The 115,343-nt window shown below is 50.4% G+C and carries 100 protein-coding genes and 2 tRNA genes (1 of these 102 running past the window's edge); 55 read left to right on the top strand and 47 right to left on the bottom strand.

The genetic code is table 11. From position 1 onward, the window contains the following. Both WBL83_RS14635 and WBL83_RS14640 read right to left on the bottom strand, forming a co-directional pair. Positions 1 to 229, bottom strand: a 229-nt coding sequence (locus WBL83_RS14635; protein WP_424589832.1) for a contractile injection system protein, VgrG/Pvc8 family, incomplete at its 3' end; no start/stop codon positions are given. 274 nt (positions 230 to 503) lie between these two features. After that, a complete protein-coding gene (locus WBL83_RS14640) occupies positions 504 to 1,220 on the bottom strand; it encodes a GntR family transcriptional regulator (RefSeq protein ID WP_424589833.1) in 717 nt (238 codons plus the stop codon). A 184-nt stretch (positions 1,221 to 1,404) separates the two neighbouring features. On the opposite strand from WBL83_RS14640, the gene mngA reads away from it, so the two are divergent. The 16 genes from mngA (at position 1,405) to pnuC (ending at position 18,052) form a co-directional block, all read left to right on the top strand. Then, positions 1,405 to 3,324, top strand: a complete 1,920-nt coding sequence (gene mngA / locus WBL83_RS14645) for a PTS 2-O-a-mannosyl-D-glycerate transporter subunit IIABC (RefSeq protein ID WP_424589998.1) — start codon at positions 1,405 to 1,407, stop codon at positions 3,322 to 3,324. A gap of 25 nt (positions 3,325 to 3,349) precedes the next feature. Continuing rightward, entirely contained in the window at positions 3,350 to 5,992 is a 2,643-nt protein-coding gene (mngB, locus tag WBL83_RS14650; protein WP_424589834.1) for a mannosylglycerate hydrolase, read from the top strand. A gap of 720 nt (positions 5,993 to 6,712) precedes the next feature. Next, a complete protein-coding gene (cydA, locus tag WBL83_RS14655; RefSeq protein ID WP_424589835.1) occupies positions 6,713 to 8,281 on the top strand; it encodes a cytochrome ubiquinol oxidase subunit I in 1,569 nt (522 codons plus the stop codon). Positions 8,282 to 8,296: 15 nt separating this feature from the next. Continuing rightward, entirely contained in the window at positions 8,297 to 9,436 is a 1,140-nt protein-coding gene (gene cydB, locus WBL83_RS14660; protein ID WP_424589836.1) for a cytochrome d ubiquinol oxidase subunit II, read from the top strand. A gap of 14 nt (positions 9,437 to 9,450) precedes the next feature. Further along, on the top strand, positions 9,451 to 9,564 hold the full coding sequence (gene cydX / locus WBL83_RS14665) for a cytochrome bd-I oxidase subunit CydX (protein WP_424589837.1): 114 nt from the start codon (positions 9,451 to 9,453) through the stop codon (positions 9,562 to 9,564). Further along, the gene (gene ybgE, locus WBL83_RS14670; protein WP_120065683.1) at positions 9,564 to 9,857 is read left to right on the top strand and encodes a cyd operon protein YbgE; all 294 of its coding nucleotides are present in this window, start codon (positions 9,564 to 9,566) and stop codon (positions 9,855 to 9,857) included. The genes cydX and ybgE overlap by 1 nt, the downstream gene beginning before the upstream one ends. Positions 9,858 to 10,004: 147 nt before the next feature. After that, positions 10,005 to 10,409, top strand: a complete 405-nt coding sequence (ybgC, locus tag WBL83_RS14675) for a tol-pal system-associated acyl-CoA thioesterase (protein ID WP_424589838.1) — start codon at positions 10,005 to 10,007, stop codon at positions 10,407 to 10,409. Continuing rightward, positions 10,406 to 11,092, top strand: a complete 687-nt coding sequence (gene tolQ, locus WBL83_RS14680) for a Tol-Pal system protein TolQ (protein WP_424589839.1) — start codon at positions 10,406 to 10,408, stop codon at positions 11,090 to 11,092. Before ybgC ends, tolQ begins: the two co-directional genes overlap by 4 nt. A 10-nt stretch (positions 11,093 to 11,102) precedes the next feature. Further along, positions 11,103 to 11,534 carry a colicin uptake protein TolR gene (gene tolR, locus WBL83_RS14685; protein WP_064559844.1) on the top strand — a complete coding sequence of 144 codons (432 nt, stop codon included), beginning with the start codon at positions 11,103 to 11,105 and terminating at the stop codon, positions 11,532 to 11,534. 86 nt (positions 11,535 to 11,620) lie between these two features. Then, positions 11,621 to 12,877, top strand: coding sequence for a cell envelope integrity protein TolA (tolA, locus tag WBL83_RS14690; protein ID WP_424589840.1), 1,257 nt, complete (start codon positions 11,621 to 11,623; stop codon positions 12,875 to 12,877). A gap of 131 nt (positions 12,878 to 13,008) precedes the next feature. Beyond that, positions 13,009 to 14,301 carry a Tol-Pal system beta propeller repeat protein TolB gene (gene tolB, locus WBL83_RS14695; protein ID WP_424589841.1) on the top strand — a complete coding sequence of 431 codons (1,293 nt, stop codon included), beginning with the start codon at positions 13,009 to 13,011 and terminating at the stop codon, positions 14,299 to 14,301. Between the two features lie 26 nt (positions 14,302 to 14,327). Further along, positions 14,328 to 14,849 (top strand): peptidoglycan-associated lipoprotein Pal, encoded by a 522-nt coding sequence (gene pal, locus WBL83_RS14700; RefSeq protein ID WP_064544887.1) that lies wholly within the window; start codon positions 14,328 to 14,330, stop codon positions 14,847 to 14,849. Between the two features lie 9 nt (positions 14,850 to 14,858). Further along, a complete protein-coding gene (gene cpoB / locus WBL83_RS14705) occupies positions 14,859 to 15,656 on the top strand; it encodes a cell division protein CpoB (RefSeq protein WP_424589842.1) in 798 nt (265 codons plus the stop codon). Positions 15,657 to 15,820: 164 nt separating this feature from the next. Further along, positions 15,821 to 15,896, top strand: a tRNA-Lys gene (locus WBL83_RS14710). Between the two features lie 335 nt (positions 15,897 to 16,231). Next, the gene (gene nadA, locus WBL83_RS14715; RefSeq protein ID WP_424589843.1) at positions 16,232 to 17,293 is read left to right on the top strand and encodes a quinolinate synthase NadA; all 1,062 of its coding nucleotides are present in this window, start codon (positions 16,232 to 16,234) and stop codon (positions 17,291 to 17,293) included. A gap of 42 nt (positions 17,294 to 17,335) precedes the next feature. Further along, entirely contained in the window at positions 17,336 to 18,052 is a 717-nt protein-coding gene (gene pnuC / locus WBL83_RS14720; protein WP_424589844.1) for a nicotinamide riboside transporter PnuC, read from the top strand. Here pnuC and zitB read toward each other — a convergent pair whose 3' ends face one another. After that, positions 18,053 to 18,982 carry a CDF family zinc transporter ZitB gene (gene zitB / locus WBL83_RS14725; RefSeq protein ID WP_424589845.1) on the bottom strand — a complete coding sequence of 310 codons (930 nt, stop codon included), beginning with the start codon at positions 18,980 to 18,982 and terminating at the stop codon, positions 18,053 to 18,055. A 122-nt stretch (positions 18,983 to 19,104) separates the two neighbouring features. After that, positions 19,105 to 19,482, bottom strand: coding sequence for a YbgS-like family protein (locus WBL83_RS14730; RefSeq protein ID WP_424589999.1), 378 nt, complete (start codon positions 19,480 to 19,482; stop codon positions 19,105 to 19,107). Positions 19,483 to 19,802: 320 nt separating this feature from the next. Here WBL83_RS14730 and aroG point away from each other — a divergent pair, with 320 nt between their 5' ends. Beyond that, on the top strand, positions 19,803 to 20,855 hold the full coding sequence (aroG, locus tag WBL83_RS14735; RefSeq protein ID WP_424589846.1) for a 3-deoxy-7-phosphoheptulonate synthase AroG: 1,053 nt from the start codon (positions 19,803 to 19,805) through the stop codon (positions 20,853 to 20,855). A 63-nt stretch (positions 20,856 to 20,918) separates the two neighbouring features. Here the strand turns inward: aroG and gpmA are convergent, their stop codons facing one another. The 7 genes from gpmA to modE all read right to left on the bottom strand — a co-directional run bounded on the left by gpmA (position 20,919) and on the right by modE (position 28,731). Further along, positions 20,919 to 21,671: a 2,3-diphosphoglycerate-dependent phosphoglycerate mutase gene (gene gpmA, locus WBL83_RS14740; protein ID WP_424589847.1), complete on the bottom strand. Its 753-nt coding sequence runs from the start codon at positions 21,669 to 21,671 to the stop codon at positions 20,919 to 20,921. 209 nt (positions 21,672 to 21,880) lie between these two features. Beyond that, positions 21,881 to 22,921: a galactose-1-epimerase gene (galM, locus tag WBL83_RS14745; protein ID WP_424589848.1), complete on the bottom strand. Its 1,041-nt coding sequence runs from the start codon at positions 22,919 to 22,921 to the stop codon at positions 21,881 to 21,883. After that, on the bottom strand, positions 22,915 to 24,063 hold the full coding sequence (gene galK, locus WBL83_RS14750; protein WP_424589849.1) for a galactokinase: 1,149 nt from the start codon (positions 24,061 to 24,063) through the stop codon (positions 22,915 to 22,917). Before galK ends, galM begins: the two co-directional genes overlap by 7 nt. A gap of 3 nt (positions 24,064 to 24,066) precedes the next feature. Beyond that, the gene (gene galT / locus WBL83_RS14755) at positions 24,067 to 25,113 is read right to left on the bottom strand and encodes a galactose-1-phosphate uridylyltransferase (RefSeq protein WP_424589850.1); all 1,047 of its coding nucleotides are present in this window, start codon (positions 25,111 to 25,113) and stop codon (positions 24,067 to 24,069) included. 9 nt (positions 25,114 to 25,122) lie between these two features. After that, positions 25,123 to 26,139, bottom strand: coding sequence for a UDP-glucose 4-epimerase GalE (galE, locus tag WBL83_RS14760; protein ID WP_424589851.1), 1,017 nt, complete (start codon positions 26,137 to 26,139; stop codon positions 25,123 to 25,125). A 232-nt stretch (positions 26,140 to 26,371) separates the two neighbouring features. Next, positions 26,372 to 27,853, bottom strand: coding sequence for a molybdate ABC transporter ATP-binding protein ModF (gene modF / locus WBL83_RS14765; RefSeq protein ID WP_424589852.1), 1,482 nt, complete (start codon positions 27,851 to 27,853; stop codon positions 26,372 to 26,374). Positions 27,854 to 27,939: 86 nt separating this feature from the next. Further along, on the bottom strand, positions 27,940 to 28,731 hold the full coding sequence (gene modE, locus WBL83_RS14770; protein ID WP_424589853.1) for a molybdenum-dependent transcriptional regulator: 792 nt from the start codon (positions 28,729 to 28,731) through the stop codon (positions 27,940 to 27,942). A 128-nt stretch (positions 28,732 to 28,859) separates the two neighbouring features. On the opposite strand from modE, the gene WBL83_RS14775 reads away from it, so the two are divergent. Further along, complete coding sequence (locus WBL83_RS14775) at positions 28,860 to 29,009, top strand: AcrZ family multidrug efflux pump-associated protein (protein ID WP_064512573.1); 150 nt, start codon at positions 28,860 to 28,862, stop codon at positions 29,007 to 29,009. A gap of 42 nt (positions 29,010 to 29,051) precedes the next feature. Here the strand turns inward: WBL83_RS14775 and WBL83_RS14780 are convergent, their stop codons facing one another. From WBL83_RS14780 to WBL83_RS14795, 4 genes are all read right to left on the bottom strand, one after another. After that, positions 29,052 to 30,332 (bottom strand): DUF445 domain-containing protein, encoded by a 1,281-nt coding sequence (locus WBL83_RS14780; RefSeq protein WP_424589854.1) that lies wholly within the window; start codon positions 30,330 to 30,332, stop codon positions 29,052 to 29,054. A gap of 145 nt (positions 30,333 to 30,477) precedes the next feature. Further along, positions 30,478 to 30,554 (bottom strand) — tRNA-Pro (locus tag WBL83_RS14785). Between the two features lie 74 nt (positions 30,555 to 30,628). Further along, positions 30,629 to 32,392, bottom strand: a complete 1,764-nt coding sequence (gene yejM / locus WBL83_RS14790) for an LPS biosynthesis-modulating metalloenzyme YejM (RefSeq protein ID WP_424589855.1) — start codon at positions 32,390 to 32,392, stop codon at positions 30,629 to 30,631. 19 nt (positions 32,393 to 32,411) lie between these two features. After that, positions 32,412 to 32,639: a YejL family protein gene (locus WBL83_RS14795; RefSeq protein WP_424589856.1), complete on the bottom strand. Its 228-nt coding sequence runs from the start codon at positions 32,637 to 32,639 to the stop codon at positions 32,412 to 32,414. 258 nt (positions 32,640 to 32,897) lie between these two features. Between WBL83_RS14795 and yejK the strand changes: the two genes are divergently transcribed. Then, positions 32,898 to 33,905 carry a nucleoid-associated protein YejK gene (gene yejK, locus WBL83_RS14800; RefSeq protein ID WP_183269965.1) on the top strand — a complete coding sequence of 336 codons (1,008 nt, stop codon included), beginning with the start codon at positions 32,898 to 32,900 and terminating at the stop codon, positions 33,903 to 33,905. Between the two features lie 49 nt (positions 33,906 to 33,954). On the opposite strand, the gene rplY is transcribed toward yejK, so the two are convergent. Together rplY and WBL83_RS14810 are read right to left on the bottom strand one after the other, a co-directional pair. Continuing rightward, on the bottom strand, positions 33,955 to 34,239 hold the full coding sequence (gene rplY / locus WBL83_RS14805) for a 50S ribosomal protein L25 (RefSeq protein WP_183269964.1): 285 nt from the start codon (positions 34,237 to 34,239) through the stop codon (positions 33,955 to 33,957). Positions 34,240 to 34,365: 126 nt separating this feature from the next. Beyond that, positions 34,366 to 36,126, bottom strand: a complete 1,761-nt coding sequence (locus WBL83_RS14810; RefSeq protein WP_424589857.1) for a DEAD/DEAH box helicase — start codon at positions 36,124 to 36,126, stop codon at positions 34,366 to 34,368. Positions 36,127 to 36,312: 186 nt separating this feature from the next. On the opposite strand from WBL83_RS14810, the gene rsuA reads away from it, so the two are divergent. From rsuA to WBL83_RS14825, 3 genes are all read left to right on the top strand, one after another. Next, positions 36,313 to 37,020 (top strand): 16S rRNA pseudouridine(516) synthase RsuA, encoded by a 708-nt coding sequence (gene rsuA / locus WBL83_RS14815; protein ID WP_424589858.1) that lies wholly within the window; start codon positions 36,313 to 36,315, stop codon positions 37,018 to 37,020. Positions 37,021 to 37,035: 15 nt separating this feature from the next. Then, positions 37,036 to 38,238, top strand: coding sequence for a Bcr/CflA family multidrug efflux MFS transporter (locus WBL83_RS14820; RefSeq protein WP_424589859.1), 1,203 nt, complete (start codon positions 37,036 to 37,038; stop codon positions 38,236 to 38,238). A gap of 342 nt (positions 38,239 to 38,580) precedes the next feature. Then, complete coding sequence (locus tag WBL83_RS14825) at positions 38,581 to 38,925, top strand: YejG family protein (protein ID WP_424589860.1); 345 nt, start codon at positions 38,581 to 38,583, stop codon at positions 38,923 to 38,925. Positions 38,926 to 38,941: 16 nt separating this feature from the next. Here WBL83_RS14825 and yejF read toward each other — a convergent pair whose 3' ends face one another. The 9 genes from yejF to WBL83_RS14870 all read right to left on the bottom strand — a co-directional run bounded on the left by yejF (position 38,942) and on the right by WBL83_RS14870 (position 50,790). Continuing rightward, positions 38,942 to 40,531, bottom strand: a complete 1,590-nt coding sequence (gene yejF / locus WBL83_RS14830) for a microcin C ABC transporter ATP-binding protein YejF (RefSeq protein ID WP_424589861.1) — start codon at positions 40,529 to 40,531, stop codon at positions 38,942 to 38,944. A gap of 1 nt (position 40,532) precedes the next feature. Further along, positions 40,533 to 41,558: a microcin C ABC transporter permease gene (locus WBL83_RS14835; protein WP_424589862.1), complete on the bottom strand. Its 1,026-nt coding sequence runs from the start codon at positions 41,556 to 41,558 to the stop codon at positions 40,533 to 40,535. Then, positions 41,555 to 42,652, bottom strand: coding sequence for a microcin C ABC transporter permease YejB (locus WBL83_RS14840; RefSeq protein WP_424589863.1), 1,098 nt, complete (start codon positions 42,650 to 42,652; stop codon positions 41,555 to 41,557). The genes WBL83_RS14835 and WBL83_RS14840 overlap by 4 nt, the downstream gene beginning before the upstream one ends. 8 nt (positions 42,653 to 42,660) lie before the next feature. After that, positions 42,661 to 44,469: an extracellular solute-binding protein gene (locus WBL83_RS14845; protein WP_424589864.1), complete on the bottom strand. Its 1,809-nt coding sequence runs from the start codon at positions 44,467 to 44,469 to the stop codon at positions 42,661 to 42,663. Positions 44,470 to 44,648: 179 nt separating this feature from the next. Continuing rightward, positions 44,649 to 46,235 (bottom strand): cyclic di-GMP phosphodiesterase, encoded by a 1,587-nt coding sequence (locus tag WBL83_RS14850; protein ID WP_424589865.1) that lies wholly within the window; start codon positions 46,233 to 46,235, stop codon positions 44,649 to 44,651. Positions 46,236 to 46,477: 242 nt separating this feature from the next. Continuing rightward, positions 46,478 to 47,044 carry a bifunctional murein DD-endopeptidase/murein LD-carboxypeptidase gene (gene mepS, locus WBL83_RS14855; RefSeq protein WP_424589866.1) on the bottom strand — a complete coding sequence of 189 codons (567 nt, stop codon included), beginning with the start codon at positions 47,042 to 47,044 and terminating at the stop codon, positions 46,478 to 46,480. A 421-nt stretch (positions 47,045 to 47,465) separates the two neighbouring features. Further along, complete coding sequence (locus WBL83_RS14860; protein WP_424589867.1) at positions 47,466 to 48,173, bottom strand: phosphatase PAP2 family protein; 708 nt, start codon at positions 48,171 to 48,173, stop codon at positions 47,466 to 47,468. Between the two features lie 42 nt (positions 48,174 to 48,215). Beyond that, the gene (locus tag WBL83_RS14865) at positions 48,216 to 49,196 is read right to left on the bottom strand and encodes a CobW family GTP-binding protein (RefSeq protein WP_424589868.1); all 981 of its coding nucleotides are present in this window, start codon (positions 49,194 to 49,196) and stop codon (positions 48,216 to 48,218) included. 130 nt (positions 49,197 to 49,326) lie between these two features. Further along, the gene (locus tag WBL83_RS14870) at positions 49,327 to 50,790 is read right to left on the bottom strand and encodes a mannitol dehydrogenase family protein (RefSeq protein WP_424589869.1); all 1,464 of its coding nucleotides are present in this window, start codon (positions 50,788 to 50,790) and stop codon (positions 49,327 to 49,329) included. Positions 50,791 to 50,998: 208 nt separating this feature from the next. On the opposite strand from WBL83_RS14870, the gene uxuA reads away from it, so the two are divergent. Further along, positions 50,999 to 52,192, top strand: coding sequence for a mannonate dehydratase (gene uxuA / locus WBL83_RS14875; RefSeq protein WP_424589870.1), 1,194 nt, complete (start codon positions 50,999 to 51,001; stop codon positions 52,190 to 52,192). Between the two features lie 137 nt (positions 52,193 to 52,329). Here uxuA and yeiP read toward each other — a convergent pair whose 3' ends face one another. Next, positions 52,330 to 52,902, bottom strand: coding sequence for an elongation factor P-like protein YeiP (gene yeiP, locus WBL83_RS14880; protein ID WP_424589871.1), 573 nt, complete (start codon positions 52,900 to 52,902; stop codon positions 52,330 to 52,332). 166 nt (positions 52,903 to 53,068) lie between these two features. On the opposite strand from yeiP, the gene WBL83_RS14885 reads away from it, so the two are divergent. Then, positions 53,069 to 53,323 carry a YkgJ family cysteine cluster protein gene (locus WBL83_RS14885; protein WP_424589872.1) on the top strand — a complete coding sequence of 85 codons (255 nt, stop codon included), beginning with the start codon at positions 53,069 to 53,071 and terminating at the stop codon, positions 53,321 to 53,323. Here WBL83_RS14885 and setB read toward each other — a convergent pair. Further along, positions 53,320 to 54,501 (bottom strand): sugar efflux transporter SetB, encoded by a 1,182-nt coding sequence (gene setB, locus WBL83_RS14890; RefSeq protein ID WP_424589873.1) that lies wholly within the window; start codon positions 54,499 to 54,501, stop codon positions 53,320 to 53,322. The genes WBL83_RS14885 and setB overlap by 4 nt on opposite strands. A 404-nt stretch (positions 54,502 to 54,905) precedes the next feature. Here setB and fruB point away from each other — a divergent pair, with 404 nt between their 5' ends. The 3 genes from fruB to fruA are packed head-to-tail and all read left to right on the top strand — an operon-like array spanning position 54,906 to position 58,682. Further along, the gene (gene fruB / locus WBL83_RS14895; protein ID WP_424589874.1) at positions 54,906 to 56,039 is read left to right on the top strand and encodes a fused PTS fructose transporter subunit IIA/HPr protein; all 1,134 of its coding nucleotides are present in this window, start codon (positions 54,906 to 54,908) and stop codon (positions 56,037 to 56,039) included. Next, the gene (gene fruK, locus WBL83_RS14900; RefSeq protein WP_424589875.1) at positions 56,036 to 56,974 is read left to right on the top strand and encodes a 1-phosphofructokinase; all 939 of its coding nucleotides are present in this window, start codon (positions 56,036 to 56,038) and stop codon (positions 56,972 to 56,974) included. The genes fruB and fruK overlap by 4 nt, the downstream gene beginning before the upstream one ends. 16 nt (positions 56,975 to 56,990) lie before the next feature. Beyond that, entirely contained in the window at positions 56,991 to 58,682 is a 1,692-nt protein-coding gene (gene fruA, locus WBL83_RS14905) for a PTS fructose transporter subunit IIBC (RefSeq protein WP_424589876.1), read from the top strand. A gap of 84 nt (positions 58,683 to 58,766) precedes the next feature. Here fruA and nfo read toward each other — a convergent pair whose 3' ends face one another. Next, positions 58,767 to 59,624 carry a deoxyribonuclease IV gene (gene nfo / locus WBL83_RS14910; RefSeq protein WP_424590000.1) on the bottom strand — a complete coding sequence of 286 codons (858 nt, stop codon included), beginning with the start codon at positions 59,622 to 59,624 and terminating at the stop codon, positions 58,767 to 58,769. A gap of 66 nt (positions 59,625 to 59,690) precedes the next feature. Further along, positions 59,691 to 60,740: a YeiH family protein gene (locus WBL83_RS14915; RefSeq protein WP_424589877.1), complete on the bottom strand. Its 1,050-nt coding sequence runs from the start codon at positions 60,738 to 60,740 to the stop codon at positions 59,691 to 59,693. Positions 60,741 to 60,844: 104 nt separating this feature from the next. Here WBL83_RS14915 and yieE point away from each other — a divergent pair, with 104 nt between their 5' ends. From yieE to WBL83_RS14930, 3 genes are all read left to right on the top strand, one after another. After that, positions 60,845 to 61,711 (top strand): DNA-binding transcriptional regulator YeiE, encoded by an 867-nt coding sequence (yieE, locus tag WBL83_RS14920; RefSeq protein ID WP_424589878.1) that lies wholly within the window; start codon positions 60,845 to 60,847, stop codon positions 61,709 to 61,711. A gap of 336 nt (positions 61,712 to 62,047) precedes the next feature. Then, the gene (locus WBL83_RS14925; protein ID WP_424589879.1) at positions 62,048 to 63,157 is read left to right on the top strand and encodes an SDR family oxidoreductase; all 1,110 of its coding nucleotides are present in this window, start codon (positions 62,048 to 62,050) and stop codon (positions 63,155 to 63,157) included. Between the two features lie 204 nt (positions 63,158 to 63,361). Continuing rightward, entirely contained in the window at positions 63,362 to 64,831 is a 1,470-nt protein-coding gene (locus WBL83_RS14930; protein WP_424589880.1) for an amino acid permease, read from the top strand. A gap of 72 nt (positions 64,832 to 64,903) precedes the next feature. Here the strand turns inward: WBL83_RS14930 and WBL83_RS14935 are convergent, their stop codons facing one another. Beyond that, on the bottom strand, positions 64,904 to 65,713 hold the full coding sequence (locus WBL83_RS14935; protein ID WP_424589881.1) for an IclR family transcriptional regulator: 810 nt from the start codon (positions 65,711 to 65,713) through the stop codon (positions 64,904 to 64,906). A gap of 228 nt (positions 65,714 to 65,941) precedes the next feature. Here WBL83_RS14935 and yiaK point away from each other — a divergent pair, with 228 nt between their 5' ends. The 9 genes from yiaK to cirA all read left to right on the top strand — a co-directional run bounded on the left by yiaK (position 65,942) and on the right by cirA (position 76,121). Next, the gene (yiaK, locus tag WBL83_RS14940; protein WP_424589882.1) at positions 65,942 to 66,940 is read left to right on the top strand and encodes a 3-dehydro-L-gulonate 2-dehydrogenase; all 999 of its coding nucleotides are present in this window, start codon (positions 65,942 to 65,944) and stop codon (positions 66,938 to 66,940) included. Positions 66,941 to 66,951: 11 nt separating this feature from the next. Beyond that, a complete protein-coding gene (locus WBL83_RS14945) occupies positions 66,952 to 67,416 on the top strand; it encodes a YhcH/YjgK/YiaL family protein (protein WP_424589883.1) in 465 nt (154 codons plus the stop codon). Between the two features lie 19 nt (positions 67,417 to 67,435). Further along, the gene (locus tag WBL83_RS14950) at positions 67,436 to 68,359 is read left to right on the top strand and encodes a DUF4862 family protein (protein ID WP_424589884.1); all 924 of its coding nucleotides are present in this window, start codon (positions 67,436 to 67,438) and stop codon (positions 68,357 to 68,359) included. Positions 68,360 to 68,456: 97 nt separating this feature from the next. Further along, complete coding sequence (locus WBL83_RS14955; RefSeq protein ID WP_424589885.1) at positions 68,457 to 69,779, top strand: MFS transporter; 1,323 nt, start codon at positions 68,457 to 68,459, stop codon at positions 69,777 to 69,779. A gap of 359 nt (positions 69,780 to 70,138) precedes the next feature. Continuing rightward, positions 70,139 to 71,656, top strand: coding sequence for an FGGY-family carbohydrate kinase (locus WBL83_RS14960; RefSeq protein WP_424589886.1), 1,518 nt, complete (start codon positions 70,139 to 70,141; stop codon positions 71,654 to 71,656). Continuing rightward, positions 71,653 to 72,312: a 3-keto-L-gulonate-6-phosphate decarboxylase UlaD gene (ulaD, locus tag WBL83_RS14965; RefSeq protein ID WP_424589887.1), complete on the top strand. Its 660-nt coding sequence runs from the start codon at positions 71,653 to 71,655 to the stop codon at positions 72,310 to 72,312. The genes WBL83_RS14960 and ulaD overlap by 4 nt, the downstream gene beginning before the upstream one ends. Then, positions 72,309 to 73,169: an L-ribulose-5-phosphate 3-epimerase gene (locus tag WBL83_RS14970; RefSeq protein WP_424589888.1), complete on the top strand. Its 861-nt coding sequence runs from the start codon at positions 72,309 to 72,311 to the stop codon at positions 73,167 to 73,169. The genes ulaD and WBL83_RS14970 overlap by 4 nt, the downstream gene beginning before the upstream one ends. Next, positions 73,163 to 73,858: an L-ribulose-5-phosphate 4-epimerase gene (gene araD, locus WBL83_RS14975; protein WP_424589889.1), complete on the top strand. Its 696-nt coding sequence runs from the start codon at positions 73,163 to 73,165 to the stop codon at positions 73,856 to 73,858. Before WBL83_RS14970 ends, araD begins: the two co-directional genes overlap by 7 nt. Positions 73,859 to 74,150: 292 nt before the next feature. Next, positions 74,151 to 76,121, top strand: a complete 1,971-nt coding sequence (gene cirA, locus WBL83_RS14980) for a catecholate siderophore receptor CirA (protein WP_424589890.1) — start codon at positions 74,151 to 74,153, stop codon at positions 76,119 to 76,121. Positions 76,122 to 76,342: 221 nt separating this feature from the next. Here cirA and fghA read toward each other — a convergent pair whose 3' ends face one another. After that, positions 76,343 to 77,176: an S-formylglutathione hydrolase gene (gene fghA, locus WBL83_RS14985; RefSeq protein ID WP_424589891.1), complete on the bottom strand. Its 834-nt coding sequence runs from the start codon at positions 77,174 to 77,176 to the stop codon at positions 76,343 to 76,345. Positions 77,177 to 77,325: 149 nt separating this feature from the next. Here fghA and WBL83_RS14990 point away from each other — a divergent pair, with 149 nt between their 5' ends. The 7 genes from WBL83_RS14990 to mglC all read left to right on the top strand — a co-directional run bounded on the left by WBL83_RS14990 (position 77,326) and on the right by mglC (position 85,700). Beyond that, positions 77,326 to 78,447 carry a YbfB/YjiJ family MFS transporter gene (locus tag WBL83_RS14990; protein WP_424589892.1) on the top strand — a complete coding sequence of 374 codons (1,122 nt, stop codon included), beginning with the start codon at positions 77,326 to 77,328 and terminating at the stop codon, positions 78,445 to 78,447. Positions 78,448 to 78,575: 128 nt separating this feature from the next. Next, positions 78,576 to 79,241, top strand: coding sequence for a GTP cyclohydrolase I FolE (gene folE / locus WBL83_RS14995; RefSeq protein ID WP_424589893.1), 666 nt, complete (start codon positions 78,576 to 78,578; stop codon positions 79,239 to 79,241). Between the two features lie 19 nt (positions 79,242 to 79,260). Next, positions 79,261 to 80,418: a DUF418 domain-containing protein YeiB gene (gene yeiB / locus WBL83_RS15000; RefSeq protein WP_424589894.1), complete on the top strand. Its 1,158-nt coding sequence runs from the start codon at positions 79,261 to 79,263 to the stop codon at positions 80,416 to 80,418. 155 nt (positions 80,419 to 80,573) lie between these two features. Further along, positions 80,574 to 81,596: an HTH-type transcriptional regulator GalS gene (gene galS, locus WBL83_RS15005; protein WP_424589895.1), complete on the top strand. Its 1,023-nt coding sequence runs from the start codon at positions 80,574 to 80,576 to the stop codon at positions 81,594 to 81,596. A gap of 417 nt (positions 81,597 to 82,013) precedes the next feature. Beyond that, positions 82,014 to 83,012 carry a galactose/glucose ABC transporter substrate-binding protein MglB gene (gene mglB, locus WBL83_RS15010; protein ID WP_424589896.1) on the top strand — a complete coding sequence of 333 codons (999 nt, stop codon included), beginning with the start codon at positions 82,014 to 82,016 and terminating at the stop codon, positions 83,010 to 83,012. 137 nt (positions 83,013 to 83,149) lie between these two features. Further along, positions 83,150 to 84,670: a galactose/methyl galactoside ABC transporter ATP-binding protein MglA gene (gene mglA, locus WBL83_RS15015; RefSeq protein WP_424589897.1), complete on the top strand. Its 1,521-nt coding sequence runs from the start codon at positions 83,150 to 83,152 to the stop codon at positions 84,668 to 84,670. 19 nt (positions 84,671 to 84,689) lie between these two features. After that, on the top strand, positions 84,690 to 85,700 hold the full coding sequence (mglC, locus tag WBL83_RS15020; RefSeq protein ID WP_424589898.1) for a galactose/methyl galactoside ABC transporter permease MglC: 1,011 nt from the start codon (positions 84,690 to 84,692) through the stop codon (positions 85,698 to 85,700). A 58-nt stretch (positions 85,701 to 85,758) separates the two neighbouring features. Here the strand turns inward: mglC and sanA are convergent, their stop codons facing one another. The 5 genes from sanA to ldtB all read right to left on the bottom strand — a co-directional run bounded on the left by sanA (position 85,759) and on the right by ldtB (position 89,835). Continuing rightward, positions 85,759 to 86,478 (bottom strand): outer membrane permeability protein SanA, encoded by a 720-nt coding sequence (gene sanA, locus WBL83_RS15025; protein WP_424589899.1) that lies wholly within the window; start codon positions 86,476 to 86,478, stop codon positions 85,759 to 85,761. A gap of 131 nt (positions 86,479 to 86,609) precedes the next feature. Next, complete coding sequence (gene cdd, locus WBL83_RS15030) at positions 86,610 to 87,494, bottom strand: cytidine deaminase (protein ID WP_424589900.1); 885 nt, start codon at positions 87,492 to 87,494, stop codon at positions 86,610 to 86,612. 130 nt (positions 87,495 to 87,624) lie between these two features. Then, positions 87,625 to 88,320 (bottom strand): CidB/LrgB family autolysis modulator, encoded by a 696-nt coding sequence (locus WBL83_RS15035; RefSeq protein WP_424589901.1) that lies wholly within the window; start codon positions 88,318 to 88,320, stop codon positions 87,625 to 87,627. Continuing rightward, on the bottom strand, positions 88,317 to 88,718 hold the full coding sequence (locus WBL83_RS15040) for a CidA/LrgA family protein (protein ID WP_424589902.1): 402 nt from the start codon (positions 88,716 to 88,718) through the stop codon (positions 88,317 to 88,319). The genes WBL83_RS15035 and WBL83_RS15040 overlap by 4 nt, the downstream gene beginning before the upstream one ends. 196 nt (positions 88,719 to 88,914) lie before the next feature. Further along, entirely contained in the window at positions 88,915 to 89,835 is a 921-nt protein-coding gene (gene ldtB, locus WBL83_RS15045) for a L,D-transpeptidase (RefSeq protein ID WP_424589903.1), read from the bottom strand. A 233-nt stretch (positions 89,836 to 90,068) separates the two neighbouring features. Between ldtB and WBL83_RS15050 the strand changes: the two genes are divergently transcribed. After that, positions 90,069 to 91,664, top strand: coding sequence for an ABC-F family ATPase (locus tag WBL83_RS15050; protein WP_424589904.1), 1,596 nt, complete (start codon positions 90,069 to 90,071; stop codon positions 91,662 to 91,664). A 136-nt stretch (positions 91,665 to 91,800) separates the two neighbouring features. On the opposite strand, the gene WBL83_RS15055 is transcribed toward WBL83_RS15050, so the two are convergent. Next, positions 91,801 to 94,164: a TIM-barrel domain-containing protein gene (locus WBL83_RS15055; RefSeq protein WP_424589905.1), complete on the bottom strand. Its 2,364-nt coding sequence runs from the start codon at positions 94,162 to 94,164 to the stop codon at positions 91,801 to 91,803. 15 nt (positions 94,165 to 94,179) lie between these two features. Beyond that, a complete protein-coding gene (locus tag WBL83_RS15060) occupies positions 94,180 to 95,481 on the bottom strand; it encodes an MFS transporter (protein ID WP_424589906.1) in 1,302 nt (433 codons plus the stop codon). 295 nt (positions 95,482 to 95,776) lie between these two features. On the opposite strand from WBL83_RS15060, the gene WBL83_RS15065 reads away from it, so the two are divergent. Then, positions 95,777 to 96,850: a LacI family DNA-binding transcriptional regulator gene (locus WBL83_RS15065; protein ID WP_424589907.1), complete on the top strand. Its 1,074-nt coding sequence runs from the start codon at positions 95,777 to 95,779 to the stop codon at positions 96,848 to 96,850. Positions 96,851 to 96,937: 87 nt separating this feature from the next. Here WBL83_RS15065 and WBL83_RS15070 read toward each other — a convergent pair whose 3' ends face one another. From WBL83_RS15070 to moeA, 7 genes are all read right to left on the bottom strand, one after another. Next, complete coding sequence (locus tag WBL83_RS15070; protein WP_424589908.1) at positions 96,938 to 98,071, bottom strand: CfaE/CblD family pilus tip adhesin; 1,134 nt, start codon at positions 98,069 to 98,071, stop codon at positions 96,938 to 96,940. A gap of 1,046 nt (positions 98,072 to 99,117) precedes the next feature. After that, complete coding sequence (locus WBL83_RS15075; RefSeq protein WP_424589909.1) at positions 99,118 to 100,263, bottom strand: CfaE/CblD family pilus tip adhesin; 1,146 nt, start codon at positions 100,261 to 100,263, stop codon at positions 99,118 to 99,120. Then, positions 100,260 to 102,944, bottom strand: a complete 2,685-nt coding sequence (locus WBL83_RS15080) for a TcfC E-set like domain-containing protein (protein WP_424589910.1) — start codon at positions 102,942 to 102,944, stop codon at positions 100,260 to 100,262. The genes WBL83_RS15075 and WBL83_RS15080 overlap by 4 nt, the downstream gene beginning before the upstream one ends. A 307-nt stretch (positions 102,945 to 103,251) precedes the next feature. After that, positions 103,252 to 103,785: a fimbrial protein gene (locus WBL83_RS15085; RefSeq protein WP_424589911.1), complete on the bottom strand. Its 534-nt coding sequence runs from the start codon at positions 103,783 to 103,785 to the stop codon at positions 103,252 to 103,254. Between the two features lie 75 nt (positions 103,786 to 103,860). Continuing rightward, complete coding sequence (locus tag WBL83_RS15090; protein ID WP_424589912.1) at positions 103,861 to 104,571, bottom strand: fimbria/pilus periplasmic chaperone; 711 nt, start codon at positions 104,569 to 104,571, stop codon at positions 103,861 to 103,863. A 286-nt stretch (positions 104,572 to 104,857) separates the two neighbouring features. Next, positions 104,858 to 105,610 (bottom strand): molybdopterin-synthase adenylyltransferase MoeB, encoded by a 753-nt coding sequence (gene moeB / locus WBL83_RS15095; protein WP_424589913.1) that lies wholly within the window; start codon positions 105,608 to 105,610, stop codon positions 104,858 to 104,860. A gap of 2 nt (positions 105,611 to 105,612) precedes the next feature. Continuing rightward, a complete protein-coding gene (gene moeA / locus WBL83_RS15100) occupies positions 105,613 to 106,845 on the bottom strand; it encodes a molybdopterin molybdotransferase MoeA (RefSeq protein WP_424589914.1) in 1,233 nt (410 codons plus the stop codon). Between moeA and WBL83_RS15105 the strand changes: the two genes are divergently transcribed. From WBL83_RS15105 to gsiD, 6 genes are all read left to right on the top strand, one after another. Then, on the top strand, positions 106,844 to 107,059 hold the full coding sequence (locus WBL83_RS15105; RefSeq protein ID WP_424589915.1) for a hypothetical protein: 216 nt from the start codon (positions 106,844 to 106,846) through the stop codon (positions 107,057 to 107,059). The two genes, moeA and WBL83_RS15105, sit on opposite strands and share 2 nt — an antisense overlap. 103 nt (positions 107,060 to 107,162) lie before the next feature. Beyond that, a complete protein-coding gene (locus WBL83_RS15110) occupies positions 107,163 to 108,116 on the top strand; it encodes an isoaspartyl peptidase/L-asparaginase (RefSeq protein WP_424589916.1) in 954 nt (317 codons plus the stop codon). Continuing rightward, positions 108,116 to 109,969: a glutathione ABC transporter ATP-binding protein GsiA gene (gene gsiA, locus WBL83_RS15115; protein ID WP_424589917.1), complete on the top strand. Its 1,854-nt coding sequence runs from the start codon at positions 108,116 to 108,118 to the stop codon at positions 109,967 to 109,969. The genes WBL83_RS15110 and gsiA overlap by 1 nt, the downstream gene beginning before the upstream one ends. Positions 109,970 to 110,003: 34 nt before the next feature. Then, positions 110,004 to 111,545, top strand: a complete 1,542-nt coding sequence (gene gsiB / locus WBL83_RS15120; RefSeq protein ID WP_424589918.1) for a glutathione ABC transporter substrate-binding protein GsiB — start codon at positions 110,004 to 110,006, stop codon at positions 111,543 to 111,545. A gap of 300 nt (positions 111,546 to 111,845) precedes the next feature. Further along, positions 111,846 to 112,766: a glutathione ABC transporter permease GsiC gene (gene gsiC, locus WBL83_RS15125; RefSeq protein WP_424589919.1), complete on the top strand. Its 921-nt coding sequence runs from the start codon at positions 111,846 to 111,848 to the stop codon at positions 112,764 to 112,766. A gap of 2 nt (positions 112,767 to 112,768) precedes the next feature. After that, positions 112,769 to 113,680, top strand: a complete 912-nt coding sequence (gene gsiD / locus WBL83_RS15130) for a glutathione ABC transporter permease GsiD (protein ID WP_424589920.1) — start codon at positions 112,769 to 112,771, stop codon at positions 113,678 to 113,680. A gap of 138 nt (positions 113,681 to 113,818) precedes the next feature. Here gsiD and rimO read toward each other — a convergent pair whose 3' ends face one another. Then, the gene (gene rimO, locus WBL83_RS15135) at positions 113,819 to 115,132 is read right to left on the bottom strand and encodes a 30S ribosomal protein S12 methylthiotransferase RimO (protein ID WP_172893636.1); all 1,314 of its coding nucleotides are present in this window, start codon (positions 115,130 to 115,132) and stop codon (positions 113,819 to 113,821) included. 209 nt (positions 115,133 to 115,341) lie between these two features. Between rimO and WBL83_RS15140 the strand changes: the two genes are divergently transcribed. Next, positions 115,342 to 115,343, top strand: partial view of a hypothetical protein gene (locus tag WBL83_RS15140; RefSeq protein WP_424589921.1) — a 2-nt sliver only. 304 nt of this gene lie beyond the right edge of the window; only 2 of the gene's 306 nt are visible here; only part of the start codon is in view: it crosses the right edge, with 2 bases visible at positions 115,342 to 115,343; its stop codon lies off the right edge, out of view.

Raw genomic sequence — 115,343 nt, forward strand, 5'->3', positions numbered from 1 at the left:
TGACGATACCGCGCACCCGGCGTTTAATTTCTTCGCCCTGCCAGATAACCAGAGTGGCTGTTTCATCAAGGATGTTTTTGAAGTCAATTGCCGGGTCCTTGCAGGCGACGGTGATATCCAGGCTGAAAAGGGAAGAGAGAGATTGTTTGAGTTTAAAGCCCACCACCGCAAAGGTGTCCGCCGGAGTATGCCCGGCGCTGAAGGTAAAGCGGGTGCCGTCTGAAGCCATGATGGAAGTCCTTTCCTGTCCGTGGAATTATTGATCAGAGCCTGTAATTAAAATTTAATCATTGGCCTGATAAATATAATAAAATCAATGAAATAGAGGGTGTTGAAAATAAGGGTAGATAGAGGATGTAACCGTGATAAAGATCACGATTATGTAAATTAGAAAATGGACATTTCGATGTGTTAGCAGAGTAGAAATTTCTCTTGATAGCACCATTTGGGGGATTACGTTAATGATGCTATCGGGGGAATAAGTGAAGGGGTTGTTAACAGATTTAGTGCTTGCGCCGCGCCACCAGGGTAAATTTGTAATCGTCACTTTTAAAGATGTTGCGGCTGTACTCAAACACCCGTCCATCCTTCAGATAGCCGCACGAAATCTTCTCAAGAATCGGTTTGCTGGCATCAATTCCTAACGCTTCAACGACCTCATCTGAAGGCATTACCGGAATGATTTCTTGCTCGCTGCGGTCGATGACCATTTTCTTCACGTTCTCAATAAAGTGATATTTCGAGTTTTCCATCACTTCCCAGGTCAGGTCAGGGAACAGCGAAAGCGGCATCCAGGTCTCTTCCAGAGTGACGGGTTTTTGTTTGATAAAACGCACGCGTTTTACATGCCAGACTTTGTCATCCGTGGTGAGTTGCAGACGTTGTGCTAAAAAATCATCGGCTTTGGTGACTTCAAAAACTTGTACTTCGCTGTGGGTTTCGACGTTTCGGTCAGCCAGTTTTTCATAGAAGCTGGTCAGTTGATAAATATCGTAATTGACCTTTTCTTCCTTAACGTACGATCCGCTGCCCTGAATGCTCTCAATGATTTGCTGCTCGGTAAGCTGTTTTAGCGCCTGGCGTACGGTGACGCGGCTCACCGCAAATTGAGCCTGTAGTGCTGATTCCGTCGGCAGCGCATCACCTGGTTTCAGCTCACCATTTTCAACCTGTAGGCGGATCGTATCGGCAATCTGACGGTACATCGGTTTCTTAGCCACCACGTAGTCCCCTGAGAACGTTAAAAATCATGGCGAATCATAGCGCCATTCATCACTGCTGTTAACTGATAAGTATTAATACAAATTACATACAAATATTTAATGAAGTGAAATTGATCACATAAAGGTATTGTTTTGCTGTGTAAGCTTGCGGCAACTGGAACCGACTCCTTACGAGGGAATGATGAACCTGACGGCGTTGACTCACCCTGATTTGCTCACACTGCAAACGACGTTTGCCAGTCGTGATGAAGCGATACACACGATGGCGAAACAACTGGCTGCGGTTGGAAAACTACATAACCTGGAACAATTTCTGGCCGAAGTATTTTCACGTGAAGCGCAGGGGCCAACTGCACTCGGCGAAGGGTTGGCAGTGCCGCATGGTAAAACGAACGCGGTAAGAGAAGCGGCATTTGCCGCTGCAACGCTGAAAACACCTGTCGATTGGGAAGGTATAGACGGGCCTGAAGCGGTGCGGATGATCTTCCTGCTGGCGATTCCAGAAGGCGAAGCCGGTTCAACACATATGCAGCTTTTGACTTCGCTGACTACCGCGCTGGTTGATGATGAAGTACGCGAAAAAGTCATGCTCGCATCCACAGTCGAAGAGTTTCTGGCGTTGCTAAATAGCGAGCCACAAAGTGTAGCGGTTGAGGAAGATGCTTCCCGTCCGACGATCGTTTGTGTTACGGCATGCCCGGCTGGGATTGCGCACACTTATATGGCGGCAGAATATCTGGAAAAAGCCGGGCGAAAACTGGGCATTAATGTTTATGTCGAGAAACAGGGCGCAAATGGTGTGGAAGGGCGTTTGACCGCCCGGCAGATTAATCAGGCTCACGCGTGTGTATTTGCTGCTGAAGTGGCAGTAAAAGAAGCCGAACGCTTCAAAGGTATTCCATCCATCACCACACCGGTTGCAGAGCCTATCAAACATGCCGAACGTATTTTGCAGCAAGCACTGGCGTTGAGAGCGTCATCTGATGAACGTGTGCAGCAACCAGATGAAGTGCAAACCGCACCAGGTTTTAAAACCGAATTAAAGCAGGCGTTACTGAGCGGGATTTCGTTTGCAGTTCCACTGATTGTGGCGGGCGGTACGGTGTTAGCCGTCGCTGTTTTATTAGCGCAAATTTTTGGTTTGCAGCATTTGTTCGATCTCGAAAACTCCTGGCTTTGGATGTACCGCAAACTTGGCGGTGGCATGCTCGGCACGCTGATGGTGCCCGTTCTGGCGGCCTACACCGCTTATTCACTCGCCGATAAACCCGCGCTCGGCCCGGGTTTTGCGGCAGGGCTTGCGGCAAACATGATTGGCTCTGGTTTTCTCGGTGGGGTGGTGGGCGGTTTAATCGCAGGTTACCTGATGCGCTGGGTGAAAAAGCACATTCGCCTCAGCCCTAACTTCAATGGGTTCCTTACTTTCTACCTTTATCCCGTGATTGGCACGCTTGTCGCGGGCAGCCTGATGCTGTTTGTGATTGGCGAACCCGTCGCCTGGATCAACACCTCCTTAACTCACTGGCTTAATGGTTTATCCGGCAGTAATGCCCTGTTGCTGGGGGCGATTCTGGGTTTCATGTGTTCATTTGATCTCGGTGGCCCGGTGAATAAAGCCTCTTACGCGTTTTGCCTCGGCGCAATGGCAAACGGGGTATATGGGCCTTACGCCATTTTCGCCTCAGTCAAAATGGTTTCGGCCTTTACGGTCACCGCTTCGACTCTGATTGCCCCACGTCTGTTTAAGGATTTTGAGATTGAAACCGGTAAATCGACCTGGCTGCTCGGGCTTGCGGGGATCACCGAAGGCGCGATCCCGATGGCGATTGAAGATCCTGTCCGCGTCATTGGTTCATTCCTCGTCGGCTCGGTCGTAACTGGTGCGATGGTGGGGGCGATGAATATCGGTTTATCGACCCCCGGCGCGGGCATCTTTTCATTGTTCTTGCTTCATCCTGGCGACCATTCCGGCATGGCTGCGGCGGCTGTCTGGTTTGGCGCAGCGTTGGTCGGCACCGCCATTTCTACATTGGTACTCATTTTGTGGCGCAGGCAGGCGGTTAAGCAGGGCAAATATTCCACTGAAAGCGTTTTATCGTAATCACTCAGAAGTAAGGCAAACAAGAATGAAAGCTGTATCTCGTGTTCATATCACTCCCCATATGCATTGGGATCGTGAATGGTATTTCACCACCGAAGAATCACGCATCCTGTTGATTAACAATATGGAAGAGATTCTGGATCGCCTTGAGTGTGACCCTGAATATAAGTATTACGTGCTTGATGGGCAAACGGCCGTGCTGGAAGATTATTTTGCGATTAAGCCAGAGAATAAACCGCGTGTGAAAGCGTTGGTCGAGGCGGGTAAGCTTATCATCGGCCCGTGGTATACGCAGACTGACACCACGATTGTTTCGGGTGAGTCCATCGTTCGCAACCTGATGTACGGCATGCGTGACTGCATGGCGTTTGGCGAACCGATGAAGATTGGTTATCTTCCGGATTCTTTCGGGATGTCCGCACAATTGCCGCATATCTTTAACGGTTTTGGCATTAAACACGCGATGTTCTGGCGCGGCTGTTCAGAGCGTCACGGTACGGACAGAACTGAATTCTTATGGCAAAGCAATGATGGCAGTGAAGTCGTCTCCCAGGTTCTGCCGCTGGGTTATGCTATCGGTAAATATTTGCCAGAAGACGAAGCTTTATTGCGTAAACGTCTCGACAGCTATTTTGACGTGCTGGAAAAGGTTTCCGCGACACAGGAAATCTTACTGCCAAACGGGCATGACCAAATGCCTCTGCAACAGAATATCTTCGCGGTGATGGACAAACTGCGAGAGATTTACCCGCAGCGCGAGTTCGTGATGAGCCGTTTTGAGGAAGTCTTCGAGAAAATTGAAGCATTGCGCGAGAAACTTGCCACGCTAAAAGGCGAGTTTATCGACGGCAAGTATATGCGTGTGCACCGCACCATCAGTTCTACGCGCATGGATATCAAAATTGCTCACGCTCAGATTGAGAACAAAATCGTCAATATTCTCGAGCCGCTGGCGTCCATCGCGTGGTCGCTGGGTTTTGAATATCACCACGGCCTGCTGGAAAAAATGTGGAAAGAGATCCTGAAAAACCATGCGCATGACAGCATCGGCTGCTGCTGTAGCGACAAAGTGCATCAGGAAATCATGAACCGCTTTGTGCTGGCGGACGACATGGCTGAAAACCTGATTCGTTTTTACATGCGTAAAATTGTCGACAATATGCCTGCTACAACAGCCGATAAACTGACGTTTTTCAACATGATGCCATATCCGCGCGAAGAGGTGATCAACACCACTATACGCATTCGCGCCAGCCAGTTTTCCCTCAAAGATGAGCAGGGCAATGAAGTTGAATATTTCATCCGCGCAGCGCGTGAAATCGATCCCGGCCTGGTCGACAGGCAAATCGTGCATTACGGCAATTACGATCCGTTTATGGAATATGACATTCAGCTCAACCAGGTGCTGCCAGCAATGGGCTATTGCACGTTGTATGTTGAAGGGCAAAAACCGGGTTTAAAACATACTGTGCCTGAAGTTAGCGACGCCTTACTGGAAAACAATTTCTACCGCATCGACCTGAACCAGAATGGCACGCTGCATATCACTGATAAACAAAGTGGCCTGAGCTATGACCAGGTTCTGCAACTGGAGGACGGCTCAGACGATGGCGATGAATATGATTATTCTCCCGCCAAAGCCGAATGGTTGATTTACTCGACTTCGAGCGCGCACGTTTGCGAAGTGAACCACGAAGCCTGGCAAAGTACTGCGACGCTGAAACTGCGTATGGCATTGCCTGAAAATCTTCAACAGCGTGCCGGGCGGCAGGGGAGTGGTTATCTGGACGCGGAATTTCACATCACGCTTGCACATAATAGCCGTCGCATAGATATGGAAATTCACCTCGATAACCAGGCTGACGATCACCGTGTAAGGGTGCTGATACCGACGCCTTTCCCATCTGCAACAGTGCTGGCAGATAACCAGTTCGGCACTATTACACGCCCGGTCGATGACACGGCGATGGAAAACTGGGAAGAAGAGGGCTGGAAAGAAGCGCCGATTCCGGTGTGGAATTTGCTTAACTATGCCGCGCTGCATGATGGTAAAAAAGGTGTGGCGCTGTTTACCGACGGGCTTCGTGAGTTTGAAATTATTGGCGAGAACAAAGACACTTTTGCGCTGACCTTATTCCGTTCTGTGGGGGTACTGGGTAAAGAAGAGTTGGTTTTACGCCCCGGTCGCCCGTCTGGCATCAAATTGCTGACGCCTGATTCGCAAGTACGGGGAAAACTATGCTGTCGTTTTAGTCTGATGGCATTTAGTGGTTCGCCTACGACCGCAGGAATTGCCCAACACGCTCGTGCCTGGCTGACACCCGTGCAGTGCTACAACAAAATTCCATTCGATGCGATGAAACTTAACCGGGTAGATTTCGACACGCCGGGCACATTTAGCTTGCTTACGATGCCTTCAGTGGGATGTATGCTCAGTGCGCTTAAAAAGGCCGAAGACCGCGATGAGTTGATTATTCGTATCTTTAACCCTGACGAGCAACAGGTAAGCGAAGGGATGGTGGCATGTACGTTGCCCGTTGTTGGCTGGAAGGAGACAGGAATGGATGAAAAACCATTGTCACAACAAGGAGAAAGCCCAGGGCAGTTTTCCAAAATTAAACCCTGTCAGTCGCGGACATTTAGCCTGGCGATAGTTCGCCCAAGATAGTGTTATTGCTTAATTCCTATCCCGGAGGCCACGTTTTTACGTGGTCTTTCTGTTTTTCTTGACGAACTTGTCAGACGTCTAACTTTATCAAAAGCAATGATTTGTTAATCTGCATAACATTAAAAGTAAAATAAATGTTGCTGACAAGCAAAAAAGGAAATGAACCCGGGAAAATACCCCGAGGTGATTAACGCAACGTGAAATTAGTTGTTGAGGAATTAATTTCTGATAGTGCTTCAAATAAATAGCTTTTGTGTATAGCTATCATTCTTGCATTTAACGAAAACGTCTTTTTGAAAACATATCATTAACAACAAGTTCACCATTCATTGTGGTCAGAAACCAAATTAACAATCCGAGAATTAATTGCGCTAGATCAATATCTAAAACTAGCAAGTAGGGTGCGAAAGCGCGTAAATTGTTGCAGATCAAGATGGCGGTTAGTGGACATTTTCGCTATAAATTGATCACTGTCGAGAAACGTAAATAACTCTAAGCAATTACCTGTTTATTGTAGGGAAATTGCAGGGTAATATATTTGCGGATTATTTTTGATTTTTATTAACGTGTTTGTAACCTTTCATCTTTCTTTGTTACATGTAAATAAAGTACACGAAGGATGAAGTCTGGAAGCTAATGTTTTTGTATTAGGGCATGCGTTGTGGGGAACCTGCGGGTGAACCATGGTCGAAGTCTTCATGCGAAGAGCAAGGAGTCAAGATGTTGGATATTGTCGAACTGTCGCGCTTACAGTTTGCCTTGACCGCGATGTACCACTTCCTGTTTGTGCCACTAACGCTCGGTATGGCGTTCTTGCTGGCCATCATGGAAACGGTTTACGTCTTATCAGGTAAACAAATTTATAAAGATATGACCAAGTTCTGGGGCAAGTTGTTTGGTATCAACTTCGCTTTGGGTGTGGCCACCGGTTTAACCATGGAGTTCCAGTTCGGCACAAACTGGTCTTATTACTCACATTACGTGGGTGACATTTTTGGTGCCCCGCTGGCCATCGAAGGCCTGATGGCGTTCTTCCTTGAATCCACCTTTGTTGGTCTGTTCTTCTTTGGTTGGGATCGCCTGGGTAAAGTTCAGCACATGGCGGTGACCTGGCTAGTCGCGCTTGGCTCTAACCTCTCAGCACTGTGGATTCTGGTTGCGAATGGCTGGATGCAAAACCCAATTGCTTCCGACTTCAACTTCGAAACCATGCGCATGGAGATGGTGAGCTTCTCCGAACTGGTATTGAACCCAGTTGCTCAGGTTAAATTCGTTCACACCGTAGCATCTGGCTATGTGTGCGGCGCGATGTTCATCCTTGGCGTTAGCTCCTATTACTTGCTTAAAGGCCGTGACGTCGCATTTGCGAAGCGTTCTTTTGCCATCGCTGCAAGCTTCGGTATGGCGGCAATCCTGTCTGTCATCGTGCTGGGTGATGAATCCGGCTACGAAATGGGTGACGTGCAGAAAACCAAGCTGGCTGCTATTGAAGCCGAATGGGAAACACAACCGGCTCCTGCATCCTTCACGCTGTTTGGTATTCCTGACCAGGACAAGCAAGAAAACCACTTCGCGATTCAAATTCCTTACGCGTTGGGCATCATTGCGACCCGTTCAGTGGACACCCCAGTTATCGGTCTGAAAGACCTGATGGTGCAACACGAAGAACGTATTCGTAACGGCATGAAGGCTTACAGCCTGCTGGAACAGTTACGTGCAGGGTCTAACGACCAGGCAGTTCGTGATGACTTTAATGCCATTAAGAAAGACCTGGGTTACGGCCTGCTGCTGAAACGCTATACCCCGAACGTCTCCGACGCGACGGAAGAGCAGATTCAGAAAGCAACCAAAGACTCTATTCCACGCGTTGCGCCGCTGTACTTTGCATTCCGTATCATGGTTGGTTGTGGCTTCCTAATGCTGTTCATTATCGCTGCTTCCTTCTGGACGGTAACGCGTAACGCAATCGGCTCGAAAAAATGGCTGCTGCGTGCAGCACTCTATGGCATCCCATTGCCGTGGATTGCGATTGAATCCGGCTGGTTTGTTGCCGAATACGGTCGTCAACCATGGGCAGTCGGTGAAGTATTGCCAACTGCGGTCGCTAACTCCTCGCTGACCGTAGGCGATCTGATCTTCTCCATGGTATTGATTTGCGGCCTTTACACGCTGTTTATGGTGGCGGAACTGTTCCTGATGTTCAAATTTGCTCGCCTTGGGCCGAGCAGTCTGAAAACAGGTCGCTATCACTTTGAGCAGTCCAATGTGGCTTCTCAGCCGGCACGCTAAGACAGGAGTCGTCAAATGATCGATTATGAAGTATTACGTTTTATATGGTGGCTGCTGGTTGGCATTCTGCTGATTGGTTTTGCAGTCACTGATGGCTTTGATATGGGTGTCGGTATGCTGTCCCGTATCATTGGCCGTACAGACGTTGAACGCCGCATTATGGTTAACTCCATCGCCCCGCACTGGGATGGTAACCAGGTATGGCTTATCACGGCTGGTGGCGCTTTGTTCGCCGCCTGGCCGATGGTTTACGCTGCTGCGTTCTCCGGCTTCTATGTAGCGATGATTCTGGTACTGGCTTCATTGTTCTTCCGTCCGGTAGGTTTTGACTACCGCTCGAAGATTGAAGACATGCGCTGGCGCAACATGTGGGACTGGGGCATCTTCATCGGTAGCTTCGTGCCACCATTAGTTATTGGTGTGGCATTCGGCAACCTGTTGCAGGGTGTTCCGTTCAATGTGGATGAATATCTTCGTCTGTACTACACCGGTAACTTCTTCCAGTTGCTGAACCCGTTTGGCCTGTTGGCAGGTGTCGTGAGCGTTTCGATGATCATTGCTCAGGGTGCCACTTACCTGCAAATGCGTACCGTGGGTGAACTGCATCTGCGTGCCAAAGTTGCGGCGCAAATCTCAGCGCTGGTAATGATGGTGTGCTTCGCACTGGCTGGTGTTTGGGTGATGTACGGCATTGATGGTTACGTTGTGACGTCAGAGCTGAACCACCACGCTGCATCGAATCCGTTGACTAAAGAAGTTGCACGTCAGGCAGGTGCCTGGTTTGTGAACTTCAACAATATGCCGATTCTGTGGCTCATCCCTGCCTTAGGTGTGGTTCTACCGCTGCTGACTGTGTTGATGTCTCGCATGGAAAAAGGTGCGATGGCATTTGTGTTCTCCTCACTGACACTGGCTTGTGTGATTTTGACTGCTGGTGTGGCGATGTTCCCGTTCGTGATGCCTTCAAGCACCATGTTGAACGCTAGTCTGACCATGTGGGATGCGACATCCAGCCAGCTGACGCTGAACGTGATGACCTATGTTGCTGCGGTATTCGTACCAATCATTCTCATCTACACCACCTGGTGTTACTGGAAAATGTTCGGTCGAATCACTAAAGAACATATCGAAAGCAACACCCACTCTCTGTACTAAGTAAGGAGCTGATTATGTGGTACTTTGCATGGATTCTGGGGACGCTTCTTGCCTGTGCTTTCGGTATTATTACCGCCCTGGCGCTTGAGCACGTAGAAGCGACAAAAGCCGGTAAAGAAGAAATTTGATGGAAGGAATTATCGCAAAGCTGTATGCGGTAATGGATAAGAGCCCTTTAAGGGCTCTTTCCTTGATCATGGCATTAATCCTCGCCGGGTGTATGTTTTGGGATCCGTCCCGCTTCGCAGCGAAAACCAGTGAGCTTGCTATCTGGCATGGTTTTTTGCTGATGTGGGCAGTCTGTACCGGCGTGATACATGGCGTGGGTTTCCGCCCTCGTAAAGTGCTGTGGCAGGGCGTTTTTAGTCCGCTACCTGCGCAACTGGTTCTCTTGGCAGGACTGGCTATTTTTTTCTTCTGATGCTTCTTTAACCTTAAAGATTTTTACACAGAATTTATGGGCTTTAACAAGCCCATAAATATTTACCTAACGTTTAGTGCTACCCATTCCCAACCCCCATCCTCTTGCGTATAGTAGCAACGTTTAATTGCATTACCGGGATGTAAAGTGAGTACAACGCTGTTTCGATGGCCGGTTCGTGTCTACTACGAAGATACTGACGCCGGTGGTGTGGTTTACCACGCCAGTTATGTTGCTTTTTATGAAAGAGCACGCACTGAGATGCTGCGCCATCACAATTTTAATCAACAAGATTTGTTGGCGGATCGCGTCGCTTTTGTCGTTCGCAGGATGACAGTAGATTACCTTGCGCCTGCCCGACTTGACGATTTACTCGAAATCCAAAGTGAAATTACATCGATGCGTGGTACCTCAATGGTATTTACACAGCGAATCGTCAATGCCGATAATCAGGTACTCAACGAAGCTGAGGTACTGATCGTCTGCGTTGATCCACACCTAATGAAGCCTCGTGCGCTTCCCAAGTCTATTGTCGCGGAGTTCAAGCAGTGACTGACATGAATATCCTTGATTTGTTCCTGAAGGCTAGCCTTCTGGTCAAATTCATCATGTTGATTTTGATTGGTTTTTCCATTGCATCATGGGCAATCATTATTCAGCGTACGCGAATCCTCAATTCTGCTACTCGTGAAGCAGAAGCATTTGAAGATAAGTTCTGGTCGGGCATTGAATTGTCCCGTCTCTACCAAGAAAGCCAGGGCCGCCGTGACAATCTTGTTGGCTCTGAACAAATTTTCTATTCAGGCTTTAAAGAGTTTGCCCGACTACATCGTGCTAACACTCATGCACCTGAAGCGGTCGTTGAAGGGGCATCTCGCGCCATGCGTATTTCCATGAGCCGTGAGCTGGAAACGCTGGAAACGCATATTCCATTCCTCGGAACGGTCGGTTCCATCAGCCCGTACATCGGTCTGTTTGGTACGGTTTGGGGGATCATGCATGCCTTTATCGCACTGGGTGCGGTAAAACAAGCAACTCTACAAATGGTTGCGCCAGGTATCGCAGAAGCACTGATTGCAACCGCAATTGGTCTGTTCGCTGCAATCCCTGCGGTTATGGCGTATAACCGCCTGAACCAACGTGTGAACAAACTGGAATTGAATTACGACAACTTCATGGAAGAGTTCACGGCTATCCTGCACCGTCAGGCTTTTACCAGCAGCGATAAGCAGTAAGGGGTAAGTCATGGCCAGACGTGGACGTGGGCGTGGTCGTCGGGAATTAAAGTCCGAAATTAACATCGTTCCTCTGCTAGACGTACTGTTGGTGCTGTTGCTCATTTTCATGGCAACGGCTCCGATTATTACGCAAAGCGTTGAGGTTGATTTACCGGATGCTACAGATTCGCAAACGGTGAGCAGTAACGATGAACCGCCGGTCATTATTGAAGTGTCCGGAGTAGGGCAGTACAGCGTGGTGGTTGAGAAAGATCGTATGGATCAGTTGCCGTCCGAACAGGTTGTTGCGGAAGCACAACGTCGTTTGCAGGCAAATCCAAAAACGGTCTTTTTGATCGGTGGTGCTAAAGATGTTCCTTACGAGGAAATTATCAAAGCACTTAACATGCTGCATAGCGCAGGTGTGAAATCCGTCGGTTTGATGACGCAGCCAATCTGATTTATTCCTAAATAATTCATGTTGCAGGGGCGTTGGCTGCAACATGAAGTATGACGGGTATATCTTGCTATATTTGGGAACCGATAGTGTCAAAGGCAACCATAGAAAACGATAAGCTCAAGCGCGCGATAATCGTCTCAGTGATCCTGCATATCATCTTGATTGCAGTCCTGATTTGGAGTTCGTTTGACGAGCACATCGACGCCAGTGCTGGCGGCGGTGGGGGTTCGGCTATTGACGCGGTCATGGTCGACCCAGGTGCTGTTGTTCAGCAATACAATCGCGAGCAACAGCAACAGGCGAGTAGCAAACGTGCGGCAGAGCAGCGCGAGAAACAAGCGCAACAGCAGGCTGAAGAGCTCCAGGAAAAACAGGCTGCTGAACAACAGCGTCTGAAGCAACTGGAGAAAGAACGCCTCGAAGCGCAGGAACAAGCGAAGCAACAAGCAGAGCAACAGAAACAGGCGCAAGACGCAGCGAAAGAAGCGCAGGAGCAACAGAAGCAGGCTGAAGCAGCCGCGGCGAAAGCCAAAGCTCAAGCTGATGCTCAGGCAAAATCTCAGGCTGATGCCCAGGCGAAGGCTGCGGAAGAAGCCGCGAAGAAAGCTGCTGCGGATGCACAGAAGAAAGCCACTGAAGAAGCGGCTAAAAAAGCTGCTGCTGTCGCGGCTGCTGCCGCTAAAAAGGCGCAGCAAGAAGCTGAGAAGAAAACGGCTGATGAAGCCGCGAAGAAAGCTCAGCAAGATGCAGAGAAAAAAGCGGCTGCTGAAGCTGCTAAAAAAGCTGCTGCTAAAGAAGCCGCAGAGGCTGCTGCGGCAGAGAAAGCTGCTTCTGATAAGGCCGCGGCTGATAAAGCTGCTGCTGCAAAAGCTGCCGCTGATAAGAAAGCGGCTGCAGATGCTAAGAAAAAAGCTGCAGCTGATAAAGCTGCTGCCGATAAAGCAGCGGCTGCAGGTGTTGACGATCTGTTCGGCGACCTGAGCTCTGGTAAGAATGCACCGAAAGCTGGGGCAGGAGCGAAAGGTAATAGCGCAGCTGCCGCCGGAAAAGGGAATACTAAAAATAATGGCGCTTCTGGTGCTGAAATCAATGGTTACGCAGGACAGATAAAAGCAGCAATTGAGAGCAAGTTTTATCAGGACCCTGCCTTTACCGGCAAGACCTGCTCATTGCGCATAAAACTGGCTCCTGATGGCCTGTTACTTGATATCAAATCAGAAGGTGGCGACCCGGCTCTTTGTCAGGCTGCCGTCGCGGCAGCGCGTCTTGCGAAGATTCCGAAGCCGCCAAGCCAGGACGTTTATGAAGTTTTCAAAAACGCCCCTATCGACTTTAAGCCTTAGTAAAATTTTCCTCGCGAAAGTGAGGAAAACTAACCAGGCTGTGTCACAGGGTTTTGGTAGTTTTGTGTATTTGAGTTTGTTAACATTCTGCTAAATTATCGTGGGCTATGGGTCCAGATAAGGGAGATATGATGAAGCAGGCATTTCGAGTAGCTTTAGGCTTTTTAATGCTGTGGGCAGCAGTACTGCACGCAGAAGTTCGTATTGAAATTACCCAAGGGGTGGATTCAGCACGTCCGATTGGTGTGGCGCCGTTCAAATGGGCAGGCCCAGGTGCAGCACCAGAAGATATTGGCGGCATCGTTGCTGCTGACTTACGTAACAGTGGCAAATTCAATCCATTGGATCGTTCACGTTTACCGCAGCAACCTGGCTCCGCTCAGGAAGTGCAACCGGCCGCGTGGACTGCTCTGGGTATTGATGCCGTTGTCGTTGGTCAGGTTACACCAAATGGTGATGGCAGCTATACCGTAGCTTACCAGTTGGTGGATACCTCTGGCGCACCAGGTACTGTGCTGGCACAGAACTCCTACAAAGTGAACAAGCAATGGCTTCGTTATGCAGGTCACACTGCAAGCGATGAAGTGTTTGAGAAGCTTTCTGGTATCAAAGGCGCGTTCCGTACTCGTATTGCTTACGTAGTGCAAACTAACGGCGGCCAGTTCCCTTATGAACTACGTGTCTCTGATTACGATGGCTACAACCAGTTCGTGGTTCACCGTTCTCCACAGCCGTTGATGTCACCAGCCTGGTCTCCAGATGGTAGCAAAGTGGCTTATGTTACGTTTGAAAGTGGCCGCTCAGCGCTGGTTATCCAGACTCTGGCAAATGGCGCAGTGCGTCAGGTAGCCTCTTTCCCACGTCACAACGGTGCACCAGCCTTCTCTCCAGACGGCAGCAAACTGGCGTTCGCTTTGTCGAAAACCGGTAGCCTGAATCTGTATGTGATGGATATTGGCTCAGGCCAGATTCGTCAGGTAACTGATGGACGTAGCAACAACACTGAACCAACCTGGTTCCCGGATAGCCAGAACCTGGCTTACACCTCCGATCAGGCGGGTCGTCCTCAGATTTACAAAGTGAATGTAAATGGCGGTGCTCCACAACGTATTTCCTGGGAAGGTTCGCAGAACCAGGATTCCGATGTGAGTTCCGACGGCAAGTTTATGGTGATGGTGAGCTCCAATGGTGGGCAACAACATATCGCCAAACAAGATCTGGTAGCGGGTGGCGTACAAACTTTATCGTCAACGTTCCTGGATGAAACGCCAAGTCTGGCACCTAACGGCACGATGGTAATCTACAGCTCTTCTCAGGGGATGGGATCTGTGCTGAATCTGGTCTCAACAGATGGGCGTTTCAAAGCGCGTCTTCCGGCAACCGATGGTCAGGTTAAATTCCCTGCCTGGTCGCCGTATCTGTGATAATAAAATATTAAAGGATCAAAGAAATGCAACTGAACAAAGTGCTGAAAGGGCTGATGCTGGCACTGCCTGTTATGGCAATCGCTGCGTGTAGTTCTAACAAGAGCGCCAACAACGAGAGCGGCGAAGGTATGCTGGGCGCCGGCACTGGTATGGACGCTAACGGTAGCAATGGCAACATGTCATCTGAAGAACAGGCTCGCCTGCAGATGCAACAGCTGCAACAGAACAACATCGTCTACTTCGGTCTGGACAAATATGATGTTTCTTCTGAATTTGCTGCAATGCTGGATGCGCACGCTAACTTCCTGCGTAGCAACCCATCTTACAAAGTGACTGTTGAAGGTCATGCGGATGAACGTGGTACCCCAGAATACAACATCTCCCTGGGCGAGCGTCGTGCTAGCGCTGTTAAGATGTACCTGCAAGGTAAAGGCGTTTCTGCAGACCAGATCTCCATCGTTTCTTACGGTAAAGAAAAACCAGCAGTACTGGGTCATGACGAAGCGGCTTACGCTAAAAACCGTCGTGCCGTACTGGTTTACTAAGAGAACAGCATGAACAGTAACCTCAGACATCACTTGTTGAGTCTGTCGTTACTGGTTGGCATAGCGGCCCCCTGGGCCGCTACTGCTCAGGCGCCAATCAGTAGTGTCGGCTCAGGCTCGGTCGAAGACCGTGTCACACAACTCGAGCGTATTTCTAACGCTCACAGTCAACTTTTAACCCAACTCCAGCAACAACTCTCTGATAATCAAAATGATATTGATTCCCTGCGTGGTCAAATTCAGGAAAGCCAATACCAATTGAATCAGGTTGTGGAGCGTCAGAAGCAAATTTTATTGCAGATTGACAGTCTCGGCAGCGGTGCTGCGGCAGGGCAAGCAGCGGGTGCTGCTGATCAAGGTGCAGCAAACACTGCTGCACCTGATGCTGGTGCGGCAGCTAACGCACCGGCAGCTGCTGCTCCTGTGCAGGGTGGCGATGCTAACAGCGATTACAATGCGGCTATTGCGATGGTGCAGGATAAGTCCCGTCAGGACGAGGCTATTGCAGCATTTCAGAGCTTCATTAAAACGTACCCGGATTCAACTTATCAGCCAAATGCCAATTACTGGCTCGGTCAGTTGAATTACAACAAAGGGAAAAAGGATGATGCGGCGTTTTATTTTGCCTCTGTGGTGAAAAATTACCCAAAATCTCCTAAGGCACCGGATGCCATGTTTAAAGTCGGTGTGATCATGCAAGACAAAGGCGATACCGCCAAAGCGAAAGCTGTCTATCAACAAGTGATCAAACAGTTCCCAAATACCGATGGTGCAAAGCAGGCGCAAAAACGTCTGAATGCGATGTAGTGCGTACGGTCTGACCAGATATTGCTGCTTTTCTGGTCAAGCCGAACGAAACGCAAGCCATTAGGTGATCTTGATCGAAATTCTTGTTGCGTCAAAATCTTAAATCAGTAATATATGCCGCCGTTGCCAAGGGATATCAAACAAACCCGAAGTGACTCGAAATTGGGTCGTTAGCTCAGTTGGTAGAGCAGTTGACTTTTAATCAATTGGTCGCAGGTTCGAATCCTGCACGACCCACCAATTTCGAAGCAGTACGAAGTAAGTGAACGTGTAGGGTTTGAACCTGCAGCAGGTCGACAAAATCGTCGGGAACGATTTTGAACGCCGCTCTCGGCGGCCCGGAGGGAGAGTCTCAGGAAGAGACGAGTAATCATCCTGCACGACCCACCAATGTAGAAAGGCGCCCTAAAGGCGCCTTTTTGCTATCTGCAATTCCGCGTTGAAATTAAATTCCCCACGACAATCCTGCCATAATTCGCTATCTTGTTTAGCATACAAAACAACCTTAGCCGTTTCTGGTCGTTGTTCATCAGAAAAGTGCTAATTTGGTTAAGTCAGTCAAACGAGAAAGCACTATGAGCGTAATGTTCGATCCAGAAACAGCGATTTATCCTTTCCCACCTAAGCCACAGTCTTTGAGCGCGGACGAAAAGCAATTTTACCGCGAGAAAATCAAGCGTCTGCTAAAAGAGCGGAATGCTGTCATGGTGGCTCACTACTATACCGACCCTGAAATCCAGGCTCTGGCTGAAGAGACGGGCGGCTGTATCTCTGATTCTCTGGAGATGGCACGTTTTGGAGCAAATCATCCTGCAACCACACTACTGGTAGCAGGAGTTCGCTTTATGGGCGAAACGGCGAAAATCCTCAGCCCGGAAAAAACCATTCTGATGCCAACGCTTAACGCCGAATGTTCTTTGGATCTCGGTTGCCCGATTGAGGAATTTAATGCGTTCTGCGATCAACACCCAGATCGCACTGTGGTCGTCTATGCTAATACTTCCGCTGCGGTAAAAGCGCGTGCTGATTGGGTGGTGACATCCAGCATTGCAGTTGAATTAATTGAACATCTCGACAGTCTTGGTCAGAAAATCATTTGGGCACCGGATAAACACCTTGGAAGTTATGTGCAAAAGCAAACCGGTGCAGATGTCTTGTGCTGGCAGGGTGCGTGTATTGTGCATGATGAGTTTAAAACTCAGGCGTTAACGCGCATGAAAGCGCTTTATCCTGATGCTGCAGTTCTGGTGCATCCTGAATCGCCGCAAGCGGTCGTGGATTTGGCTGATGCTGTCGGTTCGACCAGCCAGCTTATTGCAGCCGCTCAAACGTTGCCAAATAAGCAGCTGATCGTGGCTACTGACCGCGGTATTTTCTACAAAATGCAGCAGGCATGTCCGGATAAAGAGTTATTTGAAGCACCTACCGCAGGCGAAGGTGCCACCTGCCGTACTTGTGCCCATTGTCCGTGGATGGCGATGAACGGCCTTAAAGCCATCGCTGAGGGACTTGAACAGGGTGGAGCTGAGCATGAGATTAAGGTTGATGCTGCGTTGCGTGAAGGCGCGCTGGTGCCTTTAAATCGAATGCTAGATTTTGCCGCCGAGTTGCGACGCAATATTAAGGGTAATGCGTAACTATTTTTCCCCGCTACTTAGGGACTACGTTCAGGAGCGAATATGGATTTTTTTAGCACGCAGAACATTCTGGTCCACATACCCATCGGGACAGGCGGGTATGATTTATCGTGGATTGAAGCGATTGGTACCGTGGCGGGTTTACTGTGTATCTGGTTGGCAAGTTTAGAAAAAATCAGCAATTACGCGTTCGGTTTAATCAACGTCACGTTATTTGCGGTTATTTTCTTCCAAATCCAGCTTTACGCGAGCCTGTTGCTCCAGCTATTTTTCTTTGTCGCCAACATTTACGGTTGGTACGCATGGTCAAGGCAGACAAGCGGGAATCAGGCAGCGCTACAAATTCGCTGGTTACCGTTGCCCAAAGCGATTGCATGGCTTGCCATTTGTGTAGGGGCGATTGGCTTGATGACCGTGTTTATCGATCCGGTGTTTGCCTTCCTGACCCGAACGGCCGTTTCCGTGATGCAGGCCCTGGGGTTAAATGTGATGATGCCTGAGCTTCAACCCGATGCATTCCCGTTCTGGGACTCCTGCATGATGGTGTTGTCGATTGTGGCGATGATCCTGATGACTCGCAAATACGTCGAAAACTGGCTGTTGTGGGTTATCGTGAACGTGATAAGCGTAGTTATCTTTGCATTGCAGGGTGTCTACGCGATGTCACTTGAATATTTGATCCTGACGTTTATTGCGCTCAACGGCAGCCGCATGTGGATCAACAGTGCACGTGAACGCGGCTCACGTGCACTTTCTTAATCAGTGATGATGAGCATGGCCAGGATGGTCATGCTCATTTAAATCGCAGTCCTGACCGTGGCAAATCTGATACTCCATTTGTACCGTCGCATGTTCAATCTGATATTCATCCCTCAGAAAGTGGTGGATGCGTGCGAGCAGGGCGTCGTGATCGTGTGGAGGTATCACCTGCACATGCAGCGTCATTAGTGGTTTCTCACCGACCAGCCAGATATGCACGTGGTGCACGTTACGTACTTCGGGAATCGTTCTGATAAGCTTGCGCTGCAGAACGGGGATATCGATGGCATTAGGCGCGCCTTCCAGCAGCTCATTAACGCTCTCTTTAAGTAAATTCCACGCACTGCGTAGCACCAGGCATGAAACCAGAATGGAGAGAATCGGGTCAATGGGTGTCCAGCCTGTCCACAGAATAATGAGCGCCGCGGCGATGGCACCTACTGAACCTAACAAATCCCCTAATACATGCAGCGCCGCAGCCCGCACGTTGATATTTTTTTCTTCATTTCCGCGATGCAAAATCCAAAATGAAAACAGGTTCGCCAGTAACCCGGCAAAAGCAATGACAAGCATTGTCCAGCCAGCGATGGGTTGCGGGTGATAAAAACGCACTATCGCTTCCCAGACGATCAAAATCGTAATCACCACCAGTGCAATGGCATTCACAAATGCGGCAAGCGTGGTCAGACGTAGCCAGCCGAAAGTATGCCGGGCATTTGGAGGACGACGTGCAAACCTCACTGCCATTAACGCGACCAGTAACGCAGCTGCATCCGTTAACATATGCCCCGCATCTGCAAGCAAGGCAAGTGACCCTGAAATCACGCCGCCGATGACTTCCGCCACCATAAATAACGCTGTGACCGCAAATGCCCAGAACAGCCGTTTGGAGTTGGAATTACCCGAGGGATGCTGATGTGAATGCGCCATAGTTTCTCATTATTTGATAAACAACGATGCGCTAATTATAAGCACGAAAATGGATTAAGTTATTGAATAAAACTCATAAAAAAGGAGAGCCTAAGCTCCCCTAAGTTTTCACCGCGCTGATTTTACTGTGTAGTACCGTCTACTTTGGTATTCACGTCATCGCCGCTACCGGTTTCAACTTTTTTGTTGGTGTCAGGACATTTACCGTCTTTACACATCGAATTTTTATGGATCTCATCTTTGCTCATCCCGTCGCTGGTCATACCGCTACTGCTGGTTGAGCCATTTGGATGAAGCATCGTGCCGCTATTGTTGATATTGCTATTATCAACGCCTTTTGGCGCGAGGTTCTGATTTGCATCAGGCGCTACCTGACCTGCCGATGCAGCGGCATTCGCCTGGCCATTATTGTCACCGCTAGTATCTGCGGCAATTGCCAGACCACTGGCGAGTGAGAGGGTTGCTGTCAGGAAAAGAGTGGTTAATTTATTCATTATGATGCTCCTGTTATGGTCGTTATTGCTGGATAACTTCTTCCAACAGTGCAATGGCTTTATTCTGGTTAAGTGATCTCAACAGGCGATAGTTACCGACAAAGAGATGCTAATCAGAATACAATTTTGCTAAATTGCAACTTTGTAGTGTTTACAATTAAAAATTGTAGCGGCAAACCGAGCTTTTACCATTTATTGACCGCTTTTAGGCCATTTCCAGGAATATTCCGTCTGAAGTGTAAAAGCCCGTTTACACTTCAGGCTTGAAGCGATAGATTGAAGGGATTGCAACTAAGCTAAATCTAAAGGCCAGCCCCGGAAATATCATGAATTATCAGAACGACGACTTACGCATCAAAGAAATCAACGAACTTTTGCCTCCAGTAGCGCTGCTCGAAAAATTCCCTGCCACTGAAAAAGCAGCTGCAACGGTATCTGGCGCTCGCAAAGCGATTCATAAAATTCTGAAAGGAAATGATGATCGTCTGCTGGTGGTCATCGGCCCATGCTCTATTCACGATGTCAAAGCGGCGAAAGAATATGGCGCACGTTTACTGACATTGCGTGAAGAACTCCAGGGCGAGCTGGAGATCGTCATGCGGGTTTACTTCGAAAAACCACGCACGACGGTAGGCTGGAAAGGTCTGATTAACGATCCTCAGATGGATAACAGTTTCCAAATCAACGATGGTCTGCGTATTGCTCGTAAATTGTTGTTGGATATCAACGACTCCGGCCTTCCTGCAGCGGGTGAGTTCTTAGACATGATCACGCCACAGTATCTGGCGGACTTGATGAGCTGGGGTGCCATTGGTGCACGTACTACAGAATCTCAGGTTCACCGCGAACTGGCATCCGGTTTGTCATGTCCGGTTGGGTTCAAAAATGGTACTGATGGCACCATGAAAGTGGCGATTGACGCAATCAACGCTGCTGGCGCGCCGCACAGCTTCTTGTCTGTGACCAAATGGGGTCACTCTGCAATCGTCACCACCAGTGGTAATGGCGATTGCCATATCATTCTGCGTGGCGGTAAAGAGCCTAACTACAGCGCAGCCCATGTGGATCAGGTTAAAACTGACCTGCAAAAAGCGGGTCTGCCTGCACAGGTCATGATCGATTTTAGCCATGCCAACAGTAGCAAGCAGTTTAAGAAGCAGCTGGAAGTCAGCGCCGATGTTTGCCAGCAAATCGCAAGTGGCGATAAAGCCATTACCGGTGTGATGATCGAAAGTCACCTTGTTGAAGGTAACCAGAATCTGGAAAGCGGCGAACCGTTGGTTTACGGCAAGAGTGTTACCGATGCCTGTATCGGCTGGGAAGATACTGAAGTGGTGTTGCGCCAGCTGGCGCAAGCAGTTAAAGCCCGTCGCGGGTAAATTCCTGCGTTGCACCAATAAAAAAGGCGTGGTTTTCACCACGCCTTTTTCACATCTAACAAATTACTTCGCTTTACCCTGGTTTGCTACCGCTGCGGCTTTTGCTGCGATTTCATCAGCATTGCCCAGATAGTAGCGCTTCAGCGGTTTGAAGTTCTCGTCGAACTCATATACCAACGGCACGCCAGTTGGGATATTCAGCTCAAGAATTTCGTCTTCGCTCAGGTTATCAAGGAATTTAACCAGTGCACGCAAGGAGTTACCGTGAGCCGCAACAATTACGCGCTCGCCGCTTTTCATGCGTGGCAGAATGGATTCGTTCCAGTAAGGGATAACGCGATCGATAGTCAGTGCCAGGCTTTCAGTTACCGGCAGCTCTTTATCGGTCAGGCTTGCATAACGTGGGTCATGACCCGGGAAACGTTCGTCATCACGCGCCAGTTCTGGAGGCGTGATCGCAAAGCCACGACGCCATTGTTTAACTTGCTCATCACCGTATTTTTCTGCGGTTTCAGCTTTGTTCAGACCTTGCAATGCACCGTAGTGGCGCTCATTGAGCTTCCATGATTTTTCAACCGGCAGCCAGGCCTGATCCAGTTCATCGAGGATGTTCCACAGTGTATGGATGGCACGTTTCAGCACAGAAGTGTAAGCAAAGTCGAAGGAGTAGCCTTCGTCTTTCAGCAATTTACCTGCAGCTTTCGCCTCAGATTCACCTTTCTCAGACAGATCAACGTCATACCAACCCGTGAAGCGGTTTTCGTTGTTCCACTGGCTTTCACCGTGACGAACCAGAACCAGCTTAGTAACAGCCATAGTTTACTCCTTAATAAGCCTGCGATTAATGATAACGATTATCATTATATTGCCGCGAAGGGGCGAGCGGCAATGGTAATCGTTTAACATAGCGAAAAAGAGTGCGAAGTGTAAGGTGGATGTGAATGGTTGTTATATTTTTGTCGCTAAATGGCGGGAAATCCAGCGATTCGAATAAGAATTGCCCTCCCTGGGGGAGGGCGAGAGACTTATAGCGGAATGAACTCATACTCCGTAATGCTCAGATACTCATCATCAGGCTGCAACCAGCAATCAGGTTGTGGCCATTCCGGGTGATTTGGGCTGTCAGGCAGGAACTCGCTTTCCAGCGCCAGACCTTGATAAGCACTGTAGGTGCCTTGCTCGCGCGCAGGCGTCCCATCCAGATAATTACCGCTGTAAAACTGTAAGGCAGGAGCCGTCGTGAAGACCGTCATTTGCAGTTTATTATCGCTTGCCCACAGATGTGCTGCCGGTTGGCTGGCATCGCCCTGAGCCTGCAACAAGAACGCATGGTCGTAGCCTTTGACCAACGCCTGGTCGTTATCACTCAGGAAATCATCAGCGATGGTTTTCGCGCTGCGGAAATCAAAGCTGGTGCCTTCCACATCCTTCAGCCCGGCCTGCGGAATACCCTCGCTGTCGACCGGCAAATAGCTATCGGCCATTAGTTGCAGGCGATGTTGACGAATATCGTTCTGCTTGCCGTCGAGGTTAAAGTAGGCGTGATTGGTCAGATTCACCGGGCACGCTTTACTGGTTTTGGCGCGAAACTCAACGGTAATGCAATTATCTTCGGTGAGCGCATAGCGTGCTGTTGCGCGTAACTCCCCTGGATAACCCTGATCGCCATCCTGGGAATCCAGGGTGTAGAGCACTTCATGGTCGTTCTGACGCACAATACGCCAGCGACGTTTGTCGAAGCCGTCAGGCCCGCCATGTAACTGATGGGCATCCTGATTCGCCGCCACATTTACGGTGACGCCATCGCGGCTAAACTCGCTGTTGGCAATCCTGTTGGCATAGCGCCCAACGGTTGCACCCAGATAAGCCGACTGAATGAGGTAATCTTCCGGAGTTTCGCAGCCGAGCAATGTTTCGCGGACACTTCCGTCTTTCATCGGTACACGACACGACAGCAGGGTAGCGCCCCAGTCCATGACCGAGACAACTAACCCCGCGCTGTTGCGCAGGGTGGAGATGCGGAATGGCTGTCCGTCAGGTGCGAGCTGTGGCGTTTCTTTTAACATTGGCCAGCGCCCTCCGAAGCTTTACAGACATAGAAAGTTTCTTTGATGCCAGTTTTGGCTTCGTACTGTTTGGCGACCGCTTGTTGCACTGCAGGAACCAAATCTTCAGGCATCAACGCCACGATACAACCGCCGAAACCGCCGCCAGTCATACGCACACCGCCTTTATCCCCGATAGTTGCTTTCACGATGTCCACTAAGGTGTCAATCTGCGGTACGGTGATTTCGAAATCGTCACGCATTGAGGCGTGAGATTCGGCCATCAATTCGCCCATACGTTGTAAATCACCTTTTGCCAGCGCATCAGCGGCTTCAACGGTGCGGATATTTTCTGTCAGAACGTGGCGCACTCGCTTAGCGACAATTGGATCCAATTCATGTGCCACAGCGTTGAATTTGGAGAGCTCCACGTCACGCAGCGCTTTCTGAGTAAAGAAGCGCGCGCCGGTTTCGCATTGCTGGCGGCGGGTGTTGTATTCGCTGCCTACCAGCGTGCGTTTGAAGTTACTGTTGATGATGACCACGGCCACGCCTTTTGGCATGGAAACCGCTTTGGTACCCAGCGTGCGGCAATCGATCAGTAATGCATGATCTTTTTTGCCCAGTGCAGAAATCAGCTGATCCATGATGCCGCAGTTACAGCCCACGAACTGGTTTTCTGCTTCCTGGCCATTCAATGCGATTTGTGACCCATCAAGTGACAAGTGATACAACTTCTGGAATACCGTCCCGACAGCCACTTCTAGTGATGCCGATGAGCTAAGACCTGCACCTTGTGGCACGTTACCGCTGATAACTAAATCGGCGCCGCCAAAGTTTTTATCACGATTTTGTAGATGCTTAACCACGCCGCGCACATAGTTTGACCACTGCTGCGTGTCATGGCTCATAATCGGTTTATCGAGAGAAAACTCATCAATTTGATTGTCATAATCTGCGGCAATCACGCGCACCATGCGGTCATCACGCTTAGCGCAACTGATCACTGTCTGGTAGTCGATAGCGCAAGGCAGCACAAAACCATCGTTGTAATCAGTGTGTTCGCCAATCAGGTTAACGCGGCCCGGAGCCTGAATCGCATGGGTCGCCGGATAACCAAATTTTTCGGCGAAGATGTGTTGGGTAGTATCTTTCAGACTCATTTTTTATTCTCCGGATTGGCGAAAGTGGATATCGGAAACGGCACGCAAGCGTTCTGCGGCTTGCTCTGCGGTTAAATCACGTTGGGTTTCAGCCAGCATTTCGTAGCCGACCATAAATTTACGCACTGTTGCGCTACGTAGCAGCGGCGGATAGAAGTGAGCATGCAACTGCCAGTGACCATTTTCCTCTCCGTTAAACGGAGCGCCGTGCCAGCCCATAGAGTAGGGGAAGGAGCACTGGAAGAGGTTATCGTAACGGCTGGTCAGTTTTTTAAGCGCGAGCGCTAAATCACTGCTCTGCTCCGCAGTCAGGTCGGTGATACGCAGGACATGGGCTTTCGGCAGCAGTAGCGTTTCGAACGGCCATGCAGCCCAGTAAGGCACCACGGCAATCCAGTGTTCCGTTTCAACCACCGTCCGGCTGCCGTCTTTGAGTTCGCGTTGAACATAGTCGACCAACATTGGCGAACCTATTTCCGCGAAGTACTCACGCTGCAACACATCTTCACGCGCGACTTCATTTGGCAGGAAGCTGTTGGCCCAAACCTGGCCATGCGGATGCGGATTGGAGCAACCCATGGCCGCACCTTTGTTCTCAAAAACTTGCACCCACGGCCAGGTTTTCCCTAAATCCGCAGTCTGTTCTTGCCAGGTTTTCACCACTTCTTCCAGTGCAGGGACTGAAAGCTGCGGCAAAGTTTTGCTGTGATCCGGTGAGAAACAGATAACCCGGCTGGTGCCGCGTGCGCTTTCACAACGCAAAAGCGGGTCGCTGCTGTCAGGCGCATCGGGGGTGTCGGTCATTAACGCAGCAAAATCGTTAGTAAAAACAAATGTGCCGGTGTATTGCGGATTTTTATCACCAGTGACGCGCGTATTTCCAGGACACAAGAAACAATCCGGATCATGGGCCGGTAATGTTTCATTTGATGGTGTCTCCTGCGCCCCTTGCCATGGGCGCTTAGCGCGATGCGGGGACACCAGAATCCATTGTCCGGTCAGTGGGTTAAAACGGCGATGTGGATGATCCACCGGGTTAAACTGCTCCATCACATTTCCTTAGTCTGGATAACCTTGAGGATGGCGGGACTGCCAGCGCCAGGTATCATCTGCCATTTCTTGCAGAGTCCGGCTGACACGCCAGTTAAGTTCATTGTCGGCTTTGTTGGCATCAGCCCAATACGCAGGGAGATCGCCATCACGACGCGGGGCGAAGTGATAATTGACCGGTTTTCCGCAAGCGGTGCTGAAAGCGTTGATGACGTCCAGCACGCTACTGCCAATACCTGCACCGAGGTTGTAAATATGCACGCCAGGTTTACCTTGTAGCGTTTGCATCGCGGCCACGTGACCATCGGCGAGATCCATCACGTGAATGTAGTCGCGCACGCCGGTTCCATCTTCGGTTGGATAATCATTACCAAAGACGGCCAGCGAATCACGACGTCCAACGGCAACTTGCGCGATATACGGCATCAGGTTGTTTGGAATGCCTTGTGGATCTTCACCCATATCCCCTGATGGATGTGCACCAACGGGGTTGAAGTAACGCAGCAGCGCCACGCTCCACTTTGGCTGCGCTTTTTGCAGGTCAGCCAGAATCTGTTCAACCATCAGCTTACTGCGGCCATAAGGGCTTGCAGGTGTGCCAGTTGGGAAGCTTTCAACGTAAGGGATTTGAGGTTGGTCGCCATACACGGTGGCGGAAGAGCTGAAGATGAAGTTGGTGACATTGGCAGCGCGCATGGCAGAAATCAGGCGCAATGTGCCGGTAACGTTGTTGTCGTAGTATTCCAGCGGTTTGTTAACCGATTCGCCGACGGCTTTTAAGCCAGCAAAATGAATAACGGCATCGACCTGATGATCGTGGAAGATTTCAGCCAGCAACGCTTCATCACGAATATCGCCATCGATGAACAGAGGGTGTTTGCCGCCCAGGCGTTCAATGACTGGCAGAACGCTACGCTTGCTGTTGCACAAATTATCCAGAATGACGACGTCATGACCATTTTGTAGCAGTTGCACGCAGGTATGACTGCCAATGTAACCGCTACCACCTGTTACCAATACTCTCATTTGTCGCTCCATTACGCGTATGGTATGTAATAAACATAGCATAACAGAGATGTCGAAAGTGTGACATGTGCTAAATTAGTGGAATCGTTTACACGCATCTTTGCAACACAGTCACTATCGAAAAAAATGATTATAAAACAAAGGGGCACTGACATGATGTTGCAGGTTGTCTGAAAGTCGCTGCGCTAATCCGTCTGATGTAAAAAATCAGCGCAAGCGACATCCATGATTCTTATTGAGGGGATGATAAATCTTCAGTTTGATAGCGATAAATCTCGCCATCAGCAACGAAGGTCAGGCGCTTCGTGATGCATTCTGGGGCATCTTCAGCGTGGTGAGAAACGAACAGCAACTGGGTTTCCCCTTCGCCAATCAAAATATCAATGAAACGACGCACGAGCTGGCGATTGAGTGGATCAAGGCCTTGCAGTGGTTCATCAAGAATTAAAAGTGTTGGATGTTTCACTAATGCACGAGCAATCAGGGCAAGGCGTTGCTGACCCCAGGAAAGGCTGTGGAATGGGGCGTCGGCGATGGCATTGTCCATACCGAGCATATGCAGCCACTGGCGAGCCAGTTTTTGCTGGCGGTCAGAAACAGCCTGATAAATACCAATCGAATCAAAATAGCCAGAAAGAACCACGTTTCGCACCGAGGTACTGACTCGGTAATCCAGATGCAAATTACTGCTGACGTAACCGATATGCTTTTTGATGTCCCAAATGGTTTCGCCACTGCCACGACGACGGCCAAATAATGTCAGATCGTTGCTATAGCCTTGGGGATGATCGCCCGTCACCAGACTGAGTAATGTCGATTTACCGGCACCGTTTGGACCCACGATTTGCCAGTGTTCGCCAGGATTTACCGTCCAGGACAGTTTATGCAAGATTGGCCTGTCGTTATATTCCACAACACCGTCACGTAGAACAATGAGCGGTTGATCCCTGGGTAAGGTGTGGCGAGCGCTCGGATCGTCGGCTTCCGGCAGCGCAACGCCCGCCAGTTTTTCACTGTGAGCCAGTTGCGCGATCAGCGCTTGTTCGAGTAGCTTTTTCTTTTCACCCACTTCAATCAGCGCACAATCGGCCAGCACGCCAGCATATTGGACAAAATCAGGAATTTCATCAAAGCGGTTAAGCACCAGCACCACGGTGTAGCCTTGCGTGCTCAACTCACCTAATAACCCAGCGAGTTGCTCACGAGATTTCACATCCAGCCCGTCAAATGGCTCATCAAAAATAAGCAGATCAGGCTGTGCCATTAGCGCCTGGCAGAGTAGAGTTTTGCGGGTTTCACCGGTCGAAAGGTATTTAAAACGGCGGGTGAGTAAAGAGGTGATGCCAAAAAGCTCCGCCAGCTGGTGGCAGCGGGCGTCATCTTTGATTTCATCCTGAATAATTTCAGCCGTGGTGCGGCCTGTATCGTTCTCGTCAGGACTCAATAAATCGGTGTTGTTGCGCTGCCATTCATCACTGACTAACTTTTGCAGCTGTTCAAATGAAAGGTGCGCAATGCGGGTAAAGCTGCACTGACGTTTGCCTTTTTGCAGGGGCAGGGATCCGGCGAGCGCGCGGGCCAGTGCCGATTTCCCGCTACCGTTCGCACCGACAAACGCCCAGCTTTCACCGGCGTTAATGGTTAAATCGTTGAGGGCGAGAGTTCGGGTATCGTTGAGGTGGAAGATCCCTTGCGAAATATGTAACGCAGACATTTATTATCCCAATCTTTAGAGTCGGTTGCAGTGATTTACTCCAGATTTACGGATTGCCTGCGTTATTGTCAATTCGCTGGGCGCTTTTAGCACAGAGTGGCGATAATCACGCGATCAGCATTAAAAAATGCTATGGCTTCAGCACCTTCTACCAGTTTCTGGGTTTCTGCCACGTGATTAGGCACCGTTGCGCACAGCGTTTGTCCATCTGGCAACTGAACCAACACTTCGCTTTGCTCAGGATCTTGCTGAATTTTACTGATAATGCCGGTGAGTTGATTATCGGCACTGCTGGCCTGCTTCGCATCGGTGGTGATCTCCACCCACGGTGCCTTAATCAGCACCAGTACTTCTTTGCCGGAAATCAACCCAAGACGCTCGGCACTTTGGCGGGTCACCGCTGCACGCAAGCGTGTGGTGCCATCAGCCAGCAGAATATCAACATGCTGCTGCACTTGTTCGCTATCGCGGTGCAGAACCGTGCCGAAAAGCTGGTTACGGGCGCTGGTTTGCAGTGAGAAACGAGAAATGGCGGCAAGCAGGCTGTCGAGGGGCAGGGCGTCATCTCGCAGGACATCGAAAGCTTTTTGCTGGATTTGCGCGAGTAATTCATACAGCTGAATCAGGCGTTCGCCATAACGCGTAATCACCGCACCGCCGCCGCCTTTACCGCCCGTCGCCCGCTCAACCAGCGTCACGTCGCTTAACTGATTCATCTCATTGATGGCATCCCAGGCACTTTTGTAGCTTATGCCTGCAAGTTTTGCGCCCTGGCTAATTGAGCCGGTATGTTGTATTTGTTTAAGTAGCGCGATACGACGTGGATCGGCGAACAGCCGCTGCTGGAGTTTCAGCGTCAGTAAAATTTCAGCTTGCATAACCTCTCCGCAATAATAAAAAAGTCATTTTCCTCTATTGCGGCAGGATGGGCAAATGGCACAAAAGGAGAGTGCGTTTTTCTGTCAGGTGGTTAGAATACTCGTTCTCACTTTTGTTGGAGGCATCCATGTTAGAGTTATTAAAAAGCTTGGTGTTTGCCGTGGTCATGGTGCCAATCGTTATGGCGGTGATCCTCGGACTTATCTATGGATTGGGTGAAGTCTTTAACGTCTTCTCAAAAGTCGGTCATAACGACCAACCGAAACAAAACCATTGATTTCCTAACGCCCGCTTAAGCGGGCGTTGTCTTAATCCCCGCCTATAAATTCAGTAACGGCAGTGCCGCAGGTATCTGTGATAACAGGTACAAAACCAGCCCGATAGAACCCCCAACCAGCGTGCCGTTAATGCGGATAAACTGTAAATCCTTGCCGATATTCAGTTCGATTTGCTGAGACATATCCTGTGCATCCCAACTTTTTACCGTATCGCTAATGTGACGAGTCAGGAATGTGGCGAACTCCGGTGCCATTTTTTGTACAGCTTGTTCCAGATGCTCATTCAGTGAGGCTCGTAGCGCGCTGTCAGCAACCAGTGTTTCCCCCAACCACTGCCCAGCTTCAGCAATCCGCTGTTTCAAACGCGAGTCATCTGAGTTGACGTCAACTTTCAGCCATTGGCGTAAATCTCCCCACAGCTCACCCAGATAGCGATTGAATGCTTCATCTTCTTTCAGATAACTTTTAATGCTGTCCGCTTTTTCAGCCATTTGTGGCGAGTGCTTCAGATTTTCGATGAGCTTTAAGGTTGCGCGATCGAATGCCTGGCGGATCTGGTGCCCCTGATCGTGGCTAACGTCATCTAAAAATGAATTTACTGCACTGGAAACCAGCTCAGCGCTGTGTTCTCCAAGCCACTCTGTTGGCAACATTCTGGCTTTGCGCGGATGCTCTGTTTCCAGCCAGTGGACAATCTGGCGGGCAATAAATACTCGTGTGCTTTCACGTTTAATCAGCGCGAGCATTTGAGCGATAACTGAATCGAGCAGTTCCTGATGGCGGTTATTTTTAGTCAGACTTTCCAATAGCAGGGCGCTTGAATGGGTCAAATCGACTTTATCAATCGCCTTGTGTACGGCCTGGCGGATCAAGCGCTGGATACGAGCATCGTCGGTCATCTCCAAAAAGGCGCTCATCACCTGAAGTAAATGCTGACCCACCCGCTGAGCATTTTCGGGTTTGCTGAACCACTGGCCAATCATATGTGCGGGTTCGTGACGACGAATCAGCGCAATCAGGGATTGAGTATCGAGAAACTTCTCTTGCACAAAGATGCCGAGGTTTTCGCCAATCCGGTCTTTATTACGCGGAATAATCGCCGTATGGCGAGATATAAAGGGAATGGGTACACGACGAAATAGCGCGACAACGGCAAACCAGTCAGCAAGCGCGCCCACCATCGCAGCTTCTGCAATGGCTTTTAAGCCGCTAACCCAGAAGTTGGGTGGTAAAAAGAGGGTGATCACAAACGTTACAGCAGCAATCAGCAGTAAGGACAGCGCAAGGCGCTTAGTTCGTTTCAGTTCAGCTATTTTCTCCATCAACTAAGCATAGAACGGTGAAGGCTGAATCGGTAGCACTAATTTACGTGCGATTAAAGCGTTACTGACGTGAACTTATTCCAGGTAATCCAAATTACAGGCAATAAAAAAGCAGCCATAACAGGCTGCTTTTCTAAAAGATTTCTGGTCGGCACGGAGAGATTCGAACTCTCGACCCTCGCCACCCCATGACGATGCGCTACCAGGCTGCGCTACGTGCCGACTGAAAAATAATACTACCTTTTCTGTCATGGTTTGCAAGATTACGCATGGCTAACTGTTTCATAAATAAACAATCAATTAGCGATGAAGCGTTTCTCGTCGGTCAGCACTTGCAGCAGTAATCCCAGCTGCGGCTTGGTTTCTTTGATGGTTTCGCCTTTTAAATCGTACATCCGATAATTGCCGTTGTTATCAAGTACCAGCGTCATGGTCGGCAACGTAATCGCGAGGCTATTATTGTCCGCGCCTACTACCCAGTTATTGCGGCGGGTGGCAGCAAACAGGTCTTCACCCTGTGAATACTCATTTGCCGGGTTTTTGACGTGCAGCAGACGTTGCATCAACGTGGTCATCACATCCTGATGATCGGTGAGTTTTGCGATGCTTTGCGCAGGAGTACCCGGCCAGTGGATAACCAGTGGAACCTGAATACGCGAACGCGACCAGGCGAAAGAGTCTTGCTCTTTACCCAGTGGTACACCGTGACCTGCGGTGATAATCACCACCGTATTCTGGAGCTTACCGGAAGCTTCCAGCGCATCCAGTACGCGTTTAATTTGCTCATCAACACTGCCTGCTGCGCGGGCATAGCGACGCGCAAAGGCTTGCTGATTACTGTCTGCCGTGATGCTGGTGCCATTAAAGGCGACCCAGGAGAACCAGCGGTTATCCTCAGAGGCGTACTGCGTCAACCAGTTAATCCATTGCGAGGCGGTCTGTGCGTCAGACTGACTTTGCGCAGAAGGCAGAGAGAAGTCAGATAACAAAGCCTGGCGATACATTGAAGAGTCGAAGCCATCGGAGGCGAAAAGCCCCAATTGATAGCCTTGCTGGTTCAATGCCGTAATCAATGCCGCAGGGATGCGCGAGGATAAAACACCGTCCATATAGGCCGGTGAGATACCATAGAACAGGCCAAAGATGCCGTTATCGGTACCATTACCCGCGCTCATATGCTGCGTGAAGTTAATGTTGTTGCTCGCGAACTGGCTGAGGTTTGGCAAATCTTTCTGCACATGTTCGGCATTCAGACCATCAACGGTTATTAGCAATACATTACTGCCCGTTCCCATATCGCGGAATTGCAGGTCACTGAGCGGATACTGCACCGAAACGGCTTCAGGATTACCCTGTTCCACGAGGCGACGCTGGTACTCTTTTGCATCCAGCAAGCCATGTTTTTCGAGGAAGCGGCGAGCCGTCATCGGATACGAAAGCGGGAGGTTGGCGCGCTGCATAGTAATCGGGCGGTAGAAGTTCGCATCCGCCCAGATATACATAATGTGGCTACTAAAGAAGGCGACAAAAAACAGTACCACGACCGGTTTGGCATAATGCCTGCGCCGCCCGAGGCTGCGCAGTTTCTGCCAACTCCAGGTCGCAAACAGCATTTCAATCAGCAAAATCACCGGCACGCTGATAAACATTAGCTGCCAGTCTCGCGCCATCTCACTCTGGTCGGGGTTAATCACCAGTTCCCAGACAATCGGATTAAGATGGAGATGGAAGCGAGTAAAGACTTCACTGTCGATAAGCAGCAGCGTCATGCCTGCGGTGGCAAGCGCTGCCGAGACAAATCGCATCAAACGTTGTGACATCACAACAAACGTCAAGGGGAAGAGGATCAGCAAATAAGTGGCGAAAACCACAAAGCTGAAATGGCCGATAACCGTCAGCCAGGAATAAATACGACCCGTGAGCGTTGTCGGCCAGTCGGCGACAAACAGATAGCGGCTACCCAGCAGCGTTGCCAGCAGGATATTGAACAGGGCGAACCAATGTCCCCAACTGACCATCTGGGAAACTTTTTCGCGGTAGCGCTGACGGTTAGTCACCATAACGTGTAACTACAATCCCTTAATTAGCTTTGTCTTCGCTCACGGAGGCTTGTAACGCCTCAGCGAATGAGCGAGCCAGCGAGCGGCGCTGAGCAGAAGCTACGCTGGTGTTAATCAGGTTGGTGACCATATTTCCCAGTACCATCAGGGAAAGATCGGTTGGCGTTTGGTGCTTTTCCAGCACGCTCGCCAGTTCACTCAACAGTTCTTCGACGCGTTCGTCACTATAACGGGATATTTGTGGCATAAATTAACAATCAATTAGATTCGGGAAAGGGCGTTATCTTACCGTAGAAGGACCTGTTTTTCTGCTTTTTTATCTTTCCCCTTCATACTTCAAGCTGCACGTGCGTTGGCTGCTTTCACTCACCCGAATCACTTAATGGAGTAAGCTCATCCGGATTCACTCAATTGCCGCCTTCTTGCAGCCCGAATTATTTAGGGGAGGTTGCACAAGGCTTCCGCCAATGGTTGAATACCGCCGAGTCTAAAAGGAGAGTTTACCATGAGTCTGGATATCAACCAGATTGCCTTACACCAGTTGATCAAACGCGGCGAACAGACACTTGAAGTTGTGCTGCGCGATTCTCTGTTGGCAACGAACGGCGCCGTAGAAGAAATGATGGCCGAATTGCACCGCGTCTACAGTGCAAAAAATAAAGCATATGGCCTGTTCAGCGAAGAGAGTGAATTAGCAGAAGCCTTGCGCTCGCAGCGTAAAGGCGATGAGGATTTCCTGGCGTTCAGTCGTGCAGCGACGGGTCGCTTGCGTGATGAACTGGCCAAGTATCCTTTTGCGGATGGCGGCATCGTGCTGTTTTGCCAGTATCGCTATTTAGCTGTGGAATATTTGTTGGTGGCGGTGCTGAATAATTTAAGCAGCATGCGCGTCAACGAAGAGCTGGACATCAGTTCCACGCATTATCTTGACATCAATCACGCAGATATTGTGGCGCGTATTGATTTGACCGAGTGGGAAACTAATCCTGAATCCACCCGTTACCTGACTTTCCTGAAAGGGCGAGTAGGGCGCAAAGTGGCCGATTTCTTTATGGATTTCCTCGGTGCCAGCGAAGGGTTGAACGCCAAAGCGCAAAACAAGGGCCTGTTGCAGGCGTTAGATGATTTCACTAACGAAGCGCAACTGGATAAAAACGAACGTCAGGCGGCGCGTCAGCAGGTTTATGCTTACTGTAATGAGCAACTCCAGGCGGGAGAAGAGATTGAGCTTTCGTCGCTTGCCGATGAGTTGCCATGGGCAGTCGATGACAAAAACTTCCAGCAATTCACTGCTGATAAAGGCTATGAGTTGGAAGAGAGTTTCCCGGCTGACCGTAGCACGCTGCGTCAGTTAACCAAATTTGCCGGTAGCGGTGGTGGGTTAACGATTAACTTTGATTCGATGTTATTAGGCGAGCGTATTTTCTGGGATCCAGCGACCGATACGCTGACCATTAAAGGCACGCCGCCGAATCTGCGCGATCAGTTGCAGCGCCGGAGTTCAGGCAAGTAACCATAAAAAAACCCGCCGAAGCGGGTTTTTTTTCGAGCTAAATTCGCGATTAAGCGCGAACGAAGTCGATGTGGCTCAGTTTTGGCTTGAACGGGTGACGCTGAACAGCCTGAACTTTAACCTTAACTTCTTTACCGTCTACAACCAGAGTCAGAACTTCTTCGTAGAAACCTGGTTTAGTTTGCAGGTTCATTACGTTGTCGTGATCCAGTTCGATAGAGATCGCAGCTTCGGAACCACCATAGATGATTGCCGGGAATTTGTTAGCTGCACGCAGGCGGCGGCTCGCACCCTTGCCCTGCTCTTTGCGTTCTACTGCATTGATAGTAAACATTAACTGTTTCTCTCTTAAATAATCCTGTTACAGGCGACCCAGCAACAGGAAAGTTTTCTGCTTTGCGGATGCAAAAGCGGGCGGGATTATAGCCATATCTGGCATGCTCTTCAATCAAAAGAACCTTCAGCCGCGCAATTCATTCGCACGGCGGAAGCGGCCTTCGTAATCAAATACCTTTTCCCGCACGTTCCAGAAGTTGCCGTTTTTGCGGGCTACGACAAAATCCGGGTGACGAAGTGCTGATTGCTGCGCGACTACATCAGCGGCATTTATCCAGCGTAGCGGCACACCTGGTGTACGGCTGTGCGGCCGAATAAACAACTGTTCAAACGCCATACGTTGGGCGGGTGTTTGCAGCCGGAACCGCTCGCTGACGTCCGCGCCATCTTCATCGAAATAGGTAATTTTCAGCCAGTCGCCTTTATCATCGCCACCGTGCAGCAGCGTCATTCCGCTACAGCGCAAAACCAGCGCGTCTTTTAATTTCAACGCCGCTTTTAACATATCATCCGGATCGACCAGAACCTGATCGCACTGGTGGCAGCGACGGGCCGCAATGTCATTCTCGGCGTTGCATTGCGGGCAGTTTTTAAAGCGGAAGCGGAAATCGCATTGTTCACGCGTCCCGTCATCATCTTCAAACCAGCCCTGGCAGCGGCGGCCAAAATGTTCAATCAAGGTGCCATCGCTGGTGGTTTTACCCCAGAACGTATTGGCAAACCCACAGGATGGGCAAAATACCTGCACCGGCACATTGTCGCTTTTGCCTTTCGCCGCGCCGACTTCAGGCGTGAATAAATCATGAGGATTGCCGGCGTAATCCAGAATCAAACAATCCTTTTTTCCTGGCGCCAGGCGCAATCCACGACCCACAATTTGCTGATACAGGCTTACAGACTCGGTCGGCCGTAAAATAGCAATCAGGTCAACATGGGGAGCGTCAAAGCCAGTGGTGAGCACCGAAACATTGACCAAAAACCGGAATTGCTGGTTTTTGAATGCTTCTATTAAGGTATCGCGCGCGGGGCCTGGGGTATCGGCGGTAATCAGTGCGGCATCGGTTGCAGGCAGCAGGGCGGTGACCTCTTTGGCATGTTCAACCGTTGCGGCAAAAATCATCACGCCACGTCTGTCAGCGGCAAACTCAACAATCTGGCTGATGATATGCGGGGTAATGCGCTTTTGCTGTTTAAGCTCGCGATTAAGGTCTGCTTCACTAAACAAGCCGTTAGATTGCGCCTGCAAGCGGCTAAAATCGTACTGTACTACTGGCATATCCAACCGCTCGGGCGGCGTTAAATAGCCATGCTTTATCATGTAGCGCAGCGGTAATTCATAAATACAGTCACGGAACAGGGCTTTTTCATTGCCCCGAACCATACCGTGATAGTGGAAATGGTAAATCCATCCTTTGCCCAGTCGATAAGGTGTGGCGGTCAACCCGAGCAGGCGCAATTTAGTGTTTGCGGTGCGCAGATGGGCAAGGATTTGCTGATACTGGCTGTCGTCGGAATCGCCGATGCGGTGACATTCATCAACAATCAGCAAGGAAAACTCACCGTGGAACTGTTCCAGATTTCGCGCCACCGACTGTACGCTGCCAAAAACCACTTTGCCGTGGCTCTCTTTGCGCTGCAGGCCAGCCGCGAAAATGTCAGCTTCCAGTCCTAATGCACAATATTTAGCGTGGTTTTGCGCGACCAACTCTTTGACATGCGCCAGTACCAGTACGCGCCCACGGGCCACCCGTGCGAGCTCGGCAATCACCAGACTTTTTCCGGCACCCGTCGGCAGCACAATCACCGCGGGTGTGATGTGTTGGCGGAAGTAGTGCAGGGTGGCGTCGACGGCTTCTTGTTGATAAGGGCGCAGGGTAAAAGACATAAACTCTCAGACTCGGGGAAATAACACGCTCAATTATGCCATGAGAAACGTTTTACCTTGAGAGACTTTTCTATCTCGCTATACTGGCAAACTAATTAACAGGCAAACGATTTATACCCTTATAAAATGGGCTTTTGCCCTGTCAGCCTTCAATGCTGGCACCTCTATGAAACAGGCAATATTTTAATGCGACTCGATAAATTTATCTCTCAGCAGCTTGGTGTGAGCCGTGCTATTTCTGGCCGTGAAATCCGTGCTAGCCGTGTCACCATTGATGGCGAAGTGGTGCGTGACGCCTCTTTCAAACTGAATCCTGAACATCAGGTTGAGTTTGATGGCCGCTCGTTGACGCAACAAAACGGCCCTCGCTACTTTATGCTTAATAAGCCGCAGGGTTATGTTTGCTCGACCGAAGACCCGGATCATCCAACCGTGCTCTATTTCCTGGATGAGCCGATGGCGCACAAACTGCATGCTGCTGGGCGTCTGGATATCGACACCACAGGTCTTGTGCTGATGACCGATGATGGCCAATGGTCACACCGTATTACTTCTCCACGCCATCATTGTGAAAAAACCTATTTAGTGACGCTTGAGAATCCAGTCTCCGATGACACGGCAGAACAATTCGCTGCTGGCGTTCAACTGCATAATGAAAAAGATCTGACGCTGCCTGCGGTACTGGAAGTCATTACCCCGCTGGAAGTCCGTCTGACCATCAGCGAAGGGCGTTATCACCAGGTAAAACGCATGTTCGCGGCCGTGGGCAATCATGTGGTGGGTTTACATCGTGAGCGTATTGGCGCGATTGCCATGGATGCGGATCTCGCACCTGGCGAGTACCGTCAGTTAACCGAAGAAGAAATTGCTAGCGTAGGCATGCCGCCGCGTTGATTTCAGGAGGATGTGTTGAGTAGTAAGCAAAACTCGTCAATTGGTATTGTGGTGATCCTTGGCCTGCTGGCCATGTTGATGCCGTTATCAATCGATATGTACCTGCCAGCATTACCGGTCATCGCGTCGGAATTTGGCGTGCCCGCTGGCAGCGCGCAAATGACGCTAAGTACCTATATTCTCGGCTTCGCTATCGGCCAGCTATTTTATGGCCCAATGGCTGACAGCATTGGCCGAAAGCCAGTAGTGCTTGGCGGTACGTTAGTCTTTGCGGCGGCGGCGATTGCTTGTGCACTCTCACAAACGATTGATCATTTGATTGCGATGCGTTTTCTGCATGGTCTTGCTGCGGCAGCCGCAAGCGTCGTTATCAATGCCCTGATGCGCGATATTTATCCGAAAGAAGAGTTCTCACGCATGATGTCGTTCGTCATGTTGATCACCACGATTGCGCCGTTGGTGGCGCCAATGGTGGGTGGAGCCGTGCTAGTGTGGTTTAGCTGGCATGCCATATTCTGGATTCTGGCACTAGCAGCTCTACTGGCATCAGCGATGATTTTCTTCCTGATACATGAAACGCTACCGGTCGAACGGCGGCAGAAGTTTCATTTGCGCACCACGATCGGTAACTTCGCCACGCTGTTCCGCCACAAACGGGTGTTGAGTTATATGCTGGCAAGTGGCTTTAGCTTTGCGGCGATGTTCTCATTTTTGAGCGCCGGGCCATTTGTTTACATCGAACTTAATCATGTCGCGCCACAGCACTTTGGTTACTACTTCGCGCTTAACATTGTGTTCTTGATTTTAATGACGCTGATTAACAGCCGCTTTGTACGCCGCTTTGGGCCACTGGCGATGTTCCGCTTCGGGTTGTTTGTACAATTTGCCATGGCAATCTGGCTGGTCGCGAGCACGGGGCTGGGGTTAGGTTTCTGGTCGATGGTATTGGGCATTGCCGTGTTTGTGGGTTGCGTGTCGATGGTGTCGTCAAATGCGATGGCGGTCATTCTTGATGAGTTTCCCCATATGGCAGGGACGGCGTCTTCACTGGCGGGCACGTTCCGCTTTGGTATCGGTGCGTTAACCGGAGCGTTGTTGTCTATCGCGACCTTTAACTCCGCGTGGCCAATGATTTGGTCGATTGCGGTGTGCGCAACCTGTTCCATCGTTTTCTATCTCTACGCCAGCCGTCCTCGGCTCTCCGCAACAAAATCCTAAAATGCAAAAACGGGCATCGCCGGATGCCCGTTCTTTAATCCAAATCAACAAAAATTCCTTCCAAACGCCTACAATTTGTTTCTCAAATGTAAATGCCTCAACAACAAAAAGTCACATTCTTGTAGTTAAAAAGGTTGAGTTAGATCGAAGAAAGCGTTACATATAGCGCCGAAACGTGTGCAGCACCACAAAACTAAAACGTTAGATATGAAATGGTAGACAAATAATTACAACGGATGTAGGCGGTTTCAACTGTGTTTACACACAAATCATCAACATTGTGTTAACCTTTATGTAAATCGTTTGTGAAAATATTTTGAGTTTTTCCAGGGGAATACCATAGTGAATACGTTACAGCTTTCCATCGTTCATCGTTTACCGCACAGGTATCGTTGGCTGGCGGGTTTTGCAGGTTCCAGAGTTGAACCGATTCCGCAAAATGGGCCTAACGCTGAAAATTGCCTGATTGGCCTTAAATTGCTGAGCGATAGCAGTGATGCTGCGTGGCCGACGATGCACAAGTTGAGCCTTGCCCTGCGCGATATCGAAGTGGATTCTTCGGTGGTGGAATGCGAAGGTGAACCGTGTTTATTTGTGAATGACCAGGATGAACTGGCAGCAACATGCCGCCTGAAAAACTTTGGCGTAGCGATTGCTGAGTCTTTCTCCAGCGCGAATCCTTTTTGACTGTAAATCCAGCGAGTCAGGCAAGCGCAAGTAATTGGCGTGTATATTCCGCCTGCGGCGCAGCAAATATCTGCTGACATGCCCCTTGCTCGACTACTTCTCCCTGCCGCAATACCACAATCTGATGGCATAACGATTTCACCACGCGCAAATCATGGCTGATAAAAATGTAGGCCAGCTGATGTTTTTCTTGTAACGATTTCAGCAATGCAAGAATTTGCGCTTGTACCGAACGGTCAAGAGATGACGTCGGCTCATCCAGAATAATCAATTCCGGCTGTAAAATGAGCGCCCTGGCAATGGCGATGCGCTGTCTTTGCCCGCCTGAAAACTCCGCCGGATAACGGTGCATGGTTTCCGGATCCAACCCCACTTCCTGCATCGCGACGATCACTTTCTGTTCGCGTTCTGCTGCACTTAACGCAGGCTGATGGACGCGTAAACCCTCTTCAATGATCTGCAAAACATCAAGCCGCGGATTAAGCGAAGAATTGGGATCCTGGAACACCACCTGGATGCGGCTACGCAACGGCAGCAGTTTTTTGCGATTAAGATCGTGCAGCGGTTTGCCGTCAAACCAAATCTCTCCACTGGAGTGAATCAGGCGTAGCAACGCAAGCCCGGTCGTACTTTTCCCCGAACCAGACTCCCCAACCAGCCCGATGCTTTCACCGGCACGTAGCGCAAAACTCAGATTTTTTATCCCGTAGTTGTGGCCCACCGTTTTTCTAAGTAACCCACGGCGAATCGGGAAAGCGACTTGTAAATCATTAACCGTTAATAACGGTGTGCTGGTTTCATCGACCGGAAGTGGCGTGCCGCCTGGTTCTGCGGCCAGCAATTGTTGGGTGTAAGGGTGCTGCGGTGCCGATAACAATTGGGCGGTTGAGTTTTGTTCGACACATTTTCCGTTGCGCATCACGGCAACGTTATCCGCCAGCTTTTTGACGATATTCAGGTTATGGGTGATGAACAGCAGCCCCATGTTCAGCTCTTGCTTGAGTTCTTTCAGTAATTGCAGGATTTGCGCCTGAACCGTGACATCCAGTGCCGTGGTGGGTTCGTCTGCAATCAGCAATTCCGGGCGTGTCAGCAACGCCATGGCAATCATCACGCGCTGGCGTTCTCCACCAGAAAGCTGATGCGGGAAGTCGGTTAAACGGCTTGCCGCGTTGCGAATGCCTACTCGATCAAGACAGGTCAGCATTTCAGCGCGAGCCGCTTCCCGGCGCATGCCCCGATGAAGCGATAATACTTCGTAAAGTTGCTTTTCGATATTGTGAAGGGGATTAAGCGAAACCATTGGTTCCTGAAAAATCATGGCGATTTTATTGCCACGAACGCTGCGCAGTGTCCGCTCAGGTCCATGCAGCAACTCCTGGCCTTTAAAGAAAATCTCTCCTGACGGGTAAATCACCGGCGGTGCAGGCAGCAAACGCAACACGGATAACGCGGTCACGCTTTTCCCGGAACCCGATTCCCCGACTAACGCCAGCGTTTCACCGGCATTCACTTCAAGGGATAAATCATCCACCACTTGTCGGATAGTATTGCCGCTTTGGAAAGCAACAGACAGGTGATTGATGGATAGCAGTGGCGTTTTCATCTCAGTACACCTTGCTCGGGTCGAAGGCGTCGCGCACGGCTTCGCCAATAAAAATGAGGAGAGTCAGTAAGATGGCCAGCGAAAGGAATGCGGTGATGCCAAGCCACGGCGCCTGAAGATTATTTTTACCTTGTAACAGCAGTTCACCGAGTGACGGCGAGCCGAGCGGTAAACCAAAGCCGAGGAAATCCAGTGAGGTGAGGGTGGTAATCGAACCGCAAAGGATAAATGGCAGGAATGTCAGCGTAGCGACCATGGCGTTGGGAAGGATGTGGCGGGTGATTATCGACCAGTCATTCACGCCCATGGCCTGGGCTGCACGAATGTAATCGAAGTTGCGGGTACGCAAAAACTCAGCGCGCACCACACCCACCAGACTCATCCAGCCAAACAGTACGGTAATGCCGAGCAGCCACCAGAAATTTGGCTGGATAACGCTTGAAAGCAGGATGATGAGAAACAGGGTCGGCATACCCGACCAGACTTCGATAAATCGCTGCCCCCACAAATCCACGCGTCCGCCGTAATAACCTTGCACTGCACCGGCCAGGATCCCAATCATGCTGGATAAGATCGTCAACATCAGGCCGAAAAGAATGGAAATACGGGTGCCATAAAGGATCCGCGCCAGCACGTCGCCGCCGTTGGCATCCGTCCCCAGCCAGTTTTGACGGCTTGGTGGCGAAGGGAAGGGGACGGTGGTGGCAAAGTTAATCGCATTGTAGCCAAAGCGGATCGGTGCCCACAGGACCCATCCTTTCTGGCTCAGGCGTTCTGCAAGCCAGGGATCCTGATAATCAGCAGGTGTTGCCAGCGGGCCACCGAAATCACTTTCGCTGTAATCGGCGATAAACGGGAAATACAGACTTTCCTGGTAATGCACGATCAATGGACGGTCATTGGCGATAAGCTCTGAACCGAGCGTCAGCAAAAAAAGAATCGCGAAAATCCACAGCGACCAATAGCCGCGCTTATTATGGCGAAACCGTGCCCAGCGGGCTTGATTCACAGGACTTAACTGCTTCATCCACGACCCTCGAAATCAATACGCGGATCAACCAGCGTGTAGGTGATGTCGCTCAGAATATTCAGCAGCAAACCAATCAGTGTGAAAATATACAAGGTGCCAAACATCACCGGATAGTCGCGGGAAATGGTGGAATCATAACCCAGCAAGCCCAGCCCGTTGAGCGAGAACATCACTTCGATAAGCAAAGAGCCGGTAAAAAACATACTGATGAACGTGGCAGGAAAACCGGCGATCACTAACAGCATGGCGTTGCGGAAAACGTGGCGATAGAGAATTTTGCTGTCATCCAACCCTTTAGCTCGCGCAGTGACCACGTATTGCTTGCGAATTTCATCCAGAAACGAGTTTTTAGTCAGCATCGTCAGGGTGGCAAAACCACCTACCACGGTTGCCAGCACCGGTAATGTGATGTGCCAGAGATAGTCAAAGATTTTGCCGTACCACGGCAGGGAATCGAAATTAGTCGAAACCAGGCCACGCAGCGGGAACCAGTCCAGATAACTTCCGCCCGCAAACAAGACAATAAGTAAGATTGCGAATAAGAAAGCGGGGATCGCGTAGCCGATGATAATAAACGTGCTACTCCAGACATCAAAAGAGCTGCCGTTACTGACTGCTTTTCGGATACCCAGCGGAATCGATACCATGTAGATAATTAAGGTGCTCCACAAACCGATCGAAATAGACACCGGCAAGCTGTCTTTAATCAGATGCAGAACCGAAGCGCTACGAAACAGGCTGTCGCCAAAGTCAAAACGCAAATAATCGCCAAGCATTTTGAAGTAGCGTTCATGAATTGGTTTATCGAAACCATAGCGGTGAGTGATTTCAGCAATGACTTCCGGGTCGAGGCCACGTGCGCCACGATACTGGCTGTCGCCAGGGTTGCCGACGCCGACTCGCGCATGGCCGCTGCCCATGTTGTCCGTCGATAAACCTGGGACGCCTGCGCCGTGGCCAAACTGAATCGCCGCGATTGCCTGGTCCACCGGGCCACCGGGTGCAATCTGTACGATGAAAAAATTGATGGTGATAATGGCCCACAGCGTCGGGATTATCAGCAGCAAGCGACGTAACAGATAACTTCCCATGGATGCCCTTAACGCCGGTTAGCCGGTAATTGAGCGGCTTTGTTAACGTCATACCACCAGGTATCGAAACCTGTCGTATATAACGGACGGATGGCCGGTTTGGAGAATTTGCCCCACCAGGCTAAGCGGTCTGCAGCCATGTACCACATTGGGATCATGTAATTATTCCATGTCAGCACCCGGTCAAGCGCGCGTCCCAAGGGTAGCAGTTTTTGTTTATCGCCTTGATTAGCCACAATCTGAGCAATCAGTTTATCGACCTCCGGGCTTTTCACACCCGGTGCATTATAAGTCGAGTCGACATATTCCGACGCCCATGAAATTTGCACATCGGCACTGGGATAAGGCATCGCGCTGTACAGTGTCGGCATCATGTCATAGTCACGGGTACGCAAGCGGTTAGTGAGTTGCGAGTTATCCACCTGACGCACCTCCATAGTGATACCCAGCCGTTGCAAATTATGCTGGAACGGTAAAACCCATTGTGTGTTGCCGGTGGAGCCAATCAACAACTCGAAGCTAAACGGTTTGCCAGTTTTAACATTGACGAGTTTTTGGTCCTTTAGTTCCCATCCCGCCGCTTTCAACAAGTTCAGGGCCTTGAGCAGATTGTCACGGTCAAAGCCATCGCCGCGCGATTTTGGCGGATTGTAGATAGTAGTGAACACCTCTGGCGGTAGTTCATCCTTCATTGGCGCCAGCAGAGTCAGTTCATCTGCATTCGGATACTCCCGCGCGGCATATTCCGTATTCTGGAAATAACTGTTCGCCCGGTTGTACGCGCCATAAAACAGCGCTTTGTTCATCCATTCAAAATCAAATGCCAGGCCAATCGCCTCGCGAACATGTCGGTCTTCAAAAATGGGGCGCTGGATATTAAACGCCAGCCAGCGAGTATCCTGCGCGGCCTCGTTGGGAAGTTCTTCTTTTACAATGTACCGATTGGCAAAGTTCTTTCCGGTATAGCGGGTTGCCCAATTCTTTGCGCTCGCCTCGTTTCGAAAATCATAGGCACCTGCTTTAAAGGCTTCAAAAGCCACGTTGTCATCGAGATAATAATCGTATCGGATTGAGTCAAAATTCCAGCGCCCACGGTTGACCGGTAAATTAGCGGCCCAATAGTCTCTGACACGAGAATAGGTAATGTATTGCCCCATGCGCCATGCCGTTATTTTATAAGGGCCACTGGCGGGAGGAGGAGAAGAAAGCGGGTCGCTGAGCTTGTGATCTTTCCAGAATTTTTCAGGAAACACCGGCAGCGAAAACAGCCCAAGCATCCGTTCTTTACTGGGTTGCGCCAGTTCGATACGCAGCGTTAAAGGCGCGATAGCACGCATTTTTGCACCCTTATAAACCAGGCGAAATTGCGGCACACCTTCCGTCATGAATTTATTAAAAGTGAAAGCGACATCGCTGGCTTTGATGGGCGTCCCATCATGAAAACGGGCACGGGGATTAATTTCGACTTCAGCCCAGGCAAAATTGCTGGGATAGCGCGCCATTTCTCCGATCAACGGGTAATAGCTGCCAGGTTCATCGTCGGAGGTGGTAAAAAGTGTGTCATACAATGCTTCGGTACGCACGCCAGGATTGCCACGTAGCGCGTAACGGTTGAAGTTATCAAAGGTGCCAATCGCTGACAGCGTGATGTTCCCGCCCTTTGGGGCTGCGGGGTTGACGTAATCAAATTGCGTGAAGTTTATGGCGTATTTAGGCTCACCTAAAACGGCAAAGGAATAACTTTCCTTGATGTTTTCAGCCTGACTTGACGCAGCAATCAGGCAGAGGCTGAGCAGGGCGAGGATGCGGGCAAACATCGTATAGGTCATTCCTTGTCAGGGAGGAGATTACCTAATTGTTTCATCCCGAAACAATATCACTATCCAGGTAACGTACCACCGCATTATAACGTCATGATGGTAAATCATAAGTTATGCTCGTGATACTTCAAGCGACATCGTTGTCGACCGTGGAGATTGTCTGTCAGCACGGGAATTTAATCGCGGCTAAGCAACTCTTCGAAATCTTTTTTCTGATCTTCCCATACCTGTAATTGCTCAAGGGTCATAGGACGAGCGAGATAGTAACCCTGCAGGTAATTCACGCCCTGGTCAATCAGCCATTTGGCTTGCTCAGGGGTCTCAACCCCTTCAGCGACGGTCGTCATACTGAGTTTGCGGGCAAGGGTCAGCACCGCATCGAGCACTGGAGAGGTGACGGTTTCAAAGCCAATCGAATTAACAAAGCCACGGTCAATCTTGAGATAGTCGAGCTTAAAGCGTTCGAGATAGATAAGCGCACTGTGCCCGGTACCAAAATCATCTACAGCAATTTCATATCCCTGCTCTTGCATCCAGGTAAACAGGCAACTGGCCTCGTTTTCCTTAACCATATCGCGTTCGGTAATCTCAAAAATTAGCTGGAAATGACGAGGCGGCAACGAAGCGGCAAAAGCCTGAATATCTTCTTTGAAGGTTGAGGAGTGCAAATGGCTGGGAGCCAGGTTAACACCGAGTCGCGCGCCAGCCGGTAAAATATGCTGAAGTTTTTTGGCATCATGCGCAATCAGTTCAAACAAATGGCGGGTGAGGGGGACAATCAATTGCTGGGCTTCGGCAAAGGCGATAAACGCATCTGGCGGAATAGGGCCAGCAATCGGGTGATTCCAGCGCATCAACACTTCAACACCCGACATTTTTAGCGCTTTGGCATTCACCACTGGCTGATACACCACACTGAATTGCCCGCGTTTAATGCCGGTCAGGATCTCTTTGCCTGAGCGTAAGCGCACTGTCAGCAACCAGGCGCACAATGCCCCGATAAGTATGCCGAAAATTAAACCCGTCAGAATGGAGATTTGAATGTCTTCCACAGGCCAGGTTTCGCCATACAGCGCTAATTTGATGGGGTATCCCTGAATGCTAATAATACGCGTGGGATGTGCCGGCAGCATTGCGGCATCTAATACATGATTGGAGGTCGTGGTTAAGGCTTTACCTCCCACGATGATCGCCATTGAAACCATATCGCTTTGGCGAGTGCTGAATAATAAATACGGGGTGAGATTCACATTCAGAGTGGCGAAAACACCGTGACCAGAAATCAACGGATTTTTAAACCACGCGGCAATGGTCGGCTTGCCTGGCATCATCGGTGTGCCCTGCATGATATCAAGATCAACCTCATTGTTGAGGTCGATATCCGGGACCAGCTGACGCATATCCATCAACATACTGCCGGTGGCAGAAGAACAATAAGCTTCGTAATTACGCACTAATACAAAGGCGCGAACGTTGACGTTAAATGCGGCAAGTGAGGTGAGTTCACCGGAGACATGATGGCAATCGGAAAGCGTTAAGGGCTGGATGCCGCTGCTGCTGGTCTGAAGCTCACTGAAAAAGTGGCTGAGGTAATCACGTATATCTGAAGTCAGCGTGTCGTAGCTTGCCTCGCGCTTACTATGCAGCGTCAGGCTGGTTATTCCACCAATCAGTAGCGCGGCAAGAATACCCGCCAAAATACTGAAGGCGGCAATTTGCCGGACGGAGGTAAAATAACGTGAAAAAATATTTTTAGAAAACATGGCTTAAGGGTTCCTGCAAGCGCAAGAGACTTATTGTTTATATGTGTTTTTTCGGACTATAACGCAAAAAGTGGCATAGCGTCATAAAGTTTCGAACGTAAATTATAATCATTTTATAAACGTTTACTTTTTGCACTCACTGAATTTCAGGCAATAAAAAACGCTGCATAAGCAGCGTTTCTTGTCTCGTCGAATTGTTTTCTTGCAATCAGCCAAGGGATTAACTGTCTGCAAGAACCGCATTAACTGCGGCTCAGTACGCGTCGTGCTTCGTTATAACGCTTCTTCCAGTACGGTTCGTCCATGCTTGAAATCGTCACACCACTGCTGGTGGAAGCATGTACAAACTGATTATTGCCGATATAAATACCAACATGTCGACCGGTTGAACCTGCGCGGAACAGAACTAAATCGCCAGTACGTAATTTATTACGTGAAATCGATTTACCTGAATCCTGCTGTTCAGAAGTTGAACGAGGCAACTCTAAACCAAATTGTTCACGGAATGTACGCTGCACGAATGCAGAACAATCAATACCGCTTTTATTGCTGCCACCAAGACGATAACGAACGCCTTTCCAGCTTGCATATTGATCCATGAGACGTGATTTCACATCTACATTACGGACCATCTCTTCGAATTCATCCTGAGAGGCTTGCAGTAAAAAACCATCTTTATTGCCGACTGCATGCGTCTCAGAATGCATATTTGCGGTGTTTGTCGAACTACATGCTGACAGCATTACTGCCACAGCAACGGCGGGAATTACCCGCAAGATATATCTCAAAATAGGCTGAGATTTGACCATTATGTTTGTTATCCCTTGAAGTCCTTAACGATAAATATCGTTATACAAAATGCCAACGTGACGAGACTAATTACCTGAGCGTCATGAAACAAATGCTTATGAGCAAAACTGTGGTATGACGCACAAATTTATTCACACTGCGAATGATTTGGCTTTAAGCACAAAACGTATCCGAGGTTACCCTATCAACACTGGCGTGGCGAGAGCTTTTATCCGTTTTTTTATAAGAAATTGTGATGTTAAAAAATGATAAGAAATATTGCGTATTTGTTAAGCGTTATTGATGTTTAATTGTGCAAATGCTTCTTTTAACTGGGGAAGCGAAAAGGTTAAATATTAGTCGATTTTAACGGGTGAATGAAAAATCATCAGAGTTCATTCCGTTCTCTGATGATTGAGCGTCATTGGTGTTTATCAGATGTTAATCATTCGCTTTACGCATTTGGGGTAAATAACGGTCGAGCAGGTTAATTAACCCATCACTTACTGGGGTTAATAACACCCATGGTAAGCAAACAAGCGCAATGGAGAGCGACCCAACAAAGATATCAGTAAACCAGTGTGCCCCTATCATCATGCGCGGCATCATGAAGATCAGGAAAATAATAACGGCAATGCCAAACGCTTTTTTACCGAAATATCGCAGCATGAAGCCGGTGAAAATCAGCAGCATTAATCCGTGGTCGCCCGGGAAACTGTCTTTAGAAGCATCCTTTGTCGGGAAATGCAGCAATTCACTGACACGGTAAATATCGGTGAAATAGAGCGTAGGGCTGACGTGAGATTCCGGAATCAAATGGCCGAGCTGATTAATAATCACTGCACAAAATAGCATCACAATGCCCATGATGACCATGCGGCGGCGACCGCTTGATGATTCTTTGCGCCAATAGAAGAAAAACAACGTACCCATCGCTAATAACGAGATGCCATCAAACACGCGATTATTGGTCACCGCGACAAGTATCAGGAAGGCGTGACTCTTTACCAGTGCGCGGTTGAAGAAATGGAAGATATTGGAGTCGATAACGAACCAATAGCCATGTCCGGCAGGCAGATACCAACTAAAAAAGAGTGCTAATCCCAGTGCGTTTAGCACCAGGATTAAAGGTAATCGAATAGTTTTCATACGTTGTCACGAGTTTTTTTAACAAAGGGCAAAAGGGTAGACCTACAAACTTAAACGTAGCTTCAACAGCGACGTTTGCAATGCATTCCAGTCAACTTCAGCACTATGAATCAACTCGATACGGCTGTCTGGTGGGGCCACGTTTTGTGTTTCGATATGGAAATCAAGACCCTGGCGATTTACACGGACTAAGCCTTCCGCAATACGCAGTACGCCTTTAACGCGGTCGACCGGGGCCAGTCTGGCCCATTCCAGAATCCCCACCGTGTCAAAGAGGGTGTCGGCATCAAATATCCAGCCGCAACCGACGTAGCCCTGACCACTATTAATGCTTCGTCTCCAGCGTTGATGCTCCGGCAGACTTAATGCGGCAAGACCTTTAGTGACGGCGTGGCTGTGTTGATGGTCGGGGCTGGAAGGGAGTTCGCGTAGATTTTGACGCGGTCTTTCAAGAAGCGTGATATCAATCTTGCCGTTACTCGCGGCAATAATGTCACGGCCTAAAGCTTCGCGCTGTTGCCAGTCGGCCAGTGCTTTGCGGCTTTCATCGCTGGCACGGTCTTCTTTATTGGCAATGATAATATCGGCCGCCGCCAGCTGGTCGCGGAAGTTGTCATTATTTATGGCGCGTTCATCAAGTAACTGGCGAGGGTCGAGCAAACAAATCGTGGCGTTGAGTTCTATCCACGGTTGGTAAACCTCGGCAGTCAGCATATCGAGAATTTGTTTCGGATGACCCAGACCTGTCGGTTCGATAAGTAATCGGTCGGGTTTACCCTGGCGAAGTAATGTATTCAGGCCAACTTGCATCGGCAACCCATTCACACAACACATACAGCCGCCGGGGATTTCTTTCAATAATGCGCCGCTATCAGCTAATAACGCACCGTCGATGCCGACTTCACCAAATTCATTGACCAGCACAGCCCATTTTTCATGCTCAGGTTTATTGGCCAATAAATGCAAAATGGTGGTGGTTTTTCCGCTACCGAGAAAACCGGTAATGAGGTTGGTTTTAGTCACAGGCGCTCCGGACAGGTTAAGTGAACCTAACGTGATTAGTATCACAATCCTGAACAACATTTGCGAGAAAAGGAAGCCTGAGCGTGCTTCACATCCTTGTGAAGTATGTTTAAAGGCATTGATCGTTAAATTAACCGACCAGTTTTGCGACCGCGGCGCGTGCGCCAGTGCGGCACAACTCATTCCATGCAGCCTGGACGTTTTCGACAAAATGTTCATCAGCAGGCAGGTCGCTGCCGAAGATTTCTTGCAGGCTGAGCAGGGCGTTGACGCGTTCTTCTGGCGTGCTGCCGTCAACCAGGGTTTTAATTTTCGCGGCCAATGGATCGCGAATATCAATTTCATTTCCAGCGTCATCGGTGCCGCTGACATAACGCATCCATCCGGCAATACCCAACGCCAGACATGGCCATGCATCACCTTGCTGCAGGTGCCAGCGAACACTTTCCAGCATGCGCTGCGGCAGCTTCTGGCTCCCATCCATCGCGATTTGCCAGGTGCGGTGTTTCAGCGCCGGGTTTTCGAAACGCTCAATCAGGTTATTCGCATATTGCTGTAAATCGACGCCCGTCACCCGCAGAGTTGGCGCTTGTTCTTGCATCATCAAACGATGGGCAGCCTGGCGGAAATTATCATCAGCCATGCAGTCGTTAACATGCTGATAGCCTGCGAGGTACCCGAGATACGCGAGGAAGGAGTGGCTGCCGTTAAGCATGCGCAGCTTCATTTGCTCCCACGGCATCACGTCATCGACCATTTCAACGCCCACTTCTTCCCAGGCAGGGCGGCCCGCGACAAAATTATCTTCAATAACCCACTGGATAAACGGTTCACCTGAAATCGCGCAAGGATCTTCAACACCCAGCGTTTCGGTGATTTCCAGTAAGGATTCTGGCGTTGCCGCAGGGACAATTCTGTCAACCATGGTGCTTGGGAAGGTCACATGTTCACGGACCCAGTCGGCTAATTCCTGGCTACGAGTTTCTGCCATGCCGATCACCGCATTGCGTACCACATGGCCGTTGTCGGGAATGTTGTCGCACGAAAGCACGGTAAATGGACGCAAGCCCCGCTCGCGACGGCGATTGAGTGCTTCCACTAAAATACCTGGCGCGGAATGGGGTTCGGCTGGATTTTTCAGGTCGTGAATAATTCGTTCGTTATTGTTGTCGAGTTTTCCGGTCGCCGGATCGATGCAATATCCCTTTTCAGTCACGGTCAGGGAAACAATCGCCACTTGCGGCTCGCAGAATTTCTCAATAATGGCCTCGAGGCCATCAAGTTTTGCATTCAGGCATTCGTTAACCGCACCGACAACTATCGCCTGATTACCTTCTCGGCCTTTTTCCAGCACGGTATAGAGGTGATCCTGGGCGCGTAGCGCGGTCATCAATTTATCACCGCTAAACAGGCTAATTTCACAAATGCCCCAATCCCCCCCCAATTTATTGAGTACCCGATCGGTCAACAACGCCTGATGTGCGCGATGAAATGCCCCAAAGCCAAAATGGACGATGCGGGTTTTTAACGCTTTGCGATCATAGCGTGGTTGCTGAACACCGGTGGGGAGCGCGACCGAAGCAATTGTATTCATAATTGTAAATCCCGATTAACGAATTAGTAACATTGCGCAGTCTAAAGTTATATGACAGCAAATTAAATTGGTGTGCCGTCTTTATCCATTTAATGTGAGCTGGATCAACCAATGTCACCGCAAAATTTGACCGAAAAGAAGAATCCAGTATGGTAGTAGTCAATACAGCATTTAGAATTGGTATGACAACTTAACTGAGGAACTGTCGATGGAACAAACATGGCGTTGGTACGGCCCGAAAGACCCGGTATCTCTGGATGATGTGCGTCAGGCGGGCGCGACCGGTGTCGTTACTGCTCTGCATCACATCCCCAATGGCGAAGTGTGGCCGGTTGCTGACATTAAAGAGCGTCAGGCTGTGTTGGCAGCGAAAGGGCTGACCTGGTCAGTAGTAGAAAGTATTCCGGTGCATGAAGAAATTAAAACCCACACCGGTGACTACGATAAGCATATCGCAAACTATCAGCAGAGCATTCGTAACCTGGCGGAATGTGGCATCGACACCGTATGCTACAACTTCATGCCCATTCTGGACTGGACGCGTACCGATCTGGAATATGAATTACCAGATGGTTCACGCGCTCTGCGTTTTGACCAGATAGCATTCGCGGCATTCGAGCTGCACATCCTCAAGCGTGAAGGGGCAGAAGCTGATTACAGCGAAGAAGAGCAGCGCCAGGCGCTGGCCTACTTCAATAATATGTCCGATGCAGAAAAAGAAAAACTGACGCGCAATATCATCGCCGGTTTACCGGGTGCGGAAGAGGGTTATACCCTCGACCAGTTCCGTGCGCGCCTTGCTGAATACGACGGCATCAATAAAGAACAACTGCGCGAAAACATGGCGTACTTCCTGCGTGCGATTGTTGCGGTAGCGGAAGAAGTCGGTGTGCGCCTGGCGGTTCACCCGGACGATCCACCGCGTCCAATCCTCGGCCTGCCACGTATCGTATCCACAATTGAAGATATGCAATGGCTGAAAGAAACGGTCGATAGCATTTATAACGGCTTCACCATGTGTACCGGTTCTTATGGCGTGCGCGCTGACAACGACCTGGTGCATATGATTGAAACCTTTGGCGATCGTATTCACTTCACCCATTTGCGTGCCACTTGCCGCGAAGACAACCCGAAAACCTTCCATGAAGGCGCGCATCTGCAAGGTGACGTGAACATGGTTGCGGTGGTGAAGGCCATTCTGACTGAAGAGCTGCGTCGTAAAAACAGCGGTGATTTGCGTCCGATTCCGATGCGTCCGGACCACGGTCACCAGATGCTTGACGATCTGCACAAGAAAACCAACCCAGGTTATTCAGCGATTGGTCGCCTGAAAGGTCTGGCAGAAGTACGTGGTGTGGAACTTGCTCTGAAACAGACTATGTTCCCAGAACTGCTGAAGTAAGCTGAACAATAAAGTAAAAACGCGCCATCAGGCGCGTTTTTTTATGCAGATTTTTGGTGGAAGACGCATTTGCTTATCCACGCTACAACTGCTTTTCGTAGGTCGGATAAGCTTGCGCCATCCGACATTTTTAACCATTAATCTGCACGACCCATAGAACGTTTTTCAGCGATATGAATGCGGATCTTCTCACCGGTGACCATATATTCTGGAACCTGAATCACAAGGCCAGTCGACATGGTTGCAGGCTTGGTACGGGAGCTTGCTGATGCGCCTTTGATGCCAGGTGCAGTTTCAACAATTTCCAGATCCACAGTTTGTGGCAATTCCAGCGCCAGCAACTGGCCATCCCAGGTGAGAACCTGCATGTCTGGCATGCCGCCTTCAGGGATGAACTGCAACTCGTCTTCAATCTGATCTTTGGTGAAGATATACGGGGTGTAATCTTCTTTATCCATGAACACGTACTCGTTACCGTCGATGTAAGAGAAATCAACGAAACGGCGAGTCAGGGTAATGGTGTCGACGATATCGTCACCTTTGAAGCGCTCTTCAACTTTCTGGCCAGTACGGACATCAGAAAAACGCATTTTATACAGCGTTGCTGCGCCACGTGCGCTGGGTGCCTGAATATCAATATCTTTAACAATCAGCAGCTTGCCGTTGTAATTCAGTACCATACCTTTTTTGACTTCGTTAGCTCTTGCCATCGATAATTCCTGTAAAAAATTGAGGAGCGAAAATATTGCGTCAAATTACTCGCGGGGCGTCTTTCAGGCAAGCGGATTTAATCGCTGACCGGCTAGAAATGGCATAGTAAAGCCGCGTCACTACTGCTACAGTCCAGATCCTTGTCAGCCCACCGGAGCATTGCAGATGGACTGTCGTCCCGATTGCGGCGCATGTTGTACCGCGCCTTCCGTATCAAGCCCAATCCCTGGCATGCCAAATGGCAAACCGGCCAATACGATTTGCGTGCAACTTGGCGCTGATATGCGTTGTAAAATCTTTCTTTCACCGCTAAGACCCAAGGTCTGTGCCAGCCTGCAAGCCTCGCGTGAAATGTGTGGCACCACGCGCCAGCACGCCATGGATTATTTGATTTATCTCGAAGCGGCGACCGCTCCTTAAATATCTTTGATTTTCACCATGCAGTAAGCGGTGATGGCTATCATGCCTGTCGCGATATAAAACACGGTGTGATAATTCCAGATTTCCGCCACGACACCAGCCATCGACCCGGCAATTATCCAGCCGACACGCGTGGTATTGGTATACAGCGTGGTTGCCGCTCCAGCCTGGCCCGGCATTAAATCCTGAAAATAGATCATGCCGATACCCGCCAAAATGCCGATGAAAATCGCGTTCAGCAGTTGTAGCCCCAGCAGCATGAATTCGTTATGCAGTGTCAGCATCCCAATGTAGAACAACAGACCCGCGACCGCCGCAATCCGCATCAGGAAACGCTTACCGAAGCGTTTGGCGTAATAACCGGCGATAAGCATCGTAGGGATTTCAAGGCCAGCAGCGGTCCCCATCATCACGCCCGCCAGTTTCTCCGGCAGATGTAATTCATGAATGATGTAGAGCGGCATATTAATGATATAGAGGCTGTTACAGCCCCACATCATGGTGCAGGCGACAAACAATAACAGCGCATCACGGCGATTACGGCGCGGCGCCTCAAGGGTGGTCGATTTTGTCTCCACCTCTTTTCGCATCGAGGGTAACAACATCCGCACCATCACACTGCACACCACAAACGCCAGCGCGGCGCTGAGATACATCGTGGTAAAACCAAAACCCAACGCCAGCGCGTAGGCGATAGGCGGGCCAATCACCCACGCAAGCGATACCTGCGCACGCAGAATTGAGCTGAACATCACCGCTTCGCGACCGGTACGGTCGGCGTGTTCGCGCGCCAGGGCAAACATTTGAGGGTTAGCGGTCGAGCCAAAACTACTGAGGAAAACCCCGACGAACAGCAACACAAAATAGTTGCGGTTCCAGGCAAAAAGCACGCAGGCGAGAGCGCCTAATAAGCAGCAGACAAAAATAAGCGCTTTGCGATCGCCTTTGCGGTCCGAACGCCCCGCAAGAAACTGGCTGACCAAAATACCAATGATGGCACTACCGGTGAAAAAGAAGCCGACCATCGCTGGGCGAGCATGCACTTCTTCCGTCAGAAACAGGCTCAGAGTGGGCGTTTGTAATGCACCCGCGATCCCGGTAAGAAAAGCGACAATCAAAAAGGCGGAAGACGTTAAATCAAGGGGCTTACGGGTTGCTGCTATGGGGGCGTTTTGCATGCTCTCGGCGTCGCTAATTTATGAACGCGCGGAGTTTACGCGCCTTGTCAGAAAATAAACAGTTGATCAAATCAAAGGCGGCACGAAAAGACGCTTAAAGCTAAACGCATCGCGCAGTACTGCTATTTAGCATTTTATGAAACTGCCGCCATACTGAGTTATAGAGAAAGTGGTTGAATGGACTTATCCGCTTTAACTCGTTCAGCTTTTACGCCCAGGTTTGAGGGAAATGTGCGGAACCTCTAAATTTCAGTAACGAAATCTCAACATGACTTGCCTGAAACCTGGTGAATATGCACACTACTTGAAACGTTTCAGCGTCGTCTTATTTGTTATCAGGAGTGGGATGGCGCATTTTTTCTCATTGCAGCTGAATCGTTTCAATTCGGCAGGAGAGGAGAACCATGTTCCAGTTATCTGTGCAAGACATTCATCCGGGAGCGAGTGCCGGAAATAAAGAAGATGCCATTCGTCAGGTTGCCGCAGCACTCGCGCAAGCTGGCAATGTCAGCATTGGCTATGTAGAAGGTATGCTGGCTCGCGAGCTACAAACTTCTACTTACCTGGGCAACGGTATTGCTATTCCACACGGCACCACCGACACCCGCGATCTGGTGCTGAAAACTGGCGTTCAGGTGTTTCAGTTCCCCCAGGGAATCGAGTGGGGCGAAGGCCAGACCGCCTATGTTGCGATTGGTATTGCCGCCAGCTCCGACGAACACCTGGGTTTACTGCGTCAGCTTACCCATGTGCTGAGTGATGACGACGTTGCTGAACAACTCAAAAATGCAACTTCAGCAGAAGAGCTTCGTGCATTGCTGATGGGCGAAAAACAGTCCGCCTCTTTGCTTTTTGACAACTCATTGCTGGCACTCGATGTCACCGCAACCGACCTGATGACGCTGCAAGCATTAAATGCCGGGCGCATCAAACAAGCTGGTGCAGCAGACACGGCATTTGTAAGCAATGTCATCTCCAGCAAACCTCTTTATTTAGGTCAGGGCATCTGGCTGAACGACAGTACTGAAGGCAACCTTGCCAGTGCTGTTGCCATCAGTCGTCCTGTGACTGCGTTTGAGACTGAAGGCCAACCGGTATCGCTACTGATGACGGTTGCTGTGGCCGATGACCAACCCTTACAGGTGCTTAACCGCCTGAGCGACATGCTGATAAACAATACTGCTGACCGCTTGCTGAACGCTGATGCGCCCGCATTGCTGACGCTGCTGACCAGTGATGTTGCACCTGAGCAAAACGTCCTGAGTGCCGATTTCCAGATTCGTAATGAACACGGTTTGCATGCCCGTCCAGGTACCGTGCTGGTGAACACCATCAAACAATTTAATAGTGAGATTACCGTGACAAACCTTGATGGCACCGGCAAGCCTGCCAATGGACGCAGCCTGATGAAAGTTGTGGCACTTGGCGTGAAGAAAGGCCACCACCTGCGCTTTACCGCTCAGGGTGACGATGCTGAAGTTGCGCTGAAAGCGATTGGTGAAGCCGTTGCAGCCGGTTTGGGCGAGGGGGCAGCATGAGTCGTCGCGTCGCAACCATCACCTTAAATCCGGCTTACGATCTGGTCGGTTACACGCCTGAAATTGAACGTGGTGAAGTTAACCTCGTTCGTACCACCGGCTTACACGCTGCGGGTAAAGGCATTAACGTTGCTAAGGTTCTGAAAGATCTTGGTATCGATGTCACTGTTGGCGGCTTCCTTGGGAAAGACAACCAGGATGGCTTCCAGCAACTGTTCAGCGAGTTGGGGATTGCTAACCGTTTCCAGGTTGTACAGGGTCGGACCCGTATTAACGTCAAACTGACAGAAAAAGACGGTGAAGTGACCGACCTGAATTTCTCCGGCTTCGAAGTGACTCAGTCAGATTGGGATCGCTTTGTTGCAGACTCTCTGAGCTGGCTCGGCCAGTTTGACATGGTCTGCGTCAGCGGCAGTTTACCGGCAGGTGTTTCTCCGGAAGCGTTTACCGACTGGATGACCCGTCTGCGCAGTCAGTGCCCATGCATTATTTTCGACAGCAGCCGCGAAGCGTTAGTCGCGGGGCTGAAAGCGGCGCCATGGCTGGTGAAACCGAATCGCCGCGAGCTGGAAATCTGGGCGGGTCGTAAACTTCCAGATATGAAAGATGTGATTGATGCCGCCCACGCGTTGCGTGAACAGGGCATTGCTCATGTGGTTATCTCTCTGGGTGCCGAAGGCGCACTTTGGGTGAACGCATCCGGTGAATGGATTGCCAAACCGCCAGCTTGTGAAGTCGTCAGCACCGTCGGTGCCGGGGATTCCATGGTGGGTGGGCTTATCTACGGCCTGTTAATGCGTGAATCCAGCGAACATACCTTACGTCTGGCGACGGCAGTTGCGGCGCTGGCGGTGAGTCAGAGCAACGTCGGTATCACCGATCGTACGCAACTGGCAGCCATGATGGCTCGTGTTGACCTGAAACCTTTTAACTGACAGCAGGAGAGGAACAATGAAAACGCTGCTGATTATCGAACCCGGTCTTGGGCAAGCTCGCGCATACCTTGCGAAAACATTGCTCGGTTCCGCGGCGCAGAAAGCGCACTTGCAGATTATCGACAATCCGAACGAAGCCGATATGGCGATTGTGGTGGGTACCGCTATCCCTGCTGATACCTCGCTGAATGGCAAAAATGTCTTCCTCGGTGATATCGACCGTGCGGTGCAACATCCAGAACTGTTTTTAAGTGAAGCCAAAAGCAAAGCCAAACCTTACACGGCGCCGGTAACCGTAGCGCCAGTCGCTGCGGCTAAAGGTCCAAAACGCGTGGTGGCGGTAACGGCTTGTCCGACAGGTGTCGCGCATACCTTTATGGCCGCTGAAGCGATTGAAACCGAAGCTAAAAAACGTGGCTGGTGGGTGAAAGTTGAAACGCGTGGTTCAGTGGGCGCGGGTAATGCGATTACGCCAGAAGAAGTGGCTGAAGCTGATTTGGTGATTGTTGCCGCGGACATCGAAGTGGATTTGGCTAAATTTGCAGGCAAGCCGATGTACCGCACTTCAACCGGTTTGGCGTTGAAGAAAACCGCACAAGAGCTGGATAAAGCCGTGGCTGAGGCAACGCCTTTTGTTGCCAACACACCGGGTGCTTCGAATACGAAAGAAGGCAAGAAAGAGGCTGCGGGTGCGTATCGTCACCTGTTAACCGGCGTTTCTTATATGTTGCCGATGGTTGTTGCGGGTGGCTTGTGTATCGCACTGTCATTTGCTTTCGGTATTGAAGCGTTTAAAGAACCTGGAACGCTGGCCGCAGCACTGATGCAAATCGGTGGTGGTTCAGCCTTTGCCTTGATGGTGCCAGTGCTTGCGGGTTATATCGCATTTTCCATTGCAGACCGTCCAGGTTTAACCCCAGGTCTCATCGGCGGTATGTTAGCCGTCAGCACCGGTTCAGGTTTTATCGGCGGTATTATTGCGGGCTTCCTCGCGGGTTACATTGCGAAGATGATCAGCACTAAGCTGAAACTGCCAGCCAGTATGGAAGCGCTGAAGCCAATCCTCATCATCCCGCTGTTCTCAAGCCTGGTGGTCGGTCTGGCGATGATTTACCTGATTGGTACGCCGGTGGCGAAAATCCTTGAAGGTTTGACTCACTGGCTGCAAACCATGGGCACCGCGAATGCGGTACTGCTGGGTGCAATCCTTGGCGGCATGATGTGTACCGACATGGGTGGCCCGGTGAATAAAGCGGCTTACGCCTTTGGCGTCGGATTGCTGAGTACCCAAACGTATGCACCGATGGCCGCGATCATGGCTGCAGGTATGGTGCCACCGTTGGCAATGGGGCTGGCGACATTTGTGGCTCGTCGTAAATTCGACAAGGCGCAGCAAGAGGGCGGTAAAGCGGCGATGGTTCTGGGTCTGTGCTTTATCACCGAAGGGGCAATCCCGTTCGCTGCTCGTGACCCAATGCGTGTTCTGCCATGTTGTATCGTGGGTGGCGCGGTGACCGGTGCTATCTCGATGGCAGTTGGTGCCAAGTTGATGGCGCCACATGGCGGCTTGTTTGTCCTGCTGATTCCGGGTGCGATTACACCGGTTCTGGGCTACCTGATTGCGATTGTGGCGGGTACGTTGCTGGCGGGACTGTCGTATGCCTTCCTGAAGCGTTCAGAAACTGAATTAGCGGTGAAAGCAGCGTAAAAACTGTTGGTGGATGACGCTGTCGCTTATCCACCCGAAATCATCTCTCAAGTTCCCGGCATACACCGGGAGCTTTTTTTTTGCTTAAGCGGCAGCTTCCTGATGCTGTTGTGCTTTCAACCACGCAATCTCTTCGCCCCAAATATCCGGGTTAGTGGTTTCCAGAATCATTGGAATGCCATCGAAACGGCTATCGCGCATGATCCAGCTAAACGGAGTATGGCCGATATTGCCTTCACCCAGGCTGTTATGCCGATCAACACGACTACCAAAAGCACTCTTCGCGTCATTGAGATGCATACCACGCAAATATTTAAATCCGACAATGCGGTCAAATTCAGCGAAGGTCTGTTCGCAATCCGCTTCAGTACGCAGATCGTATCCCGCAGCAAAAGCGTGGCAGGTGTCGATACACACACCGACGCGAGATTTATCTTCTACGCCATCAATGATGGCTGCCAGATGCTCAAAGCGGAAACCGAGGTTGCTCCCCTGGCCCGCGGTGTTTTCAATCACCGCTGTCACGCCTTCAGTTTTATCCAGCGCGATGTTGATTGACTGCGCGATACGCGCCAGACACTCTTCTTCCGGGATTTGCATCAGGTGGCTGCCTGGATGGAAATTCAGCAGCGACAGTCCCAATTTCATGCAGCGTTCCAGCTCATCAATAAAGGCTTCACGGGATTTTTCCAGCGCTTCTTCGACGGGATGACCGAGGTTAATCAGGTAGCTATCGTGTGGGAGGATTTGGCCTGGACCGTAGTTGTACTTTTCACAGGCACGTTTGAAATTACTGATAACTTCTTCGGTCAATGGTGCTGCGCGCCACTGACGTTGATTTTTGGTGAACAGGGCAAAAGCAGTGGCTTCAAGCTCATGTGCGCGAATCGCGGCATTTTCCAGACCACCAGCGGCACTGACATGTGCGCCAATAAACTTCATCATTCTTTCTCCTGTCAAAACCCGCTACCGGGAAAGCGTCAATGATAGCGGGTTAGACAGGAAATATCAGGCCATTAAATGATGTATGCCGAGGTTAATCGCGCCGCCACCGACGATAAGCCAGATAAACAGCACCAGTGCCATCAATAGCGGGCGCACACCGGCTTTTTTCAGCGCGCTAATGTGAGTCGTCAAACCGAGAGCCGCCATCGCCATGGCTAACAAGAAAGTATCCAGCGTAATCAGGCCATTAACCGCCCAGGCTGGCAGCAGGTGCAGCGAGTTAAACATCGCCACCACAATAAACAGCACTGCAAACCATGGAATGGTAATTTTGCTTTTCTGCGCCTGACCGGCTGGAGCAAGCTGTTTGACGCGCGCTGCCAGGAAAATCAGGAACGGAGCCAGCATCATAACGCGCAGCATTTTTGCAATCACCGCCGCATTTTCAGTCTCAGGGCTAACGGCATGCCCAGCCGCCACGACTTGCGCCACTTCATGCATGGTCGAACCGGTATAAATCCCAAACGTTTCGGGAGTGAACCACTGCGTGACATACGGATACATCATCGGATAAATGAAGATGGCCAGCGTACCGAAGATCACCACCGTTGCGACGGCTACCGTGACTTTGCTGGCTTCCGCTTTGACAACCGGCTCGGTGGCCAGAATCGCGGCGGCACCACAAATACTGCTCCCGGCACCAATTAACCAGCTGGTTTGTTTATCCAGACCAAATACTTTCTGGCCCAGCCAGCAGGCGAGGGCAAAGGTACTGCTTAAGGTCAGAATGTCGATGACAACGCCACTGACACCGACATCTGCAATTTGCGAAAACGTCAGTCGAAAACCATAAAGAATGATGCCAAGGCGCAATAAATGTTGCTTTGCAAACAGCACGCCACCATCACAGTGCTGCCAGATTTTTGGGTACAACGTGTTGCCGATAACCATCCCGCACAGAATAGCGAGTGTTAATGCTCCCAGACCAAGGCCTGCGACCGAAGGAATGTTACCCAGCCAAAGAGCCAGTGCAGTAATGCCGCCTGCCAGCGCAAGGCCCGGCAAAAAATGCCACAATGAATGTCGATGAGTGGGAATTGATAACGTAGCCATAACCTTCTCCTTTGTTATGGCAAAAGTGTATGGCCTGCTGGCTTAAAAATAAAATTGATTATATATTTATAACCAATCTGAATAAGTGTTAAGGCGTGCTTAATATGCATATCACTCTGCGGCAACTTGAAGTGTTCGCCGAAGTGCTCAAAAGCGGTTCGACAACTCAGGCTTCTCAGATGCTGTCGCTGTCGCAGTCAGCGGTGAGTGCCGCGCTGTCCGACCTCGAAGGGCAACTGGGGGTGCAGTTGTTTGACCGCGTCGGTAAGCGTCTGGTGGTCAACGAACATGGCCGATTGTTGTATCCGCGCGTGGTTGGCTTGCTGGAACAGGCTGCGGAAGTCGAACAGCTGTTTAAAGAAGATAACGGCGCGATCCGCGTTTTCGCCAGTAGTACCATCGGTAACTATATTCTGCCGGAAATGATTGCTCATTATCGCCATGATTTCCCCGCATTACCGCTGGAGATGAGCGTTGGCAATAGCCAGGACGTGATTAACGCAGTGGCGGATTTCCGTGTCGATATCGGCCTGATTGAAGGGCCAAGCCATATGACCGAACTGGTCACCGAGCCGTGGCTGGAAGACGAACTGGTGGTGTTTGCGCCGCCGAGTGCACCTTTCTTACAACAACCGATCACCCTGGAAACCCTGGCGCAACAGCAGTGGATCCTGCGTGAGAAAGGCTCCGGTACCCGTGAAATTGTTGACTACCTGCTGCTTTCGCATTTGCCGCAGTTCCAGTTGTGTATGGAATTAGGCAATTCAGAAGCGATAAAACACGCTGTACGCCATGGCCTTGGGATAAGCTGCCTGTCACGTCGTGTTATCGAAGAGCAGTTAGAAGCGGGATCGCTGGTGGAAGTGCCGGTGCCATTGCCACGCCTGGTGCGCACGTTGTATCGCATTCATCATCGCCAGAAGCACATTTCAAACGCATTACAGCGCTTTTTGAAGTACTGCGAAAAGTAAGTCTCGAGTTTGCTGGAAACCCATCTTGCTATAAGGGGATGGGGTTTTCAGGTGTAATACTTAAAGTTGCCGTAATACCATCCGAATGAAATAAACTGGAATAAATTATATTTAATTGGTTAATTAAATGTTGGTCATTTGGTTTGGAAGAGTCTTAACGAAAAATAAATTCAATATACCCGGGCTAAACAGCTGCTAATTTAATTTAGTATTATTAAGTGGCAGATGAAGTTGGTTACAAATAATAAAGAAACCTCTTTTTTCCTCTCATGTTTATTGATGCGATGTTTATAAATCGCCACTTACTATGGCGTTTTTAATTCAGAGTATTTTCTAATGAGCAATCTACTGATTACCGGTGCAACAGGCTTTCTGGGCGGTGCTGTGCTAGCGCGAGCACTTTCTGATTCGTCTATTAAATCCATTCTTTTGCTGGTGAGAGCAGACACCGCTGAAGAGGGCGTGGTACGCATCAAAAATAATCTGGCTAATTTTGGTTGTAGTGAAACCTTACTCTCTAAAATTAATACCCAAAATATCTTGCTGGGTGACCTGGCTTATTCAGAAACCTTTTTGAATGACGACCGACTTTCCTCAGTAACACATGTGATTAACTCAGCTGCCGTCGCGTCATTTGGCGATAATGCCTTAATCTGGAAAGTTAATGTTGAAGGAACACTGAAATTCGTTAAACGCATGGCAGAAGTTTCAGGTCTGGTGCGCTTTGTGCACGTCGGAACTGCTATGTCGTGCGTACCAGAAGCCGGGACATTAGTCACGGAGAGCATGGCGCGCAAACCGGAAGAAGAACATTTAGTTCAGTACACCTGGTCTAAATCCACCATCGAACAATTGATTGTCGAACAATGCCCGCAGCTCCCGCTGGTGATTGCCCGGCCGTCAATTGTGGTAGGGCACAGCGAAGAAGGGTGTCGCCCCTCCAGCAGTATTTTCTGGGTGTTCCGCATGGCGTTAATGCTCGGGAAATTCATGTGTTCTCTGGAAGATAAAATCGATGTCATCCCGGTCGATTATTGCGCCGAAGCACTGTTGCTCTTAACTAAGTGCCCGGAACTGGCCGAAAAGGTCTATCACATTTCTGCGGGGGATACCGGGAGTACCCAGTTTGTTGAAATAGACCGCGCGATGGCGGCTGCTTTAAATCAGAACCCTATTTATTCAACTTATGAGCAGGTTGAATACAGCGAACTGGTAAAAAATCGTCGAAATTTCAAAGAGATTTATGGGCCGTGCAATGAACGCCTGATGTTAAGGGCAATGCGTTTGTACGGTGAATTCTCCATGTTAAATGTGCGTTTTTCGAATAAAAAACTGTTGGATTTAGGCATGTCGCCGCCGCCACGTTTTGTTGATTACATTAGTCGCTGTGTCGAAACTACCCGCGAGTTCAGTATCCCTGAACTCATGAAGGTGGATTTTAAATAACTCATCGCTCCAGACCGCGTGGGGAAAGGATTCCCTCACATCACCACCGATTTACCCGCACGCTTTCGCACCTCATATCATAAGAGCGTTACTTATAATTCGCCTCCGATCATGAAGCTCTCTTATATCTTCGTATTTCTACTATATGTATAAGACTGGTTTGCTACAATCGCGCCTCATTTTTTGGAAGGACCGCAATTTTCTATGGTTTCTCAAGATAAAACAACACAAGCGCCTGGCTTACGACGTGAGCTAAAAGCGCGCCACTTAACGATGATCGCCATTGGCGGATCCATCGGAACCGGGCTATTTGTTGCCTCTGGTGCAACCATTTCTCAGGCGGGCCCTGGCGGTGCGCTGCTCTCCTATATCCTGATTGGTCTGATGGTGTATTTCCTGATGACAAGTCTGGGCGAGCTTGCGGCATATATGCCGGTTTCTGGTTCTTTTGCCACCTACGGTCAGCAATACGTTGAAGAAGGCTTCGGCTTCGCGCTGGGCTGGAACTACTGGTACAACTGGGCGGTAACTATCGCGGTTGACCTCGTCGCATCACAACTGGTGATGAACTACTGGTTCCCTGACACCCCAGGCTGGATCTGGAGTGCCTTGTTCCTCGGCATCATGTTCCTGCTCAACTACATCTCCGTTAAAGGCTTTGGTGAAGCAGAATACTGGTTCTCACTGATTAAAGTGACGACAGTTATCATCTTTATCATTGTCGGCGTGATGATGATTCTGGGCATCTTCAAAGGCGCTCAACCTGCGGGCTGGAGCAACTGGACGATTGGTGACGCGCCATTCGCCGGTGGATTCTCCGCCATGATAGGCGTGGCAATGATAGTCGGCTTCTCCTTCCAGGGGACGGAACTTATCGGTGTCGCTGCGGGTGAATCTGAAGATCCAGGTAAGAACATTCCACGTGCTGTGCGTCAGGTGTTCTGGCGTATCCTGCTGTTCTATGTGTTCGCGATTCTGATTATCAGCCTGATCATTCCTTATACCGATCCGAGCTTGCTGCGTAATGATGTGAAAGATATCGGCGTGAGCCCGTTCACCCTGGTATTTGAGCACGCAGGTCTGTTGTCTGCTGCGGCTGTGATGAACGCCGTTATCCTGACTGCGGTACTGTCAGCGGGTAACTCCGGGATGTACGCCTCAACCCGTATGCTTTACACCCTGGCCTGCGATGGCAAAGCACCACGCATTTTCTCTAAGTTGTCTGTAGGCGGTGTGCCGCGTTATGCGCTGCTTGCAACAACTGTGGTAGCCGGTTTGTGCTTCCTGACATCCATGTACGGCAACCAGACCGTTTACTTGTGGCTGCTGAACACCTCCGGTATGACGGGCTTTATCGCCTGGTTAGGTATTGCGATTAGCCACTACCGTTTCCGTCGTGGTTATGTGAAGCGCGGGCTTGATCTCAACGACTTGCCGTACGTTTCAGGCTTCTTCCCAATTGGGCCAATCTTTGCCTTCATTCTGTGCCTGATTATCACCCTGGGTCAGAACTACGAAGCCTTCCTGGCCGACAGAATTGATTGGGCTGGCGTGACTGCAACCTACATCGGTATTCCATTGTTCCTGGCGATTTGGTTCGGTTACAAGATAACTAAAGGTTCTCGTTTCGTGAAATACAGCGAAATGACGTTCCCACAAACGTTTAAAAAGTAACAATGCACCATTGAAAAAGGCGCGATTATCGCGCCTTTTTTTATGCCTGTGCCCCATCAGAATGGCAGCAGATTAACCATTTAATCCCAATTCACGCGAAATCGCCGCAGCCGTTTCCTGCAACGGTTTCAATAACTTCTTCTCTCCTACCTGACGCAGTTTGGCCGTAGAAAGCGAAATTGAAATCGAATAACTCACGCGATGGTGAATATCAAACACCGGTACTGCAATACACGAAACGCCTAACTCGTTCTCTTCCCGGTCCATGGCTAATTTTTGCTCGCGGATCTGCTCCAGCTCCTGATACATCTGCTCCAGGCTGGTAATGGTATTGCGCGTCAGCGGTTGGATCTCATCCTGATGCGTTTGCCAGTAATTCTCGACATATTCCGCATGACCAAAGGCCATATAAATCTTACCCATTGCCGAGCAGTACAGCGGCATATGCTGGCCGATATACGCCCGGGTACGCAGCATTCCGGTAGTCGGCTCGAGCTTATAAATCAAAATCGCATGGTCGTCTTCACGGCTCGAAAAGTTCACCGTTTCGCCGGTGACGATGTTCAGCGTCTCCAGATGCGGGGCGGCAACGTGAATGATATTTAACGATGAAAGCGCCTTTTGCCCGACCGAGATAAATTTTGTCGTCAGACGGTAACTCCCCGCGGCAGGCGCAGGCGTCACGTATCCGCATGACTGCAACCCCTGTAACAGGCGATGCACGGTACTTTTATTCAATTCAGCCAGCTCAGATAAATGCGCCAGCGGGCAACCGTTGGGGTAGTTACTGAGGATCTCAATGAGCTGCAGGCCACGGAATAAACTCTGGCTGCCAGCCGGTCTGTCCTTCTCTTTGCTTACATCGCTCTCTTTATCGCTCATCTCTTCCTTCCCGTAATTTCGCCGCGCACTGATGGTAGCGCAAAGTGTGGTTCAGTTCACGATCTCAACACGCAAATATTAACACATTGATTTAAATGATTTTTAAAAAACGCGCCTGCTTTGACTTGTTAAAAATTGAACTGTATATTTTTGAAATCAGATTTCGCATAGTGAAATATGCAGATCTAAAATCACTCACACCGATGGTGAGAAAACCGGGAGTCAGGCATGAAAGTGACCTTTGAGCAGTTAAAGCAGGAGTTCGAAAGAGTATTGCTGGCGCGAGGCGTGGCAGCGCAAACCGCCGCCGGGTGTGCGCAGATGTTTGCCCAGACCACCGAGTCGGGCGTCTATTCCCACGGCGTTAATCGTTTCCCGCGCTTCATTCAGCAACTGGATAATGGCGATATTATTCCTGATGCCAAACCCACCTGCGTGACCCGTCTTGGGGCAATCGAACAGTGGGATGCACATCGCTCCATTGGCAATCTGACGGCGAAGAAAATGATGGATCGCGCGATTTTGCTGGCCTCCGATCACGGAATTGGCCTGGTGGCGCTGCGTAATGCAAACCACTGGATGCGCGGTGGCAGCTACGGCTGGCAGGCGGCGGAGCAAGGTTACATTGGCATTTGCTGGACCAACTCCATTGCCGTCATGCCACCGTGGGGCGCAAAAGAATGCCGCATCGGAACCAACCCGCTGATTGTCGCAATCCCAGGCGAACCTATCACCATGGTGGATATGTCGATGTCGATGTTCTCCTACGGCATGCTGGAAGTGAACCGTCTGGCGGGGCGTCAGCTTCCGGTTGATGGTGGCTTTGATGACGAAGGCAACCTCACGCGTGAGCCGGGTATTGTGGAGAAAAACCGTCGTATTTTGCCAATGGGTTACTGGAAAGGATCTGGGTTGTCGATTGTGCTCGATATGATTGCCACGCTGCTTTCCAACGGTGCATCTGTGGCCGAAGTCACCGAAGACAACAGCGACGAATATGGCATTTCGCAGATATTTATCGCCATTGAGGTGGACAAACTTATCGATGGCCCAACGCGTGACGCCAAACTGCAACGCATTGTGGAATACGTCACCAGCGCCGAGCGGGCTAATCCTGACGAAGCGGTGCGTTTGCCAGGCCATGAATTTACCCGGATCCTTGCCGAAAACCGTCGCGATGGCATCACCATCGATGACAGCGTGTGGGCGAGAATTAAAGCGCTGTAGCGGTGAATACCATGATTTTTGGACATATCGCTCAAAAAAATCCCTGCGTTTTGCCACCCGCTATCACACAGGCGCTGGAGTTTTTGCGTAACACGGATTTTCGCGCAGTGGAACCAGGGGTTATCGAAATAAAGGGGCGTGATATTTACGCCCAAATACTGGATTTAACCACTTGCCCGGCGCAAGATAATTTACCAGAAGTTCATCGTCGATATATTGATATTCAATTTCTGGCATGGGGTGAGGAAATTATTGGTGTGGCTGCGGATAATGGCGAAAATATTATTGCAGTACCTTACCAGCAGGAACGCGATATTCTTTTTTATCAGAATATGGCGTATGAATCCTTTTTAACCATGTCACCAGGAAGTTACGCCATATTTTTCCCGCAGGATGTCCACCGTCCGGCATGTCATAAAAATAAAGAAACGGAAATAAGAAAGGTGGTTGTTAAGGTCGCGGTAAAAGAGCTTTAATTCATTTAAGGGACACAAAATGAAAGAGAATAACGCCGGTTTTATTATTGGCGCGTACCCCTGCGCACCTTCGTTCCACCAGTCAGGGGAAGAACAGGAAACACAATTCTGGCGCCAATTAGCCGATGTGCCCGGTATTCGCGGGCTGGAACAACCTTGCCTTCAGCATTTGCATCCTTATGGCGATGAATATCTGTTTAAACATACGCCGGATGACTGGCAAATTGTGGTGACCGCCATTATGGAAACCATGCGTCGCAGAGGCGCTAACGGTGGATTTGGCCTTGCATCAACGGATGAAACCCAGCGCAAAAGTTGCGTGGAATACTATCGCCACGTGTGGGAAAAAATTAGCCGCACCAACGACCGTTTTGGTAAACAAAAAGTGATTGCGCTGGAGATACAGGCGGCACCCGCCATCGGTAATCCTTCTGTGACGCAAGCAGCTGAATGTTTTACTCAATCTTTAACAGAACTGCAAAGCTGGGACTGGCCTTGTGACCTGGTGATTGAACATTGCGATGCAATGACTCAGCCTGATGCTCGCAAGGGTTTTTTGCCCCTTGAGCAGGAGCTGAAAAGTGACCTGGGGATTTGCCTGAACTGGGCGAGATCTGCCATTGAAGGGCGCAACACCACGCTCCCTCTGGAACATGCACGGCTTTGCCAGCAAACCGGGAAGCTGTCGGCGCTGATGTTCTCTGGCACCTCGTTGAATGGCCCGTATGGAAAATGGCAAGATTCACACGCTCCGTTCTCCACATTCACTGAAGAAAGCTTGCTGACGGTAGAGATTGCCAGGGAAATGTTGAGAGTTTCTCCGCGGGAGTCATTTAAATTTATTGGCATTAAATTATTAGAAATAAACCCGGAAGCCTCTGTTGACCATCGGGTGGCTATTTTAGCTGACGGGATTTCCGCACTACGTAGCGCATTAACATAATTATAAATAATCATTATTCGACGAGTTAAGAAAAAAACCGTTCCTTTTTATATTAAAGGGCACGCCAGATCCTATTTTTTATTATCGAGAATAATTTATGAACGCTAACTCTGTAACCCAAACAAATGATATTCCACGAAGCCGTTGGCTTAGAATAATTCCACCCATTTTAATCACCTGTATTATTTCCTATATGGATCGGGTGAATATTGCTTTCGCCATGCCGGGTGGGATGGACAGTGATTTAGGTATTTCCGCCACCATGGCGGGTCTTGCGGGCGGCATCTTCTTTATTGGCTATTTGTTCCTCCAGGTTCCGGGCGGGAAAATTGCCGTTCACGGTAGCGGCAAAAAGTTTATCGGCTGGTCGCTGGTGGCGTGGGTGATTATTTCCATTCTCACCGGCTTGATTACTAACCAATATCAACTGCTGTTTTTACGCTTCGCCCTGGGTGTGGCGGAAGGGGGCATGTTGCCGGTGGTGCTGACGATGATCAGCAACTGGTTCCCGGATGCCGAACGTGGGCGCGCTAACGCAATTGTGATCATGTTTGTGCCTATCGCCGGGATTATCACGGCACCGCTTTCCGGCTGGATTATTTCAGCGATGGACTGGCGCTGGCTGTTCATTATCGAAGGTTTGCTCTCCGCGGTGGTTCTGGTGTTGTGGTCGCTGACCGTTTGTGACCGCCCGCAAGAAGCCCGCTGGATAGATGAACGTGAGAAAAAGTGGCTGATTGACACGCTAAACGCTGAACAAAAACAGCTGGCGAAAACGGCAGTGAAGAATGCGTCACTCAGCGCGGTGCTTGCTGACCGCACCATGTGGCAACTCATCGCGCTCAACTTTTTCTATCAGACCGGAATTTACGGCTACACCTTGTGGCTGCCGACCATCCTCAAAGAACTGACCCACAGCACCATGGGGCAGGTGGGCATGTTAGCGATTCTGCCGTACGTCGGCGCGATGGCGGGCATGTTCATTTTCTCCTCGCTTTCTGACCGCACAGGCAAACGTAAATTGTTCGTCGCTCTGCCGCTAATGGGCTTCGCGTTCTGCATGTTTATGTCCGTGGTCCTCAAGGAACACATCTGGCTTTCCTACGCCGCGCTGGTCGGTTGCGGAGTCTTTTTGCAATCCGCCGCAGGGGTGTTCTGGACGATACCTGCTCGCCTTTTTAGCGCAGAAATGGCCGGTGGGGCGCGGGGGGTGATCAACGCGCTGGGTAATCTCGGCGGCTTCTGCGGCCCGTATGCCGTCGGCGTGTTGATTACTTTCTACAGCAAAGATGCGGGCGTGTATTGCCTGGCGATTTCGCTGGCGATTGCCTCGCTGCTGGCGCTGATGTTACCGGCGAAATGTGATGCACCGAACAGCAGCGATCTGCCTGAGCCGGATGGCCACTTAACGACGCACTGATTTTTGTCGGATGACGCTGCGCTTATCTGACCTACTGGCTGGGGATGTTGCTTATGTCGGATGACGCTGCGCTTATCCGACTTACTGGCTGGGGATGTTGCTTATGTCGGATGACGCTGCGCTTATCCGACCTACTGGCTGGGGATGTTGCTTATGTCGGATGACGCTGCGCTTATCTGACCTACTGGCTGGGGATGTTGCTTTTGTCGGATGACGCTGCGCTTATCCGACGTACTGGCTGGGGATGTTGCTTATGTCGGATGACGCTGCGCTTATCCGACCTACTGGCTGGGGGCGTTTTGTAGGGTGGATAAGCGCAGCGTCATCCACCATCAGGTTTGCACTGAAGAGAGAAAACAATGAAACAACAATTCTGGCTGGGCATCGACTGCGGCGGGACCTATCTCAAAGCAGGGTTGTACGACCAGCAGGGCCGGGAATACGCCATTCAGCGCCAGGCGTTGGCCACGGTGGGTGAGAAACCTGGCTGGGCTGAACGCGACATGCATGGGCTTTGGCAAAGTTGTGCCGACACGATTGCCACATTGCTAAAACGTTCTGCCATCAGCGGCAGCCAGGTTAAAGGCATCGGCATTTCAGCTCAGGGCAAAGGCCTGTTCCTGCTGGATAAAAATGACCAGCCTTTGGGGCTTGCGATGCTCTCTTCCGACAGGCGCGCGCTAAATATTGTCAGTGACTGGCAGCGGGACAACATCCCCGAACTGCTTTACCCGCACACGCGCCAGACCTTATGGACCGGGCATCCGGTTTCATTGCTGCGCTGGGTAAAGCAGCACCAGCCGGAGCGTTACTCGCAAATCGGCACGGTGATGATGGCGCATGACTATCTGCGCTGGTGCCTGACAGGCGTGAAAGGCTGCGAAGAGAGCAATATTTCCGAGTCCAATCTCTACAACATGAATCGCGGGGCGTATGACCCGCAACTGCTGTCGTGGTTGGGTATTGAAGAGGTTTTTCCGGCGCTGCCACCGGTTGTCGGTTCAAGCCAAATTTGCGGGGAAATCACATCGGATGTGGCCGCCGTAACCGGTCTGGCAGCGGGTACGCCCGTTGTCGGCGGCCTGTTCGACGTGGTTTCTACCGCATTGTGCGCGGGTCTGCATGATGACACGGCGCTCAATGCGGTGATGGGAACCTGGGCTGTCACCAGCGGCATTGCTAATGGAATAAGCGACCAGGAACCTCATCCCTATGTTTACGGGCGCTTCGTTTCACCCGGTCAGTTCATTGTTCACGAAGCGAGTCCCACGTCGTCGGCCAACCTCGAATGGCTGACGGCCCAGTGCGGAAACCTGAGTTTTGATGACATCAACCGCGCGGTTTCTGCCTTGCCCAAAGCGGGGAGTGACGTTCTGTTTCTGCCGTTTTTGTACGGCAGTAACGCCGGGCTTGAAATGACCAGCGGCTTTTATGGCTTGCAGTCGTCGCACCATCGCGGGCACCTGTTGCAGGCCGTTTATGAGGGCGTGGTGTTCAGCCATATGACGCATCTTAACCGGATACGCGAGCGGTTTAGCCGTGCTAAAACCCTGCGCGTGACCGGCGGCCCGGCGCATTCCGATGTCTGGATGCAGATGCTGGCGGATGTCAGCGGTCTTGCGGTGGAATTGCCGCAGGTAGAAGAAACCGGTTGTCTGGGCGCAGCGCTTGCCGCACTGGTTGGCACCGGCATGTTCACCAGTTTCACTCAGGCGCAGCAGCAACTTACACATGCCACCCGGGTGATTCATCCCGATCCCGCAGCCTGGCAGGCTTACCAAACCAAATATCAAAAATACCAGTTACTGATTGAAGCGCTACAGGGCTTTCATTCCTGTTGTGCGTCACTGAAAAACACCAGGGGATCCACATTATGAGCCGTCCATTATTACAACTCGCTCTCGATTACACCGAGCTACAACCCGCATTACGTGACGCTGCTTTATTGAGCGACAGCGTCGATATTATCGAAGCGGGCACGCTACTGTGTCTGACCGAGGGGCTGAATGCGGTGCGCCAGTTACGCAAACTTTGCCCGCAGAAACTGATCGTTGCCGACTGGAAAGTGGCCGATGCGGGAGAAACTCTTGCCGAGCAAGCGTTTAATGCCGGGGCTAACTGGATGACGGTAATTTGTGCCGCACCGCTGGCAACGGTGGAAAAAGCACACCAGGTCGCGCTGGCGCGGGGTGGTGAAATCCAGATTGAGCTGTTTGGTAACTGGACGTTTGACGATGCGCGAGCCTGGCATAAAACCGGCATCCGCCAGGCGATTTATCACCGTGGTCGCGATGCTCAGGCCAGCGGTCAGACCTGGGGTGCCGAAGACTTAACGCGAATGAAAGTGCTGTCAGATATCGGACTTGAGTTATCCATAACCGGTGGCATCACACCCGCCGATTTGCCGCTGTTTCGCGATATTAACGTGAAGGCGTTTATCGCCGGGCGCGCACTTTCTGGCGCGGCTAATCCACAACAGGTTGCGCAAGATTTCCACCTGCAAATCCGCGATATCTGGGGGGCAAAAGCATGAGAGTTCATCCGTTAGGGATTTACGAAAAAGCGCTGCCTAAACACCTTTCCTGGCCGGAACGCCTGGCGCTGGCAAAAAGCTGCGGGTTTGATTTTGTCGAAATGTCGCTGGATGAAACCGACGAACGCCTCGCACGCCTGGAGTGGAGCACCACGCAACGTGCTTCGCTTGTGGAAGCGATGCTGGAAAGCGGCGTCACGATCCCGTCGATGTGCCTTTCTGCGCACCGTCGTTTCCCGTTCGGTAGCCACGATGAAACCGTGCGCGAGCGTGCGCGTGAGGTGATGAGTAAAGCCATCAAACTGGCGCGTGATTTAGGCATTCGCACCATCCAACTGGCGGGGTATGACGTCTATTACGAAGAGCGAGATGAAGGCACGCAGCAGCGCTTTGCTGAAGGGCTGGCGTGGGCGGTGGAGCAGGCGGCAGGGGCACAAGTCATGCTGGCGGTGGAAATTATGGATACCGAATTTATGAATTCGATAACCAAATGGAAGAAGTGGGACAACGTGCTGTCGTCACCGTGGTTCAGTGTTTATCCGGATGTCGGCAATCTTAGCGCCTGGGGCAATGACGTGCAGGCGGAGCTAACCCTTGGCATCGACCGTATCGCGGCCATTCATCTCAAAGATACCCAGTTAGTGACCGAAACCAGCGCCGGGCAATTTCGCGATGTGCCATTTGGCGAGGGCTGCGTCGATTTCGTTGGCGTGTTCCGCACGCTAAAGCAGCTCAATTATCGTGGCGCATTCCTGGTAGAAATGTGGACGGAAAAAGCGAAAGAACCGGTACTGGAGATTATACAGGCACGGCGCTGGATTGAAGAACGTATGCAGGAAGGAGGATTCGTATGTTAGAGCCATTAAAGCAGCAAGTACTGGAGGCGAATCTCGCCCTGCCAGCCCATCATTTGGTGACGTTTACCTGGGGCAACGTCAGTGCTATCGATCGTGAGCTGGGTTTAGTGGTGATTAAACCGTCCGGCGTGGAATACGACGGTATGCGTGCCGAAGATATGGTGGTGGTGGATTTGCAAAGCGGTGCGGTAGTAGAAGGCAGCAAAAAACCGTCATCGGATACCGCAACCCATCTGGCGCTATATCGCCGTTTCCCAGGCATTGGCGGCATCGTCCACACTCATTCGCGCCACGCAACTATCTGGGCACAAGCCGGGCGGGATTTACCGGCCTGGGGCACCACGCATGCGGACTATTTCTACGGCACCATTCCGTGTACGCGTTTGATGACGCAGGAGGAAATTTCCGGGGAATATGAGCATCAGACCGGCGAAGTGATTATTCAGACGTTTGTTGAGCGGGATATCGATCCGTTACAGGTTCCGGCGGTGCTGGTGAATGCTCACGGTCCATTTGCCTGGGGGAAAGATGCGGCTGATGCGGTGCATAACGCGGTGGTGCTGGAGGAGTGCGCTTATATGGGGCTATTTTCTACCCAATTAACACCGCAACTCGGCAATATGCAGCCGCAATTGCTCGATAAACACTATCTGCGTAAACACGGCAAAAGCGCCTATTACGGGCAATAAGTAGCGGGCAATAAATTCACGGCTTTATGGCGGATGACACTTCGTTTATCCGCCCTACAATTTCGGCCCTACAAAAAGTTTTTCTTCCGTTACAACACCTCTCCATACATTACAAATTTTAACAATTTGATTGATAACCATTCTCGTTTAATTTAAGGTGTCGCCACGCTTTTCCTCGGCTGGATGTCGATGAGTTAAGCGCGCTGTCGATGGCCAATGTAGCCAACGACGCACCAGGGAATGTGAGCGCAGTCCATTGATACAGTTTGCTATTCACCTCATGGAGAAAGGAATGTTAAGGTTGAATCCCATCGTCCGGGGAGGACTTTGCGCGTCATTAATCACAGCTGCGTTTCCGGTCATTGCCGAAGAACGTGAAGACACGATGGTTGTTACTGCGTCTGCTACTGAGCAAAACCTCAAAGATGCCCCAGCCAGTATTAGCGTGATTACTCAAGAAGATCTGAAGAAAAAGCCTATCCAGAACCTGAAAGATGTTCTGCAGGAAGTCCCGGGTGTGCAACTCACCAACGAAGGGGATAACCGCCAGGGGGTCAGTATTCGTGGTCTGGACAGTAGCTACACGCTGATTTTGGTGGATGGCAAGCGGGTGAACTCGCGTAACGCTGTCTTCCGTCATAACGATTTTGACCTTAACTGGATCCCGGTTGATGCTATCGAACGTATCGAAGTGGTGCGCGGGCCGATGTCATCGTTATACGGCTCAGATGCGTTAGGCGGCGTGGTTAACATTATTACGCGCAAAGTGGGCAAGGCCTGGCACGGCACCGTGACGGCGGATACCACCATTCAGGAAAATCGCGATCGCGGCGATTCTTACAACAGCAACTTCTTCGCCAGCGGCCCCATCATTGACGATCTGCTTGGGGTAAAAGTTTATGGCAACCTCGGTAAACGCGAGAAAGATAAACAAGAACCTTCCAGCACCAGTGCGACGGGTGAAACTCCCCGCATTGAAGGTTTCACCACACGCAGCGGCAGCGCTGAGTTTGCCCTGACGCCAACCGAAAACCAGGACATGAGCTTTGGTTACGGTTTTGACCGTCAGGACAGGGATTCAGACTCTCTGAACCAAAACCGCATGGAGCGCCAGGATTACTCGATTTCCCATAATGGGCGTTGGGATTACGGCAATACCGAACTGCGTTTCTATGGCGACAAGATTGATAACCTCAATCCCGGCAACAGCGCACCTATCACGTCGCGCAACAATAGCCTCGACGGAAAACTGGTGCTGCCTTTGGGCGAGATTAACCAGTTGCTGACCTTTGGTGGTGAATGGCGTCACGATAAGCTGACTGACCCTGTTAACCTCACCGGCAGCAACAGCACCGCAACCTCGGCCAGCCAGTACGCCCTGTTCCTGGAAGACGAATGGCGGATATTCGAACCGCTGGCGTTGACCACCGGCGTGCGTATGGATGACCACGAAACTTACGGTGATCACTGGAGTCCGCGTGCATACCTGGTGTATAGCGCGACGGATACCATCACCATGAAAGGTGGCTGGGCAACGGCATTTAAAGCGCCATCGTTGCTGCAATTGAGCCCGGACTGGACCAGTAACTCGTGCCGTGGTTCTTGTAAGATTGTCGGTAGCCCGGATTTGAAACCGGAAACCAGCGAAAGCTTCGAGCTGGGTCTTTACTTTGCCGGTGATGAAGGGATTCTGGATGGCGTGTCAGGAAGTATCACCACCTTCCAGAACAACCTCGATGACATGATTGGTATTAACCGTACCCAGGACCGTTCACTGGCACCGTCTTATCCAAACTTTGTTGGTTTTGACAATGCGGGTCGCCCGGTCTTCAAATACTACAACGTCAACAAAGCACGCGTTCGCGGTGTGGAAACCGAGGTGAAAGTACCGTTCAACGATCAATGGAAGTTGACGCTGAATTACACCTATAACGACGGTCGTGATCTGAGTGGCGGTGGCAATAAACCTCTGGCTACTCTGCCATTCCATACCGCCAACGGTACAGTGGATTGGGCGCCGTTGGATGACTGGTCATTCTATGTTTCAGGGAATTATACCGGCGAGCAACGTGCCACTACCAACGGTGAAGCAACGCCTGGTGGTTACGTGGTATGGAATACCGGTGCGGCATGGAAGGCGACGAAAAGCGTCAAATTACGTGCAGGTGTGCTGAACCTGGGCGACAAAGATTTGAGTCGTGACGATTACAGTTATAACGAAGATGGCCGTCGTTACTTTATGGCGGTGGATTATTCGTTCTAATTGAGCGTGTAAATGGTGGATGACGCTTCGCTTATCCACCCTACGATGTTGTGTTTGTGGTGGATGACGCTTCGCTTATCCACCTTACGACTTCGGGCTGGTGGTGGATGACGCTTCGCTTATCCACCCTACGATGCAGTGTTTGTGGTGGACGATGCTTACGCTCGACCACCACTATTATCGCGTAGGTCGGATAAGCGAAGCGTCATCCGACTGTATTGCTACGCCAAATGCTCTGCGTGGAAGCGCAAATGATCTTCAACAAATGAAGAGATAAAATAATAGCTGTGATCGTAACCCGGTTGCACACGCAACGTTAACGGCCAGTTCTTCTGACGTGCAACTTCCGCAAACTGCGCAGGTTGCAGTTGATCAGCCAGAAATTGATCGGCATCGCCTTGATCAATAAGCACCGGAATCGCCTGCGCGCTGTCGGCCTGCATCAACAAACAGCAACTATCCCACTCGCGCCATTTCTCTTCGTTCGAACCTAAATAGGCGTTAAAGGCTTTTTGCCCCCACGGCACACGGGTTGGGTTCACAATCGGTGCAAATGCGGAAACTGAACAATAACGGCCTGGATTTTTTAACGCGATGGTCAGTGCGCCGTGACCACCCATCGAATGGCCGAAAATAGAGGCTTTCTCGCTGATACTGAAATTATCAGCAATCAACGCGGGCAGTTCGTCATTAATATAGTCGTACATGCGGAAATGCTCAGCCCACGGCTGCTCGGTGGCGTTGAGGTAAAAACCTGCGCCCTGGCCGAGATCGTAGCTGTCACTATTTGGCACGTTCTCACCGCGCGGACTGGTATCTGGCATTACCAGCACAATACCCAGCTCAGATGCAACACGCTGTGCGCCCGCTTTGGTAGTGAAGTTTTCATCGTTACAGGTCAAACCGGAAAGCCAGTACAGAACCGGTGGAGTAGCGGTATCACGCGGCGTTGGCAGAAAAATACTGAACGTCATCGGGCATTTCAGTACCGTGGAATCATGACGCCAGCGTTGTTGCCAGCCTTCAAAACATCGGTGTTCTTCCAGGAGTTCCATCCAGAGGTCCTTAATTTTTACCCTTCATATTTCAAGCCGCATCGAAGTATTTTGGGTATCTATTCAATGTGATTGAGGAATATTCACTTCTCCCCAGTCTAGCCATGCTGCATCATACTGGCAACGGAATCGTAACAATTGGGGGCGGTGTGGCGGCACGTATAGCGTTAACGGGATTTCTGGTGTTGGTCGTCGCCATGGGCATAGGCCGTTTTGCGTTTACGCCACAAGTCCCGCTGATGATAGCGGAAGGGCAACTTACCCTAACCAGTGCGGGTTTGGTAGCAGCAATTAACTACCTTGGATATCTGGTGGGGGCGTGGGATGCCATGCGCGCGCACCGACGTGTCGAGTTACGTTTGATGTGCGGTGTCTGGGGGGCGGTGATTTTAACGCTGCTGTCAGCCACCGTAGATGCCGCATTATGGCACGCCCTGATTCGTTTTCTGATTGGCGCAGCCAGTGGTTGGGCGATGGTATTAATTGCCGCCTGGAGCAACGAGCAACTGGCGCATTTAGGTAAACCCGGTTTAAGCGCTGCGGTATTTGCCGGCCCGGGTGCCGGGATATTTATCAGTGGTTTATTGGCGGTTTTGATTCACAGCTACGGTTTATCCGCAAGCCTTGCCTGGCTGGTGTATGGTTTTCTGGCGCTGTTTTTCATTGTATTGATTGCCCGCAACTTGCCGCGGAAAGGGGAGTTACACCGCCCGGAATCCGCGCCTGAGCCGCTGGTCTTAACTGCGCCACTCAAACGCCTGGTCTGGAGCTACAGCCTGGCAGGATTTGGCTATATTTTGCCTGCTACGTTTTTATCGCAGATGGCCAGCGCCCGTTTTCCGGGTAGTGCCTTTGCGCAATTTGTCTGGCCGATATTTGGCGGGGCAGCGGTATGTGGCATTTTACTGGGTATCGCTGCGCGTCAATGGCTGCAAACTCATCAGCGTCTGGCACTGGTGCTCTGGTTACAGGCACTCGGGGTATTTGCCTCAGATATGATTCCCGGCATGTTTGGGCTGGTCCTGGGGTCGTTGTTAGTCGGAGGCGGGTTCTTATGCGCAGTGCAACTGTCATTACAATATGGCCGTGAACTGGCGCCACAGCATACTCGTTACATGGCGGGATTGCTGACCACCGGATATGCTATGGGGCAGTTGGTCGGCCCGATGTTATCGGCGATATCCACGTCGCTCACAGGTCAACTCGAGCCCGCGTTATATATCGCTGGATTTGCTTTATTGGTAGGCGGCGGTTTGGTTTGGCGGAAATAGTTGAGGTTTTGACGATTTCAATAATTATCGTTCGCACTACTGGATTATGCGACCGCGCTCACGCACAATGAGCGCACACTTTGCCCCACGTAGGGCCGAGGTCAGTCTCACCTGCAGGAGAAAATAACATGTCATCATTAAGTCCAGAAGCCGCATTGGTTCACGAAGCATTACTTGCACGCGGCCTGGAAACCCCGCTGCGTCCACAATTGCGTGAGTTAGACAACGAAACCCGCAAGCGTCAGATTGCCGAGCATATGACGGAAATCATGCTGTTGCTGAATCTTGATTTGAGCGACGACAGCTTGATGGAAACCCCGCATCGCATCGCAAAAATGTATGTCGATGAGATTTTCTCCGGCCTTGATTACGCCAACTTCCCGAAAATCACTGTCATCGAGAATAAGATGAAGGTCGATGAAATGGTCACGGTGCGTAACATTACGCTCACCAGTACTTGTGAACACCATTTCGTGACCATCGACGGTAAAGCGACCGTTTCTTATTTGCCGAAAGACACGGTGATTGGCCTGTCAAAAATTAACCGCATTGTGCAATTCTTCGCGCAGCGTCCGCAGGTGCAGGAGCGCTTAACTCAGCAGATCCTGATTGCTCTGCAAACACTGCTTGGCACCAACAATGTGGCGGTATCTATTGATGCGGTCCATTATTGTGTGAAAGCGCGTGGTGTGCAGGATGCCACCAGTGCGACAACCACCACATCCTTAGGTGGCTTGTTCAAGTCCAGTCAGAATACACGTCAGGAATTCCTGCGCGCTGTGCGTCATAACTAACATTAATCGGGCAGGGTGTATGGAGAGAAATGTCACGCTGGATTTTGTCCGTGGCGTCGCAATTCTCGGCATCCTGCTGCTTAATATCGTGGCTTTCGGTTTACCGAAGGCGGCGTACCTCAATCCAGCATGGTCCGGGGCGATTACCGACCGCAATGCGTGGACATGGGCAATTCTCGATCTGTTTGCCCAGGTTAAATTCCTCACGCTATTCGCTCTCTTATTTGGCGCAGGCCTGCAGATGTTGTTACATCGCGGCAAACGCTGGATACAGTCGCGTCTTACGTTATTAGTATTGTTGGGTTTCATGCACGCTATCTTCTTGTGGGATGGCGATATTTTGCTGGCTTACGGTCTGGTAGGGCTGGTGTGCTGGCGCCTGATACGCGACGCGCCGGGAATACGTTCGCTGTTTAATACCGGCGTAATGTTGTATCTCACTGGTATTGGTGTGCTGTTGTTGCTGGGCTTTATTTCAGGGGATGCGCCGAATCGTTCATGGGTTCCTGATGCGGCAAATTTGCAGTATGAGCAATGGTGGAAACTCAATGGCGGTCACGAAGCCATCAGTAACCGCGTGGACTTACTCTCTTCAAATCTGGTGGCGTTAGGTGCGCAGTACGGCTGGCAACTGGCTGGAATGATGTTGCTGGGTGCGTCATTAATGCGTTGCGGTTGGTTGCGGGGCGAGTTTAGTTTGCATCATTACCGCCGCACGGGACTGTGGCTTATCATCGTCGGTATGTTAATTAATATCCCGGCTATCTATGCTCAGTGGCATGTTGGCTGGTCGTATCGTTGGTGTGCTTTCTTGCTGCAAGCCCCGCGTGAATTGAGTGCGCCGTTCCAGACTATCGGCTATGCCGCCCTGGCATTTGGATACTGGCCGCAGCTTTCGCGCCTTCGCCTGGTCAATGCTGTGGCGCATGTTGGTCGCATGGCTTTGTCGAATTACCTATTACAATCAGTTATTTGCACCACTTTCTTCTTCCGCTTCGACGGGTTCATGAAGTATGACCGCCTCACTTTGCTGGCGTTTGTACCTGCTGTCTGGGCTATCAATATCCTGTTCTCTCTGCTGTGGTTGCGTTACTTCCGCCAGGGGCCAGTTGAGTGGCTGTGGCGGCAGCTGACTGCCCGCGCAGCAGGGGTCTCCCTGAAACATACAGCAAGATAATGATATACATCACAAACGTTAACGAATTGTATGTAACCGTTTTCATTGATGTGATCATCCTCACGTAGTCATTTCTAAGTCACTGCCAGAATAGCCACCTTGCCATATACAGGGTGTATTCATGAGACTAACTCCTCTTTCGACTGGTGAAAAATATGATCACCATTCGTGACGTTGCCCGCATCGCCGGTGTCTCAGTGGCGACCGTTTCCCGTGTTCTTAATAACAGTGCGCTCGTCAGTGCGGATACCCGTGAAAGTGTCATGCAGGCGGTGGCGCAGCTGGGATACCGGCCGAACGCCAACGCCCAGGCTCTGGCAACGCAGGTCAGTGACACCATCGGCGTCGTCGTGATGGATGTGTCTGACCCGTTCTTTGGCGCACTGGTTAAAGCGGTGGATGTTGTGGCACAGCAGCACAACAAATATGTCCTCATCGGCAACAGTTATCATCAGGAAGAAAAAGAGCGTCATGCGATTGAAGTGTTGATTCGTCAACGTTGTAACGCATTGATTGTTCACGCCAAAGCCCTTAGCGATCAAGAGTTAGGCGAGTTCCTCGATCAAATTCCAGGTATGGTGCTGGTTAATCGCATCGTGCCGGGTTATGAGCACCGATGCGTAGGGCTTGATAACGTTAGTGGTGCGTTAATGGCCACACGAATGCTGTTTAATCAGGGCCATCAACGCATTGGTTATCTGGCCTCCAGCCACGCGATTGAAGATAACGCACAACGCCGGGAAGGGTGGATGCGCGGTATGACGGAGCAGGGAATTACACCGCCTGAAAGCTGGGTGGGCGTGGGTTCACCAGATATGCAGGGTGGCGAAGCGGCAATGGTGGAATTACTGGGCCGCAACCTGCAGCTCACTGCGGTATTTGCTTACAACGACAGCATGGCAGCCGGAGCGTTAACCGCATTGAAAGATAACGGAATTGTCGTCCCGCATCATGTTTCAGTGATTGGCTTTGATGATATTCCTATCGCGCGTTACACCGATCCGCAACTCACTACGGTGCGTTACCCCATTGTTTCAATGGCGCGTCTGGCGACTGAGCTGGCCTTACAAGGGGCAGCAGGAACGCTCGATATTGGTGCAACACACTGTTTTATGCCGACTTTAGTCCGTCGCCATTCAGTGGCTCCACGGCAAACTGCGGCACCGATCACTCTCTGAACAAAGTCTTTGATGTAACCGGTTTCAATTTGTGAGTAAATTCACAGTTAATTAACATTGCGATGACTATGATGTCAGCGTCTTATCAGCTGAAACTATATGTAACGGTGATTAATCAGTTTACGTATAGGTATTAAGCAAAAAAATTATACCCAAGTAATTCAAGTTGAAGTAAGGCGGCAAGAGCGTGAGTCCCGATGAGCTTACTCTGGTAAGAGATTCGGGCGAGCAAACGCAGCCAACGCATCAGCGATTTGAAGTATGACGGGGATATCAATAAAAGCAGTTATGGATCGTTACAGAACACGGAAGAGTTTTTTTAACAGAGAAAAATTTTCGGCACTCAGTAACGTTTCTATAACAATGCTGCCTGCCTGAATACCACTAGAACTACCCTGCAAAAAAACCGGAGATACCATGAATAAGAAGGTTTTGACCCTGTCCGCCGTTATGTCTTGCATGTTGTTTGGTGCAGCCGCTCATGCAGCTGATACTCGTATTGGTGTGACCATTTACAAATACGACGATAACTTCATGTCAGTAGTACGCAAAGCGATTGAGAAAGACGCAAAAGCTTCACCTGACGTTGAACTGCTGATGAACGACTCCCAGAACGACCAGTCCAAGCAGAACGATCAGATTGACGTGCTGTTGGCAAAAGGCGTTAAAGCGCTGGCAATCAACCTGGTTGACCCAGCTGCAGCGGGCACTGTTATCGAAAAAGCACGCGGCCAGAACATTCCAATTGTGTTCTACAACAAAGAACCTTCTCGTAAAGCGCTGGATAGCTACGACAAAGCTTACTACGTGGGTACTGACTCTAAAGAATCTGGCATCATCCAGGGCGACCTGATTGCTAAACATTGGGCGGCTAACCCAGCATGGGATCTGAACAAAGATGGTCAGGTTCAATTCGTTCTGCTGAAAGGCGAACCAGGCCACCCGGATGCTGAAGCACGTACTACCTATGTTATTAAAGAGCTGAACACCAAAGGCCTGAAAACCCAACAACTGCAGTTAGACACTGCAATGTGGGACACCGCTCAGGCTAAAGATAAGATGGACGCATGGTTGTCCGGCCCGAACGCTAACAAAATCGAAGTGGTTATCGCCAACAACGATGCGATGGCTATGGGTGCTGTAGAAGCGCTGAAAGCACACAACAAATCTTCTATCCCAGTATTTGGTGTAGATGCCCTGCCAGAAGCACTGGCTATGGTTAAGTCTGGCGCAATGGCGGGTACCGTTCTGAACGACGCTAACAACCAGGCTAAAGCAACCTTCGATCTGGCTAAAAACCTGGCCGATGGTAAGCCTGCCGCTGAAGGTACTAAGTGGAAGATTGATAACAAAATCGTTCGTATCCCTTACGTCGGTGTTGATCAAAGCAATCTGGCTGAATTTACCGGTAAATAAATGTCCTTCATATTTCGAGCCGCAGCTGCGTTAACTGCACTCGAATTATTTTGGACATGGTTTTAAAAAAAAGTGTCGAGCCGGATGTAATTTTCGTCCGGCTCAATCCACTCAGTGACACTATTGGAACCGTAATTATGGTCGACAATATTACAAATCAGTCGTCGGAATATTTGTTGGAAATGACCAACATTAATAAATCATTCCCCGGCGTTAAGGCACTGGATAATGTTAATTTAAAAGTCCGTCCTCATTCCATTCACGCTTTAATGGGAGAGAACGGTGCAGGTAAATCAACATTATTAAAATGCCTATTTGGGATCTACAGCAAAGATTCCGGCAGCATTCTTTTTCAGGGTAATGAAGTTAACTTCTCCAGCACCAAAGAAGCGCTGGAAAACGGTATTTCCATGGTGCACCAGGAATTAAACCTGGTATTACAGCGTACCGTAATGGATAACATGTGGCTGGGTCGTTATCCAACCAAAGGTGTATTTGTCGACCAGGACAAAATGTACCGCGATACCAAACACATTTTCGATGAACTGGATATTGATATTGATCCGCGCGCCCGCGTTGGCACGCTGTCAGTTTCACAAATGCAGATGATCGAAATTGCCAAAGCGTTCTCTTACAATGCCAAAATCGTCATCATGGATGAGCCAACATCCTCATTGACAGAAAAGGAAGTTAACCACCTTTTCAAAATCATTCGTAAGCTAAAAGAACGTGGCTGCGGCATTGTTTATATCTCTCATAAAATGGAAGAGATCTTCCAGCTTTGTGATGAAATCACGATCTTACGTGACGGACAATGGATTGCCACCCAGCCATTAGAAGGGCTGGATATGGACAAGATCATCTCCATGATGGTTGGCCGCTCGCTGAACCAACGTTTCCCGACAAAAGAGAACGTGCCGGGTGAAGTGATTATGGAAGTCCGTAACCTGACCTCACTGCGTCAACCCTCGATTCGCGATGTTTCCTTTGATTTGCACAAAGGGGAAATTCTCGGAATTGCCGGTCTGGTCGGTGCGAAACGTACTGATATTGTTGAAACGCTATTTGGTATCCGTGAAAAATCAGACGGTACCATTATGCTGCACGGCAAAAAGATTAATAACCATACTGCGAATGAAGCCATTAACCATGGTTTTGCGTTGGTGACGGAAGAGCGTCGCTCAACCGGTATTTATGCCTATCTGGATATCGGTTTTAACTCGCTGATTTCTAATATTCGCAATTATAAAAATAAAGTTGGCTTGCTGGATAATTCGCGCATGAAAAGCGATACCCAGTGGGTAATCGACTCCATGCGTGTCAAAACACCAGGACACCGCACGGCAATTGGTTCGCTATCAGGCGGTAACCAACAGAAAGTCATTATCGGTCGTTGGTTATTAACCCAGCCGGAAATTTTAATGTTAGATGAACCAACTCGTGGGATTGACGTTGGGGCAAAGTTTGAAATTTATCAGCTCATTGCTGAACTTGCCAAAAAAGGGAAAGGAATCATCATTATTTCGTCCGAAATGCCAGAGTTGTTAGGGATTACAGATCGTATCCTGGTCATGAGCAATGGTCTCGTTGCCGGTATTGTAGACACTAAAACAACCACGCAGAACGAAATATTACGTCTTGCGTCTGTGCACCTTTGATAATTTAGGGGCTGTTAAAATGAGTGCGTTAAATAAGAAAAGTTTTCTAACTTATCTGAAAGAAGGCGGCATTTATGTCGTATTGCTGGTGCTACTGGCGATTATTATTTTCCAGGATCCAACGTTTTTAAGTTTAATGAACTTAAGTAACATTCTGACCCAATCTTCTGTGCGTATTATTATTGCACTGGGCGTGGCAGGTCTGATTGTCACTCAGGGTACTGACCTTTCAGCGGGTCGTCAGGTGGGTCTGGCTGCGGTGGTTTCTGCCACATTCTTACAGTCGATGGAAAACGTGAACAAAGTTTTCCCTGATATGCAAACCATGCCAATTGCTCTGGTTATCCTGATCGTGTGCGCTATCGGTGCCATCATTGGTCTGGTTAACGGCATTATCATCGCTTACCTGAACGTGACGCCGTTTATCACCACTTTGGGTACCATGATCATCGTTTACGGTATTAACTCCCTGTACTACGACTTTGTCGGTGCATCACCGATTGCGGGGTTTGATAGCGGATTCTCGACCTTTACCCAGGGCTTTATCAAGATGGGTAACTTTAAGCTCTCGTACATCACCTTCTATGCCCTGATTGCGATTGGCTTTGTCTGGATCCTGTGGAACAAAACCCGCTTTGGTAAGAACATCTTCGCTATCGGTGGTAACCCTGAAGCGGCTAAAGTTTCTGGTGTTAACGTTGCACTGAACTTGATCATGATTTATGCGCTGTCTGGTGTGTTCTACGCCTTTGGTGGGATGTTGGAAGCCGGTCGTATCGGTTCTGCAACCAACAACCTCGGCTTCATGTATGAACTGGATGCGATTGCGGCGTGCGTAGTCGGCGGCGTGTCATTTAGTGGCGGGGTGGGTACGGTCGTAGGCGTAGTGACCGGTGTTATCATCTTCACCGTCATCAACTACGGTCTGACGTATATCGGCGTGAACCCTTACTGGCAGTATATTATTAAGGGTGCGATTATTATCTTCGCGGTAGCGCTGGATTCACTGAAATACGCTCGTAAGAAGTAATACTCAACGTTTTACCAAGACCCGCACTTAGTATTCGGTGCGGGTTTTTTTATGCCTGCTATTTCTTCACTTCTTTCTGCAATTCCAGCAACTGCTCTGGTGTCACCGCCGGGTAAGCTTGCGCATCTTCCGGGACTTCATACATCGCAGGGATGGGCACTAGCGGCCCAAGGAAACGCGGTTCACGCTTGAAGATATATAAATCCGCCAGCGCCCCTAAACGTGCACCAAATTCGCGAACCCGCACGGTCATCATATTTTTCGGTGAAGGGACGGCGTAACACTGCGCCTGAATCCCCATATGTAGGGCGATAAACAGCGCACGTTCGCAATGGAAACGCTGAGTGATGATGATGAAATCATTGGTATCAAAGACTTTTCGGGTACGAACGATGGAGTCCAGGGTACGAAAACCGGCGTAATCCAGCACGATGTCTGCCGGGTCAACACCACCGGCAATCAGATCTTTTCGCATCGTCATCGGTTCGTTGTAACTTTGCAGCGCATTATCGCCGCTTAACAGCAGGTAGTTCACCTTGCCGCTGTTATAGGCATTTAACGCACCTTGAATACGATATTGATAGTACTGATTAATCACACCGGTCCGGTAATACTTGGCGGTGCCAAGGACGACGCCGACCTGGCGGTAGGGTAAATCCTGCAGGTCATCATAGACGTAGGGTGCAGTTTTCCAGCTTATCCAACGGTCAAGACAAAGCGCAGCTACCACAGCCAATCCGATTATTACCAACAGGCTATAAAACACGCGCTTCAACATGGACTTGCGGCTCAATAAAGGGAGGGAATTTTATCCAAGGCTACTTTACCTGGTGGTGAAGAGCAAGATTCACGAGGTTGGTCGAGTTAATTTTCAACAGTACGGGCGCATCCGCACCCGTACTGCGAGCATCAATTGAGAAGAGTACGGTCAATATTCATGCAACCCAGCGCTTTGAGTGTGGCAGCGGTGGCGTCCCATTGTGTCAGTGGCGCAGCGGCTTTCTCAGCAAGGATGGCACGCTGAATCTCGTTATAGTCGTAACCCGACAGGCTCAACAGATTCAGTGCTGCCTGCAGTGGCGGCAAGGAAGGGTTGAAGGCTGCGTTTTCCGCGTAGCTGCCTTTGAAGATCGTCCCGTCACGCATTTCCAGCGCCACACCTGATGGCGCATTACTGTACGGCGCGTGGCTGCGGTTTGCTGCGGTAATAGCGGCTTGACTCAGTTCATCGCCTTGCAATGCAAAGCCATGATCCATTTCATCAAGCAGCAAAGTTTTGATTTCTAAATCGCGTGGGCCAAAGGCATCCGGCAGATAATCGCCGAGGGTGGCAGGTTTACGGCCTGGCAAATTAATACGCAATGCCACACCGCTATTCAGTTCATTCATAAACTGACGGCAGTGACCGCATGGTGTGTAGTTAACAGTAATCGCTGAAAGTGCTTTTTCACCGCGCATCCAGGCGTGGGTAATTGCACTCTGCTCGGCATGAACGGTCTGCTGCATGGTGGAGCCTGGAAACTCCATATTGCCGCCAAAATAAAGGTTACCACTGACGCCGCGAGCCACGGCTCCCACGTAGAACTGGGATAAATCAGCACGGGCACAAGAGGCTGCGAGCGGCAATAAGGCAAACGCCAGCGCATCGTCATCCAGTCCGGTCTGAGCTTTCAGTGATTCTACTTCGGAAGCAATAAACATTGCCGGGAAATGAGAGTCAGCAATCAAGGGTTGCAGTGCGGCTTGCAGTGGAGCCGGGAGTTGTGCGAGAGCAGCCTGAAAACGTGAGCGCATGGATATTAGCCTCATAGCAAGTTATTGACCCGTAGTTTACGGGTCTGCATAGGCTTTATATGTGATCTTTATCTAATTACAAATGCAACTTATGAAATAAAGAATGAAAATGCGCGATCTCTCGCAAGTTTTAACCCACTACAGCTAAAATAATGGGGAACAGGAACGGGGCAATCAATGAGGTAATGATGCCGCAAATCACCAGTGCCAGTGAACTAAACGCACCTTCCTGGTAATCAAGTTCTGCACAGCGTGCCGTGCCCAGGGCGTGTGAAGCCGCTCCCATCGCCAGCCCACGTGATGATTTAGTCGTAATACGCATCAGATTCAACAAGGTATGACCAAACACCGCCCCCAGAATACCGACGAAAATAACGCACACCGCGCTGATGGCAGGAATACCACCGATACTGCCGCCGACCGCCATGGCAATCGGTGTGGTCACTGATTTAGGCAAGATTGATGCGGCAATTTGTGGGGTTGCGCCCATCAGCAGTGCTACCGATGTCCCGGTAATCATCGCCACCATGCTGCCGATAAAACAGATAGTGATAATGGATTTCCAACGTGCGCGAATCTGATGCAGCTGTTCGTAAAGCGGGAAGGCGAGGGCCACAACTGCGGGCTGCAGCAAGTCATTCAATATTTTACTGCCTTCGAAATAATGTTCGTAAGGCGTACGGGTGAAGACCAGAATTGGAATTATCACAATCATGGAGATCAGCAACGGGTTCAGGATCGGCGATTTATAACGTACAGCGACCTGGCGGGCGAGGAAAAAAGTCACCAGCGTTAAGGGTAAAGACCACCATAGATGATGCATCATTTTGTTTCACCCTCATGCTCACCCACGACTTTTCGTTCTCCATGGATTAAATGAGAAGACCAGCTCACCACGACCAGCACCACTAATGTACTGATAAAGCACGACACGACCACCGGGCCAAATTGCTGCTTTATCACATCGACATACTGCATAACACCCACGCCAATCGGCACAAACAGCAGTGCCATATTACGAATCAGTATCTGGCAACCTGGCTTAGCCCATTTGGCAGGAACGATTTGCAGTGACAGCAAAACAAACAGAATGAGCATGCCAATAATGCTGCCAGGAATAGTCATGGGAAGCAGTGACGAGATAGCAATGCCTGCATATAAGCATATGTAAATTATAATAAATGCTCGCAGGTACTGCCAAAGTGCGGTAAGTGAGTTACGCATAGTGATTACCTTTTAGAAAACGCATTCATCATACAATTAAACTCAAAAATGTGCTACCGGTCACATCATGAATTATTAGCATACCAAACATTCCTGGTTGGAACGCTCCAGAAAGTTTTGGGCAATAGCACAGCGCTGCGTTTTACAGGCATAAAAAAAGCGGCCCGTAGGCCGCTTTCAATTGGATAAACCAGGCTTAGTTCAAGCGTACCGGCATACCGGAACGGCCCTGAATCGCTTGATCCAATACGGTGCTGTCAACGTCTGGCTGCGCAGTAATGGCAGTCACGTTGTTCTTCAGCGTAATTGGAACAATCTCACGAGAGTTGAACTGCGCTTCAGTGGTAGACAGTGGGTTATGCACTTCAATGTAGCGTGCGCCATCTGGCTCAACGGTGGCTTTAACCGGTTCGTTGATGAACTGAACGCGAGTACCGACTGGCACTTTCTCGAACAGGAACTTGATGTCTTCGTTACGCAGACGCACACAACCGTGGCTCACGCGCAGGCCGATACCGAAGTTCGCGTTGGTACCGTGAATCGCGTACAGACGACCGATATACAGCGCATACAGACCCATAGGGTTGTCCGGGCCTGCTGGAACAACCGCTGGCAGTGGCGTACCCGCAGCAATATATTCAGCATGCATTTTCGCTGTTGGTGTCCAGGTTGGGCCAGCTTTCTTACGTTCTACTTTTGTCGTCCAGTTCATTGGGGTGTCTTTACCCAACTGGCCGATACCGATTGGCAGCACGATAACCGTGTTGGTGCCAGCCGGGTAATAGTAGAGGCGCATTTCAGCACTGTTGATGACAATACCTTCATGAACGGTATCCGGCAGGATCAACTGCTGAGGAATGTTCAGGATAGTGCCCGGTTTTGGCAAATACGGGTCAACTCCAGGGTTTGCTTCCAACATGTTGGAAAGACCCATCTGGTAACGTGCTGCGAATTCTTCCAGCGGTGCGGTGCTACCTTCAGGAATAGTGACAACCTGGTTTTGACCAATCAAACGGCTGCCATCAGTAGGCAGAGGATAGGTCACGGCAGAAGCTGTTTTGCTAAAAGACACGACAGCCACAAATGCCAGTAAAATAGTGCGTAGTTTCATATTCATCGTATGCGAAGTATTTATGGCCATGCAGGCTAGTTAGTGAAGAAACGGAGCGGTTTAGCCGCGCATTATATGTGCATTCGCGCTACCTGGGAAATCAGATGTGGATTAAATCACATTTTTTTGCGTATTGATTATTTTATCGCCAATGCATAAGCAGGGCGATCTACACATTGAGTTATGGCATAATGTGCCCGATCTCACATCTTACATAATTCTTTTATCAGGACATCTCTGTGCTAGTTTCCAGTAACGTCACAATGCAATTCGGCAGTAAGCCGCTGTTTGAAAATATTTCTGTCAAATTTGGCGGCGGCAACCGTTACGGCTTGATCGGCGCTAACGGTAGCGGCAAGTCTACCTTTATGAAGATCCTCGGTGGCGATTTAGATCCAACGCTTGGCAACGTCTCGCTCGATCCGAACGAGCGTATCGGTAAGCTGCGTCAGGATCAGTTCGCCTTCGAAAAATTCACCGTACTCGACACGGTGATCATGGGCCATGCTGAACTCTGGGAAGTGAAAGAAGAGCGCGACCGCATTTACGCGCTGCCAGAGATGAGCGAAGAAGACGGCTACAAAGTGGCTGATCTGGAAGTTCTGTACGGCGAAATGGACGGTTACACCGCTGAAGCCCGCGCGGGTGAACTGCTGTTAGGCGTCGGCATCCCTGTAGAACAGCATTACGGCCCGATGAGTGAAGTCGCTCCAGGCTGGAAACTCCGCGTATTGCTGGCGCAGGCGCTGTTCTCAAACCCTGATATTCTGCTGCTCGATGAACCGACGAACAACCTGGACATCGACACCATCCGTTGGCTGGAGACGGTGCTCAACGAGCGCAACAGCACCATGATCATCATCTCGCACGACCGTCACTTCCTGAACATGGTGTGCACGCACATGGCGGATCTGGACTACGGTGAACTGCGCGTGTATCCGGGTAACTACGACGAATACATGACTGCGGCGACCCAGGCGCGTGAGCGTCTGCTGTCTGACAACGCGAAGAAAAAAGCGCAGATTGCTGACCTGCAATCCTTCGTTAGTCGCTTTAGCGCCAACGCATCGAAATCTCGTCAGGCAACTTCTCGTGCTCGTCAGATTGATAAAATTAAGCTTGATGAAGTGAAAGCATCAAGTCGTCAGAACCCGTTCATTCGCTTCGAACAAGACAAGAAACTGTTCCGTAATGCGCTGGAAGTGGAAGCGCTGGCGAAAGGCTTTGAAGGCAACCCGCTATTCAAAGACGTTAACATGCTGCTGGAAGTGGGTGAAAAACTCGCCATCCTCGGGACGAACGGCGTGGGTAAATCTACCCTGCTTAAAACCCTGGTAGGCGAACATACTCCAGATGCGGGAACTGTGAAATGGTCTGAAAACGTACAGATCGGTTACTACGCGCAGGATCACGAGTACGAGTTTGAAAACAATCTGACGGTGTTCGACTGGATGAGCCAGTGGATGCAAGAAGGTGATGACGAGCAAGCGGTGCGCAGCATCCTGGGCCGTCTGTTGTTCAGCCAGGACGATATCAAAAAGCCTGCGAAGGTGCTGTCTGGTGGTGAGAAAGGCCGCATGTTGTTTGGTAAGTTAATGATGGAACGTCCGAACGTTCTGGTCATGGATGAACCAACCAACCACCTCGATATGGAATCTATCGAGTCGCTGAACATGGCGCTGGAAATGTACCCGGGCACGCTGATCTTCGTTTCCCATGACCGTGAGTTTGTAAGTTCACTGGCAACCCGCGTGATTGAAATTACACCAGAGCGCGTGATTGACTTTACCGGTGGCTATGAAGATTACCTGCGCAGCAAAGGTATTGACGGCTAATTTAGTTTTGTAGGGTGGATAAGCGACAGCGTCATCCACCAGTTGCACCTGATTGTCGGATGACGCTGCGCTTATCCGACCTACGAAATAACTTAATCAGCAGTTTAAAACCGCCTTTCGGCGGTTTTTTTATTGATTAAACCTTCCAACAATCCTGCACTTTCCCGCCAACAATCAAACGACGTTTCTCTCCAGCAGGTAGCGTTAACGTCATCTCTTTCCAGGCCGGTTGATAATCACCTTTACGAGTGAAGTTCACATGAATTTCATCTGCGGTGCAGCGAATTTCCCAGTTCAGCCACAGCGCATTGCCTTGCTGATACCCCCACGATTCGCCGTCATCTTCAAACAGGCTGCCGTGCGAAACGCCAGTGCCTTGCAGAGGATAAACTTTCAACTCGCGCACCGTGTCAGCTTTGGCATCCACGTGAGTAATACGTGCCGAATGAGGCAGGGCAGCTCCCGCACGAACCAGTAACGGCAAGCGTTCCAGTGGTGCATCAACCACAATACTCTGGCCGCCGCTATACCACTGACCGGTGTAGTAGTCATACCAACCTGCGCCGTTTTCCGGCAGCCAGACTTCACGCTCACGCTGGCCTTCTTCCACCACGCTTGCCACTAACAGATCTCGGCCAAGCATAAAGTCGTCACACTCGTCGAAGGTTTTCGCGTCATGCTCGTGGTCGAGGAACGTTGAGCGCAGCATTGGCTCGTCATCCGCATGCGCCTGCCATAGCAGGGTGTAGAAATAGGGCAGCAGACGATAACGCGTTTCGATAGCGCTGCGAATGGCTGGAGTAACCGACGAATACATCCACGGTTCGTTGACGGTTTGGTCGTCATTCCACGAGTGGATAGTGAAACGCGGATGCATCACGCCATTTTGTACCCAACGCACAAACAGCTCCGCATCAGGTTTGTCGCCTGAAAAACCGCCGACATCGTGCCCCACGTTATATAAACCTGACAGGCTCATGCCCACGCCCATGCGGGTGTTGTAGCGCAGCGTATTCCAGTTAGTGCGGTTATCACCGCTCCAGGTTTGCACGTAACGCTGCATCCCGGCGCAACCGGAACGGGAAATGAGATACGGACGTTTTTCCGGGGCAAAAGTTTGCTGCGCTTCGAGTGAGGCGCGCATCATTAATAGCGGCATCACCGGACGGATATTTTTGATAGCAATCTCTTCGCCAAAGCCGTGGCAACGCGCTTCACCGTCCCACACTTCGTATTCGTTATTATCGTTCCACGTGGAGTCGATGCCCATTTCCAGCAGTTGCGTGGTGACGCCGTTTTGCCACCATTTCACCGTTGCCGGGTTGGTGAAATCGAGATGCGAACCTTCGTCATCCCAGAAGATCGAACGTTCCGGGCTATCTTGCTCGGAATCCTTAATAAACAGCCCTTGCTCGACGACCTCCTGATAACGCGGATGATCCTGCAACAGGCATGGTTTGATATTGGCTGCCAGTTTGATCCCTGCATCATGGAATGCCTGGCTCATCACTTTTGGCTGCGGGACTTTGTCGTAGTTCCAGTTGAACACGTAACGCTTGTTATTAATCGACGTATAACCGGACGAAAGCTGGAACGAATCGCATGGAATCGCATGCTCCTCACACAGTTTGATAAAGCTCATCAACTGGTTTTGCGCGTCTGGCGCATCGGTGTAATGCATGGTCGAACCGCTGTAACCCAGGCTCCATTTCGGGCCAAACAGCGTTTTACCGGTCAGGCGTACAAACGCTTTGGTGACGTCTAAAACCTGCGGGCCGAGGAACAGGTAATAATCCACATCGCCCGATTCTGCCTGCCAGCGGCGGTAGGGCAGGTGATAGTTGTCGATCTCATTACCCAAATCCAGCCAGCAGCTGCTCAGGTTGTCGTAAAACATCCCAAAACTGACGTCCGGGCGGCGCGTGATGGTGAAGGGAATATGTTTGTACAACGGGTCAGTGGACTCGGCGTTATAACCCATAGCGTCCAGGTTACGCATTTCATAACGCTTACCGGTGCGCTGCAATGGGCCCGCTTTCTCGCCGAGGCCGTAGTAACGTTCTTCTTTAAAGCGACGCTGATAGTGCGCCACACCATCGCCGTGAGCATTCAATAAATACGCGCTGGTCGGGCGATCGCTGGCGAGCATTTGCCATTCGCCGTTCTGGTTCTTATATTCCCACGCAAGCCACAGCGGCTGGTGGACGGTGACGCGCAGTTTATCGGTGCTGATACACAATGTTTCGTCACGTTCTTCCAATGTAAAACCTGGCAGCGTGAAGCCTTGCAGACTCTCACGATCACGCCCTTCCCACGGCACGTCATTCTGTGGCGCAATGCTCCAGGTGCGGTTAAGCGCCAGCTTATTTTCGCGCTTAATCAGCACGCGGAACATACCTTGTTCCAGCACAAACAGGTTCAGGCGGTGCTTGCCGTCCACGCTTAACTCCACGTGGTTGGCATCAGATTTCAACAGTGTCCAGCTCTTCAAAGTTTTCATCGTTCACAATCCATTTCAGGCGCGCTTGGTGCGGCGTTCAGCAATAAAAGAAATCAGGAATACAGCGCCAATCAGGTCAAAAAAGCCCATGGCAATAAATAGCGGGTTGTAGCCAATCTTGTCGGCGGTGACGCCAATCAGCAGCGAGAATAAGAAACTGGCAATCCATGCGGCAGAACCACGCATGCCGTTGACCGTCGCCATCTGGCCTTTATCGAAGGAGTCAACAACTAGCGCGCTCAACATGCAGGAGATAATCTGGTGCCCGAAGCCGCCGACGGAGATAAGCGCAATGGTGATGTACGGGTCTTTGGTAATGGCGACCAGCGCCAGAGAAATCATCAGGAATGCGCCGGTCACGGAACTTGCCACGATGGAGTTAGTGCGAGAACAGCCAAACCAGCGGGTGTAAATCTTAGTCAGATAACCACTGGCGACGCTGCCGAGGTCTGCGGCGAGGAACGGCAACCAGGCGAACATGGCGATCTGTTTCAGATCCATGCCGCGTTCGCTTGCCAGGTACAACGGTACCCAGAAACTCAGCACCGCCCAGGCCGGTTCAGCCATAAATGCCGGAATGGCGATACCGTAAAAGCGTTTGTTTTTGCCGACGGTTTTCAGTGCGGTCAGGAAGGGCAGTTTTACCGCTTCAGGTTCGTTATCCTGCTTAATAAATTCCAGTTCTTCTTTGCTGAGGTTCGGGTGTTGTTCCGGGTTGTGATAGAACAGCCACCACAAAATCACCCATAACATCGCCAGCACGCCAGTAAACATGAACGCACCCTGCCAGCCAAAAGAAGCATGGGCAAAATAGATGATTGGCGGTGCGAGCATCGCTCCGATTGAGAAGCCAACGCCTGCCCAACCTGCGGCAATCGGGCGTTCTTTTTTCGGGAACCATTCGCCGATAGTTTTGGCGTTAGCAGGCGTTGCCGCCGCTTCGGCACCCCCCATAAAGAAGCGCAAAATGGCCAGTTGCAACCAGCTTCCGGCCCCTGCGTGCATCACACAAACCACAGCCCAAATCCCGGCGCAAACTAAGAAGCCCAGTTTCAGGCCGATAACATCAATCAACCAACCGCAGATCGGCTGGAACAGGGTGTAGGCGAGCTGAAAGGCGCCGACAATCCATGAATATTGTTCGGTAGTAATACCCAGACTGGTTTTCAGTTCTGGTGCCAAAATACCGAGGGAGTTGCGCGTAATGTAGTTGACGGTAACGCCTAATAAAAACAGCACCAGAACCCACCAGCGCAGGTTACGAATGGTGCGTTTGGCCTTAACGGCAGTGACCCCAGGATTTATGCCATGACTCATGTTGTTCTCCACGTAGAAGCAGTATCTGTCGGAATATTTGCCACAATTTAAAATTGTGAAAATTGTATCTATTTGATTAATAATTATTTTATTTGCTTCTTGCCGCGAACAGGCAGGCTCAATTGCGGCAGTGGAGAGAGCGTAAAACAGTTAGAAAATGGTCAATAGCGACTTTTATGCAAAATTTTTCATATGAAAGCCAAATACGTGGGTTTGATAACGATAAAACCAGTGATAAAGCCATAAACTTTGTCATGAGAAATTTTTCATGGCGGAAATGGGCGTAGATCACATAATGAGTAAAAAGCTAAAAATCGCCGAAATTGCAGCGGAAACCGGCCTTTCAATCAGCACGGTTTCACGTGTCCTTGCCGGGAAATCCAATACCAGCGAGCAGGCGCGGCAGCAGGTTTTGGACTGCGCCGGGCAAAAGGGCGTACTCGCGGGCATGGCTGCCGGGCGCATGTTACTTAATAGTTTGGTTGTTTTCGCACCGCAGCGTGCGTTTGATGAGCGGTCTGACGTCTTTTATTATCGTGTCACGCAAGGGCTGAGTAAGGCGCTCTCACCCCACGAGGTGCGGCTGCGTTACTGCGCGCTGGAAGAAAACGACAGTGATGCCAACCTATTTTTGAGCAAAATGAACGAGGTAGAAACAGAAGCGGCTATTTTGCTCGGCATCGACGATCCGCATATTCACGATCTGGCGGTAGATCTCGGCAAACCGTGCGTGTTGATCAACTGCCGCGATCGCAAAATGCGCCTGCCTGGTGTGGCGCCGGATCATCAGCTGATTGGCGATTTCGCGGCAAGTTACCTGTTCGAGCAGGGGCATAAATCGGTGGTGAATTTACTCTGTTTGCGCCGCTACACGATGGAGCTGCGTCTGGCGGGCATCCGCGACGCATGGGATGCCAATAATCTGCATTTTGATGACTCATGCCATCTGATTACCGCCCAGAGTTTTAGCGCTAAAGAGAGTGAAAAACTGATTAGCGAATTTCTGGAAAAAACGCCGCGCCAACAGTTGCCAACGGCGATTCTGGTCGGCGGGGATTTTATGGCGGCGGGAGCGGTGAGTGCGCTGCAAAATGCCGGGTTACGCGTGCCGCATGATATTTCGGTAATGAGTATCGACGGTTTCAATCTGGCTGCCATTCACGATGTGCCGCTGACGTCGGTACACGTCCCGCGTGACCAGTTAGGCGAAGAAGCGGTGCATATTCTTCAGCAGCGTTTAATTCGCCCGGATGCGCCGGTCGGGAATTTATTGCTCAATGGGATGTTAGTGGTGCGTGACTCAGTGCGTCGTATTCGCCCGAACAAGCGCCATACGGCGGTGAGTAGTGTGGGATTGTATGATGAGTGAAGGGCGAGTTAGGGATGATCTTTAGGACGAGATAAAAGGCGGGTTCTGAGTGAGTAAAATCGCTTTACCCACTCCCTTCAAATAATCTCAATCCACTGTTGGAGTCGTTGGGGTGAAAATCACGGAAAGCGTTCCGCGATAATGCCCGGCATTTTTATCCAGCACCGTAAACTTATCGACTTCGAGCAGTAACGGTGTAGGCACGCACAACACCGGGTAGGTGATGCCCGGCAATCTGACGGGGCGAATTTTATTCTGATTAATTTGCGTCCAGACAATGCTTTGATTGTTTTTCACCGCCAGCATACCGCCGGTTTCCGGGTCCTGAAGTTTTACGTGATAATCAATTCTGTCGTGTTCAGGGCCTTTTGTGCCACCCTCGCGGAAAATTGAAAAATCCTCACTTGCCCGGCCTGCCGGCACCACACCTTCGTCCTTGAGTCGCAGTTCAAAGCGGGTACTGTTTGAGTTGTAACCGTCGTATAAACACATATCCAGATAAGTGGTGTCTTGCGCATAAGCACTGGCATCCGGTGCGCCGCGTGGTCGCAAGTCTAGCTCCACTAAAGGTGTGGCATGACTGAATTCCGGGAAGTAAATATCGATATGGTTCGGGTCGATAACATTCAGGTCGATATGTGCGTTGAAATCGGCCAGAAACAGCCTGGGGTCCCATTGCATGAGTTTGAGATGTAAATCGGCTTGCCAAATCCCACCCACGGGTAGTTTTCTTAGCTCAGAGGTGGTGAGGTTAACCGTTAAGACCGCCTCAGATAGTGAGGTGCCATCCCCACAGATTCCTCCTCCCGCACCATAGATTTGATAGTGACCTGTATATTTAGCGCACGAGTACTCACCATTAAAAGCCATCTCATGATAGCCCTCAATATTTAGCACCACCTGCATTCCACTGCGCTTTTCGGTAAATAATAGCGGTACTGTTGTCGTTCCACCCGCTGACCACTGACCCGATGTTGGGCATTGGCCATGTTTGGGGTCACTGTTGCTTTCACATATCCAGTGATTTCCCGACCATTTAATGGGAACTTCTGCATCATAACCACCAGACTCCCGCGACCAGATATTGATATCCGCAGAGGGTGGTGCCATCCGGTCAAAGGTGCGCAGAATATTCACTGTACTGGGTGCAGGAACGCGTATTTCTGCATGCAATATAAAAGGCATGGTCCACAAAATAATCAACAATGTTATCCGATTCATTCTTTTCCTTCCGTCTGGACGGATCCTATGAACTGCCGGGATTTTGATTTCGCCAGCAACAGTTCGTTGACGTCATCAGGTAAACAGTTTGTGTATTTAACGATGATTTTTTTAAAGCTTCTAACCGGAGGTAAAGTATATTTTTCTGGGTGTATGTTTTTATTATGTTATGACGCTGACACAATTCAATATCGAATAATTTTATATGCTACGGATGAATGCCTTATTTTTCTGGCGTTCAAATGGACACAAAACAGATCAGTTTGTTACTCCCGCCGGGAATAGCAAATTTTGGCGGTAAGCTTGCTAAGTCTTCGCCACTGCTGGGGCATTTCAATTCCTTTTGAGGGGGATCGGGATTGGTTATTTTGAGGAGGCGAGTTTTTACAAATTGTATAGTTTTAGAGATTAATCTTATATTGCCTTCACCTTTTGAATCCTGCCCCGGAGTTATCGGGTGTGTGGTAATAATTGCTTGCGAAAAAAAACAAACAAAACATTTTAAATACTTGCACGAAAATAATTGTGGGTAAAAGTTAATTGACTTTTTCTGATGCCGGTGAAATTAAATTAATGAAAATTAAGAATTACAAAACTCCAGCGCTAAATGTGCTGTAAATTATAGGTGAATATATCTATTTTTTATATCAAATATAATAGATCGATAAGATCAATTTAATTGATTAAAAGTGGTGATGGCGGTTGGTTTTATTGATTTTGGGGGTGGATTAATTCCCATGAATAATTTTTGTAGTGAATATATTATAAAGTGTGACAAATGACAAATTAAACCAATTTGGCGACAGTCATTTAAAGGAGATTACAATGTGCCGCTAATTTTGGGGTGCGTTCCATGCGATCAATCAGGCTAATAACCGGCGCATATACATCAGTAGATTTTAATTCGCCCGAACAAGAGGCATACGGTGGCGAGTAGCATGGGGTTTTATGATGAGTAAAGGACGAGTTAGGGGCGATAATAAAGCAGAGATAAAAGGCGTGTTCTGAGTGGGTAAAATCGCTTTACCCACTCAATAAAAATAAACTCAATCCACTGTTGGGGTCGTTGGGGTGAAAATGACAGTCAGCGTCCCGCGATAATGCCCGGCATTTTTATCCAGCACCGTAAACTTATCGACTTCAAGCAGTAACGGTGTCGGCACGCACAACACCGGGTAGGTGATGCTCGGCAACCGGACCGGGCGAATTTTATTCTGATTAACATGCGTCCAGACAATGATTTGATTGTTTTTCACCGCCAGCATACCGCCGGTTTCCGGGTCCTGAAGTTTAACGCGGTAATCAATTCTGTCGCGTTCAGGGCCTTTTGCACCACCCTCGCGGAAAATTGAAAAATCCTCGCTTGCCCGGCCTGCTGGCACCACGCCTTCGTCTTTGAGTCGCAGTTCAAAGCGGGTACTGTTAGAGTTGTAACCGTCGTATAAACACATATCCAGATTAGTGGTATCTTGCGCATACGCACTGGCGTCCGGTGCGCCGCGCGGGCGCAAGTCAAGCTCCACTAAAGGCGTGGCATGACTGAATTCCGGGAAGTAAATATCGATATGGTTCGGGTCGATAACATTTAGTTTGATATTTGATATGAAATCGGCCAAAAATTGATTGGGATCCCATTGCATAAGTTTGAGATGTAATTCTGCCTCCCAGATCCCACCGATGGGTAGCTTGCGCAACTCAGCTGCGGGAATATCCAGGGTTAAAACAACTTCTGAAGCATTACCGCCCCCGCCGTCAACCCCGTCATAGCAGACCATGCCCTTTGCCGTGTATATTTGGTAATTATATTCCATGCCGACGCAGCCATTTTCATGATTAACGGTAGTACGAAAACCGCTAAGATTGAGCGTGACACGCATTCCACTGCGTTTTTCTACAAACAACAACGGTAGGACTGTAGTTCCTGTTGCACCCCATATAGCGGATGTTGAACATTGTCCATGTGTGGGATCGCTTGAACTTTCACATACCCAGGCGTTTCGCGCCCATTTTTTGGGATCTGTCGTGTCGTATCCACCTGACGCACGTTTCCAGATACTGATATCTGCGGAAGGTGGCGACATTCGGTCAACGGTACGGTTGATATTCACCGTACTGGGTGCCGGAGGAACAACCGTTGCTAGCGTGGCACCTGAACTCGCCCACAAAATCATTAACAATGCTATCCGTTTCATTCTTTTCCTCCCGCCGAGACGGTTTCTATGACTTGCCGGGATTTCAATTTCGCCAGCAACAGTTCGTTGACGTCATCAGGTAAATCTTCACGGTTGATCGACAGGCAGGAAACCTCACCGATAAAGCGAATAATCCCCCGCTGTTTTTTGACTTTGAGTGGGCACTGATAAATGGTTTGCCCGGATAATAAATAGAGCGCAGGAGCCTGGGTGGTCAGCTCAGCCGTAAAGCCGCCATCTTCACTAAGCAGCAGCATTTTGCTGTTCAGGCCAATGACCGGATGCGCTTTTGCCGAGGCGGGCAATAGCAGGCGGCCCGTAAAACCGTACAGATGCTCAACCTGGACATGGCGCAGACGCAGTTTCCCCGGCAGCAGCATAATATTTCGCCCACCGGAGCCGTTGATGATATTTGTGGTACTGCCCTGGCTGAGAGGGGCGCTGCTGTCGCTGATTTCCACCACAGCAGGCTCAAAGCCCATTAACGGGAACAGGGCGGCACCGCCCTGGGTGATATGTGCAGTACGGCTGCCGGAGACTCTTGCCTCCACGGCAATTCCGTCATCCTCTTCACCGAGGTCGTCTATATCGACAAGAACAGCAGAAGAAGGCTCGTTGTAGCCCGCGGCACCCCAGTGCAGGCCTTCGCGGCTGAGCGCAAGGCTGGAACTCCAGGTACCGCTAAGGGCGCTGGTGTGTTTGTCCATTTGTTGATCGTAACTGTCAGACAGCGTGGAGCTCAGGTTGCCGTATTGCCCCTCAAGACGCCCGCTGATGCTGGCATCCAGCGTATCGGTATTGATCCCCCCGGCTTCAAGCGTCAGCTCTTTGTGGCTATCACTGTCCTGATACCAACTGTGAGAGGCGTTATAAGACAACTGTGATGACTGGTTCTGACTGTCGCGATAATCAGCACTCAGGCGAGTGGACTGGCTGGCTCCGTTTTCATCGGCACGCGGAGACTGGCTGACAGCAAGTGAAAGGTAAATGCCATTATCGGTGCCGTTATATCCATCATCTTTGCGGTGGAAAAGCCCTAATGTGGTATTGAACATCCAGTCATTGCGGCTGAATGCCCGTGAGGCGCTAAACTGAATGGATTCTGAAGTATTGTTTTCACTGGCCTGCTCTAACAGGTTGTCTTCAAAGCTTTTGTCTTCATCCCACGGCGTATGGTAATCGGAATTATTCTTCGTTTGGATATAGCCCAGCATGAAATTCCATGACAGCGCATTGGCACTGAGCGTGGCATTGAGGCTTTCATAGCACCCCAGGTTGGTATAATCGCTGCTGTCGTTGTCATAGTTGCCGGAACAGTGGTCGCCAGAAGATGAAAAACGGTACAGGCTCAGGGAGGGGAGATTGCTGGCAGTCCAGCTAATTTGTTCGCTGTCGCCGTGGCTGTTTTCGGAATCGCGGAACAGCCTGCCCGTCAGGCTCACGCTACCGGCGGCACCTAAATCGGGTGAATAATCAATGCCGGATTCAACATAGCCGGTACTGTCCACCGCCGCTGTACCCAGCGTCAGCGAAAGGGCAGGGGAGAAGGGTACACGCACCCCGGCCTGGAAGGCGGTATTGTCCTGCGTACCGCCGTCACTTATTTTTCCGCCCTGTGCAAACCAGTGAATGTTGCCATCATCCATTCCACCCGTTTTGGTAAAAGGGGCGGTTTCCGTGCGCACCAGTTGGTTGCTTTCATACACACGCAACTGCACGTTATAACTGCCGGAGGGGAATAAAGAACTGTCAATATTCTGGTTACCGGCCGAGAGGTAAAAAGAGCCGAGTAACTGTTCATTGCGGTAAGCATCGACACGGGCATTACGTGAAAGCAACACGGTAAGTGGTGTTCCTTTATTTGCCTGTTCGCGGTTAAGGTAACTGAGTGTGGTGCCGACTCGCACCCCGTCAATGGCACCCAGCGGCAGAAAACTGAAATTAAAATTACCGCCCTGGTTGTTGAATAACATCCGGCTATCCATACGGCCCAGCTGCGTGTAATAACGCTTGCCAATATCATAGCGATAATAAAGATCGTTCAGGTCCGCCTGATTATCATTTTCATCTTCATTTTGCGTAGCAGAGAATGACCAGTCTCCGGCGATATAACTGTTATCACTAACCCCCAGTGCTCCCGAACCCTGAATAAAGAAATTGCTGTAGTCTTCCTGAGCCAGAAAATTGATATCCTGCTGGTGAATAAAAGCGTTCACTACATCACTGGTTGTCGGGGACAGATACAAATCATGCTTACCCGAAACCGGCATCCACGCTTTTTTCATAAACAGGCTGACACTGTTTTCACTGTTGTCGTAAATAGCATCAACGCTATCAGATTGAATATAGCCGCACCCGGTATTCTGCTGCCCGTAACTGCAGGCTAGTGTGTCATTGCGCGCTAAAGAGTTGCTCAGAGCCTGGAGAATAAGCGGATAATCTTTTTCTGTTGTTTTGGAAGGTAATTCCAGGGCAGTAAGGACTTTTTCTGGTTCGACAAATTTCAGACTGTCGAGACTGACAATGGCCTCAAAAAAACCGATATGTTTGCCAGAGACTACGACATCAACACGCTCCTGCTGACCCTGAGCGAGAATTTCAAACCCAGCGGGGATTTTTAATGGGGCTGAGTAGACTTCCAGAGAAAACACTGCAAATATAATAAATTGATATTTTTTCATAGAAATTCACCAGCAATCATCCATGATATTAGCCACCCGACGCGGATGAATATAAATAATAAATTCTACTGCTGTTGCCATTAACACTATCCCGTCATACTTTAAGCTGCCTCTTTATTGGCTACAGCCACTCATTCGAATCACTTACTTATGTAAGCTCATCGGGACTTGCTCTTTTGCCGTCTCAGTGCAGCTTGAATTATTTTGGGACTAAAATAATGTCAGCAATAAATATGTTTTTTGAAATTGAAACTCAGCCAGTATGACAACTGGCTGAGTTTTCATTTTAAAGAAATGCCAGAGTAGACTATGGTGCAGTCGTTGGATCCTGATAAAGGTAAATGCTGACCACGCCCTGATACATACCTGTTTCTACAGGCCCTTTGGTGGCCTGTGCGATGGTTAATTCTTTCGCCAGAGAACCGGTTTTTGCGGCCTCTGCACCATTAGGGAAAAGCGCTGCAGTTTTCAAATCAATCGGTGTTCCGGCGCTCAGTGCTTCACCACCCCAGCTCACAGACAGTGGGACTGGGTTGGCAACTGGGCCGGTGTTATTCACTAACTGTGGCGCGGTAATTAATTGCAGATGCACATCACCCGCAGTTGAAGCGGTGGCATTTGACCAGATTTTTGTCATCATCGAGACCGGTGACAAACCATTGCCAGGGATATATTGCATCTCTACAGATTTCGGCAGTGCACTACCGTCTGACAAAGTCATATCAATACTGGCGTCAACGTTAGCGGTTACCGTGATATCTTTCTGCACAGCAACGGCTGAACCTGCCAGTGAAATAAACAGTGCAGCAACGGCAAGGGGTTTCAAAGCAAACGATTTCATATAATATTATCCTTAATATTGAACTTAGATTGAACTACAAATCTACCTACAGGTACTAAATAATGAGAGGTCTCATTAATTCATTTTCAATTCAATGCTGGACTCTTTCTTATCCATCCAGTTTCTGTATTTAACAATGACTTTTTCATAGTTTGATGTTAGTGGTAAGTCGTAGCTCTTGTCTGGGTATATATTTTTGTTTTCTTTTTTCCACTGACATTCTGATTCTTTTTTACCGTGCTGGCATAAGCCAATATCAATAATTTTTATGCGTTGCGTGCCGTTATTTATTAAGTTTTTATTGTCGGAGGATAATGCAATTTTAATTTCTGGGTTAGCTGATGGTACGGTAACTAAAATACCCCAGACAAGATTCACGCTCACATCGGTCTTAATACCCGTTCCGGTATTATCGGATGATGCATCGTCAAGCGAAGGTACGCTCTCAAACATGACGCGATAAATTTCTTCTTTCTCTGGCGTATTCATGGCAACAAAACGGACCAGTTTGCTGCTTCCACCAGGAATAGCAAATTTTGGTGGCATAATAGCTAAGCCTTCCCCACTCCCCGAAGTCATTTCAATTTCTTTTTCTTCAGGTGTACCTGGGTTGGTTATTTTGAGAAGGCGGGTTTTTACAAATTGTACATCGTTAGTTTTAGATATTAATCTTACGCTGCCTTCGCCTTTTGAATCCAGACCCAGAGCCATTGGGTAAACCGTAATGTTTGCATAAGCGGAAGATTGAATGAGTACCAAGATGAATGCAAAAACAAATTTCTTCATACTGTTTATTTCCATTTATCATCTGAAAATTAAGATGATACTGGGTTGAAAATGTTGTTTGAATACTAAAGTGGGGGGGGGGGCATGTGCAATGCTAAAGAAATAAATGAATTAAAAAGTTGCGTTAGATTTTTTTTAATGAATTAATTCACACTATCGATCTTTTGGGTTTAATCATTTATTGTGCGAATAATATTATTAGTTGAATCATTAATTAAATAGATTAATGCAATTATTAGAGGATTAATTAATTTAGATAGTAGGGTATCACCCCACTATCTCGCAATTACTTCCCGCATACCTCGCATTGTGGATTGCGGGGCAGTTTCATTTCGCGGAACTGGCAGGTCATCGCATCGTACATCACGATTTTCCCAGCAGCGGACGTGCCGTAATGCGTCAACACTTTAAGGGCTTCCATCGCTTGCAGTGAGCCGATAACGCCAACTAACGGTGCCATCACTCCCGCTTCAACACAGGTGAGGGCGTTATCGCCAAACAGGCGGCTCAGGCAGCGGTAACAGGGTTCACCATCCCGATAAGTAAAGACGCTGATTTGGCCTTCCATACGAATGGCCGCGCCAGAAACTAACGGCTTTTTAAGCGTAAAACAGCACTGATTTAGCTGATTACGAATGGCTACGTTGTCAGTGCAATCCATCACCAGGTCATGCTCCGCAATCATTTCCATTAACTGCGTTTCGTCTAACAGCGCGTTGATAGCGTCAATCTGAATATGAGGGTTAATCGCTGCAAGCACATCACGGGCAGAATCGACTTTTGGCTGCCCGATGGTCGCATCGCGATGTAGCGTCTGGCGCTGCAAATTAGACAGCGCCACGGTATCGAAATCTAACAACGTTAAGTGACCAACACCCGCTGCCGCCAGATAGGGCGCGCTGGCGCAACCCAGCCCGCCAAGCCCAACAACTAATACACGCGCGGCTTTCAGTGCTTCCTGTCCGTCAAAATCGAAACCGCGCAGAATAATCTGGCGGTTGTAGCGCAGCATCTCCCGATCGCTCAGTTCAGCGCCCATCGTTAGCCTCCAAACAAATGGTTGAACGGCTCAACCTCGACCCAGTCGCCTGCTTCTACATTCCCACGTTCACGCTCCATGACGATGAAACAGTTAGCCTGACTAAATGAGCTGAAAATATGCGAACCCTGATGACCGGTGCTCACCACTTCTAATTGTCCGTCCTCACCCGTGCGCATCATGCCACGCTGGAAATCGAGGCGACCTGGGGATTTTTTCAGACGCCCAACGGTACGCGCACGCTGGCGTGGTGGCAGAGGATTGCCTTGCTGACCGCTTAGTTTCGCCAACAAGGGCTGGACCAGTTGATAGAAGGTCAGCGCCGCAGAAACCGGATTACCCGGCAGGCCGCAGAACCAGCTATTTTGCAGGCGCCCAAATGCAAACGGTTTGCCCGGTTTGATGGCAAGTTTCCAGAAACCCACTTCGCCGAGTTCTTCCAACAACTGTTTGGTGTAATCTGCTTCGCCAACGGAAACGCCGCCGCTGCTGATAACCACATCGGCCTTGCTGTCCGCTTCAATAAATGCCGCACGCAACGCTTCAGGATCATCACGAATAATCCCCAGATCCATAACTTCACAACCCAGTTGCTCAAGCATGATATGCACCGCCAGACGGTTGGTGTCATAGATTTGACCTTCACCGAGCGGCGTACCCGGCAGTTGCAGTTCATCGCCGGTAGAAAATACTGCCGTGCGCACTTTGCGAAACACAGCGACGTCGGCAATACCCAGTGAGGCAATCAGCGGTAACTCAGCGGCGGTGAGTTTTTTACCTGCCGGTAAAACGCTCGCACCCTGACGAATATCTTCCCCACGCAGACGCACGTTTTGCCCGTTTTTTACAGCTTCGTTAAAACGAACGCCGCTTTCGGTCACAGTGGCTTCTTCCTGCATGACAACGGCATCGGTGCCTTGCGGCACGGGTGCGCCAGTCATAATGCGAATGCAAGTGCCTTCTGGCCACTCGCCGGCAAACGGCTGCCCGGCAAAGGCTTTCCCCGCAACGGGCAGTGCTGAACCCAGCGCAATATCTTGCAGGCGTACCGCGTAACCATCCATGGCTGAGTTATCAAACCCTGGGACATCAATCGGTGAAGTGACAGGGTGCGAGGTAATGCGCCCAGCTGCTGCCAGCAAAGGGATGGACTCGGATTCGGTGACAGGAACAATACGAGACAACATCTGTTCCATTGCGGTTTCAAGGGGGATAAGCCCGGCGTTAAATTCCATGAAAGCTCCTGCTGCGCGGGAAAAATATGGCAAACATTATGTCAGAGAAATCGTTGACGCTGAATGTCCCATTATGGGTAATCCATTTTGTCATTATTCTTTACATCACTTTTACATCTTTCTATATTCAAAAATCGAATTAGTTAACAGCAACGAATCTGATACTTATAGATTTTTAGCGGGCGAGATTTCGGATGGTGGATATAGTGGATAACGCTGCGCTTATCCATCCTGTGTTGGTTTTGTAGGTCGGATAAGCGCAGCGTCATCCGACAATAATCTAAGAATAAAACAAACTCTGACAAGGCAATGTCGACATGACCAAAGCAGTAATCGCTATTCATGGTGGCGCGGGAGCTATTACCCGTGCGCAACTCAGCCCGGAAAAAGAACTGCTTTATATTAAAGCCTTATCGGAAATCGTAGAGGCGGGCCAGGCGTTGCTTGCAGCCGGTGGCAGCGCACTGGATGCAGTGACCGAAGCGGTGCGCTTGCTTGAAGAATGCCCCTTATTTAACGCGGGTATCGGTGCGGTCTTTACCCACGACGGCACCCACGAACTGGATGCTTGCGTGATGGACGGTAATACCCTGGAAGCGGGTGCCGTGGCGGGCGTTAGCCATATTCGCAATCCCATTCTCGCCGCCCGACAGGTGCTGGAACACAGCCCGCATGTGCTGTTAATCGGCCGAGGGGCAGAAAATTTTGCTGAGCAGCAAGGGCTTGAACCGGTCACCCCTGATATTTTCTTCACCCAGCAGCGCTGGGATCAATTAAAGCGTGCTCTGGAAAATGACCAGACCGTACTCGATCACGATGGTGATGAACCGATCAATCCTGACACCAAATTTGGCACCGTCGGTGCCGTCGCGCTCGATCAATATGGCAATCTGGCGGCTGCAACCTCAACGGGCGGCATGACCAATAAAATGCCGGGGCGTGTTGGCGATTCACCGATTATCGGCGCGGGTTGTTATGCCAATAATGCCAACGTCGCGGTCTCTTGCACAGGTACGGGCGAAGTGTTTATGAAAACCCTCGCGGCCTACGATATTGCGGCGTTGATGGAATATGGCGGGCTGAGTCTGCAACAAGCGACTGATCGCGTGGTGATGGAAAAACTTCCGGTGTTGCAAGGCAGCGGCGGGGTGATTGCTATCGATAGCGAAGGCAACGTGGCGCTGCCATTTAACAGCGAAGGGATGTACCGCGGCTACGGTTATGTCGGGGATGCCCCAAATGTCGGAATTTATAATAGCCAGGAGCATTGATGCCCCACAGTCATGATTTGCCCGACGACGACGTGCTCTGTGTCAGCGCACTCAACGTTCGCTTTCGTCAGGAAAAGGTCGATACCCAGGCTGTGTCCGACTTGTCGTTTGCGCTAAAACGCGGCGAGACTCTGGCGATTGTCGGGGAGTCCGGTTCCGGGAAATCAGTCACTGCGCTGGCCTTAATGCGCCTGCTGGAAAAGACCGCCAGCGTCGTGGAGTGCGATAAAATCTTGCTGCGCCGCCGCAACGGTGAGGTCATCGAACCCGCCACGCTGAGTTCGTCGCAAATGCGCCATGTGCGCGGCGCGGACATCGCCATGATTTTTCAGGAACCCATGACGTCGCTCAATCCGGTCTTTCCCGTGGGCGAACAAATTGCCGAATCTATCCGCTTACATCAGGGGCTGGGTAAACAGGCGGCGATGGAAGAGGCGCGCCGCATGCTCGAGCGAGTGCGTATTCCGGAAGCAAAAGCTATTTTGGGGCGATTTCCGCACCAGCTCTCTGGTGGTATGCGCCAGCGTGTGATGATTGCGATGGCGCTCTCGTGTCGCCCGGCGGTGCTGATTGCCGATGAACCGACCACCGCGCTGGACGTGACCATTCAGGTGCAAATCCTCCAGCTTATCCGCGTGTTGCAAGATGAAATGCAAATGGGCGTGATTTTTATCACCCATGATATGGGCGTGGTGGCGGATATCGCCGATCGCGTGCTGGTGATGTATCGCGGTGAAGCGGTCGAAACCGGGAGCGTTGAGCAGATCTTTAACGCCCCCGTTCACCCTTATACCAAAACGCTTTTGGCGGCGGTACCCCGTCTTGGCGCGATGAATGGTCGTGATTTACCGCGTCAATTTACGCTGGCGGATCCGCAAAACCCTGACCAACCGGAAGCCGAAACCGAACAAGATACCATTGCCCCAGGAGCGGTGCCGGTGCTGGAAGTTCGGGAGCTGGTGACGCGCTTTGATATCCGCAGCGGTATTTTCAACCGGGTCACCAGTCGGGTACATGCGGTAGAAAAAGTGAGTTTTGATTTATGGCCTGGTGAAACGCTGGGGCTGGTGGGGGAGTCGGGCAGTGGCAAATCCACCACCGGGCGAGCGCTATTACGCCTGGTTGAAACACAGGGCGGCAGCATTCACTTCAACGGCCAGCGCATCGACACGCTGTCAAATTCCGACATGCAGCATGTGCGCAAAGACATCCAGTTTATTTTCCAGGACCCGTATGCCTCCCTCGACCCGCGTCTGACGGTGGGGTATTCGATTATGGAGCCGCTTCTGGTGCATAACGTCATGCCCAAGGAGCAGGCGCAAGAACGCGTGGCCTGGTTGCTGGAGCGCGTCGGGTTACAGGCGGAGCATGCGTGGCGTTATCCGCACGAGTTTTCCGGTGGGCAACGCCAGCGTATATGCATCGCCCGGGCATTGGCGCTCAATCCAAAAGTGGTGATTGCTGATGAGTCAGTCTCGGCGCTCGATGTTTCGATTCGGGCGCAAATCATCAACCTGATGATGGATCTCCAGCGCGAATTTGGCATCGCCTTTTTGTTTATTTCTCATGATATGGCGGTCGTTGAGCGTATCTGTCACCGCGTGGCGGTGATGTACCTCGGGCAAATTGTTGAAATCGGCCCCCGTCGCGCGGTGTTTGAAAATCCGCAACATCCGTATACCCGGAAATTAATGGCGGCAGTGCCGGTGGCTGATCCTGAGCATCGTCGGCCTAAACCCGTTTTGCTCTCTGATGAAATCCCCAGTACCACGCACAAACTGGGTTATGAACCGCACGTTGCAACGCTTGTGAATGTCGGGCCTGGGCACTTCGTTGCCCGGGCACAAAGATAAGCCTATTTCGGCCAAGGAAAATCAGGAGAACACCATGACAGCAATAAAAAGTAAAAAGTGGCTGTTGGCGGCGGGTCTTGCCACCAGCGTGATTGCCGCACCGGCATTTGCCGCTAAAGATGTCGTCGTCGCTGTAGCATCCAATTTCACCACGCTTGACCCGTATGATGCCAATGACACGCTTTCACAAGCGGTGGCAAAGTCGTTTTATCAGGGGCTATTTGGCCTTGATAAAGAGATGAAACTGCAAAATGTGCTGGCAGAAAGCTACACCGTTTCTGACGACGGGCTGGTTTACACCATCAAATTGCACCCTGGAGTGAAATTCCAGGATGGCACGGATTTCAACGCCGAAGCGGTGAAGGCCAACCTCGATCGCGCCAGCAACCCTGAAAATCATCTCAAGCGTTATAACCTCTACAAAGCCATTGCGAAGACTGAAGCCGTTGATGCCAACACCGTAAAAATCACGCTTAAACAGCCGTTCTCGGCGTTTATTAATATTCTCGCCCACCCGGCAACCGCCATGATTTCTCCGGCAGCCCTGAAAAAATACGGCAAAGAGATTGGTTTCCATCCGGTCGGGACTGGCCCGTATCAACTGGAAACCTGGAACCAGACTGATTTTGTGAAGGTGAAGAAATTCGACGGTTACTGGAAGCAGGGGCTGCCTAAACTCGACACCATCACCTGGCGTCCTGTGGTGGATAACAATACTCGTGCGGCGATGCTGCAAACCGGTGAAGCGCAATTTGCGTTCCCAATCCCTTACGAGCAGGCCGGAGTGCTTGAGAAAAACGACAAGCTGGAACTGGTGGCATCGCCTTCGATCATGCAGCGTTATCTCAGCATGAACGTGACGCAAAAGCCGTTTGATAATCCAAAAGTCCGTGAAGCTATCAACTACGCAATCAACCGCCAGGCACTGGTGAAAGTGGCGTTTGCCGGTTATGCGACACCAGCCGAAGGCGTGGTGCCGCCATCCATTGATTTTGCGCAAAAGTACAAACCGTGGCCATACGACCCGGCAAAAGCCCGCGAACTGCTGAAAGAAGCGGGTTATCCGAACGGTTTTGAAACCACCTTGTGGTCATCGCACAACCACAGTACCGCGCAAAAAGTTTTGCAGTTCACTCAGCAGCAACTCGCGCAGGTTGGCATCAAAGTGAAAGTCACGGCGATGGATGCCGGGCAGCGTGCCGCTGAAGTCGAAGGTAAAGGCCAGAAAGAGAGCGGCGTGAGAATGTTCTACACCGGCTGGTCGGCGTCGACGGGCGAAGCTGACTGGGCGTTGTCGCCACTGTTCGCTTCCTCTAACTGGCCGCCAACGCTGTTTAACACGGCGTTCTACAGTAATCCGCAGGTGGATAAAGATCTGGTTGAAGCATTGAAAACCACCAATCGCGATGATAAAGCGAAGCTGTACAAAGACGCCCAGGACACCATCTGGAAAGAGAATCCATGGGTGCCGTTGGTAGTGGAAAAACTGGTTTCCGCCCACAGCAAAACCCTCAGCGGTTTTTATGTGATGCCGGATACCGGATTTAGTTTTGATGACGCAGATTTGAAAGAGTGATGGTTTGCCCTCACCCTGGCCCTCTCCCCCAGGAGAGGGGACTGTCCGGTGTTCTCTTCTACTCCCTCTCCCCCAGGAGAGGGGACTGTCCGGTTTTCTCTTTCCCTCCTTCTCCCTCAGGAGAGGGGACTGTCCGGTTTTCTCTTTCCCTCCCTCTCCCTCAGGAGTGGGAATTGTCCGGTGTTCTCTTCTACTCCCTCTCCCCCAGGAGAGGGAAGAGTCCGGTGTTCTCTTCTACTCCCTCTCCCTCAGGGAGAGGGTCGGGGTGAGGGTGGTTAAAGGTGAGGGTGTGTAAAAACAATGTTTAACTACTTCCTTAAACGCCTGCTAGGCCTCATCCCCACGCTACTCATCGTCGCGGTGCTGGTGTTCCTGTTCGTCCATATGTTGCCTGGGGACCCGGCGCGTTTGATTGCCGGGCCGGACGCCGATGCCACGGTTGTGGCGATGGTGCGTAATCAACTGGGTCTGGATTTGCCGCTGTGGCAGCAATTCTTACACTACATCAGCAATATCATTCAGGGGGATTTTGGAACCTCGATGGTGTCGCGCCGTCCGGTTTCCGAAGAGATCGCCAGCCGTTTCATGCCCACTTTCTGGCTCACTATCACCAGCATGGTTTGGGCGGTAATCTTTGGCCTGTTCACCGGCATTATTTCCGCCGTCTGGCGCAATCGCTGGCCGGACAGACTGAGCATGACGATTGCGGTGTCCGGCATCTCTTTCCCGGCGTTTGCGCTGGGGATGTTACTGATGCAGGTGTTTTCCGTGGAACTGGGCTGGCTGCCAACGGTGGGTGCGGATAGCTGGCAGCATTACATTTTACCGTCAGTGACGTTAGGGGCGGCGGTAGCGGCCGTCATGGCGCGTTTTACCCGCGCCTCGTTCGTCGATGTGCTGCAAGAAGATTACATGCGAACCGCACGCGCGAAAGGGGTGAGCGAAACCCTGATAGTCCTCAAACACGGGCTACGTAACGCGATGATCCCGGTGATCACTATGATGGGCTTGCAGTTCGGATTTTTGCTCGGCGGATCGATTGTCGTCGAAAAGGTATTTAACTGGCCGGGGCTTGGGCGCTTGCTGGTGGATTCGGTCGAGATGCGCGACTACCCCGTGATTCAGGCGGAAGTGCTGCTGTTCTCGCTGGAATTTATTGTTATCAACTTAGTGGTGGATTTGCTCTACGCCGCCATTAACCCGGCTATCAGGTACAAGTAAGGATGCGACTCTTTAACTGGCGACGCCAGGCAGTACTGAATGCGATGCCGATTGTTCGGCCAGATCAGGTGCGCACCCCGTGGCACGAATTTTTGCGCCGCTTACGCAAGCAGCCGGTGGCGATGTTCGCAGGGGCATTCGTGTTGTTCCTGATTGCTATCGCCCTGATTGCGCCGTGGATTTCACCGTTCGATGCGGAAAACTATTTTGATTACGATCGGCTCAATGATGGCCCGTCAATGATGCACTGGTTTGGCGTGGATTCGTTAGGGCGGGATATTTTCAGCCGTGTGCTGGTCGGGGCGCAAATCTCGCTGGCGGCCGGGGTGTTCTCGGTACTCATTGGCGCGTTAATTGGCACCTTTTTCGGCCTGCTGGCTGGATATTATGAAGGGTGGTGGGATCGCGTCATTATGCGGATTTGCGATGTGCTGTTCGCCTTTCCGGGGATTTTGCTGGCGATTGCTGTGGTCGCGGTGATGGGCAGCGGGATGTCGAACGTGATTATCGCGGTCGCTATTTTTAGTATTCCCGCTTTTGCCCGCCTGGTGCGCGGCAACACGCTGGTGCTAAAACATCAAACCTTTATCGAGTCGGCCCGCAGTATTGGTGCTTCGGATGCGACCATTATCTTCCGTCATATTCTGCCAGGGACGGTTTCATCGATAGTGGTCTATTTCACCATGCGTATTGGCACGTCGATAATCTCAGCCGCGAGTTTGTCATTTTTAGGATTAGGCGCGCAGCCACCAACGCCGGAGTGGGGCGCGATGCTTAACGAGGCGCGAGCGGATATGGTGATTGCGCCGCATGTGGCCATTTTCCCGAGTCTGGCGATCTTTCTGACGGTGCTGGCGTTTAACTTGTTAGGGGATGGTTTGCGGGACGCGTTAGATCCGAAGCTAAAAGGTTAATTTCAAAGAAAAAAAGGCGGATGACGCTTGCGCTTATCCGCCCTACAACTGTATTTCGTAGGTCGGATAAGCGTTAGCATCATCCGACATTCAAAATCGTAGGTCGGATAAGCGTTAGCGTCATCCGACATTCAAAATTTAAACCACTGAACCCCACAGGTCATATTCGTCCGCGTTTTCTACTTTCACGCGCACCACATCACCTGGTTTCAATTTGGTTTCGCCATTCAGGTAAACCGCGCCGTCGATTTCTGGAGCATCAGCCATGCTGCGGCCAATTGCACCTTCTTCGTCAACTTCATCGACGATCACCAGAATTTCGCGGCCGACTTTCTCTTGCAAACGCTCAGCAGAAATCTGCTGTTGCAGCTGCATGAAACGGTTCCAGCGCTCTTCTTTGACATCTTCCGGTACTGGATCGGCCAGTTCGTTGGCGGTCGCACCTTCTACCGGGCTGAACTTAAAGCAGCCGACGCGATCCAGGCGCGCTTCTTTCAGGAAGTCGAGCAGCATCTGGAAATCTTCTTCAGTTTCGCCAGGGAAGCCAACAATGAAGGTGGAACGCAGCGTCAGATCCGGGCAAATCTCACGCCATTGCTTAATGCGCTGCAACTGACGATCAACACTGCCTGGGCGCTTCATCAGCTTCAGAATGCGCGGGCTGGCGTGCTGCAAAGGAATATCCAGATACGGCAGGATCTTACCTTCGGCCATCAATGGGATCACATCATCCACGTGTGGGTACGGGTAAACGTAGTGCAGACGCGTCCAGACACCGAGTTTTGCCAGTTGCTCGCACAGGCTCACCATGCTGGTTTTCACCGGCTCGCCATTGTAGAAACCCGTGCGGTGCTTGACATCTACGCCATACGCGGAGGTGTCTTGAGAGATAACCAGCAGCTCTTTAACACCAGCATCAACCAGACGTTTTGCTTCAGATAACACATCGCCAATCGGGCGGCTGTCGAGATCGCCACGCATTGAAGGGATGATGCAGAAAGTACAACGGTGGTTGCAGCCTTCAGAAATTTTCAGATACGCATAGTGACGCGGAGTCAGCTTCACGCCTTGTTCTGGCACCAGGCTCAGGAACGGGTTGTGTTTTGGTTTTGGCACATAGTGGTGAACGTGCTGCAAAACTTGCTCGTAACTATGCGGGCCAGTGATTTCCAGAACTTTAGGGTGCACTTCACGGATTTGATCTTCTTTGGCCCCTAAACAGCCGGTCACAATCACTTTGCCATTTTCGTTCAGCGCTTCGCCGATCGCTTCAAGCGACTCTTGTACGGCACTGTCGATAAAGCCACAGGTGTTAACGATAACCATATCGGCATCATCATAGCTAGGCACTACATCGTAACCTTCGGTGCGCAGCTCAGTCAGGATCCGTTCAGAATCAACGAGGTTTTTTGGGCAGCCGAGGGAGACAAAGCCAATACGGGGTTGTTGCATACAGGTCACGCTCACAAAGTAAACAGAAAATAAAAACCGGGCGATTCTACACGGGTTTGCCATAAGGCTCTACTGCTTGTTTTTCCCGGCGCACAAGATGAAATTTCAGAATCATTGAAGTGCTTAGTTTTTGCTTACCGGGGAAGCAGGCTCTATTATCTTCCGGCTTTACATAATCGTAACGTCCCGCTTAAAGAGAGAACCGCATCAT

The sequence above is a fragment of the Buttiauxella sp. genome (genome assembly GCF_049686335.1).
Classification (GTDB): domain Bacteria; phylum Pseudomonadota; class Gammaproteobacteria; order Enterobacterales; family Enterobacteriaceae; genus Buttiauxella.

Bases quoted from the DNA above. Each gene is read 5' to 3' on its own strand.
- mngA (WP_424589998.1), top strand. From the start codon at position 1,405: ATGAACCTGACGGCGTTGACTCACCCTGATTTGCTCACACTGCAAACG.
- mngB (WP_424589834.1), top strand. From the start codon at position 3,350: ATGAAAGCTGTATCTCGTGTTCATATCACTCCCCATATGCATTGGGAT.
- cydA (WP_424589835.1), top strand. From the start codon at position 6,713: ATGTTGGATATTGTCGAACTGTCGCGCTTACAGTTTGCCTTGACCGCG.
- cydB (WP_424589836.1), top strand. From the start codon at position 8,297: ATGATCGATTATGAAGTATTACGTTTTATATGGTGGCTGCTGGTTGGC.
- cydX (WP_424589837.1), top strand. From the start codon at position 9,451: ATGTGGTACTTTGCATGGATTCTGGGGACGCTTCTTGCCTGTGCTTTC.
- ybgE (WP_120065683.1), top strand. From the start codon at position 9,564: ATGGAAGGAATTATCGCAAAGCTGTATGCGGTAATGGATAAGAGCCCT.
- tolR (WP_064559844.1), top strand. From the start codon at position 11,103: ATGGCCAGACGTGGACGTGGGCGTGGTCGTCGGGAATTAAAGTCCGAA.
- tolB (WP_424589841.1), top strand. From the start codon at position 13,009: ATGAAGCAGGCATTTCGAGTAGCTTTAGGCTTTTTAATGCTGTGGGCA.
- pal (WP_064544887.1), top strand. From the start codon at position 14,328: ATGCAACTGAACAAAGTGCTGAAAGGGCTGATGCTGGCACTGCCTGTT.
- cpoB (WP_424589842.1), top strand. From the start codon at position 14,859: ATGAACAGTAACCTCAGACATCACTTGTTGAGTCTGTCGTTACTGGTT.
- nadA (WP_424589843.1), top strand. From the start codon at position 16,232: ATGAGCGTAATGTTCGATCCAGAAACAGCGATTTATCCTTTCCCACCT.
- pnuC (WP_424589844.1), top strand. From the start codon at position 17,336: ATGGATTTTTTTAGCACGCAGAACATTCTGGTCCACATACCCATCGGG.
- zitB (WP_424589845.1), bottom strand. From the start codon at position 18,982: ATGGCGCATTCACATCAGCATCCCTCGGGTAATTCCAACTCCAAACGG.
- aroG (WP_424589846.1), top strand. From the start codon at position 19,803: ATGAATTATCAGAACGACGACTTACGCATCAAAGAAATCAACGAACTT.
- gpmA (WP_424589847.1), bottom strand. From the start codon at position 21,671: ATGGCTGTTACTAAGCTGGTTCTGGTTCGTCACGGTGAAAGCCAGTGG.
- galM (WP_424589848.1), bottom strand. From the start codon at position 22,921: ATGTTAAAAGAAACGCCACAGCTCGCACCTGACGGACAGCCATTCCGC.
- galK (WP_424589849.1), bottom strand. From the start codon at position 24,063: ATGAGTCTGAAAGATACTACCCAACACATCTTCGCCGAAAAATTTGGT.
- galT (WP_424589850.1), bottom strand. From the start codon at position 25,113: ATGGAGCAGTTTAACCCGGTGGATCATCCACATCGCCGTTTTAACCCA.
- galE (WP_424589851.1), bottom strand. From the start codon at position 26,139: ATGAGAGTATTGGTAACAGGTGGTAGCGGTTACATTGGCAGTCATACC.
- modF (WP_424589852.1), bottom strand. From the start codon at position 27,853: ATGTCTGCGTTACATATTTCGCAAGGGATCTTCCACCTCAACGATACC.
- modE (WP_424589853.1), bottom strand. From the start codon at position 28,731: ATGCAAGCTGAAATTTTACTGACGCTGAAACTCCAGCAGCGGCTGTTC.
- WBL83_RS14775 (WP_064512573.1), top strand. From the start codon at position 28,860: ATGTTAGAGTTATTAAAAAGCTTGGTGTTTGCCGTGGTCATGGTGCCA.
- WBL83_RS14780 (WP_424589854.1), bottom strand. From the start codon at position 30,332: ATGGAGAAAATAGCTGAACTGAAACGAACTAAGCGCCTTGCGCTGTCC.
- yejM (WP_424589855.1), bottom strand. From the start codon at position 32,392: ATGGTGACTAACCGTCAGCGCTACCGCGAAAAAGTTTCCCAGATGGTC.
- WBL83_RS14795 (WP_424589856.1), bottom strand. From the start codon at position 32,639: ATGCCACAAATATCCCGTTATAGTGACGAACGCGTCGAAGAACTGTTG.
- yejK (WP_183269965.1), top strand. From the start codon at position 32,898: ATGAGTCTGGATATCAACCAGATTGCCTTACACCAGTTGATCAAACGC.
- rplY (WP_183269964.1), bottom strand. From the start codon at position 34,239: ATGTTTACTATCAATGCAGTAGAACGCAAAGAGCAGGGCAAGGGTGCG.
- WBL83_RS14810 (WP_424589857.1), bottom strand. From the start codon at position 36,126: ATGTCTTTTACCCTGCGCCCTTATCAACAAGAAGCCGTCGACGCCACC.
- rsuA (WP_424589858.1), top strand. From the start codon at position 36,313: ATGCGACTCGATAAATTTATCTCTCAGCAGCTTGGTGTGAGCCGTGCT.
- yejF (WP_424589861.1), bottom strand. From the start codon at position 40,531: ATGAAAACGCCACTGCTATCCATCAATCACCTGTCTGTTGCTTTCCAA.
- WBL83_RS14835 (WP_424589862.1), bottom strand. From the start codon at position 41,558: ATGAAGCAGTTAAGTCCTGTGAATCAAGCCCGCTGGGCACGGTTTCGC.
- WBL83_RS14840 (WP_424589863.1), bottom strand. From the start codon at position 42,652: ATGGGAAGTTATCTGTTACGTCGCTTGCTGCTGATAATCCCGACGCTG.
- WBL83_RS14845 (WP_424589864.1), bottom strand. From the start codon at position 44,469: ATGTTTGCCCGCATCCTCGCCCTGCTCAGCCTCTGCCTGATTGCTGCG.
- WBL83_RS14850 (WP_424589865.1), bottom strand. From the start codon at position 46,235: ATGTTTTCTAAAAATATTTTTTCACGTTATTTTACCTCCGTCCGGCAA.
- mepS (WP_424589866.1), bottom strand. From the start codon at position 47,044: ATGGTCAAATCTCAGCCTATTTTGAGATATATCTTGCGGGTAATTCCC.
- WBL83_RS14860 (WP_424589867.1), bottom strand. From the start codon at position 48,173: ATGAAAACTATTCGATTACCTTTAATCCTGGTGCTAAACGCACTGGGA.
- WBL83_RS14870 (WP_424589869.1), bottom strand. From the start codon at position 50,790: ATGAATACAATTGCTTCGGTCGCGCTCCCCACCGGTGTTCAGCAACCA.
- uxuA (WP_424589870.1), top strand. From the start codon at position 50,999: ATGGAACAAACATGGCGTTGGTACGGCCCGAAAGACCCGGTATCTCTG.
- yeiP (WP_424589871.1), bottom strand. From the start codon at position 52,902: ATGGCAAGAGCTAACGAAGTCAAAAAAGGTATGGTACTGAATTACAAC.
- WBL83_RS14885 (WP_424589872.1), top strand. From the start codon at position 53,069: ATGGACTGTCGTCCCGATTGCGGCGCATGTTGTACCGCGCCTTCCGTA.
- setB (WP_424589873.1), bottom strand. From the start codon at position 54,501: ATGCAAAACGCCCCCATAGCAGCAACCCGTAAGCCCCTTGATTTAACG.
- fruB (WP_424589874.1), top strand. From the start codon at position 54,906: ATGTTCCAGTTATCTGTGCAAGACATTCATCCGGGAGCGAGTGCCGGA.
- fruK (WP_424589875.1), top strand. From the start codon at position 56,036: ATGAGTCGTCGCGTCGCAACCATCACCTTAAATCCGGCTTACGATCTG.
- fruA (WP_424589876.1), top strand. From the start codon at position 56,991: ATGAAAACGCTGCTGATTATCGAACCCGGTCTTGGGCAAGCTCGCGCA.
- nfo (WP_424590000.1), bottom strand. From the start codon at position 59,624: ATGAAGTTTATTGGCGCACATGTCAGTGCCGCTGGTGGTCTGGAAAAT.
- WBL83_RS14915 (WP_424589877.1), bottom strand. From the start codon at position 60,740: ATGGCTACGTTATCAATTCCCACTCATCGACATTCATTGTGGCATTTT.
- yieE (WP_424589878.1), top strand. From the start codon at position 60,845: ATGCATATCACTCTGCGGCAACTTGAAGTGTTCGCCGAAGTGCTCAAA.
- WBL83_RS14925 (WP_424589879.1), top strand. From the start codon at position 62,048: ATGAGCAATCTACTGATTACCGGTGCAACAGGCTTTCTGGGCGGTGCT.
- WBL83_RS14930 (WP_424589880.1), top strand. From the start codon at position 63,362: ATGGTTTCTCAAGATAAAACAACACAAGCGCCTGGCTTACGACGTGAG.
- WBL83_RS14935 (WP_424589881.1), bottom strand. From the start codon at position 65,713: ATGAGCGATAAAGAGAGCGATGTAAGCAAAGAGAAGGACAGACCGGCT.
- yiaK (WP_424589882.1), top strand. From the start codon at position 65,942: ATGAAAGTGACCTTTGAGCAGTTAAAGCAGGAGTTCGAAAGAGTATTG.
- WBL83_RS14945 (WP_424589883.1), top strand. From the start codon at position 66,952: ATGATTTTTGGACATATCGCTCAAAAAAATCCCTGCGTTTTGCCACCC.
- WBL83_RS14950 (WP_424589884.1), top strand. From the start codon at position 67,436: ATGAAAGAGAATAACGCCGGTTTTATTATTGGCGCGTACCCCTGCGCA.
- WBL83_RS14955 (WP_424589885.1), top strand. From the start codon at position 68,457: ATGAACGCTAACTCTGTAACCCAAACAAATGATATTCCACGAAGCCGT.
- WBL83_RS14960 (WP_424589886.1), top strand. From the start codon at position 70,139: ATGAAACAACAATTCTGGCTGGGCATCGACTGCGGCGGGACCTATCTC.
- ulaD (WP_424589887.1), top strand. From the start codon at position 71,653: ATGAGCCGTCCATTATTACAACTCGCTCTCGATTACACCGAGCTACAA.
- WBL83_RS14970 (WP_424589888.1), top strand. From the start codon at position 72,309: ATGAGAGTTCATCCGTTAGGGATTTACGAAAAAGCGCTGCCTAAACAC.
- araD (WP_424589889.1), top strand. From the start codon at position 73,163: ATGTTAGAGCCATTAAAGCAGCAAGTACTGGAGGCGAATCTCGCCCTG.
- cirA (WP_424589890.1), top strand. From the start codon at position 74,151: ATGTTAAGGTTGAATCCCATCGTCCGGGGAGGACTTTGCGCGTCATTA.
- fghA (WP_424589891.1), bottom strand. From the start codon at position 77,176: ATGGAACTCCTGGAAGAACACCGATGTTTTGAAGGCTGGCAACAACGC.
- folE (WP_424589893.1), top strand. From the start codon at position 78,576: ATGTCATCATTAAGTCCAGAAGCCGCATTGGTTCACGAAGCATTACTT.
- yeiB (WP_424589894.1), top strand. From the start codon at position 79,261: ATGGAGAGAAATGTCACGCTGGATTTTGTCCGTGGCGTCGCAATTCTC.
- galS (WP_424589895.1), top strand. From the start codon at position 80,574: ATGATCACCATTCGTGACGTTGCCCGCATCGCCGGTGTCTCAGTGGCG.
- mglB (WP_424589896.1), top strand. From the start codon at position 82,014: ATGAATAAGAAGGTTTTGACCCTGTCCGCCGTTATGTCTTGCATGTTG.
- mglA (WP_424589897.1), top strand. From the start codon at position 83,150: ATGGTCGACAATATTACAAATCAGTCGTCGGAATATTTGTTGGAAATG.
- mglC (WP_424589898.1), top strand. From the start codon at position 84,690: ATGAGTGCGTTAAATAAGAAAAGTTTTCTAACTTATCTGAAAGAAGGC.
- sanA (WP_424589899.1), bottom strand. From the start codon at position 86,478: ATGTTGAAGCGCGTGTTTTATAGCCTGTTGGTAATAATCGGATTGGCT.
- cdd (WP_424589900.1), bottom strand. From the start codon at position 87,494: ATGCGCTCACGTTTTCAGGCTGCTCTCGCACAACTCCCGGCTCCACTG.
- WBL83_RS15035 (WP_424589901.1), bottom strand. From the start codon at position 88,320: ATGATGCATCATCTATGGTGGTCTTTACCCTTAACGCTGGTGACTTTT.
- WBL83_RS15040 (WP_424589902.1), bottom strand. From the start codon at position 88,718: ATGCGTAACTCACTTACCGCACTTTGGCAGTACCTGCGAGCATTTATT.
- ldtB (WP_424589903.1), bottom strand. From the start codon at position 89,835: ATGAATATGAAACTACGCACTATTTTACTGGCATTTGTGGCTGTCGTG.
- WBL83_RS15055 (WP_424589905.1), bottom strand. From the start codon at position 94,164: ATGAAAACTTTGAAGAGCTGGACACTGTTGAAATCTGATGCCAACCAC.
- WBL83_RS15060 (WP_424589906.1), bottom strand. From the start codon at position 95,481: ATGAGTCATGGCATAAATCCTGGGGTCACTGCCGTTAAGGCCAAACGC.
- WBL83_RS15065 (WP_424589907.1), top strand. From the start codon at position 95,777: ATGAGTAAAAAGCTAAAAATCGCCGAAATTGCAGCGGAAACCGGCCTT.
- WBL83_RS15070 (WP_424589908.1), bottom strand. From the start codon at position 98,071: ATGAATCGGATAACATTGTTGATTATTTTGTGGACCATGCCTTTTATA.
- WBL83_RS15075 (WP_424589909.1), bottom strand. From the start codon at position 100,263: ATGAAACGGATAGCATTGTTAATGATTTTGTGGGCGAGTTCAGGTGCC.
- WBL83_RS15080 (WP_424589910.1), bottom strand. From the start codon at position 102,944: ATGAAAAAATATCAATTTATTATATTTGCAGTGTTTTCTCTGGAAGTC.
- WBL83_RS15085 (WP_424589911.1), bottom strand. From the start codon at position 103,785: ATGAAATCGTTTGCTTTGAAACCCCTTGCCGTTGCTGCACTGTTTATT.
- WBL83_RS15090 (WP_424589912.1), bottom strand. From the start codon at position 104,571: ATGAAGAAATTTGTTTTTGCATTCATCTTGGTACTCATTCAATCTTCC.
- moeB (WP_424589913.1), bottom strand. From the start codon at position 105,610: ATGGGCGCTGAACTGAGCGATCGGGAGATGCTGCGCTACAACCGCCAG.
- WBL83_RS15105 (WP_424589915.1), top strand. From the start codon at position 106,844: ATGAAAGCTCCTGCTGCGCGGGAAAAATATGGCAAACATTATGTCAGA.
- moeA (WP_424589914.1), bottom strand. From the start codon at position 106,845: ATGGAATTTAACGCCGGGCTTATCCCCCTTGAAACCGCAATGGAACAG.
- WBL83_RS15110 (WP_424589916.1), top strand. From the start codon at position 107,163: ATGACCAAAGCAGTAATCGCTATTCATGGTGGCGCGGGAGCTATTACC.
- gsiA (WP_424589917.1), top strand. From the start codon at position 108,116: ATGCCCCACAGTCATGATTTGCCCGACGACGACGTGCTCTGTGTCAGC.
- gsiB (WP_424589918.1), top strand. From the start codon at position 110,004: ATGACAGCAATAAAAAGTAAAAAGTGGCTGTTGGCGGCGGGTCTTGCC.
- gsiC (WP_424589919.1), top strand. From the start codon at position 111,846: ATGTTTAACTACTTCCTTAAACGCCTGCTAGGCCTCATCCCCACGCTA.
- gsiD (WP_424589920.1), top strand. From the start codon at position 112,769: ATGCGACTCTTTAACTGGCGACGCCAGGCAGTACTGAATGCGATGCCG.
- rimO (WP_172893636.1), bottom strand. From the start codon at position 115,132: ATGCAACAACCCCGTATTGGCTTTGTCTCCCTCGGCTGCCCAAAAAAC.